Origin of the sequence: Dethiothermospora halolimnae, assembly GCF_037577855.1 — a bacterium.
GTDB classification, from domain to species: Bacteria; Bacillota; Clostridia; order Tissierellales; family VENL01; genus Dethiothermospora; species Dethiothermospora halolimnae.
Genome location: NZ_JBAKFX010000010.1, coordinates 1 through 84,565, shown reverse-complemented (window position 1 = coordinate 84,565; position 84,565 = coordinate 1). Strand labels below are relative to the sequence as shown.

At 30.3% G+C, this 84,565-nt stretch carries 70 protein-coding genes, 1 other RNA gene and 1 pseudogene; 19 read left to right on the top strand and 53 right to left on the bottom strand.

Features of this window, described 5'->3' with window-relative positions:
• Positions 1–226: 226 nt before the first annotated feature.
• Complete coding sequence (locus V6137_RS06515; protein WP_425447089.1) at positions 227–421, bottom strand: hypothetical protein; 195 nt, start codon at positions 419–421, stop codon at positions 227–229.
• Between the two features lie 230 nt (positions 422–651).
• Between V6137_RS06515 and V6137_RS06510 the strand changes: the two genes are divergently transcribed.
• The 3 genes from V6137_RS06510 (at position 652) to V6137_RS06500 (ending at position 5,521) form a co-directional block, all read left to right on the top strand.
• The gene (locus tag V6137_RS06510) at positions 652–2,403 is read left to right on the top strand and encodes an ABC transporter ATP-binding protein (protein ID WP_425447088.1); all 1,752 of its coding nucleotides are present in this window, start codon (positions 652–654) and stop codon (positions 2,401–2,403) included.
• A gap of 13 nt (positions 2,404–2,416) precedes the next feature.
• Positions 2,417–4,522, top strand: a complete 2,106-nt coding sequence (locus V6137_RS06505) for an ABC transporter ATP-binding protein (RefSeq protein ID WP_425447087.1) — start codon at positions 2,417–2,419, stop codon at positions 4,520–4,522.
• A gap of 198 nt (positions 4,523–4,720) precedes the next feature.
• On the top strand, positions 4,721–5,521 hold the full coding sequence (locus V6137_RS06500; RefSeq protein WP_425447086.1) for a histidinol-phosphatase HisJ family protein: 801 nt from the start codon (positions 4,721–4,723) through the stop codon (positions 5,519–5,521).
• A 25-nt stretch (positions 5,522–5,546) separates the two neighbouring features.
• Here the strand turns inward: V6137_RS06500 and V6137_RS06495 are convergent, their stop codons facing one another.
• From V6137_RS06495 to V6137_RS06480, 4 genes are all read right to left on the bottom strand, one after another.
• Entirely contained in the window at positions 5,547–5,789 is a 243-nt protein-coding gene (locus tag V6137_RS06495) for a hypothetical protein (RefSeq protein WP_425447085.1), read from the bottom strand.
• Between the two features lie 57 nt (positions 5,790–5,846).
• A complete protein-coding gene (locus tag V6137_RS06490; RefSeq protein ID WP_425447084.1) occupies positions 5,847–6,032 on the bottom strand; it encodes a type Z 30S ribosomal protein S14 in 186 nt (61 codons plus the stop codon).
• A 220-nt stretch (positions 6,033–6,252) separates the two neighbouring features.
• The gene (locus tag V6137_RS06485; RefSeq protein ID WP_425447083.1) at positions 6,253–7,005 is read right to left on the bottom strand and encodes an OmpA/MotB family protein; all 753 of its coding nucleotides are present in this window, start codon (positions 7,003–7,005) and stop codon (positions 6,253–6,255) included.
• Positions 6,992–7,792, bottom strand: a complete 801-nt coding sequence (locus tag V6137_RS06480) for a motility protein A (RefSeq protein WP_425447082.1) — start codon at positions 7,790–7,792, stop codon at positions 6,992–6,994. Before V6137_RS06480 ends, V6137_RS06485 begins: the two co-directional genes overlap by 14 nt.
• A 174-nt stretch (positions 7,793–7,966) precedes the next feature.
• Between V6137_RS06480 and spoVB the strand changes: the two genes are divergently transcribed.
• Positions 7,967–9,517, top strand: a complete 1,551-nt coding sequence (gene spoVB / locus V6137_RS06475; protein WP_425447081.1) for a stage V sporulation protein B — start codon at positions 7,967–7,969, stop codon at positions 9,515–9,517.
• A gap of 207 nt (positions 9,518–9,724) precedes the next feature.
• Here spoVB and ssrS read toward each other — a convergent pair.
• The 4 genes from ssrS to V6137_RS06455 all read right to left on the bottom strand — a co-directional run bounded on the left by ssrS (position 9,725) and on the right by V6137_RS06455 (position 13,399).
• Positions 9,725–9,899, bottom strand: a non-coding RNA gene (ssrS, locus tag V6137_RS06470) — 6S RNA.
• Between the two features lie 347 nt (positions 9,900–10,246).
• A complete protein-coding gene (ftsH, locus tag V6137_RS06465) occupies positions 10,247–12,007 on the bottom strand; it encodes an ATP-dependent zinc metalloprotease FtsH (RefSeq protein WP_425447080.1) in 1,761 nt (586 codons plus the stop codon).
• Positions 12,008–12,217: 210 nt separating this feature from the next.
• Entirely contained in the window at positions 12,218–12,553 is a 336-nt protein-coding gene (locus V6137_RS06460) for a hypothetical protein (protein WP_425447079.1), read from the bottom strand.
• Between the two features lie 108 nt (positions 12,554–12,661).
• Entirely contained in the window at positions 12,662–13,399 is a 738-nt protein-coding gene (locus tag V6137_RS06455) for a class I SAM-dependent methyltransferase (protein ID WP_425447078.1), read from the bottom strand.
• 140 nt (positions 13,400–13,539) lie between these two features.
• On the opposite strand from V6137_RS06455, the gene V6137_RS06450 reads away from it, so the two are divergent.
• Complete coding sequence (locus tag V6137_RS06450) at positions 13,540–14,196, top strand: hypothetical protein (RefSeq protein WP_425447077.1); 657 nt, start codon at positions 13,540–13,542, stop codon at positions 14,194–14,196.
• An 86-nt stretch (positions 14,197–14,282) separates the two neighbouring features.
• On the opposite strand, the gene V6137_RS06445 is transcribed toward V6137_RS06450, so the two are convergent.
• Entirely contained in the window at positions 14,283–14,420 is a 138-nt protein-coding gene (locus tag V6137_RS06445) for a hypothetical protein (protein ID WP_425447076.1), read from the bottom strand.
• 152 nt (positions 14,421–14,572) lie between these two features.
• Between V6137_RS06445 and V6137_RS06440 the strand changes: the two genes are divergently transcribed.
• Positions 14,573–14,731 carry a DUF1540 domain-containing protein gene (locus tag V6137_RS06440; RefSeq protein WP_425447075.1) on the top strand — a complete coding sequence of 53 codons (159 nt, stop codon included), beginning with the start codon at positions 14,573–14,575 and terminating at the stop codon, positions 14,729–14,731.
• A 48-nt stretch (positions 14,732–14,779) separates the two neighbouring features.
• On the opposite strand, the gene V6137_RS06435 is transcribed toward V6137_RS06440, so the two are convergent.
• Positions 14,780–15,679: an RluA family pseudouridine synthase gene (locus V6137_RS06435; protein WP_425447074.1), complete on the bottom strand. Its 900-nt coding sequence runs from the start codon at positions 15,677–15,679 to the stop codon at positions 14,780–14,782.
• Positions 15,680–15,776: 97 nt separating this feature from the next.
• On the opposite strand from V6137_RS06435, the gene V6137_RS06430 reads away from it, so the two are divergent.
• A complete protein-coding gene (locus V6137_RS06430; protein ID WP_425447073.1) occupies positions 15,777–16,592 on the top strand; it encodes an NAD(+)/NADH kinase in 816 nt (271 codons plus the stop codon).
• 107 nt (positions 16,593–16,699) lie between these two features.
• On the opposite strand, the gene V6137_RS06425 is transcribed toward V6137_RS06430, so the two are convergent.
• From V6137_RS06425 to V6137_RS06380, 10 genes are all read right to left on the bottom strand, one after another.
• Positions 16,700–17,290: a hypothetical protein gene (locus tag V6137_RS06425; protein ID WP_425447072.1), complete on the bottom strand. Its 591-nt coding sequence runs from the start codon at positions 17,288–17,290 to the stop codon at positions 16,700–16,702.
• Between the two features lie 563 nt (positions 17,291–17,853).
• Positions 17,854–19,662 carry an oligoendopeptidase F gene (gene pepF / locus V6137_RS06420; protein ID WP_425447071.1) on the bottom strand — a complete coding sequence of 603 codons (1,809 nt, stop codon included), beginning with the start codon at positions 19,660–19,662 and terminating at the stop codon, positions 17,854–17,856.
• Positions 19,663–19,820: 158 nt separating this feature from the next.
• Complete coding sequence (locus V6137_RS06415) at positions 19,821–21,245, bottom strand: YfcC family protein (RefSeq protein ID WP_425447070.1); 1,425 nt, start codon at positions 21,243–21,245, stop codon at positions 19,821–19,823.
• Between the two features lie 66 nt (positions 21,246–21,311).
• Positions 21,312–22,016, bottom strand: coding sequence for a zinc dependent phospholipase C family protein (locus tag V6137_RS06410; protein WP_425447069.1), 705 nt, complete (start codon positions 22,014–22,016; stop codon positions 21,312–21,314).
• Positions 22,017–22,131: 115 nt separating this feature from the next.
• Positions 22,132–23,379 carry a DUF1015 domain-containing protein gene (locus V6137_RS06405; RefSeq protein WP_425447068.1) on the bottom strand — a complete coding sequence of 416 codons (1,248 nt, stop codon included), beginning with the start codon at positions 23,377–23,379 and terminating at the stop codon, positions 22,132–22,134.
• Between the two features lie 11 nt (positions 23,380–23,390).
• Complete coding sequence (locus V6137_RS06400; RefSeq protein WP_425447067.1) at positions 23,391–24,302, bottom strand: D-2-hydroxyacid dehydrogenase; 912 nt, start codon at positions 24,300–24,302, stop codon at positions 23,391–23,393.
• A gap of 11 nt (positions 24,303–24,313) precedes the next feature.
• A complete protein-coding gene (locus tag V6137_RS06395) occupies positions 24,314–25,384 on the bottom strand; it encodes a pyridoxal-phosphate-dependent aminotransferase family protein (protein ID WP_425447066.1) in 1,071 nt (356 codons plus the stop codon).
• 231 nt (positions 25,385–25,615) lie between these two features.
• Positions 25,616–26,266: a pentapeptide repeat-containing protein gene (locus V6137_RS06390; RefSeq protein ID WP_425447065.1), complete on the bottom strand. Its 651-nt coding sequence runs from the start codon at positions 26,264–26,266 to the stop codon at positions 25,616–25,618.
• A gap of 148 nt (positions 26,267–26,414) precedes the next feature.
• Positions 26,415–26,840: a hypothetical protein gene (locus V6137_RS06385; protein WP_425447064.1), complete on the bottom strand. Its 426-nt coding sequence runs from the start codon at positions 26,838–26,840 to the stop codon at positions 26,415–26,417.
• A gap of 19 nt (positions 26,841–26,859) precedes the next feature.
• The gene (locus V6137_RS06380; RefSeq protein ID WP_425447063.1) at positions 26,860–27,312 is read right to left on the bottom strand and encodes a cell wall hydrolase; all 453 of its coding nucleotides are present in this window, start codon (positions 27,310–27,312) and stop codon (positions 26,860–26,862) included.
• A 292-nt stretch (positions 27,313–27,604) separates the two neighbouring features.
• On the opposite strand from V6137_RS06380, the gene lplA reads away from it, so the two are divergent.
• From lplA to V6137_RS06360, 4 genes and pseudogenes are all read left to right on the top strand, one after another.
• Entirely contained in the window at positions 27,605–28,612 is a 1,008-nt protein-coding gene (gene lplA, locus V6137_RS06375) for a lipoate--protein ligase (protein WP_425447062.1), read from the top strand.
• Positions 28,613–29,157: 545 nt separating this feature from the next.
• On the top strand, positions 29,158–29,556 hold the full coding sequence (locus V6137_RS06370; RefSeq protein WP_425447061.1) for a hypothetical protein: 399 nt from the start codon (positions 29,158–29,160) through the stop codon (positions 29,554–29,556).
• A 546-nt stretch (positions 29,557–30,102) separates the two neighbouring features.
• Positions 30,103–30,552: an HNH endonuclease gene (locus V6137_RS06365; RefSeq protein WP_425447060.1), complete on the top strand. Its 450-nt coding sequence runs from the start codon at positions 30,103–30,105 to the stop codon at positions 30,550–30,552.
• Positions 30,553–30,666: 114 nt separating this feature from the next.
• A pseudogene (locus tag V6137_RS06360) lies at positions 30,667–30,861 on the top strand (IS3 family transposase); the annotation flags it as partial.
• A 965-nt stretch (positions 30,862–31,826) separates the two neighbouring features.
• On the opposite strand, the gene lpdA reads toward V6137_RS06360, so the two are convergent.
• The 5 genes from lpdA to V6137_RS06335 all read right to left on the bottom strand — a co-directional run bounded on the left by lpdA (position 31,827) and on the right by V6137_RS06335 (position 36,947).
• A complete protein-coding gene (gene lpdA / locus V6137_RS06355; RefSeq protein ID WP_425447059.1) occupies positions 31,827–33,206 on the bottom strand; it encodes a dihydrolipoyl dehydrogenase in 1,380 nt (459 codons plus the stop codon).
• 13 nt (positions 33,207–33,219) lie between these two features.
• The gene (locus V6137_RS06350) at positions 33,220–34,548 is read right to left on the bottom strand and encodes a dihydrolipoamide acetyltransferase family protein (protein WP_425447058.1); all 1,329 of its coding nucleotides are present in this window, start codon (positions 34,546–34,548) and stop codon (positions 33,220–33,222) included.
• A 6-nt stretch (positions 34,549–34,554) separates the two neighbouring features.
• Complete coding sequence (locus V6137_RS06345) at positions 34,555–35,532, bottom strand: alpha-ketoacid dehydrogenase subunit beta (RefSeq protein ID WP_425447057.1); 978 nt, start codon at positions 35,530–35,532, stop codon at positions 34,555–34,557.
• Positions 35,533–36,618, bottom strand: a complete 1,086-nt coding sequence (gene pdhA, locus V6137_RS06340) for a pyruvate dehydrogenase (acetyl-transferring) E1 component subunit alpha (RefSeq protein WP_425447056.1) — start codon at positions 36,616–36,618, stop codon at positions 35,533–35,535.
• A 152-nt stretch (positions 36,619–36,770) separates the two neighbouring features.
• Positions 36,771–36,947 carry a hypothetical protein gene (locus tag V6137_RS06335; protein ID WP_425447055.1) on the bottom strand — a complete coding sequence of 59 codons (177 nt, stop codon included), beginning with the start codon at positions 36,945–36,947 and terminating at the stop codon, positions 36,771–36,773.
• A gap of 143 nt (positions 36,948–37,090) precedes the next feature.
• On the opposite strand from V6137_RS06335, the gene V6137_RS06330 reads away from it, so the two are divergent.
• Positions 37,091–37,471, top strand: coding sequence for a PspC domain-containing protein (locus tag V6137_RS06330; protein WP_425447054.1), 381 nt, complete (start codon positions 37,091–37,093; stop codon positions 37,469–37,471).
• A 276-nt stretch (positions 37,472–37,747) separates the two neighbouring features.
• Entirely contained in the window at positions 37,748–38,386 is a 639-nt protein-coding gene (uppS, locus tag V6137_RS06325; RefSeq protein ID WP_425447053.1) for a polyprenyl diphosphate synthase, read from the top strand.
• 129 nt (positions 38,387–38,515) lie between these two features.
• Here the strand turns inward: uppS and V6137_RS06320 are convergent, their stop codons facing one another.
• Both V6137_RS06320 and V6137_RS06315 read right to left on the bottom strand, forming a co-directional pair.
• On the bottom strand, positions 38,516–39,331 hold the full coding sequence (locus V6137_RS06320) for a metallophosphoesterase (protein ID WP_425447052.1): 816 nt from the start codon (positions 39,329–39,331) through the stop codon (positions 38,516–38,518).
• A 33-nt stretch (positions 39,332–39,364) separates the two neighbouring features.
• On the bottom strand, positions 39,365–39,877 hold the full coding sequence (locus V6137_RS06315) for a putative signal transducing protein (RefSeq protein WP_425447051.1): 513 nt from the start codon (positions 39,875–39,877) through the stop codon (positions 39,365–39,367).
• A gap of 227 nt (positions 39,878–40,104) precedes the next feature.
• Between V6137_RS06315 and V6137_RS06310 the strand changes: the two genes are divergently transcribed.
• The 3 genes from V6137_RS06310 to V6137_RS06300 all read left to right on the top strand — a co-directional run bounded on the left by V6137_RS06310 (position 40,105) and on the right by V6137_RS06300 (position 47,469).
• Positions 40,105–44,985, top strand: coding sequence for a nicotinate-nicotinamide nucleotide adenylyltransferase (locus V6137_RS06310; protein ID WP_425447050.1), 4,881 nt, complete (start codon positions 40,105–40,107; stop codon positions 44,983–44,985).
• A 199-nt stretch (positions 44,986–45,184) separates the two neighbouring features.
• On the top strand, positions 45,185–46,426 hold the full coding sequence (locus tag V6137_RS06305) for a lactate/malate family dehydrogenase (protein ID WP_425447049.1): 1,242 nt from the start codon (positions 45,185–45,187) through the stop codon (positions 46,424–46,426).
• Positions 46,423–47,469, top strand: coding sequence for a flavodoxin family protein (locus V6137_RS06300; RefSeq protein WP_425447048.1), 1,047 nt, complete (start codon positions 46,423–46,425; stop codon positions 47,467–47,469). Before V6137_RS06305 ends, V6137_RS06300 begins: the two co-directional genes overlap by 4 nt.
• Before the next feature lie 90 nt (positions 47,470–47,559).
• On the opposite strand, the gene V6137_RS06295 is transcribed toward V6137_RS06300, so the two are convergent.
• From V6137_RS06295 to V6137_RS06275, 5 genes are all read right to left on the bottom strand, one after another.
• Entirely contained in the window at positions 47,560–48,669 is a 1,110-nt protein-coding gene (locus V6137_RS06295) for an ABC transporter ATP-binding protein (protein ID WP_425447047.1), read from the bottom strand.
• A gap of 81 nt (positions 48,670–48,750) precedes the next feature.
• Positions 48,751–49,794 carry an ABC transporter permease gene (locus tag V6137_RS06290; protein WP_425447046.1) on the bottom strand — a complete coding sequence of 348 codons (1,044 nt, stop codon included), beginning with the start codon at positions 49,792–49,794 and terminating at the stop codon, positions 48,751–48,753.
• Positions 49,785–51,086, bottom strand: coding sequence for an efflux RND transporter periplasmic adaptor subunit (locus V6137_RS06285; RefSeq protein WP_425447045.1), 1,302 nt, complete (start codon positions 51,084–51,086; stop codon positions 49,785–49,787). The genes V6137_RS06290 and V6137_RS06285 overlap by 10 nt, the downstream gene beginning before the upstream one ends.
• Positions 51,086–51,901 carry a carbohydrate ABC transporter permease gene (locus V6137_RS06280; RefSeq protein WP_425447044.1) on the bottom strand — a complete coding sequence of 272 codons (816 nt, stop codon included), beginning with the start codon at positions 51,899–51,901 and terminating at the stop codon, positions 51,086–51,088. Before V6137_RS06280 ends, V6137_RS06285 begins: the two co-directional genes overlap by 1 nt.
• 1 nt (position 51,902) lies before the next feature.
• Positions 51,903–52,724 (bottom strand): carbohydrate ABC transporter permease, encoded by an 822-nt coding sequence (locus V6137_RS06275; protein WP_425447043.1) that lies wholly within the window; start codon positions 52,722–52,724, stop codon positions 51,903–51,905.
• Positions 52,725–53,007: 283 nt separating this feature from the next.
• On the opposite strand from V6137_RS06275, the gene V6137_RS06270 reads away from it, so the two are divergent.
• The gene (locus tag V6137_RS06270) at positions 53,008–54,150 is read left to right on the top strand and encodes a TolC family protein (protein ID WP_425447042.1); all 1,143 of its coding nucleotides are present in this window, start codon (positions 53,008–53,010) and stop codon (positions 54,148–54,150) included.
• Between the two features lie 144 nt (positions 54,151–54,294).
• Positions 54,295–56,055: a flavin monoamine oxidase family protein gene (locus tag V6137_RS06265; protein WP_425447041.1), complete on the top strand. Its 1,761-nt coding sequence runs from the start codon at positions 54,295–54,297 to the stop codon at positions 56,053–56,055.
• Positions 56,056–56,267: 212 nt separating this feature from the next.
• Here V6137_RS06265 and V6137_RS06260 read toward each other — a convergent pair whose 3' ends face one another.
• From V6137_RS06260 to V6137_RS06245, 4 genes are all read right to left on the bottom strand, one after another.
• Positions 56,268–56,603 carry a carboxymuconolactone decarboxylase family protein gene (locus V6137_RS06260; protein WP_425447040.1) on the bottom strand — a complete coding sequence of 112 codons (336 nt, stop codon included), beginning with the start codon at positions 56,601–56,603 and terminating at the stop codon, positions 56,268–56,270.
• 94 nt (positions 56,604–56,697) lie between these two features.
• Positions 56,698–57,504 carry a GTP diphosphokinase gene (yjbM, locus tag V6137_RS06255; RefSeq protein WP_425447039.1) on the bottom strand — a complete coding sequence of 269 codons (807 nt, stop codon included), beginning with the start codon at positions 57,502–57,504 and terminating at the stop codon, positions 56,698–56,700.
• 96 nt (positions 57,505–57,600) lie between these two features.
• Complete coding sequence (locus tag V6137_RS06250) at positions 57,601–58,773, bottom strand: MalY/PatB family protein (protein ID WP_425447038.1); 1,173 nt, start codon at positions 58,771–58,773, stop codon at positions 57,601–57,603.
• Positions 58,774–58,838: 65 nt separating this feature from the next.
• Complete coding sequence (locus V6137_RS06245) at positions 58,839–60,080, bottom strand: NAD(P)/FAD-dependent oxidoreductase (protein ID WP_425447037.1); 1,242 nt, start codon at positions 60,078–60,080, stop codon at positions 58,839–58,841.
• A 304-nt stretch (positions 60,081–60,384) separates the two neighbouring features.
• Here V6137_RS06245 and V6137_RS06240 point away from each other — a divergent pair, with 304 nt between their 5' ends.
• The gene (locus V6137_RS06240; protein ID WP_425447036.1) at positions 60,385–63,570 is read left to right on the top strand and encodes an SNF2-related protein; all 3,186 of its coding nucleotides are present in this window, start codon (positions 60,385–60,387) and stop codon (positions 63,568–63,570) included.
• A 191-nt stretch (positions 63,571–63,761) separates the two neighbouring features.
• Here V6137_RS06240 and V6137_RS06235 read toward each other — a convergent pair whose 3' ends face one another.
• The 16 genes from V6137_RS06235 to V6137_RS06160 form a co-directional block, all read right to left on the bottom strand.
• Positions 63,762–65,123: an ABC transporter permease gene (locus V6137_RS06235; protein ID WP_425447035.1), complete on the bottom strand. Its 1,362-nt coding sequence runs from the start codon at positions 65,121–65,123 to the stop codon at positions 63,762–63,764.
• Positions 65,116–67,629 carry a COG1361 S-layer family protein gene (locus V6137_RS06230; RefSeq protein ID WP_425447034.1) on the bottom strand — a complete coding sequence of 838 codons (2,514 nt, stop codon included), beginning with the start codon at positions 67,627–67,629 and terminating at the stop codon, positions 65,116–65,118. The genes V6137_RS06235 and V6137_RS06230 overlap by 8 nt, the downstream gene beginning before the upstream one ends.
• Positions 67,613–68,335, bottom strand: coding sequence for an ABC transporter ATP-binding protein (locus tag V6137_RS06225; protein WP_425447033.1), 723 nt, complete (start codon positions 68,333–68,335; stop codon positions 67,613–67,615). The genes V6137_RS06230 and V6137_RS06225 overlap by 17 nt, the downstream gene beginning before the upstream one ends.
• A gap of 555 nt (positions 68,336–68,890) precedes the next feature.
• Positions 68,891–70,615 carry a phospho-sugar mutase gene (locus tag V6137_RS06220; protein ID WP_425447032.1) on the bottom strand — a complete coding sequence of 575 codons (1,725 nt, stop codon included), beginning with the start codon at positions 70,613–70,615 and terminating at the stop codon, positions 68,891–68,893.
• Between the two features lie 234 nt (positions 70,616–70,849).
• A complete protein-coding gene (locus V6137_RS06215) occupies positions 70,850–71,086 on the bottom strand; it encodes a hypothetical protein (RefSeq protein WP_425447031.1) in 237 nt (78 codons plus the stop codon).
• Positions 71,087–71,572: 486 nt separating this feature from the next.
• On the bottom strand, positions 71,573–72,877 hold the full coding sequence (gene brnQ / locus V6137_RS06210) for a branched-chain amino acid transport system II carrier protein (RefSeq protein WP_425447030.1): 1,305 nt from the start codon (positions 72,875–72,877) through the stop codon (positions 71,573–71,575).
• Positions 72,878–73,095: 218 nt separating this feature from the next.
• Complete coding sequence (locus V6137_RS06205) at positions 73,096–73,563, bottom strand: adenylyltransferase/cytidyltransferase family protein (RefSeq protein ID WP_425447029.1); 468 nt, start codon at positions 73,561–73,563, stop codon at positions 73,096–73,098.
• 107 nt (positions 73,564–73,670) lie between these two features.
• Positions 73,671–74,447: a 3-deoxy-7-phosphoheptulonate synthase gene (gene aroF / locus V6137_RS06200; protein ID WP_425447028.1), complete on the bottom strand. Its 777-nt coding sequence runs from the start codon at positions 74,445–74,447 to the stop codon at positions 73,671–73,673.
• A 78-nt stretch (positions 74,448–74,525) separates the two neighbouring features.
• A complete protein-coding gene (gene folE / locus V6137_RS06195; protein ID WP_425447027.1) occupies positions 74,526–75,092 on the bottom strand; it encodes a GTP cyclohydrolase I FolE in 567 nt (188 codons plus the stop codon).
• 94 nt (positions 75,093–75,186) lie between these two features.
• Positions 75,187–76,002, bottom strand: a complete 816-nt coding sequence (locus V6137_RS06190) for an aminotransferase class IV (protein ID WP_425447026.1) — start codon at positions 76,000–76,002, stop codon at positions 75,187–75,189.
• Positions 76,003–76,018: 16 nt separating this feature from the next.
• Entirely contained in the window at positions 76,019–77,389 is a 1,371-nt protein-coding gene (gene pabB / locus V6137_RS06185) for an aminodeoxychorismate synthase component I (protein WP_425447025.1), read from the bottom strand.
• Between the two features lie 2 nt (positions 77,390–77,391).
• Positions 77,392–77,979, bottom strand: a complete 588-nt coding sequence (locus tag V6137_RS06180; RefSeq protein WP_425447024.1) for an anthranilate synthase component II — start codon at positions 77,977–77,979, stop codon at positions 77,392–77,394.
• Between the two features lie 321 nt (positions 77,980–78,300).
• Positions 78,301–79,068: an EFR1 family ferrodoxin gene (locus V6137_RS06175; protein WP_425447023.1), complete on the bottom strand. Its 768-nt coding sequence runs from the start codon at positions 79,066–79,068 to the stop codon at positions 78,301–78,303.
• A gap of 83 nt (positions 79,069–79,151) precedes the next feature.
• Positions 79,152–80,204: a stalk domain-containing protein gene (locus V6137_RS06170; RefSeq protein ID WP_425447022.1), complete on the bottom strand. Its 1,053-nt coding sequence runs from the start codon at positions 80,202–80,204 to the stop codon at positions 79,152–79,154.
• 122 nt (positions 80,205–80,326) lie between these two features.
• Entirely contained in the window at positions 80,327–81,052 is a 726-nt protein-coding gene (locus V6137_RS06165; protein WP_425447021.1) for a M15 family metallopeptidase, read from the bottom strand.
• A gap of 338 nt (positions 81,053–81,390) precedes the next feature.
• Positions 81,391–84,423, bottom strand: coding sequence for an insulinase family protein (locus tag V6137_RS06160; RefSeq protein ID WP_425447020.1), 3,033 nt, complete (start codon positions 84,421–84,423; stop codon positions 81,391–81,393).
• Positions 84,424–84,565: the final 142 nt, after the last annotated feature.

The window sequence follows — 84,565 nt, the reverse complement described above, 5'->3', positions numbered from 1 at the left end:
ATCGAGTGTTTTAATAATATCAAATAAAGACTTTCTTGTAGCTGCTATAAAATGATTTTTCATAGGTATAACCTCCTTAAGAATATTATGCTCAAGGTTATTCACCGCATTTTTGCTAATTTATCAAAGGTTTTATGAAAATATTACATAAAAAAAGAGCTCTGTGTGTAAGAACACACAAAACTCTTTATTTCTTCTTAACTTAATGACATTGCCTTAAGGTCTCTTATTTTCTTCCCTCTTTTTTGTCTAAAAATCCTTGTAAACGTCTTGCTTGCATTCCTGTTTCTTCGGCAAACATTTTAAATGTTTCAGCTAATTCTGTATCCCTTGTTTTCTTAGAAAACATTTCATAATCTCTAACCATTTCTTGAGTATCTAATAATTTCTTTTTAAGCATATCCTTTTCTTTCATTTCCATATATAATAACACCTCCATAAGTTTTCACTATTATTTTTTCAAAAATAGCTATTTTATATGTATCAATATTAAATTTTAAAAATTTAATATATAGTATATAATGTAGTATAAAGATGCATCTGAAAATTTAACATTCAATTTTCTCTTTTTTTCAAATTTTTAAAAAATATTTTGTGTATCGAAATATTTTGTGATATGATTTTTTATAGAACTGAAGAAGGAGGTATGACATGAAAAGTTTTAGAACATTAAGAAAATTTTTCCTAGAACATAAATGGAAGTATATTCTAGGAGTCCTTTGGCTTATCATAGTGGACATAGTTCAACTAGTGGTTCCTCAAATCTTAAGAACTGTTACTGATTTGTTGGAAAAAGATTCCCTTACATCTAGTGGAATAATTAAATATGCTGGTTATATAATCTTAACCGGTCTAGTTATAGCTCTAGGTAGATTCTTCTGGAGAATATACATACAGGGAACATCTAGAAAACTGGAATATTATCTAAGGAATAGGTTATTTAAGCACTTACAGTCATTATCTACAAACTATTTTAACCAGCATAAAACTGGAGATCTAATGGCCCATGCAACAAATGACATAAATGCTATTAGAATGGCCTTAGGTCCCGGTATAGTTATGGCTACCGATGCAATATTTATGACAATAGCAGCATTGTATATGATGATAATAACTGCTAATTTAAGATTGGCACTATTAGCTCTTATACCCCTTCCATTTTTAGCCGTAACAGTTATGAAGTTTGGTAAAATAATACATAAGCGCTTTAGGAAGGTTCAAGAGTCATTTTCTGATCTTTCCGATAAGGCACAGGAGAACTTTGCAGGGGTAAGGGTTGTTAAATCTTTCGTTCAAGAAGAAAAGGAAATAGCAAGGTTTACTGAAACAAATCGTCATAACTTTAATATGAATATGAAAATGGCTCGAATTGATGTCTTATTTGATCCATTTGTACAATTAATATCAGGAATTAGTTTCTTAATAGTTATTTGGTATGGTGGTATGTTGGTTATTTCTAATGAAATATCATTAGGCGAACTAGTAGCATTTAATAGTTACCTAATGCTTTTAGTATGGCCTATGATGGCTATAGGCTTTGTGGTTAACATATTACAAAGAGGAGCAGCTTCTATGGATCGTATCAATGATATATTAGCTGAAGAGCCAGAAATATACGATCATAAGGATATAATACATAAAAAAACTATTAATGGAGAAATAGAATTTAAAAACGTATCATTCAAATATCCAAATAGCAATGAATATGCACTAAAAAATGCAAATATTAAAATCCCTAAAGGGTCTACCCTAGGTATAGTAGGTAGAACAGGAAGTGGAAAAACCACAGTCGTAAATTTATTATTAAGACTTTATGATGTTGATGAAGGGGAAATACTTGTAGATGGAGTTAATATAAACAAACTACCATTAAAAACTTTAAGAGAAAGTATCGGGTATGTATCTCAAGATAATTTCTTATTTTCAAATACAATAAAAGAAAATATTGCTTTTGCCTTTGAAGGTCCTATAAGTGATGAAAGAATATATAGTGCAGCTAAAACCACTGAAGTCTATGATAATATAATGGATTTCCCCGATAAATTTGACACTGAATTAGGAGAAAGGGGAGTAACCTTGTCAGGGGGACAACGACAAAGAACTGCCATGGCAAGGGCTATCATTAAGGATCCTAGTATACTAGTATTAGATGATAGTTTATCTGCAGTGGACACCCAAACAGAAGAAAGAATATTAAGTAATTTAAAAAATGTATTAAAGGATAAAACCAATATATTAATTGCCCATAGAATCTCAACAGTTAAAAATTCTGATCAGATAATTGTAATAGACGAAGGTAAAATAATAGAACAGGGTAAACATGAAGATTTACTTAATATAGATGGTCTATATAAAGACATATATGAAAAACAACTTCTTGAAGAAAAAATTCAAAACGAATAAGGGAGGGATTTTAATGGCTAATATTCATGAAGAAGAAACCCTCGGAAAGGCCTATGACTCCAGATTAATGAAAAGACTTTTATCCTATGCAAAGCCATATTGGATATACATTGTTATAGCCTTTTTGTTAGTAGTAATAGCAACAGGTACTGAGTTAATAAGACCTTATATAATTAAGGTTGCAATAGATGATAATATTGGAGCTTATGACATTCCTATGTATGTTTTTGATAGGGGTAATGCTCCTAATAAAAAAAGGATAGAAATCAATGATAAGGTATATATAAGAGAAAAAGAATTATCTAGTTATGAAAAGGAACAATATAAAAATATAGATAAAAAAATGATAGTTAAACTTAATGGTGACTATTACTTAATAGATGGTATATTAAATATTGATAGTAAAGAAGTTTTAAAATCAAAACTTGCTTTAGAAAAGAAAGACGATGGTTATGTAGTAAAATCTAATAATAAGTCCTATGATGCTCAACTCCTTAATGACGAGAACTACAAAGCTTTTAGAGAACAGGATATAAATGGCTTGAAAAAAATAGGTATAATTCTTATAGGAGTAGTTATTTTAGGTTTTATAACCAACTATTGCTATAGATACCTTCTAAATTATATAAGTAAAAAAATCATTTTTAATATACGACAGGAAATTTTCTCCCACCTTCAAAAAATGTCCCTATCATTTTTTGATAATAACCCTGTGGGAAGACTGGTAACTAGAGTTGTAAATGATACAGAAAGATTAAATGAAATGTATGCAAATGTTATGGTAAATCTTTTTAGAGACATATTAAGATTAGTTGGTATTATGGCAATAATGATTAGCTTAAATATCAAACTTGCATTAATCAGTTTTACTGTAATACCCTTCATACTTATAGCATCAATAATTTTTAGGCGCTTTATAAGGAAAATATATCGTCTTGTTAGGGTAAGATTGGCCAGAATAAACTCTACTTTAAATGAAAACATAACCGGTATGGAAACTGTTCATATATTTAAAAAAGAAAACAAAAAGTTTAACGAATTTGATGAGATTAATAGCAGTTATTTTGATGCAACTAAACAAGAGGTCAAGGTATTTGCACTATATAGACCTGCCATTGAAATAATAAGATCATTAGGTATTGCCTTAATCATATGGTACGGGGGAAATAATGTAATATCGGGAGTTATAGAGTTTGGTGTGCTATATGCATTCATAAACTATCTCCAAGATTTCTTTAGACCTATTATGGAACTAACTCAAAAATATAATATACTACAGGCTGCAATGGCTTCATCTGAGAGAATATTCCAGATTCTAGATAGAGAAGAAGATATAAAGGACAACACTAATCCTAAATCAGTAAAAAAAATAAAGGGTAAAATTGAATTTAAGAATGTTTGGTTTGCCTACGAAGATGAAGATTGGGTTTTAAGAGATGTTAGCTTTACAATAAACCCCGGTGAATCGATTGCTTTTGTTGGCGCCACTGGAGCTGGTAAATCGTCTATAATTAACTTAATTAATAGATTTTATGATATTCAGAAGGGAGAAATTTTAATAGACGGTGTCAATATTAAAGATTTAAAGAAACAAGAATTAAGACAGAGAATTGGTATAGTTCTTCAGGATGTATTCTTATTTACAGGGGATATAAGTGATAATATAAGACTGAACCAGAAGGATATAAATAATGAAAAAGTAGAAGAAGTAGCTAAATATGTCAATGCCCATAAGTTTATAAGTAAATTACCAGAGCAATATAACGAACCTGTTATGGAGAGGGGTGCTACCCTTTCTTCCGGTCAAAAGCAACTATTAGCCTTTGCTAGAGCCCTTGCCTTTGACCCAGATATTCTTGTGCTTGATGAGGCTACTTCTAATATAGACACTGAAACTGAGGTTTTAATACAAGATGCTTTATTAAAGCTTATTAAAGATAGAACCTCTATAGCAGTGGCCCATAGATTATCTACAATACAACATTCTGATAAGATTATAGTACTTCATAAAGGAGTTATTAAAGAGATGGGAACCCATCAAGAATTATTAGATAAGGAAGGCATTTATCACGATCTATATCGATTACAGTATAAAGAAGACTTTGAATCAAATAGTTAAAAAAGATGGCCAAGAGCATGGCCATCTTTTTTGTGCAGAGAGCAGAGAACAGGGTACAGAGATTTGGTGCTCTTGATATCTTGCACCCTGCCCTCTGCTCTCTGCACTATTGAAACTAATTTAATATTTTTTCTTTTATAATATATGATAATATAAATATATAAAAAATAATAAATAGAACTTAGAGGTGATGACGGAATGTACGATTATCATATGCATAGTAGTTTCTCAGGAGACTGTCAATATACTATGGAGGAAATGATTTGTGGTGCTATAGATAAAAATGTCAATACAATTGTTTTTACTGATCATATTGATTATGATTGTACCAGTGATAATATTGATTTTACTTATGATCTAGCAGATTATTTCAAAGAACTTTCAAAATTGAAATTAAAATATAAACATAGTTTAGAAGTATTAGCTGGAATTGAAATAGGCATGCAACCCCATTTAAGTGAAAAAGTCGCTGGTTTAATTAATAATAATAATTTTGACTTTGTAATTATGTCTACCCATATAGTTAAAGGCTTAGACCTTCATGATGGCAGTTTTTATAAAAATAAAAAAATCAAAGAAATTTATTATGGATATTACGAAGATCTTCTTGAAAATATAAAAAACATTGAAGATTTTAGTGTAGTTGGACATATTGATTTAGTTGATAGATACCAGAAGTATTTTGGCGATAAATTAAATCTAAAAGATTACAAAGATATTTTAGAAATTATATTTAAAAAATTAATATCTATGGGTAAAGGTATTGAAATAAACACTTCAGGAATCAGATATGGTATAAACAATTTCCATCCAACTAAAGAAATTGTTAACTTCTATAAAGAATTAGGAGGAGAAATTATAACCATAGGTTCAGATGCCCATACCCCACAAGATATTGTAGCAAATTATGATGATGCAGTGGACCTATTAAAGGAACTAAACTTTAAATACTTAACAATATTTAAAGATATGAAACCTAAATTTATAAAAATAAAATAAGTTATGAATTAATTCATAACTTATTTTAAACTTTTACTCTATTTATTATAACCCTTTTATCCTTCCCACAGTTTTGGCACTTATATATATGAACACATTTATCATGGGCTACTCCATCCACCTGTTGGGTTATATCATTTGAAAGATAGGGGCTATAGTCATCTAAATAATCAACTAAAGGCCCCTTATCTTCCATGGCACTATTACATACCTTACATACTATTTGTGGCTCTTCTAATCCATTACAAACTGGACACAATAATTCCATAAGCCTCTCTTCCTTTCTATTAAAAAATTATAAAAAGACTCTTATAAACTAATAGTATTACCAACTTGCCTTTTTAACCCCAGGGATCTCTCCCTTATAGGCAAGTTCCCTAAAGCAAATCCTACATATACCAAATTTCCGTAAATAACCATGGGGTCTACCACATATTCTACATCTATTGTATTCCCTTGTACTATATTTAGCTTTTCTACCCTGTTTTATCCTTAAAGATTTTTTAGCCAACAGAAAACCCTCCTTAAAATATTTCTATAAATAACCTACCCTCTATCTATCTTTTTATTCTGATTATTATTATTCCCTTATACTCTATACTTACTAAAATATAATTGACAATGGACAATTGACAGTTGACAATTAAAGGTACTTTTAGTCGCTTCGTTCCTAAAAAATTATATATATCGTAATAAAGATTTTAATTCATATACAAATAAATCGAGACCCCTTAAGAGGTCTCATTTAATATAGTAATTTCTATTCTTCTATTTTTCCTTCGTCCTTCTGCAGTGTCATTTGATGCTATAGGTTTATGCTCTCCCCATCCAGTAAAGGATAATCTTTCTTGGTCAATTCCCTTTTCTTCGATGAAATATTTTACAACCTTTATAGCCCTTGCAGCGGATAATTCCCAGTTGGAATTATACTTAGTTCCTGCCGGTATGTTGTCAGTAAATCCTACCACCCTTACCCTATTATCTATCTTCTTTAATTTATCTGCCACTTTTTCTAGTATATCATACCCATTACTATTAATATTAGCACTTCCACTTGGAAACAAAATATTATCCTTAAATCTGATTAGTAACCCGTCATCATTTTGTTGTAAATATACATCGTCTAATAAATTATTTTCCCTTAAATATTTAATAAATTCCTCATTAGATGTGTTTATGTCCTTTTTTATATCTTTTAACTTGAATAACTCTTCAGCCAGAGAATTGGCTTTATTTTCTAAGTCCTTATTAGCTTTGATAAGGTCCAAGTTATAATCCCTCAACTTTTCACTTTCTTCTTCCAAAGTACTTACCTTGTTTCCCAATTTGTTTTTAATATCTGACAGCAAACTATTCTCACGGGAAGATGTTACAAAGAAAATAATGAAGAAGCATAATACTATAGTAACCATATCACTATAGGTTAATATCCAACTACCGGATAAATTTAACTCATCATCATCCCTTTTGTTAAGTAAGCTCATAAACATTACTCTCCTTTTTTACATTGGTTTTTATTGGATATTCTAACTTTTCATCTTCCATTAACATTGAATTCATTTTATCAAATACATTTCGTGTGGAATCATTTTTAGCAATTAAAATAATACCCTCTGTTACTATTTTATAAAGTAACATTTTTCTATCTATAAAGTCCTTTAATCTACCCATAAGGGGCACTGCCACAAAGTTAGATATCAAAGCACCATATAAAGTACTAACCAATGCTGTGGACATATTTGAAGCTATAAAGTCTGGATTGTTTATATGGGATAATAACCCTACCATACCTATTAAAGTACCTATAAGGCCAAAAGCAGGGGCCACTTGAGCTATCATTTTCACAACATTATAAGGTCTATATAGGTTTACCTCTTTAGCTTGAATTTCTTTATTTAATACTATTTCTATATCTTCTGCTTTTTCATAATCGCAAATTAATGTCATTCCGTTTTTTATAAATTGATCTAACTCTTTTTCTATATCCCCTTGGCATCCAATTATACCTTTCCTCTTCATTCTAACAGCATAGTTATATATTTTCATTATACTATCCTCATAGGCTATATTATTTTTAAAGCTTTCCTTTACTAATTTGACAGAAAACATTAATGTGTCAAATGGATAACTTATTATAATTGATAAAAATATACCTGCTATTATTAGTTCAAATGCTTGTAAATTAATAAAATCCTCAAAAGAAATACTTCCTATAACAGAATGTATCAACAGTATAATTAATATTGTTATAATTGGTACTCTATATTTCATATTTAAAACCTCCTATCCATATACAGATAAATTTTATCATATTTCAACAAAAAAATATACTTAGGATAATATTTATATGTTTTTAAGTATTATTACCTATATAACGGAATATCTATAATATATATCAAAATTTATATTTATATAAATACTAATATTATATCTTGAGGTGATATTTTGAGAAAAGAAGGTTTTCTATATGGAGCATTAATACTTGCAATAGTAAATTTCATTGTTAGAATTTTAGGGTTTAGTTATAAGATAATACTATCAAAGCTTATTGGTCCAGAGGGTATTGGATTATTTCAAATGGTTTTTCCTGTACTAATGATCTTTATTACAATCACAACTGCTGGAATCCCCATAGCAGTATCAAAACTTGTTGCTAAACAAAATTCTATAGGCAATCAACAGGGTGTAAAAAAAGTTTTTAGAATGTCTTTATTAATAGTATTATTATTAGCTATATTATTAGATATAGTAATTATTATCTTTGGAAAATTTATAAGTTGGGAAATCCTAAATAATAAAGATATATATCCTTCGATTCTTACTTTGGCTCCAGCAATTTTAATAATATCTCTATCCTCCACTGTTAGAGGTTACTTTTATGGTCTGAAAAATATAACACCTGCTGGTATTGCTCAAATTCTTGAACAAATAGTGAGGATAGGGTTTGTATTAGGTATTATATATTATCTATACCCTGTTTCTCCCAAGCTTGGTGCTTTTATAGCAGTATGTGGCATAAGTGTAGGTGAGCTATTTGGTTTTCTATGGTTATTGGTTAATTACCGTTTAAATAAAAGAAATAAAAAACAAAATACCACTTCCCATAAGATTAGCTCCATAAAGGCATTATCTAGTATTTGCTATATAGCTGTTCCGATAACTATATCTAGAATTGTGAATGTTACCCTTCATATGATTAATGCAATTTTAATTCCCCAAAGACTTATGGTGGCAGGGTACTCAAATAGCGATGCTATAGCTATTTTTGGAAGGGTTACTGGCATGACTATGCCCCTTATTTTTCTGCCCTTTATTGTTACTTCAGCTTTAGTTATTAATATCATTCCCAATTTATCTGAGGAAATGGAGCTAAAAAATTATCGACTAATTAAAAATAATATAACTTTATCTATAAGAATAACCCTTATAATATCCATACCTTTGTCTTTTATCTATATATTTCTTGGTAACCCTATAGCAATGTTTTTCTATAATGACACCTTGGTTGGAAAATACGTAGAAATCATGGGATATGCAACTCTATTTTTATCCCTTCAACATACTTTATCTGGAATATTACATGGTTTAGGAAAGCAGGTTATAACTACTATTAATTATATAATAGGAATGTCTTTTCAAGTATTAGCTATATACTTTTTAGTGGGTAATCCTAGATTTGGTATAAATGGATTTTTTATAGGATTTATAATATCAAGTATTTTGATTAGTTTGTTACACTTTATAACATTGAAGAAAATTTTGCCTATAAAATTGAATATTATAAATTCAATTTTAAAACCACTATTTTCATCATTAGTGTCAATAGTACTTACTGGTATTACCTATAAATATTTTAGTAATGTCTACACCGGTAAATTACTTCCCCTGTTATTTTCTTTTTCATTAGGAGGTATTAGTTATTTTGCTATTTTATTTTTAATCAAAGGACTTCCCCCCTATTTATTTAGGAAAATATTTAATTTAAAGAATAAATAATAAAGAATAGAGAATAGATAAGGATAAAAAAAAAGCAGCTAAGACTAGCTGCTGGGAACTGTAAAACTAAATTCAGCAATCATTTAATTAGTTTTAAAATATAATTCTATTAATACTATACTATAGTTAACAACTATAAATATTAAGATAGTGTTAACAGTTTATTAATATTTATACATAAAAACACCCTTAAGCAATTGCTTAAGGGATATTCCCATTATGCCGTAGCCCCTATAATTCACGCCCGCTACTCACGCAGGTGGGTGCTCTGTCATTAGCTTTTGTTTTCCTCTTATAGGCCTGACATACACTAATGAACCCGAACTCCCGTATTATAATTGTCGGTTGAATTATCAAAGGCTTACATACATCTCAGGAACTTTGTAATATTATTATACAACAAAACCTCACATTTTAAAACCATAAAACTTAATATTAAATTAAATTACATCTAATTATCTAATATTATGTAAACTTTCTTTCCTTTTTCTCACCTATACTCCATTTGACAAAGTTTTTAAGACTGTTTAGAGCACATAATAAAGCTGAATAAACTAGTTTTATAATTAGACTATTAATAAAGTAAAGTGAAGTTGGGGGATTACGAATCCCCCAACAACTAAATACTTATACATGAGGAAACTCCGTTTCCTCATGTATAAGTATTTCTTCTTTCTACTTTAATTTCAAAGCTGATTTTACCTTAACTGTCCACTGTCAATTCTCCACTTATCTATTCTTCCTTATTATATTATTCAAGTCATCTTCATCTATGGTTTCTTTTTCCAATAAAGACTTGGCTACATTATCTAAGAGTTCCATATTATTTTGTAATATTTCCTTAGTTTCTAAATATAGCTCTTCAGTAATAGCCTTTATTCTGTCCACTATATAAGAATTAGACCCTGCATTATTTCCTAATATTGATTCGTAGCTTATAAGCCCAGATTTCTCATCCATACCAAATCTACTTATCATAGACATTATCATGTCTGTTGACTTCTGAAGATCATTAGAAGCCCCTGTAGTTATATTGTCATTGCCAAAAACAATTTCTTCAGCTGCCCTTCCAGCTAGGGCAATCATAACTTGATTCCTTATATCCTTCTTAGTGTTGTACATCCTATCGGGAGGAATATTCATACTAAAACCACCGGCACCTTTAGTGCTAGGTATTATAGTGACCTTTGTAACTTTATTATCAGGAGATACTAATTTTGTAACTAAGGCATGTCCCCCTTCATGATATGCCGTTATCTTTCTATCATTGTTGGATATAGTACTTCTATCCTTCTTCTCTTCTCCTGCAATAACTGTATAAAAGGCTTTATCTATATGCTCCATATTAATGTTTTCCCTATTTTCTTTAGCGGCTATCATAGCTGACTCATTCATTAAACTCTCTAATTTTGCACCACTAAAATACACCGTTTGATATGCAACTTTGTTAAAATCAACATCTTCTGAAACAGGTTTATTTCTGCTATGAAGTTTTAAGATTTTCTGTCTAGCCTTTACATCTGGTAATCCTACTTCAATTTGTCTGTCAAACCTTCCAGGTCTTAATAGGGCTTCATCTAAAGTATCAATTCTATTTGTAGCTGCTATAACTATTATACCCTCTCCTCCATTAAATCCTGACATTTCTGTTAACAATGCATTTAAAGTTCTATCACTTTCATCACTACTCCCAGACAAACCGCCCCGTCTCTTTTTACCTAAAGCATCTATTTCATCTATAAATATAACACATTTACCCGATTGTCTTGCTTTTTTAAATAGTTTTCTAATTCTACTAGCTCCCAGGCCAGCATATACTTGAATAAAATCAGAGCCTGTTACAGCATAGTATGGCACCCCTGCTTCTCCTGCCAATGCCTTTGCTAATAATGTTTTACCTGTTCCCGGAGGTCCATATAACAATACCCCTCTAGGCATCCTTGCACCATATCTTTCATATTTTTCAGGAGTTTTTATAAAATCAACTAACTCTTTCATACTATCTTTAGCTTCATCATTTCCTGCTACGTCATTAAAGTTTATTGCATCAGGATTCTCTCCATTGTTGTCAATATTGGACATTTCTGTTATCTCTTTTTCTGCATGTCTTGCAGAATTTTTATTAAAGGTAAAACCTACAAATGCAAATCCACCTAATATCAATACAAATGTGATTATATCTTTAACTGTAGTCTTCCCCTGTACTTCACTTACCTTTATTCCATTCTTTAGTAATGTTTCTTTCAAATTTTTTGTTCTTGGATTATCTGTTATAAAATGTTTTCCATCTTTAAATACTCCAGTTATTTTGGCATCATCCCTTAGAAAAACTTCTTCAATATCCCCTTCATTCATTTTATCTATAAAACTATTGTATGATAATTGTTTATATTCCTTATTGTCGGATAATAATGTATAAGATATTAAAGAAGTAATAACAATAAACACTAATAGTAAAATAATAATTTTTTTCTTGTTATTAATCTTCATTATAATCCCCTTTCTAGTTTACATAATGTCAGAGGTATATTATAACATGTTTCCGTCGTTCTGTCCACTTTGAGTTCTTAACTCAGTTTACATAACTTTTGAATTTCTTTTATCAATCTAGAGAGCATAGAATATAAAGTTATAGAAATAGGGAGCCCCTATTACAGAGACTCCCTGCTTCTATAACTTTGTTAATTCATCTACCTCTTTTTACCTATCTTCCTTCATTGCTTTTATTAATTTATCAAGTTTTTTACCCTGTTCTTCATTTAACATAGGTCTTATTTTTTCTAACTTCTCCATTTTCTTTTGGTACTCTTCTTCACTCATATTCTCATGCATACTTTTATTAACTTTAATTATCTCAAAAAACATATCTTCTTCCGATTTGCCAGAGTATTTCTCTGCAAAAAACTTAAGTTTTTCCATTTGCTCCTCACTGGGATTAATTTTTTCCTTTATACTATTAAGTGCCTTTTCTATTTTTTCACTATTATCAATCTGCTGTTTCCCATTAGATGACATACCGTCATTTTTTCTATCCATTAATATTCCCCCTCTTATTTTGTAATATTATAATCTCTATAAATACCTTATTCATATTAAATCTATGATAAAGTTATATTATATATTACAAAATATCTCTATAATACTTTATTTGGAGGAATTTTTTTCGGCATGCACTATTGTGGCATATGCATCTTCACTATGGGGATTACCATCAAAATCACCATAAAATTTAATATTTTCAAATCCAACCTCTTCTAGTATGTTCAAAATCTCTGAACTTTTAAGGGGTAATAGCGGTATAGAATTTTTATAACTTTCTTCTTTATTAGTTAAAACTATCTCTGTATTAAAATAAACTTTATTATTTTTAAAACAATAATTTCTAATAAACTTTACCCCTTTTTCTTCCCTATCTATAGTTGGCAGATGATCTATACTATATTTTAATATTCTATCATAATTTATTATTTGTATTATCAAGCTTCCATTTTCATTTAATATGCTATATACGTCATATACAAGTTTCTTTACATCTTCAATACTATTTAAGTGAACCACAGAGTTTCCTAAAGAGAATACCATATCGTATTTTTTATCTTTAAATATTTCTTTTATACTTAACATATTACCTTTAATAACATTAATGTCTACATCTTCATCATTAGACTTATTAATTGCCCTTTCTATCATTTCTCCATCTAAATCTATACCATCTACATTGTGCCCTAATTTTGATAATTCTATAGTATAGTTTCCAGTACCACATGCTATATCTAATATATCACTATTCCTATTAACTTTATCATTTAAAAATTTCACCTTTTTATCTGAAACCGGAAATATTACATCATAATAATTACTTAACTCTTCATAAAATCCCATGAAAGTCACTCCCTACTAGTTTTATAATTTTATAATACCCTAACTCCTATACTTTTAAATTTATTTTAACTAATTGTGTAACAAAACAATTACTACTTACATAATATACTATACAGATTATTTTTTGAGGAGGAATAAAAGTGAATGAAATAAAAAAGATGGCCCCAAAACAAAAAAAGAGTGGTCCCCTTTCTACTAATACATTGCCCCTTTTAATGTTACCATTACTATTTATGGGCCCACGGTTTAATAATATAACTCAATTGTCAAAGAGTATCCAAAGCATAAGTAATAATATTAATCTATCTAATATAGATGACCTTGAAAAAAAAGTAAATACAATAAAAAAAGTCGGTCCTTACCTTCCTGAAGAAATGATAGCTAATACTAATAAATTAGTCTCAGGTTTCGAAAAAATTGTTAAAATACAAAAGCTAATAAGGGTAATAAATGATAACAATGATTTTACCCCTATAGAGCCAATATCTACATCAAATAGTAAAGAAAGATTCTCAAAAATTTTTAATATTATAGTTGAAGACTCTTCTAACGAACAATTAAAAAATATAAAACCTATGGTAGATATGGTTACAAATATAGACAAATTTAAAGGTTTAATTGATGGAATATCCAGTCTAACTGGATCTTCAAAGAAGGAAGTTAATTTTGAAGAAATGATTGAAGCTATTATTCCTTTATTAGGGGACAATGCTAATATTAATAAAGATAAAATTAAAGAAATGGTGGGAATGATGGAACTTTTTAAAGCATTAAATAACGATGAAAATGAAACATAAAATAATACCCATCTTCATAATTAACCCTTTACATAACTTATATGCTACAAAAGTATATTTAGTTGAGGGGGATATTAGTCCCCCTATTAATCTATTTCCTTTTCCTTTTCAGGCTTGCTACCTGTTGCACCCATTGTATTCACTTGAACCATATTTTTACCTATTTTTCCTGACTCTGTTCTTTTAACCTTAGGATATCCTTTTATTCTTTTATTATCTCCCATTAGAATTTCTCCTTTATGATAATATTACATTTATATTATTTGCACCTACTGTTAATCTAATTCAAAATTTTAATTTATTTTTTTGTATAAAGTATATACATTTTACTAATAATATTTTTGTATGAAGCCTATCATTAAATGGAGGTGAAATAATGAAAATTAATAAAAGTATTGGATGTACAGTAAATGAGTGTAAATATCATGCTAAATCAGATTCCTATTGTAGTTTAGATCATATTAATGTGGTTAAGCATCATAGTAGTGCAAAAAATCAAGAAGCTACAGATTGTGGAAGTTTTGAAATGCAATAATTATTTAGGGTGACTTATAAGTCACCCTAATTGATTAGTCAAATATGATTATAACCTCAACTTCTCCACAGCTTCTACCATATCCTCTGGCAGATTAGCTTCTACTTTTACCTTTTCATTATTTCTAGGAACTTTAAATTCTAAAGAGTAAGAATGTAATGCTTGTCTTTTTATAATATTACTTTCTTTATTATAAAGTGTATCTCCTATTATAGGATGTCCTATATAATCCATATGTACCCTTATTTGATGGGTTCTACCCGTTTCAATATAAAGTTTAACTAAAGAAGCCTCATTATATCTATCTATTACCTCATATTTTGTTATAGCCCTTTTTCCATCGGCTTTAACTGCATTTTTAATAGAATCCTGTGGATCTTTACCTATAGGTTCATCTATTACTCCATCTCCTTTAACTATGCCATCTACTAAAGCCAAATATGATTTCTTAACCTGATTATTCTCAAATTGTTTAGACATCTGTTGATGACCAAATGGATTTTTAGCAACAACAACTATTCCCGATGTATCCATATCTAATCTATTTACAAATCTAATTTTTTTATTTATATTATGATTTTTAAAGTATTGTGCTACTCCATTAGCTACAGTTCCATTATTATGACCTTTAGTTGGATGAACAACTATACCAGGTTCTTTATTTAATATAATCAAATCATAATCTTCATATACTATATTAAGATTTATGTCTTCAGGAATATTATTATCTTCTTCATCTTTCATAAAAATTACTATGGTATCTCCTTTTTTCACTAAACTCTTTTTACTAGCCTTTTTACCATTTTTTATTATGGATTTGCTTTTTATAAGTTTTCTAAAAAATCTTCCAGATAAATCTAAGTCAATCTTTAGTGCTTCTTCTATACTTGAGTATGACCTATCTATTTTATGTACTATTGTACTTTCATTATCAAAAAATTTTCCCACTTTTACACCTCCATTGTTATTATTAACATTTATAGTGTATAATATATATATGCTCCTATTTAACTTTATTTTGTATATTCGTTTTGGAGGGATATAGTTGAACTATAATAGTAAAAAAGACATTATAAATATAATACATAATGATAACTATAAATCTGTAGAAACCGCTAAAGAACTTACCGAAAAACTTGAGAAAGAAGGTTTTATAGTTTCTGATACCTATGACTATAAAGCAAAGCTTAATATCTGCATAGGGGGCGATGGTGCTTTTCTTAGAGCCGTACATAACTATGGTTTCCCAGATATCCCCTTTGTAGGTGTCAATACTGGCCATTTAGGATTTTTTCAAGAGATCTCTCCAGATAATCTTAATGACTTTGTAAAAAGTTATGTAAATGGAGATTATATATTAGAAGAAATATACTTAGTCGAAGCCAGCATATGTACTAGAACAAGTTGTATTGAACTTATCGGTGTAAATGAAATAGTTATTAAAGGCATTGAATCTAAAGTTATTCATCTTAATGTATCTATTGCAGATAATTATTTAGAAAGATTTAGTGGCGACGGAGTTATAATCTCTACCCCCACAGGTAGTACAGCTTATAATTTTTCAGCAGGAGGTAGCATAATCTTCCCTACTCTTCAAGTTCTTCAAATAACCCCATTGGCACCAATTAGCTCTAAAGTCTATAGATCATTAACTACAAGTGCCATAGTTCATAACGATATGACAATAAAGATAAACCCTGAATATAGAGACGAAAACTCTATACTTATAGTTGTGGATGGAATACAACATAAATATGATAATATAGTAGAAATCAATTTAACCATGTCTGATATGACTATAAACAAGCTTACACTAAATCCAAATAGTTTTTGGTCTAACCTTAAAGATAAATTTATTTAAAGAATAGTTGGGGGATTACGAATCCCCCAACAACTTACTAAACAAAAAGCATCTTCTTTGTTCCGTGCAGGCTACAAGGTACAGAGAGCAGGGTATCACCTTGTATTCTAATATCTTTCTATTCTATATTCCAGTACTAACAGTGTTTTATTTTTCATTTCAGTTACTATAAGATAATGTTTAAACAATATATTACATATTTTAACTAGTTCTCCATATGTAGTTTTATCACTTACTTCATATGCTGTTACGTTACAATCCCTCCATCCAAAGTTTATAAGTTTATTAGCCGATTCTGAAGATATTAAATCCTTTGGTACAGATCCAAAAACATTTCCCTTTTCCACGTTATTAGATGTCCAAAATTTATCATGTAACTGCAAGGCCCCAGACATTTTTAATTGTTCAGTTCTTTCCTCTCCAAACTTTTCTAAATAATTTCCTTCAAAATAGTTTTTTTTCATTAATGGTTTATATAAAAAAGATATCTCATTTATCTTTTCAAGATTTTCTTTGTACAAATTATCAGTCTTATCTGAGTTTTCATTATTAGTCTCAGGAATATCTCCTTCTTTCATTTTAGTAACCAGTTCTATAATGTTATTAGATATTTCTTCGATCTTTTTTTTATTATTAATATAAATATAAGACTCATATTCACTAACTAATTTTTTTAATTTAATAATTGATTGCTTCATCCCATATCACCTTTCTATACTAAAACAATTTCTGCTTTACAATATTAATTTACTATATTTAGTTCCTCTTAATTCCATATCCTGTTCTTTTCTTATACCATCTAGATTTAATTTTATATTTGTTTTCACTTAATTGCAACAAAAAAAGACAGTAATTATTACCTTAATTATATTTAAAATGACATTATCTATATTATAACAAATATATGTTATATTTTTTACTATTAAATTAAAATAAGAAAGGTAGACTATTAAAAGTCTACCCTATAATCGCTTTTTTAAGGATTGATAACCAAACTAATTAGTTATTAGTGGATTGTTAATCCTTAACTAATTAGTTATTGGGGGATTCGTAATCCTAACTAATCAGTTATTGGGGGATTCGTAATCCTAACTAATCAGTTATTGGGGGATTCGTAATCCTAACTAATCAGTTATTGGGGGATTCGTAATCCTAACTAATCAGTTATTGGGGGATTCGTAATCCTTAACTAATTAGTTATTGGGGGATTCGTAATCCTTAACTAATTAGTTATTGGGGGATTCGTAATCCCCCAATTGTTTTATTCCTTTATCAATTTTTCCATTTCATCTACTAAGTCTCCGAATAGTTTAAGAGCATTGTTTACAGGCTCCTTACTAGTCATATCTACTCCAGCCTTTTTAAGAACATTTATTGGATAGTCTGAACTACCACTTTTTAAGAATCCCAGATATTTCTCGATAGCATTTTCTTCTCCATTTAATATCTTTTGAGATAAGGCTACCGCTGCTGAGAAACCTGTTGCATATTGGAATACATAGAAATTATAATAAAAATGAGGAATTCTTGCCCATTCCATAGCTATTTCATCATCAATTACAATATCTTCTCCATAATATTTTTTATTTAAGTCTTTATATATCTCTGATAACCTATCCGCTGTTAAAGACTCTCCCTTTTCTACTCTTTCATGTATGATCTTTTCGAATTCAGCAAACATAGTCTGTCTATAAACGGTTCCCCTAAATTGCTCCAAATAATGATTTAATAGATAAAGTTTCTTTTGTTTGTCTTGGGTATTTTTAAGCATATGATCCATTAATAGGGCTTCATTGGCAGTGGATGCAACCTCTGCAACAAATATACTATAGCCTCCATACACATAGGGTTGGTTTTTCTTACTATAGTAGCTATGCATCGAGTGACCTAACTCATGGGCCAATGTAAATACATTATCAAGGGTATCTTTATAATTTAGTAGTATATATGGCTCTGAATCATAGGTCCCCCATGAATATGCACCACTTCTCTTTCCTTTGTTTTCATATACATCTATCCATCTAGATTCCAAACCTTTTTTAACGACATTTAAATAATCTGATCCCAAAGGTTTAAGTCCTTCTACAACCATATCTTTACCTTCATCATAAGGTATTTTCATATCTACATCTTTTACAATTGATGTATATAAATCATACATATGAAGTTCATTTAGCCCCAATACCTCTTTTCTTAATTTAACATATTTATGCATAGAAGGTAGATTGTCATGGACCCCATCAATTAAATTATTATAAACTTCTGTAGAAACATTATTTTGGTCAAGGGATGCTTCCAGTGCAGAATTATAATTTCTTACTTTCGAGTAAAAAATATTCTTCTTTACGTCTCCACTTAGTGTAGAAGCAAATGTGTTTTTAAACTTATCATATGTATTATACAAACCTTTAAAGGCTGATTCTCTTACTTTTCTATCCTTACTTTCCATAAGGGGTATAAATGTTCCATGGCTAATTTCCACATCATTGCCATCTTCATCCTTTATTGTTGGAAACTTTATATCTGCATTATTTAGCATAGAAAATGTTTTTTGTGGAACTCCAGATACATCTCCTATTTTGGCTATTATAGCTTCTTCCTTTGGAGATAAAACATGATCTTTCTTCCTTATTATTTCATTTAGAAAATGTTCATATGTCTTTAGTTGGTCATTTTCCTTTATATATTCTTTTAACTTATCCCCTTGTAAAGATAATATTTCCGGTGTTATAAATGATAGTTTTCCATTAATCTCAACCATAAGACTTGTGGCTCTATCATTTAAGCTTTGATATTTATCTTCTCTAGTATCTTCATCTAATTTCATCTTAGCATAGGTATAAATATTTTCTAGTTTTCTATCAATTTTTAATTTCAATTCTATTACCTCAAGAAGTGTATTGCTATTTTCCACAACTTTACCTTTAAATTCAGTTATTTCATTTGATAGTTCCTTTAACTTCTTAAAATCATCTTCCCATGATTCATCATTAATATATAACCCCGATAAATCCCACTTATAATTATCATTTAATTCTTTTCTTTCTTTTACTGTTTTATTTTCTGACATATTATCTCTCCCCTCAAAATTTAAATTAACTAATCTTTAATTATTTTATTATATTTTTATAAAATAATTTCAAGAAAATTCTTCCTTATTATATTGTATCGTTTTTTCTAAAATTTTTCTAGAGTTAAAAAGGATATCTAAAGCTTTAGATATCCTTTTTAACTCATTAAACTACCAATACTTAAGGCAGCTATTATTAGAATCATTAATATAACAAGTAATTTCCATACATACTTTATCCACTTTTCATAGGGAACTCTTCCTATGGCTAAACCTCCCATAACAACTGCACTTGTAGGAGTAATAAGATTAACAATTCCTGAAGCCGATTGATAAGCTGTAATAACTATATCCCTTCCAACTCCAGCAAACTCTCCCAATGGGGCCATTATAGGCATTGATAATGTGGCCAACCCAGAAGTAGAGGGTATTAAAAATGACATTGGTATATAAAAGAGATAGGTCAATACAGTGAATCCAACCTCTCCTGCATCGGCAAGGGTTCTCTCTCCCAAGTTTAAGACCGTATCTGTTATCTTTCCTGCATCCATTATAACTGTTATACCTCTAGATACACCTACTATTAATGCAACACCCAAAAGATCCCTTGCACCATCTACAAATGCAGATATCATTCCCTTTTCTCCTAACCTTCCCACAAAACCTATTAAAACTGCTGAAACTAGAAATAAAGTAGTTAATTCCTTAAACCACCATCCTAATGTTGGTATATTAGCATCTGGGAAGATATCTTCAAAGGGTATAACCCCATATACCATAAATAAAAATGTTATTACAAATAAAACTAATATCGTTTTTCTTGTTCCAGTTAATTTAGGAAATTCATTTTCATCTTTATCTGATAGAAAGTGCTTTTTATTATCTTCTCTCATATTATACACTAAAGAAGCCTTCGGATTATTTTTGACTTTATTTGCATATCTCATAACATATAATATGGCTATTGCCTCTCCAATTATTAAAACAGCTAATCTAAGTCCAATTCCTTGACCTAATGGTACATTAGCAAATCCTGATGCTATACCTGTAGCAAAGGGATTAACTGTTGAGCCTAATACTCCAACTCCTGCTCCCAATAATATAACTGACACTGCTGTCACTGCATCATATCCTGCAGCTATAAATACTGGTAATAATAGAGGATAAAAGGCTATAGTTTCCTCTGCCATTCCAAATGTTGTACCACCGGCACCAAATAATATCATTAGTATTGGTATCATCCATTTTTCTCTACCCTTAAGTTTCTTAGTAACCGATGCTATTCCAGCATCTATGGCTCCAGTTTTCATAACAACACCTAGAAATCCACCTATTACTAATACAAAAAATCCAACGTCTACAGCTTGATAAAATCCCTCTATAGGTGCTTTAGCCACATCAAAATAATCTTGACCCTGCTGACCCACCTGCTCATATGTTCCAGGGACTGGTTTCTGCCTTCCTGTGTCTGGATCCTCAACATAATTATATTCCCCAGCTGGAACAATCCAAGTTAATATTGCAACAACAATTATGATTAAAATTAATATCGTATATGCACTGGGCATTTTTATCCTTTTCATTAGTTTCACTCCTAATTTTAAAATAATTATCTTTAAAATTAGGTTTCCACCTGAACAATTTAAATATTAACTTTTAAATTTTACATCTTTTAAAAACATTACCAGTAATCCTGCTGTGGTCCTTTGAGCCAAGGGTAAAATACATTTAGTTACATTATGGTATTTAGCTTTATTACTTTTTAAGTTTCTTGATTCTTTATATATTTTGATTGCATTTTTTGCGTTAAATCTTAAATAATGATTAAGTTCATTAAAAACTATGGGTTTATCACGGGACGTGAATTCTTCAACAATATCATATGTTATTTTTACAAAATTTTCATATTGTCTATGGCTATCTAAGAGTCTAATATTAACATGTTGGGGAACTGTCATATCTTGAATTATATGGGCGCAAGCACCTAGATAAAATATAGATAACTTTATATTTCCCCGTTTATAATACCCAATAGCCTTTTCATAATAATTGTAGGTAAGAATTTTAGCATTACTATGTCCATAGAGACCCTTAGTTTTTTTTGGACTATAAAAATGGTTGATACTTTTAAAATCTTGATCAGCCCAAACAACACCTTTATTAAGCTCTTTAATATGATTTCTATAGAACATATGCTCATAATCATATCCATGCTCCTTTAAAAGCCTTAAAGAATTATTATTAATAAAAATATGAACTTTGCATTCTGTTTTTATAAGCCTCTTTTTAAAGGGGTTTATTACCTTTAAAGCTCCCCTAAATACATTACCATAATATCTTTCAAATCCTTTCATAATTATTAAACACCACTCTTTTTATTTATAAAACTATCTATTTATATAATACCCAAAAAAACATAAAAAAAAGCCATCAATCGATGGCTTAATTTATTAAGCTATTATTTATAATTTACTTTAATCTATGAACAAACAATCCACTTCTAAGTTTTGGCTCAAACCAAGTAGATTTTGGAGGCATTACTTCCCCTGCATCTGCCACTCCAATTAAGTCTTCTATAGTAGTAGGATACATAGAAAATGCTACCTTCATGCCATTGTTAACTCTTTTTTCAAGCTCTTCAAGTCCTCTTATTCCTCCGATAAAATCTATCCTTTCGTTAGTTCTAGGATCATCTATTCCTAATATAGGATTAAGAAGATTATTTTGTAATATTGCTGCATCTAAAGAGTTTACTGGATGTTTACTATCAAATGTACCTTCTTTAGCAGTAAGCTTATACCATTTATTATTTAAATACATACCAAACTCGTGCTTGTTCATTGGTCTATATTGACCTTCTTTAGTATACTCTTCTAAATCAAATTTTTCCTTTACTTTTGTTAAAAATTCTTCATCACTATTTCCATTTAAATCTTCAACTACTCTATTGTAATCCATGATAAATAAATCTTCATCTGGGAATATAACTGACATAAAGTAATTAAATTCTTCATCTCCAGTATAGTTTGGATTTTCTTCCCTTCTCTTTAATCCAACTTTAACTGATGATGCTGATCTATGATGACCGTCTGCAATATATAGATAGCTTATGCTATCAAATAACTCACCTATTCTCTCAACTTTACTTGCATCATCTATAACCCACACTATATGAGTTATATCATCTTCACTGGTAAAATCATATACAGGTTTATTAAATTTAATCCAATCATTTACTATATTATTGATCTCATCATTTTTTCTATATGTTAAGAATATAGGAGCAGTATTTGCATCACAATGATCGAAATTATTAATTCTATCTTTTTCCTTCGCAGGTCTTGTGAATTCATGTTTTTTAATAGTATTATTCATGTATTCATCTATTGAAGTACAACCTACTAAACCAGTTTGAACTCTACCGAACATTATTTGTCTATATATATAGTACTTAGGCTTATCATCCTGTACTAAAACACCATCTTCTATAAATTTGTCTAAATTCTTTCTAGCTGTCTCATAGACGATTTTATCGTGTATATCAACGGAATCATCAACATCTATTTCAGGTCTAACTACATGAAGAAAAGACTTGTCATTTCCCTTAGCCATTTCTTTTGCTTCTTCTCTATTCATAACATCATATGGTAAAGATGCTACTTTCTCTACTAACTCTTTTTTTGGTCTTATGCCTTTAAATGGTCTTACTGTTGCCATCTGAAAACCTCCTATTCAAAAAAGTTTTGTACTATTTCTATTATTTCTTCTCCTATTCTAGCTTGTGCTTCCTTTGTTGAAGCTCCTATATGGGGTGTTAATGAAACTTTTTCATGTTTATAAAGTTTCTCATTCTTAGTTGGTTCCTCTTCAAATACATCTATAGCTGCAGCTGAAACTTTTCCTGAGTCTAAAGCTTCAAGTAAGGCAGCTTCATCAACTACTCCACCTCTAGCACAATTTACTAAATAAGCTCCATCTTTCATCATTTCAAATTCTTTAGTACTAATAACCGCTCCTATTTCCTTTTTAAATGGTATATGAAGTGATATAAAGTCAGATTGCTTTAATAACTCCTCCATAGAAGCATACTTATAAGAATCTTGTCCTTCCTGCTCTCCCTTTATGTCAGTATAGATAACATTCATACCTAAAGCCTTGGCCTTTTTAGCTGTTTCCTTAGCTATTCTACCAAATCCAACTAACCCTAATGTTTTTCCAGCAAGTTCTATACCTTTATATGCTTTTTTGTTCCATTCTCCATTTCTCATAGTTACATTTGATATATAAATGTATCTTGATAATGCAAACATATGTCCTATAGCTAACTCTGCAACTGCTGAACTACTGGCATTTGGAGTATTATTCACTTGGATACCATGTTCCATAGCATATTGAACATCTATATTGTCTAGACCAACCCCTGCCCTTATTATTAGTTTTAATTTATTAGTCTCAAGGGCAGCATCTATTATTTCCTGTCTAATTTTAGTTGCAGAACGTATTATCGTAGCATCAAAGTTTTTAAGTTGTTCCTTTAAAGCTTCTGGCTCATAATGTTCTTCAACTAATTCGTGACCCATTTTTCTTAACTGCTCTGCAGCATTTTTATCCATTCCATCGGTTACTAATATTCTCGCCATATTATTACCCCCTATAGTCCTAGAATATCTTCTATATTTTCAAGAAGCTCTTTAATCTCTGGTAATGTTGTTTCACCCATATGAGCTATTCTAAATGTCTTCTCTTTTAATTTTCCATATCCATTGGATATAGTAAATCCTCTTAAACCTAATTGTTTATTTAAATCAGCAACACTAATATTTCTAGTATTTCTAACATTGGTTAATGTATTTGAAGCATGTTCTTCAACTGGGAATAGCTCAAAATGCTTATTAGCCCAAGCCCTTACATACTTAGCCATCTCTTCATGTCTTGCAAAACGATTTTCTAGACCCTCTTCCAATATTTTGTCTAGTTGATAATCCAATGCATACATATGGGAAATTGATGGAGTTGACGGATATTGATGATCTTTCTTTTGTATGTAATCATATAGTCTAACTAAATCAAGATAGAACCCTCTGTTTTCTACTTTTCTAGCTGCCTCTAAGGCTTTATCAGAAATAGTACAAATTGCAAGTCCTGGAGGTAATGCCAATGCCTTCTGAGTTGATGTTATACAAACATCTATGCCCCATTTGTCTACCTCTATCTTTGCTCCTGCTGCCGAACTTACTGTATCTACGCAGAATACAACATCTGGATATTTTTTAATAACTTCTCCTATTTCAGCTACAGGGTTCATTATACCTGTTGATGTTTCATTGTGGGTAACAGTTACAACGTCATACTTACCAGTTGCTAATACTTCATCTACCTGTTCTGGAGTTGTGGGATTTCCCCATTCAACTTCAAATAAATCAGCTGGTACGTTATTAGCAACCGCCATGTCATACCATCTCTTACCAAAAGCTCCTACCGCAAATACAGCAGCTCTTTTTCCTGTACAAGAACGAATTGCAGCTTCCATTAATCCACTACCTGAAGTAGTTGAAAGCATTACTTGATTTTCTGTGTAGAATAATTTCATCATTTTTTCACTAATATCTCTTTGCAACTTTGAAGCTGATTTTGTTCTATGACCTATCATTGGTGTAGCCATTTTTTGTAATACATCAGGCTTTACCTCTACTGGTCCTGGTATAAATAGTTTTTTGTGCATACAAATACCTCCTTAATAATCCTTATTTATATTTAATAGTAAATTAAATTAAAGTAATACTATCCAATTCTCTAGTATAGAATATCATATTGATTTTATTACTACAAGATAAAATCAATATGTTGCTAATTGTTATTATTTAATAAAATTTTCTTATAAAATAACCTTATTTTGTTAAAAAATTTTAACTTTATAAGCATATGATTTTATACTGCCATTTATTTAAATTTTCTATTTAATTATAATTCCTAATAATTTAGATAGTGTCATAGCTTGTGTAGGAGAAACTATAGCTCCCTTTACATCTTCTATTCTTACTTTCATACCTTCTATCTCACACCCTCTTAAATCAACATCTTTCAGTTTGCAACCAGACATTTGAGCTTCTGTTAGATTACATCTTTCAAATTTTGTATTAAGAAATTCTGATTCTTGAAAATTAACACTATAGAATGACGTATTATTAAAAATTATATTGTTGCAGTATAAAAACCTACCGAGACTATAGTTCCCATTACACCCATTAATTATTACATTTTGAAGTGTTGATTGACTTAAATCTACACCAAGGATTTTACAATCTATAAATTCTACTCTATGTATAATAGCATGTATAAAATCACAATTAGATAAATCACAATTTTCAAATCTAACATCTGTTAGTTCAATACCTCTAAGTATTGCTTTATTAAATGAAACATTCTTAAAAATTGTCTTTTGAATTTCTACACCTTCTGCCACCTGTCCTCCAATGGAACAATAAGATATTAACTCATTATAAATGGAATCTTCCTCTTTAATGTCATATCTTATCCCTTCAGACTTCTTTAAATCTTTAGGTATTCTTGGAGAGCATATTTTTATTTCTCTTTTATTTTTCATCGATACTGCCACTTCCTTATTTCTTATTTATATCTATATTTTATTATACACTTCTATAAATGCAAATTTGTTTTGTACAAAAACAACAAAGTGACTTATCCCATGGTATAAGTCACTTTATTGGTTACAATTATTTTAAGCCTTAAAGTTAATAAAATACTTTTACAAATTTTATTGAGTATAGATCACAAATAACCCGATCATCGGTTTCCGGTTCCTGAAGTACTATATGATCGACCCCTACTGATAATAAAGTTCCCTCTCTGTCTATAAAAAGATTAGTTCCTACAATGAACTGTACCTTCACATATTGACCTATTACCCTTCTTAGATAACCCTGTAAATAAAGGGGACTTCTTATTACCGGTGGCCCTTCGTCAAATTCAAAATCTACAGGGGATTCTCCCCTTGATGGCATAGGCATAGGTTGCCTATTTGGGGCTCCTCCATCATTAGGTCCATAGGGTGATGCTGGGGGATACATATAAGATGGTTGTCGTGGAGTACTGGGCATCATTGGCTGTGGTTGTTGTGGTGCATTATAGCCATCATCTTCATTATATCTTCTATTCACAATATTACCTCCTTAAATTTTATGTTTCTCTATATAACTCAGTTGGATCATAAAAACAGTGCTTAATTATCCTACTATTGTATTCCCCTGAACCGTTATAGGGAAATTCCGGGGGACAAGTAGGTCTAAAGGGATTCATATACCATAAACTTTCTCCAACATTCCATAGTTTATTTCCTGCTAAGGCCCAATCTGCTACTTCATAATGTATTTGTTCCGGGGGACTAGCCCAGATCGTCTGGGGATTGGCTACTCCCCTAAGAACACTTCTAACACAGTCAAATTGTCCTTCTTGATATATTACATTTCTCAAATTTCCTTGATTTACCCTTTGATATTCTCCATAGGGTATATGGACTCTATTCATTATTACAGTTGCTACAGCTTTCATACCATTTATTCCTTCTCCACCAGCCTCACATTTTATGACTCTGGCGAATAATTCACGAGTTGAATAAGGCAAGTTAAACACCTCCCTACTTACTAATAATATATTAGTAAACTATACTTTGTGACACTATTTATCTATGGGAAATACATAGTTCTTTCATTTTTATTTTACTTATTAGTAGGGTATACTTAGTTTTAGGGTAATAATAATTTATAAATAGGTTGGGGAATTACGAATCCCCCAACAACCTAAAGATTATGCATCATTAGCAGCTAAGTATCACGGATCACCAACAATTAAGTATTACCAATTATCGAGGATATTACCAGTTAACAATCTATTAGAAATTAAGTTATAACAAACTACATATAGAATGGAGAGATTTAAAATGATTAGTATAAAAAATAATAATAACGACCCCCATTTTAATTTGGCCCTTGAAGAATTTGCTTTAAAATATTTAGATACAGATGAAGATATAATTATACTTTGGCAAAATGAACCATCGGTTATCATAGGTAGAAATCAAAATACCATAGAAGAAATAAATAATAAGTATATCAAAGAAAATAATATTAATGTAGTTAGAAGATTATCTGGAGGCGGGGCTGTATACCATGACCTAGGTAATCTTAATTTCACCTTTATAGCAGCTGGTGGAAAGGACAACGTTAGTAATTTTAAAAAATTTACTGAACCGGTTATTAAAGTTTTAAAAAAGTTAGGTATAAATGCAGAATTTTCAGGTAGAAATGACATAACTATAGAAGGAAAAAAATTCTCTGGAAATGCCCAATACTATTATAAAGACAAGATGCTTCATCACGGAACCCTATTATTTAACTCAGATTTAACTGTGGTAGGCGATGCACTAAAGGTTAAAGCCGATAAAATTAAATCAAAGGGAGTTAAATCCGTTAGAAGTAGAGTAACAAATATATATCCTTACCTAGAAGAAAAGATATCAATAGAAGAGTTCAAAGATTTTCTTCTAAACTCTATACTTAAAGAGCAAAATTCCTTAGGTAAAGAACATATACTTACAGAACAGGAACTTTTGAAAATTAAAGAAATGATGGCGAAAAGGTATTTAACATGGGGATGGAACTATGGAGAGTCTCCTGACTTTGATATTGAAAAAAGCAGACGTTATTCTGGAGGTAATCTGGATATTAGACTAGATGTTAAAAGGGGAGTAATAGAGGATTGTAAAATATTTGGGGATTTCTTTGGTAATAAAGATATAAGTGGTTTAGAGGATAAGTTAATAGGTAAAAAATATGAAGTAGAAGTTATTAGGGAGCTTTTAGATAATATTAACTTAAATGAGTTTATATTTAATATTAGTGAAGATGAGTTTATAGAGTGTATGTTTTATTAAGAGAATACAGCTATACCCTTTAAAATATACTATGTGATTAACGAAAGAAGATCAATACAAAGTATGTAAAAAACATATTTGCTAGTGAACTAATGTTATACTTTCAAGCTATTTGAATACTTTTTCAATTTTTTAAACAAGTATAATTTTATAGCATATTAAGAACTGGGGAAGTGGACCATTTAAACGCAGAAGTAGGTATTGTAGCCTATGTATTGTAGTGCCTTAATTTTAAAATGGATTCTTAGATCAATAAAACCATATCTGCAGAAACCCCATGTCAATGGCGATTCTGATGGATTTTTAATAGAGATGTGGGAGATGAACACAGTAATTTCAAAAAAGGCAACTAAAGTTTCAATAAAAAATATATATGATGATTTTATGTTCTCACGGGTAAAAAGTAAAATTACGGCATATAATGATTTCACTTGCAATTAATAGAAAATAATGTTAATATAGTTAGTGTAATACACATGTGTATTTAAATGTTGTTTTTTTCGGCTGAAAAATTTATTTCAAATAATATAGAAGGAGTGTTTTTTATGAAATCAAAAAAGTTAATTATGTGTTTGCTTATCTTTACGCTAGTTTTATGTTCAAGTATAACTAGTTTTGCTAAAGATGAATCTGTTACAAGAAGGGTTGATTCCTATTTTGATGGTGTTCATTGTGAACTAGAGGTTTCTGTTAGTGATAAATATGTTACTGTTGTAGCTTTCGCAGATGAACCAATTGATGAAATAAGTATTGAAGCTGTTAGTGATTTTGTAAATGCAGAAGAAATTATGAGGTCCAAAACACGTTATAATGCAACTATGTGTGGATTATCAATTTCTGGAGCGCCCTTAGTTCATATCTATAAAGGATTTGGATATGCCAAATTTGTCATAGATGGAAAGGTATACCGACTTTATTCGCCAAATGTATACAATCGAGTTTAAAAATGCCTATCGCTTATGCATAGATAAGAAAGGTTAAAGATTTAAAGAAATGGCCCCTGAGTCAAGAATATTTTGATCAACCTAGAATCGTAATTATTTTATCTATTGACGTCTTAGTCGAGTAAGCAAGGGGATTTTCACTTCAAACTTCTCACAGAACCGTACGTGAAAGTCTCCTTTCATACGGCTCTTGTCATTCATCTATTAAATACCTTTATAGGACCAGTGTGCAAATAATTTTGGTTCTCTCTGTCTAACTCGAGAGAGCCATTTTTTCTGCTCTCTGCCTTCGTCCACGGAGATATGGATAGGTTATACTTAATTAGACAGTGAAAACTCGGACATGATATAATAAATGAAATTGAGTGGGAGGATTATCATGTCTAATAAAGGTAAAATGTAGACTTTAATAAAATAGCCTATCAAATAAGTAAAACCCTATTCAATCGTTTAAAGTCAGTAGGAAAATACGAAATTCCTATTAAACCTAATGAAACATATAAAAGGTTCAATAAGAATAAATTTAAAACTTTTAAGGTAGCGAATATGTATCTACATCCAATAGCAGATATACAAACAAATACTATATACGGGTTCTCTCAAGATACTTGTAATTACACAACTCAAGGCAGAGAAGTAGTATATAGAAAGTTAAAATCTTATATCGCTACTGAAATTCATAAACTTATGAAAAATATCTATGAATATAATTCAGTTGAATTAGCAGATAACAAACTATCTAAATATTCATCACAAAAAGGAAACTGTTTAATAACAGGAAACTTCTTATATGCTAATGAAGTGGAAATACATCATGTAAAACCTATATCATTAGGTGGAACTGATAGTTTTGCCAACTTGATTGCAATACACAAAGATATTCATAAGTTAATTCACTCTACAACAAATGAAACGATTGATAGATATATGGACAAACTCCAATTAAACGAACAAGAATTGGGTAAAGTAAACAAATATCGTAAAGAATGTAATTAAATTAATTTAGTCTAAAAGATTTTTAAGATGGAACGCCGTATGAGGTGAAAGTCTCACGTACGGTGTGAAGCAGGGGAAAAGATGGAGATAAGATCAAAGTCTTACCTATTGCTATCAGTAGCAGAAGCTACCTTTAAAGTTGTTAAAACGGAATTTGCTTTTAACAAAATATTTAATAGTTTTGAGGAGCTTGAATATTTATTATTTGATTATGTGAACTGGTACAATAATCACAGGATTCATGGGTCATTAAATTACCTTACCCCTGTGGAATATAGAATGTTAATGTCCGAGAAAAAAGTGTCCTAAAAAGGGGTGACAAGCCAAAGTTTACTATTTATCTCTGAATTCTCTTTGTTTTCTTTGATTTATCTTTATGGAAGAAAACAACCTTAAACTTTTTATATTATTTAGAAAAATTATTTTTTGAAAATAATATCCATATAAAAAATTTTATAATTCCATATATTATGAGTATAAAAAAAGGAATAGGTATTAAAGCACTAATTTTAATGGCAAATAAACCGGGTATAAAGTCGTGAAATATAACACAAATAATGATGATCAAAAAGTAAATAATTATACCTCTAATAATTACATTTTTAAGCATGTTAACCCCCTATAACTTAGTATTATTTAAACGTCACTATTTATAAAAAATTGTTTAAAACTAATAAAAATAATTGTTGCCCTATAATATATATAAATGACTCATTATGTTGACATAGAACAACAATTATTTAATATCAAATTTTAATACAAAACTTATATACAATTTAATTTCGTTTGGAATTTTATACTATTTGACTAAATACCTAAAAGTCTACTTTTATGTAATCAACATGTTCACTATATGGTCTTTTTTTATAGTATGAGAAAAATGTGATAAAAAACGAAATTAATTTTTTATAAACGACAACTTAATTATCACATTCTCATAATATCATATTTTTTCTTAGATGTAAATTTTTTCTTTTTATAATTATTTATGTAATTATCTTTATTGTTTTTTTATATAAACATTCAATATTAAAAATTCTCCTTTGAAAGTACTAAAATAATTGCATATCTAGACAGAATTAAACAACGATTGTCAGTCTAGGATAAATCAAGAAGAAATATAGGCCTAATAGATGATCATTTCATATACCCAACTGTCACCCCACTGCCCATACCGTTCCATAGAATGAATCCCCCCTAAAAAATTGAAAAGGACTGGATTCATCCAGTCCTTACATTATCTATTCTTTATTCTCTATTATTTATTCTTTAATTTAAATGTGTATCGGCTTATCTATGGCTCCATGGGCTGCTTCCATTACTATCTCAGATAAAGTTGGGTGGGGATGTATTGACTTTGCCAATTCATGTACTGTACCTTCAAGTTCCATGGTTGTAACAGCTTCCGCTATCATATCCGTTGCATTGGCAGATAATATGTGTACTCCCAATACCTCACCATATTTTTTATCTGCCACTATCTTAATAAATCCATCACTTTCACCTTCCGCCAAAGCTTTACCATTGGCACTTATTGGGAAGGTGCTTACTATAACATCATGTCCTCTATCTTTAGCCATTTGTTCCGTCAATCCTGCTGTTCCTATCTCTGGGAATCCATATATACAAGAGGGGGCATTATCATAACTCATTTTTGAATTTTCACCCATTATGTTCTCAACAGCCACTATTCCTTCAGCTGATGCCACATGGGCTAACATATATTTCCCATTCATATCACCTATTGCATAGACACCTTTTACATTGGTTTCCATCTTCTCATTTGTAGTAACATTACCCCTTTTATCTATATCTATCCCTATTCTGTCCAATTGATAAGTATTTGCCACTCTACCTATACTCATTAGTATTCTATCGGCATTAAATTCTTCTTTTTTTCCATCTACTGTTGCCATTATTTTATTATCTTTAAACCCTTTTGTATCCACATTATATACTATTTTTACTCCTTCTCTTTTAAGTATTTTTGTCATTGTGGACCTAATATCTTTATCAACGTTTGTTAATATTTCATCTCCCCGTTGAAGTATTGTTACTTTACTACCTAGTGCGTTATATAGAGTTGCAAATTCTACCCCTATTACTCCGCCACCTATTACTATTAGTTCATTAGGTATATCATTAAGCTCCAAAATACCTTTACTCGTTACAACAAAACCATTATCTACGGCTTTTTCTATACCATCTATATCGGGAATCCTAGGAGTTGAGCCTGTTGCTAATATAAGATTTTTAGTTTTTATTGTTTCATCGTTAACCTTTAATGTATTTTTATCTATTATTTCTCCATATCCCCTATATAGATCTACACCATTTTTCTTAAGTAAAGATTTAACTCCACCGGTTAGTTTCTTTACTACTTTATCCTTTCTATCTTGCATCCCATTCCAGTCTATTGACACACAACCTTTATCCTTTATGGTTACTCCAAATTTTTCTGATTTCATTATATTTTGATAAACCTTTGCACTTTTTAATAAAGTTTTAGTGGGTATACAACCCCAGTTTAAACAAACTCCACCTACATCGTCCTTTTCTATTATGGCTGTTTTAGCTCCCATATGGGCTGCCTTTATGGCAGCTACATATCCACCGGGACCAGCTCCTAATACTATTATGTCATACTCTTTCATATTAATTACCTCCTTAGCTTAAAACTAAAAGCATAGGATCATTTAATAGCTCTTTTAGTTTTATTAAAAATCTTCCAGCATCTCCACCATCTATTACCCTATGATCTATGCAAAGAGATACAGGCATCATATCCCTTATAACTATCTTATTATCCTTAACAACTGGTTTTTTCTCTATCTTACCTATACCAAGTATAGCTACCTCTGGATACTTAATAACTGGGACTCCATACTTAGCTCCTATTGCACCATAGTTAGTTATTGAGAATGTGCCTCCTTGTAATTTATCTAAACCTATGGTTCTATTTCTAGTTTCTTCCCTCATGGTTTCTAATTCTTTTGATATATTAAATATTCCCTTTCTATCGGCATCTTTTATAACTGGTACCATTAATCCATCGGGAGTATCAACTGCCATTCCTATGTTATAATATTTTTTTAATATTAACTCTTCATTCTCACTATCATAACTTGAATTAAATACTGGGTATTCTTTAAGGGCCTGGGTTACAGCCTTAATTATAAATGGCATATATGTTAAATAGGTTCCCTGCTTTTCTGCCAATGGTTTTTGCTCTTTTCTAAACTTCACCAGTTTAGTAACATCAAAGTCATCCATTGTAGCTGCATGGGGTATAACCGATTTTGAAACCACCATATTTTTAGCCACTGTTTTTCTAAGCATTGATACTGAAACCCTTTCCACCTCTCCATCTATTTTTATCTCTGGTATTTTTATTGGAGAATTATATATAACTGCTCCATCGGATTTAACTTCTTTATTATCTTTATTTTCTTGAGTTTCTTTTCCTTCCATTTCCTCTTTAGCCTTATATATATCATCCTTCATAACTCTACCCGCTGGTCCAGTTCCCTTTATATTTTTTATATCTATTCCTAAATCTTTAGCTAATTTCCTTGCCACTGGAGTTGCTAATACTTTCTTTCTATTATCTTTTTCAGTTTTATTATTATTTTCATTACTACTTTCTATTACCTCTGATGATACTTCTATCTCCCCTACGACTCCAGCTTTTTCTTCTTCACCTTCACTTACCGATTCTTTATTAGAACCATCATCGGGTTCAGTTGATTCACTACCATCATCTATTTTCGCAATAACTTGACCTACTTCAATCATATCTCCAACTGAAGCCATTTTCTTAACTAGTTTTCCCGTTACAGGAGATGGTATTTCTGCATTAACCTTATCGGTTTCCACTAAAAACAAGTCATCTCCATCTTTTATTTCGTCTCCTTCTTCAAAAAACCATTTTAATAATTTACCTTCATGTATTCCTTCCCCTATATCTGCAAACTTAAATTCAAACAATACCTTCACCTCCGCTTAAAATTCAACTACCTCTGTTATCTTTTCCTTTATTCTTTCCGGTGTAATAATAAAATGATGTTCTCCCTTTGGAAGGGGTACCGTAACATCAAATCCTGTAAGTCGAGTTGGAGGAGCTTCTAAGTATAAAAATGCTCCTTCATTTACAACGGATATTAGCTCTGCTCCTGGTCCAAAGGACTTAAAGGCTTCATGTACTACTAAAAATCTTCCTGTTTTTTGAACCGATTCTATTATAGTCTCTTTATCTAGAGGAGAAATGGTTCTTAAGTCTATTAACTCAACACTAACTCCCTTATCTTCTAAATCTTTGATTGCTTTTTGAGTTTCCCTAACTAGAGCTCCCCAAGTAACTACCGTTATATCTTCTCCTTCTTTTACAATCCTTGCCTTGCCTATTGGCAATGTATAGTCTTCCTCTGGTACTTCCTGTTTAAATGCTCTATATATTCTTTTTGGTTCTAAGAATATAACCGGGTCTGGATCCCTTATTGCAGCCAGTAATAATCCTTTAGTGTCATAGGGGGTAGATGGTATTACCACCTTTAACCCTGGGGTTTGAGCAAACATATCTTCTATACTTTCTGAATGATGTTCTAAAGCTCTTACTCCTCCGCCATAGGGCATCCTTATTACCATTGGTAAATTATATTTACCTCTGGTTCTATTTCTAAATCTAGCAACATGGCCTAGTATTTGATTTAATGCAGGTAATACAAACCCTTGAAACTGCATTTCGACAACTGGCTTCATTCCGTTTATTGCCATCCCTACTGCTGAACCTACTATACCAGCTTCAGCCAAGGGAGTATCAAAGCAACGTTTATCACCATACTTTTTTTGTAAACCCATTGTGGCTCTAAAAACTCCACCTTCAAAACCTACATCTTCACCATATACTACTACACTTTCATCCCTCTCCATCTCTATATCAAGGGCATGGGTTATAGCTTGAATATTATTTAAAACTGGCATTTATTTCACTCCCCTTTCTACAAAGGTCTTATGATCTTCATACTGTTCTATTAAATTAGGTGTCATTTCTTCATATTGATATTTAAATATATCTTCTAGATCTATTTCACCGGAATTTTCTACTTTTTTAAATGTATTATTAACATATTCTTCATACTCTTCATATTGCTCCTTGTCTTTCTCTTCACTCCATATTCCTTTATTTATAAGATACTTTTTAAACCTTACCAATGGATCTTTAGCCTTCCATTCTTCCACTTCTTTATCTTCCCTATATATAGTTGGGTCATCCGATGTGGTATGGGGTCCTAATCTGTAGGTTACTGCTTCAATTAATGTAGGTCCTTCTCCCCTTCTTGCCCTATCTATAGCTTCCTTTGATGCGGCATATACCGCTAATATGTCATTACCATCAACTTGAATTCCAGGTATTTCATATGCAACTGCTTTTTGAGCTAATGTTTTTGCCTTAGTCTGAGACTTCCTTGGAACTGATATTGCAAATTGGTTGTTGGATATAACAAATACCGTTGGAGTATTAAATACCGCAGCAAAATTTAAAGCCTCTGAAAACTCCCCTTGGGATGTTCCACCGTCCCCAACATATGCCACTGTTACTTCGTCTTCCCCTTTAATATTTGTTGCCATTCCTATGCCAACGGCATGATTTAGTTGGGAAGCTATGGGAACCGATACTGGAAGCATTTTTACATCTTCAGGATAATTACTTCCTTCTTCATTTCCATACCAATATAAAAATACTTGTTCTAGAGGTACTCCTTTATATAACCATGCTCCCATTTCCCTAAAGGCAGGTACTAACCAATCTTTCTTTTCCGACGGTGCTATGGAGCCCACTTGGGTAGCTTCCTGACCTTGATTAGGTGCATAGGTTAACATTCTACCCTGCCTTTGGTATTTAAGTGCCCTTATATCGGTTACTCTTGTAAGTAGCATAGTCTTATATAATTCAATTAATTTGTCATCTGTTATTTCTGGTACTAAATTTTCATCTATAATGTCACCATTTTCATCTAAAATCTTTAACATTTCTTCTTTTAGTGGATCAAATTTGTCTATAAGCATTTTGTAACCTCCTTCATTGAGAATACTTATCAATTACTATTTATCTTTTATATACCCAGTATTTTTTTTACATAACAAAATTTAATAAGAAAGTGCATTTTTAAATACTAAAACTTTAGCAAGAAACCCTATGATAAAATAATCACAGGGTTTTATTCCCACTTAGGAACATTAAATTTACTATTTTTTAATCTTTCTCCTTCATCCTCCGATACTATATAAGCAGATATCCCTTGTTTATCATAATCCTTTACCATTTTTATTGCCTCTTCCCTAGACATTGGGTTGGTTATTTTTTCATCGGTTCTAACAACATATTTTTCTGTCATTATTAGTCCTCCCTAACAAATATTATATTATCCATACTTAATCAATCAAAAATAGTATTCCTCAAAAAAAAATATATAATCAAATTTCAAATATAAGTTTTTTTTGATAAAATAACTATATAGATGGAAGGGAGGTAATTTTTATGAAAAAAATTTTTAGGTCTAGTAGAGATAAAATGATTGGTGGAGTATGTGGTGGTATTTCTGAATACTTCAATATTGACTCAACTTTTGTCAGAATATTTTGGGCACTATTAACTTTAGGTAATTTCTTTTTAGGTGTTGTAGGATATATAATATGTTTAATATTTATCCCTGAAAAACATAATATCCATGACGATTTTAGCTATGATACCAGCTCTAATAATTATGATAATCAAAACACTCTATTATTGGGTGGTGTACTTATTGTTATAGGGTTACTTATAATAATCAAAAGATTCGTTTTTTGGTTTTCTTTCTTTGATATTTGGCCAGTTCTTTTGATTGTTGGAGGATTTTATATTATTTTGAAAAAAAGATAAGGAAGGTACTTCTTATTTTTTTAAATTGACAATTGACAATGGCCATTTGACAATTAAGGTACAAATCAGCTGAAGCTGATTTGTAATATAATATTTTACGAGCAAAGCGAGTAAAATTACCTTCATTGTCAACTATCAAATGTCAATTGTCAATTTAAATAATCAGTTGAAAATTCATTCCCTAAAATAATAATATAGATAAACAGTTAAAAATTATGAATTATAGTAACTACCTGGGGTTATACTACATAATAGCAATTTTAAGGGGTGATCTTTTTGAGAATACCTAAACATGTGGGAATAATCCCTGATGGCAATAGACGTTGGGCTTTAAATAATGGACTTTCCAAGGAAAAAGGCTATAATAAGGGACTGGACCCTGGTATTCAGTTATTTAGACTTTGTAAAGATACGGGAGTAAACGAAGTTACATACTATGGTTTCACCATGGATAATACTAAAAGACCAATTAACCAAATTAAGTCATTTACTAAGGCTTGTATAGATGCTGTGGAAATGATAAATAATGAAGATGCTTCTTTATTAGTAATTGGAGATACAAGTTCTCCTATGTTCCCAAAGGAACTTATACCCTATACTGAAAGAAGGACCATTGGAAATGGGGGAATAAGGGTAAACTTTTTAGTTAATTATGGATGGACATGGGATTTAGGTAGTTCCAGTGGCGCCACTTCCCAAAAGGATTTACATAAAGTATTAAAATCTAATGATGTGTCGATGGTAGATTTAATTATAAGATGGGGTGGTCGCAGAAGATTAAGTGGCTTTTTGCCAGTTCAATCTGTTTACTCTGACTTCTATGTAATAGAAGATTACTGGCCAGACTTTAAGGATGAACATTTTTATGAAGCCCTTAAGTGGTATGACAAGCAGGATATAACTTTGGGAGGGTAGACAAAAATGGCCGAAACACATGGCCATTTTTGAATTGTTAATTATAAATTGTTAATTGTTAATTAAAATTCAGGAGCACCTGCGGTGCTTAAACTTCTCTCTGAGTATATTTATTTCTTACACAATATCTTATTCCCTTGTTCCATATATCTCGATTAAACTCACTTGACTTCTGTTTAGAAATCTTATTGGTAATACGCTATTTCCTAATCCACTATCAATATATATATTACTACTCCCTACTTCAAATAACCCCTTATCATATTTAGGAAAAAAACCTTGTCCTGGAGCTACTATGGGGCCTATAAATGGAAATCTCACTTGACCACCATGGGTATGACCGCTGAGGATTAAATCTACGGGTATGTCTTTTTTCCCAAAAACTATATCAGGTGAATGGGACAATAATAAGGTAAAATAATTTTTATTTATGCCTTTTAATGCCATCTTTAAATTATCTCGATTTAAATAGGGATCATCTATACCACAAATATTTATTGTTCTATTATCTATGGTTATTTTTTTATTATCATTGATTAAAATATTAATATTGGTTTTTTTTAATCCCGTCATAAACTTCTCAGTGTTTCTGTTTGTCCATTCGTGGTTTCCTGGAATATAATATATATTTGGGTTTATATTCTTAAGATTATAAACAAACTCATAAACATTTTCAAAATCCTTAGTTTCTCTATCAATTAAGTCTCCAGTTATTACAATAATATCTGCATCTAGATTTTTTATAGTTGACATTAATTTACTATCTTTTTTTATTCTTTTATTATGAACATCTGATATTTGCAATATTTTCATCTTATCATCTGTTGCAAATTTATTGGATGTTACATTTGTTTTCTCAACTTTAGTATAATTAACTTGATAATAAATATATCCTAATATTAAAAGTATAACTCCTAATAAAAATAAAATTTTTCTTTTTATCACATCTTTTCTCCTTTACTTTTAATAAATATAATATTAATAAAACCAATCTAATACTCGAGCTAATAATGTTAATATTAAAATAAATATTATAGGTATTATTATTAATACTCTAAATACATTCCGTTGTTTCTCTCTCTTTACTTCTAAATCTTCATATTCTTCAGCATACCCTTCTACATTATTATCAATATCTAAATCCTCTAATCTAGTATCCCTAACATTTCCAACAATCTCTTTAGCCCTATCTAAATCCTTAGACAATACAAATAAATCTAGACCAAACTTTGAACTTCCCATATAAACCTTCATATAGTCCCCTATGGCTTTGTGCCTTTGGAAAAGTAATATTCCTTCTTCTTTTAATAAACTTTCTATAATATCTGCCTCCCTATGGTCCCTTACATTCATAAGAAGAGCTACCTTGTCATCTATTCTTTCTTTAATTTCATTATCTTCTTTAATTTCATCCACTAACTTCTCTCCGCAATCATTACATTTATCAAAGCCCTCTCTATACTCTGATTTACAATTGGGGCACCAAGGCATAGTTATCATCTCCTATAAATACATTTATTTACCTATATAATATCATATTTTAAAGAAATTTTGAATTTATATATAATCTCTAAGTTTATAATATTACCTTTACTGATTATATCCTAGAGTGATAATATTTAAATGACAGTTAATATACAGTCTCTCTAATTAAATTAATTATTTATCTAAAATAGGGTAAATATATAGTTGAAATCATAAATAAAAGGAGGAAATTAATGAGAAATTTAACACCTTCAAAAATTTACAAAAAAATATCATCAACACTGCTAGATAAGTCTTTTTTAAGCTGGATTTCTTTAAGTGAAGAGCTTATTGAAAGACATCTTGAAAACGTTTCATTCTTAACTAATTTAGAGTTAATAGTAACTAATCATGATTACAGCTGTAAATCGGTATTGACTTTATGTAAAAATCTATTATATGATGTTACAAAAAAAGAACCTCCCAAGGATTGGATATATTATACCTATCAATTTACACTAAATAAATCCTTCCCTGAAGCGGTAGAGATCAAATTAGATGAAGATTTAAATAAGGGGGCTATAATATATCTTCAAATTTTAACAATTATATTAGATTTCGAAAAGAAAGATATAAATAAATCTAAAACTTTAAAATATCCCTTAGTTTTATTAAAAGAAAAGGAATATAAGAAGTTTGAAGGTATGTATGAGTATAGAAAGTTCAAAAAAATATTTAATGAAAATTATGTTTATGAAATGATGAAACTACATAGAGAAGTTACTGGTCATAACTCTATTGACCACATAAGTGGTGTTCAGTATGTTGCCATGCATATAGCTAGACAACTTAATTATTTTGGTTTACCAATAGATTTAAGTAGAGTTTCTGGAGCTGCTGCAGGTCATGATATTGGTAAATACGGTTGTAAAGGAAAAGAGTTAAAAAGAGTCCCTTATCTTCACTATTATTATACTGATTTATGGTTTAAAAAATATAACATTCCCTATATAGGTCATATAGCTACCAACCATTCTACTTGGGACTTAGAACTTGAAAATTTATCAATCGAATCATTGGTTCTTATTTATTCAGATTTTAGGGTTAAAAATAGAAAAATTAATGGTAAAAAGGAAATGCATATATATTCCTTAGAAGAGTCTTTTAATATTATCCTAAATAAATTAGATAATGTGGATGATGCTAAGGAAAAAAGATATCGTAGAGTTTATGCAAAGCTAAGGGACTTTGAAAACTATATGTTAGATATTGGTGTAAGTGTTGATATTAACAAAAAAACCAATCCCATACAACAAAGAAAACATACTTCCCTTATGCAAAATGAAGAAATTATTGAAAACATTAAATATTTATCGGTTAATCATAATATAAACCTTATGCATAAATTAAGAACAGATTCATCATTGAGTTCCATTTTAGAGCTGGCAAGAAGTGAAAATGATTGGAAGAAATTAAGGGGATATCTAAATATCTTAGAGGAGTATTCAACCCATTTAACCCAAAGTCAAAAATTAATAACATTAAATTTTTTATATGATCTTTTAATGAATAAAGAAGACGATATAAGAAAACAAAGTGCAGAACTTATGGGTATACTTATCGCCACATTTGATGAAGAATATAGAAAAGAGGTTCCCCCAGATGTAACTTTAAAACCATCTGATACAACCAGTTATGACTTATTGGACAAATATATAAATCTTATGCTATATCCAGACCATAAAATAATAGAAGGTCATAGAAAATGGATTGGATATAGTTTAAGAATTTTAATACTGTCTTTATGTTCCCATTGTAATAAAGACCAACGGAAAAAGTATCGTGACATATTATTAAGATATTATGAAGACCCTGAGGATGAAGACGTTCAATTTTACTTATTACAAACTGCCAAATATATACCTTCTATTACTCTAATAGATAAATCTATAGAAAGTCTATATAATTTCTTTATCAAAATGATACAAAGTGAAAGTGTAAATATTAGACTTTCTGCTTTAGAAAGAACCCATAGTTTGCTATTTAGAATAAATAAAGAGTTTTCTTTCACTGATAAATTAAGAGAGATTTTTTCTAATAAAGTAACTAAGTCTCCTATCGCAGCGGAAAATTTTCTTAATTATAAAATAGCAAAGAAATTAAATCTAAATAAGGATATATTAAATAAGTACCTAAAATTCTTCAAAGATGATAATGATAAAACATCAGATATCTTCTTAAAAAATCTAAAGAGTGCCACCAACTGGGTCAGCAAAAAAATTCATATTGAATTATTACTTGATAAGATTATAAACAACCCAGACATAAATGGACTTCATACAGCCATGCATTTTTGTAATCTAATTAAAGTAAGTGCCATAGAAAATGTTAGAAATCATGCTGGAGATGCCCTTGTAAAAATGTTTCCTATTTTACCATTGGATCAACGAAATGATGTTACTATAGAGTTACTAAGGGCTCTAGAAATACAGGGGTATCACTTTACAAAATATATTCCCTATTATCTAGGTCAACTAATATTATACCTACAACCTAAAGAATTAGATGAACTATTAGATGATTTCACCGATAAGATTAAACATTCTAATAGACAAATTAATTTTTTAGTATTAAAAACCATAGGTATAGCAATACAATTTTATCCTAAATATAAAATATTATTTAAAGAGGAAGAAGACATATATGCTAAAAGACAAATAAAAATGTTGGGTATTTTATTAAACGGTTTAGTTAGTTATGATACTCAGGTTAGACAAAAAGCTTTTAGAATAATAGGTAAGGAAATCTTTGGTTCTAAAGAATTAACACTAAAACAAAAAAATGTAATATTTAAATTAGTTGCAAAAAAGATTCTTAATCTATTACCTGGGATTGAAGAAAATGAGTTGTTATTTTTAAATAATGCAGCATCATTAAATCATATATATAGATTTATATCAGATTATACTTTTTTTCAAGATAAAATCAAGTTGGATAAAAACAAAAAAATAGCATTTTTCCCTGGAACCTTTGACCCTTTTTCATTGGGTCATAAGCAAATAGCTAGGGCTATAAGGGACAAAGGCTTTGAAGTTTATTTAGCAGTCGATGAGTTTTCATGGTCTAAACGGACTCAGCCCCACATACTAAGAAGAAAGATAATAGAGATGTCCATCGCAGATGAATTAAATATCTATTTGTATCCCCAGGATATACCTATAAATATCGCTAATCCCGATGATTTAAAAAATCTTAAGGAAAGCTTTAATCATAAAGATATCCATATCGTGGTGGGCAGTGATGTTATATTAAATGCATCATGTTATAAAATTCCTAAGGAAGAGTATTCAATTCATAACTTTTCCCATATTATTTTTGAAAGAAAGAAAACCTATTCTTCCCCAGATGATAATGAAGAGCTTAATAAAGCCATAACAGAACTTAATAAAAATATTGTGAGGTTAACATTACCAACCCAGTATGAAGATATTAGTTCTACTCAGATTAGAAGTAATATAGATAAAAATAGGGACATTACTGAACTAATTGACCCTCTAGCCCAAAGTTATATTTATAAGTACGGAATATATAGAAGAGAGCCCCAATATAAGTCTATAATTCAAACTAAGTCAATAGATATAAAGATAATAGACGATATAGATGATAGTTTAATAAATCATCTATCGGAAAACTTTTTTGATAACCCCAATGAAGCCTTTGTTAAGTTAAAAAAGTTAAAATCTAAACTAAGTCCTAGGTTTTTAATTATAAGGGATATTAACAACCATGGAAAGATACTAGGTTTTTCAGCCTTCCATTGGGTAAGATCAAGTATGCTCTTTAAACAGTTTCATGATCATAATGTATCGGAATATGTTAGGGAAAAGGCCGTGGGAAGAATTATTGTTTTAGATGGTGTTTTTATTGATGATACATCAAATATAAATAATTTATATCAAATAGTATTAACTGAAACTTTATCCTTTTGTCTAGCCAGGGATTATAATTATGCTATTTATTATAATTCTTTAGATGAATATTCTAGACCTTCGTTACAAGAAACATTAAAACTACAGGGTTTTGAACAGCTACCCTACGGAAATAAAAATAATCCTGTTTTCGTAGTAAGTATGAGTAACCCATGTACTCTAAACCTTGACTTAGAATCAATAATAAAAGAACCCTTTAGAAATAATAAAAACGTAAGAAAATCCATTCTAAGGTCAAGGAAAAGATTACAAAGAGCCTTAACTAAATTATATCCTGGACAGCTTATACTGTCTTTTGACAGGGATGTACTTTATGAAAAGCTAGTGGAAAAAATATGTGAAACCAATGATGTTCCTATTATACAGTCTTCACCTAGAAAGTTAGGGCCATATATGTGTGTGCCCTTTGGTTCTATCTTAAATGGAAATATCGTTCCTAATACAGTCACTAAATCTATGCATACTGAAAAAAGATTTACACCAGATATTGAAAAATTTGATATAGGACCATTCCCTTACTATATGAGTCTTAAAAATCAAATTAGAATGATACATTCATTTAGTAGATCTGTTATATTAGTCGATGACTTATTAAATAAAGGTTATAGAGTTAAAGCTATCGACCCTTTAATAAAGGAAGAAAATATAGATGTTAAAAAGATTATAGTGGGTATATTAAGTGGTAGAGGTAAAGAGTTAATGGATATACAAGATAGGGATGTGGATAGTGCCTACTTTATACCTAATCTTAAAGTATGGTTTAATGAAAACTCCCTATATCCCTTTATTGGAGGAGATACGGTTTGGAGAGGCTTCTATCCTGAGAGAAACCTATTACCATCGGTTAACTTTGTTTTACCCTATGCCTCTCCAACATTTATTAAAGAGACTTCCAATGAAGCTATTTATCAGTTATCGGAAACCTGTATTAAAAATTCCATAGATATTTTAGGTACCATAGAAAAAGAGTATAGGGAAACCCATGAAAGAAACCTTACTTTAAAACATTTAGGTGAAGCTTTTATTTCTCCTAGATGTCCCGACCATGGCAAAAGTATAGATTATGATTTAAATTTAAAGGCATCTGAGTACTTGAAAAATGATTTGGAACATTTAAAACGCATCGAAAGTATTATTAAAAAATAAGAACAAAAACACCTTTGGTGCTTGTTCTGTGCAGAGGTTAAAATTCAATTGACAATGGACGATTGACAATTGACAGTTAAGGTATAAATCGGCTAAAGCCGATTTAAATATAATATTTTACGAACAAAGTGAGTAAAATCACCTTCGACTCTCAATTATCCACTGTCAATTGTCAACTACATTAAACAGGGGTGATAAAATGTTTTTTTATAAGCATAATAATAACTACCTTTTCTCTCTTGAAGAATATAATAATTTAAAAAATATAACTGAAGAGGAAGTTAAAAACCATAAAGGTATTATATATTTTTTAGGTAAACTTGATCCTTATAAGTCTCGTAGAAGCTTTAGTATTTCGGATCCTTCTCTACTTTTCTTAGAAAGGGAAGACATTAACTTATTAAGAAAAAATTCTATTAATGAAAATTTACCTAATTGGATTTTAAATAAGATAGACGATAGGGAAATTACATTTATAAATACCAATTACCCAAACTGGGAAAATGCCTTACCTTTTGATAAACCAAAGAAATGGAATATTAATTTAATAGGTATTGGAGATGTTGGCAGTACCCTTCTTATGGGTCTTAGACTAACAGGGTATGATTTAATAGATAAGATAGGTATATATTCAAGAAATGAAAACAAGATAAAAAGATGGGAGTATGAATTAAATCAAGTATTACCTCCTTTTACTGATAGAGAATATCCAGAGGTTATTGGTATATCTAAAGATAATTTATTCGACTGTGATATGTTTGTCTTCTGCGCTTCTAAAGGTGTTCCTAAAGTTGGTAGTAACGTTAAAGATGTAAGAATGATTCAATTTGAAAACAACTCTAATATAATAAGGGAATATGCTAAATTAGCAAGGGATAACAGCTTTAAAGGAATATTTGCAGTGGTATCTGACCCAGTGGATCTATTGTCTAAGGTAGCCTTGCTGGAGAGTAATAAGGATGAAAGTGGAACTTTAGACTTAAATGGATTAGCTCCAGAGCAAATTAGGGGTTATGGACTTGGGGTTATGAATGCTAGGGCCTCCTATTATGCTAAAAAAGACAATAAAACTTGTCACTATTTAAAGGAAGGAAGAGCTTTCGGTCCCCATGGAGAAGGACTAATAATAGCTGATAGTATAACAAATTATAATGAAGAGTTAAGTAGTTACCTTACTAAAAGCGCTAAAGAAGCTAATTTAGCCGTTAGAGATACTGGATATAAACCCTATATAGCTCCTGCTCTATCTTCCGGTGCCCTATCTATTATAGATACCATTAAAGGGAAGTGGAATTATAGCGCAACCTATATGGGAGGAATCTTTATGGGAGCCAAAAATAGACTTAATAACTCTGGTATTGAAATTGAAAGGTTAGCCCTTCCAGATGTATTATTTAATAAGATCGAAAACACATATAAAAGGTTAGGTGAAATAATATGAATGAATTATATGTCATTGTTCCAGAGGAACCATCATCTATCCTTTCTAATATGATAGATGCCGCTATAGAAGGTGAAAATCATATCATTATAAAGGATAATAATCTGCCAAATCTAAAACACAAAAGAATTATATTTGCCATAGAACTTAATGAAGCTGGCTTTTGTATTAATTTGTCAAGTATTTTAACAGAATTAAATAATAGGGGAGAAGATACATTAGAAGGCGCTATAGCAGGAGTCTTAATACATAGTCCAAATGACTTATATACTAAAACAGTTGCCCAAAATACAATACTCCATCTAAATAGTTTAGGATGTAGGTTCCCTGGCAGACCCCTTGTGGAAGCCACTGGTTCCTTAAGAAACTTTTTAACTTTACAAAAAGTAATAAAAAAACCCTTAGAGGATGTTGCCATAGAAGCTTCCAAAAGATTAGGAAATAAAATAAGAACCGATAGCCCTAAATTAATTAAGAATCCAAATATACTTGTTTTACATTCCAGTAATAGAAAAACATCAAATTCAATTATGCTTTGGGATATGGTTCATAAACATCTTTCAAACTTTAATATAAGGGAAATACATATAGAAAATGGTACAGTTAGGGACTGTAAAGGCTGCCCTTATACCACTTGTAAACACTATGGAGAGCAAACCAGTTGTTTCTATGGTGGTATTATGGTCGAAGAAGTATATCCTGCTGTTTTAGATGCAGATGCTGTTATCTGGATATGTCCAAACTATAATGATGCAATTTCTGCAAATCTTACTGCTGTAATTAATAGACTTACTGCATTATTTAGAAAAACTAAATTTTATGATAAATCATTATTTGGCATTATTGTATCAGGGAACTCCGGTAGCGACACAATAGCTAAACAACTTATTAGTGCTTTAAATATAAATAAGACCTTTAGATTACCACCTAAATTTTCTATAATGGCCACTGCAAATGACAAAGATGCCATTTTTGATGTTAATAATATTGAAAAAAAGGCAGAAGAATTTGCTGAAAATCTAAAAAATGAAATCAAAAAGTAAGAAAAGATAATTATTCTATCTAAATATACTTTGTTAAAATATATAAGGGCTCAATATATTGAGCCCTTGTATATAGCTTAACTATTTCATTTAAAAAATCGTCACTCCACTTTCCTTATCAAAAAGATGTAGCTTTTCAGGATCTATTACTAGATTTATGTTATCACCATGGTTTAAATCATTACCTCTATCAACCCTTGCTATTATGCTATTTCCTTCTACATTTACATATAAATAAGTTTCAGACCCTAACATTTCTTTTACTTCTACTATTCCAGTTATTAAGGTGTCTTTATATTGTTCTAATTTGCTTTCTCTATTATATATATTTTCAGGTCTTATACCCATAACAGCTATTTTTTTACAATCATCTTTTTCATTAATTATCTTTCCTTTATCTTCTGGTAATCTAATCTTCATTGTTCCAAAGGTTAAATAATAATTATCATCTTCACTTGTTACTTCAACGTCTATAAAGTTCATTTGTGGACTACCTATGAAGCCTGCCACAAACATATTAGCGGGTTGCTGATATACCTTTTGGGGTGCATCAGCCTGCTGCATTATACCGTCCTTCATAACTACTATTCTATCACCCATAGTCATGGCCTCGGTCTGATCATGGGTTACATATATAAAAGTAGTTTGAAGCCTTTTATGTAACTTTACTATCTCTGTTCTCATTTGAACCCTTAGTTTTGCATCGAGATTTGATAGTGGCTCATCCATCAAGAAAACCTTTGGCTCCCTTACTATTGCTCTACCAAGGGCAACCCTCTGCCTCTGGCCTCCCGATAATGCCTTTGGTTTTCTATTTAATAACTCTTCTATGCCAAGTATTTTAGCAGCCTCTTCTACCCTTTTATTAATTTCAATCTTCTTTACTTTCCTTAACTTTAGTCCAAAAGCCATATTATCATATACGGACATATGGGGATATAAGGCATAATTTTGAAAAACCATGGCTATATCCCTTTTCTTAGGTGGTACTTCATTTACCAATTTATCATCTATATGAAGCTTCCCTCCAGTTATTTCCTCAAGACCAGCTACCATTCTTAATGTCGTAGATTTACCACATCCCGATGGTCCTACAAAAACCACAAACTCTTTATCTTCTATTTTAAATGTGAAGTCCTTCACAGCTTTAACATTCCCAGGATAAACTTTGGAAATTTTGTTAAATGTTACTTTAGCCATATTCTTCCCCCCTCTTGTGTTAACGGTTTTTAACTGTTGGTTGAAGGATTATAAATCCCCCAACAACATCTAAAAAACTTTCTAAATAGCCCTTTTCTTTCTTATTCTTTTATAGATTAATATACTTGCAATAGATATTATTATAAATGTAATATTTAATTTTATAGAATCCACTAAAATATCACTATAACCATTGGTTAAGTGGAGAATAAATTTATTATAATTTAATTTAATTAACCTTATATAACTAAATAGGGAGAATAAGTTGTCGGGAATTATATTAGGGGGTATTTGTAGCTTAGGAACTATTTTATATACACCCCAAGCTAGTATCATAGCTATAATTATTTTCCCTAATGCTTTTGAAACTTTCACCTTATTACTCCAAACATATTCATACCAGGTGATAATCCTTTTCTCTTTCTTATATCCCTCTATTATTATATTTAGCTTTATCCTAATAACCTTAACTAATTTTACTAATAAAGATAACAATATATATAGTAATACTAATACAATTACATTCATATATCCATTTATTTTCTCCCTATAGACTATGGTATCAAAAACATCTATCTCCATAGATTTCAATTTAGTTTGAAGTTTTTCTATTTCTAAATAATATCTTCTATCCTCTTCTGTGGAAATATAGTTAATGACTTTTTTTCTCCAATTTAATTTAGTTAAATCTTCATCATATGGGATATAAAGGTCTTTACTGTCTTTGATTATTCCCTTAACTATATATTTTCTATCATTTATTGTTATCTCCCTATTAACACCATTTATTTGCTTAAAAAAGTGATCTGCAACTTTATCTCCTATTACCGCTGTCTTTACTTTATTATCTATATTATAGTTTCCCTGTAATATATTAAGCTTTTTTATCTTCATGTCTTTTCCAGTGGTCATAATTAGATTATAATTTTCATAGTGACTCTCATAATTTATATTATATGTCTTACTTTTAAGCTCTTTATCTAACTCTAATATCTCTTCCCTTGTTATATGTCCTCTAAAATGTAGCTCCGATACATTGGGATTATATATGCTTTTTAAATATAGTTGTCCTGTGAAACAAAGGATTATAATTAATATACATATAATTATCTTTTTTAATTCCATAAAAATACCTTCACTCCATCTGTAATTTTATAGGAAAGATTGGTTATTATCTTTGGATCATCATATCCAGAAAGTCCCTCTAATATAACTTTATCATTCCCAACTGCAATTATCTCTACATCTACTTTTTTTGCCCTATATTCCTTCCCTAATATACCTTCTTTCTCCTCAACCATATAGACTATACCCTTTTCGCCTTTTTCAAACTTTCCAGAGGGTACCACCGCCGACTTAGGTACTGTGTTATATTCTCCCTGGAAGCTATAGCGTTTAACTGCCCTTGATTTTAATTTCTTTCCAACAATTAATTCCTCTTCTATGTCCTTTTGAAATTTACCTTCTATATTTACTTTTCCATCCTTTACAATCTTCTGAAACTTTGTTAATTGAACACGATATTTCGTTTTATTACTATCATCCAATACATCTAAAAACATAGCTCCCCTTACAAATTCATAATCTTCTTCATCTATTTTTCCAACAAATTTTAGGGAATTATTATCTTCAACTTTGGCTATTTCTACTATTACTTCATCCTGGGGTAATATGGACTCTAAATTATTAACAGACATTACTATCCCATCTACCTCAGAATAGTAAATCCCTTTATTGTCTACATTAGAATAAAAAGTCCCCATTTTCCCAACTTTACCCATTTCCCTCTGTATTTCTGCAATCTCACCCTGTAATTTTGCCTTCTTAATCTGGGCTTCTTTCTTTTTCTCTTCTATCTCAGCCTTCTTTATATCTATTTCCTTATTAGTTTTCTCTATATCCTTTTTTACTTCCTCGACTTTAGATTTACTTATAGCACCTGCTTCATATAGTTCCCTCTGTTCCTTTAATGTATTATTTAAGTCTTCCAATTTAGCCTTAAGTAAGTCCATATTTTTTTCATCAACAATATAATTATTTTCATTTATTTTTTTAAGTTCTAAATTTTTGCTATGTAACTGGGAGCTTAGTGTACTTATGTCTTTATATTGATTCTTTACTCCATATCCTGTATTTATCTTGAAAACTTCCTCTCCCTTTTTAACTGCTTCTCCTTCTTCTTTAAAATACTCTCCAACTATCACACTACCGGGAAGTCTTACCTTTAGGGTCTCCTTTGGTTTTATTTCTCCATTCACTTCTATTGATCTTTTTACAGATGTTTCCTCTGCTGATACAACTTTAACTTTAGGTAAAAATAAGTTTATAATAGTTTTTGAGAAAAAACCCATTATAAATACTAATGCAAAAAAACCTATAATAACATTTCGTGTTTTTTTCAATACTTTACTCTCCATTATTTAGATCCCCCCACTATAAGGCCTTCTTTAAGATATTTTTCTCCCTTTATAAAAATAATAATAGCAGGTATTATATAAAGTACAGACCCTGCAAAAAATACACCGTGATCCTCATGATATATACTATCTAAAAATACAGACAATGGTAACTTTTTAGGTGTATCTATAAATATAATAGCCTGTTCTATTAAATTCCAATTATCTATAAATGTTAATATGACTAATGAAAATATTGCTGGCTTCAATAATGGTAATATTATTTTAAACAATATTCTTCCATAACCTGCACCATCAATTCTAGCTGCTTCTATTACTTCATCTGGTATTCCCCGTATAAACTGTCTTAATAAAAATACTCCAAAAGAGGAAAATATCCCAGGTAATATTATTGATAAATGGGTATCTAGTATCTGAATATTTAATATCCTATCTATCTTATCAAATATTAAATAATTGGGAACTAATGTTACCTGAAATGGAAGTAATACAGCCATTATGTAAATTGCAAATATTATATCCCTTCCTTTAAAGTTAATCTTGGCAAAGGCATATGCCGCCAAAATGCCTATTATTATTTGCCCAATTATAATTATAGCGGTAAGTTTTACAGAGTTTAAGAAAAACTTAAAGTATTCTGCCTTTTCCGTTATTATGGAATAATACTGTTGTAGATTAAATTCTTGGGGTATTAACTCTATATCAGATTTTACTATTTGTCCCTCTGTCATAAAAGAATTGGTAAAAGTGAATATTATGGGATATATATACATCAAAGCTATAACAATAATTATAAATATTAATAATCTTTTCATATCAATTATCACCTACTTTTCTAGCATGTCTTTTATCCATATAGAATAATAACAATGCAAATAAGAATATGACTATGGCAAATACATATGCCGCCGATGTAAGCTTTTCATACTGAAGATCTCTAAATTTATTATTCATATAATGTTGTAGCATATATATGTTGGGATTAGGATAACTACCTTGAAGTATATAAACATCTTTAAATACTTTAAATGAATTAATTATGGTTACTATCCCAACAAATACTGTTGTGGGTGTCAAAAGTGGTATTATTACATGCTTTAGTTTCTGTAAATAATTTGCCCCATCTATCTCTGAGGCTTCAATCACCGACTTATCTATTTGTGTAAATCCTGCCAAATATATTATTAGATTGTATCCTGTATTTTTCCATATAAATATTAGTATAACCCCTAACATGGCAAACTCCGTGTTTAAGATATTAAAGGCTCCAAATCCAAAAAGCTTCCTAAAAAAACCCACCGATGAAGCCGATGGTATAGCTATTGGTATTATGATAAACAACTTTACCCACTTTGGCATCTTTACTTCATATAAAAATAATGCGATTACAAAGGATATTATTATTATAAGTGGTATAGATATAATCATAAATATCCCTGTATTTTTAAGTGCTAACCTAAAGGCATCACTTATAAATACATTTTTATAATTCTCTACCCCAACAAAGGTATCATCAAATCCACTTTTACTTACCGAGTATCTCATACCTCCTATAAAGGGAATTAAATAAAGAATAGAAAATCCTATTAAACTGGGAAGTATAAAGAAATAACCTCTAAACTTTTTTATAATTTTCACTATGGTCCCCCTTTCATTTAACCTAATACAAATATATTATTATTAATGATAATACAACATTAGTTGTAATTAACTGTATATATGATTATATTATAACATTTTTAAGTTATCGAAACAATTTTTTTACATAAAATTCATATTTCTTTTTGATATTCCTTCTTATTTAGCACCTTGATTATATCTTTCTTCAAACAATGTTTTAAATTTACAATATTACTGTTTTATGTTATAATCATTTTAATAAATATCTTCACCTTTTCAAAATAAAAAATGGAGGTACACCATGAAAAAAATTATTATTTTTACAATATGTTTATTACTTTTAGTATCATCATTGCCTTCCTTTGCCATTGATGATACTAAAACTACAGAATTACCAAAAACTTTAGAGTTAAGTTTAAAACAAGCTATTGAATATGCAATAAAAAATAATAAAGATTTAAAAGTCCACGAAGCCGACATAAAAAAGTCTAAAGTTACTTACGATGAAGAAATGAAGAAAATAGATAAGTTTAATAAAATGTCTCCCTATGATAAAAAATGGATGCCCTATATTGAAAGAAAAAAGTTTACTAATGGTTTGATAAAGAAAAATGCAGATCTGGCTTTAAAGAAATCAAAATGGAATAAAGCTTTAAGGGAAAATGAAATAAAGTATAACGTGGAAAAATATTATTATGACCTATTACAATCTAAAAAGAATTTAAATATATCTAAGGAGAACCTTGAACTATCTAAAAAGCAATATGAACAAAGTAAGAAAAAGTTTGATTTGGGAAAGATTTCTCACCAACAACTATTATCAATGGAGCTATCATTATCCACAGCAGAATCTAAATACAATGAATCCCTTTTAAAATATAATTTAACTAAACTAGATTTTAATAAAATACTAGGCATTCCATTAACCCAAAATATAGTTTTAACTGATAAAATAGAGTATAATATGCATTTAATCTATAAGATTGATGATGAGATAAAAAAAGCATTAGAAATGAAACCTATAATTAAACTATATGAAGAAAAATACGAAGTAGAAAGAAGGATGCTAGTATCTATTGATGCAAGATATCCAAAAGAAAATAGCAATTATCAAAAACAACTTGTCATTACAGAAGAAATAAAATCTGATTTAGAAAAAGCCAAAGTAGATGTGAAAATGGAAATAAGGTCCTCCTACTTAAGATTAATATCATCTAAAAAACATATAGACCGCTATAGATTAAATGTCCAAAAAGCTGAGAAAAACTTAGAGTTAGCAGAGCTAGGATATAAAGTAGGTGAATCTACTCCAAATGATATTACAAAGGCTAGAATAGATTTTATGAATGCAAAAAAAGATTTGGCAGAACAAATATATAAGTATAATTTAGCATTATTAGATTTTAAATATAGTATTGGTATCGGTAAAAATCAACTACCATAGAAAATGAGCTTCTTTAAAGGGGCTCATTTTTAATTTTAAATTATAAGTTTCAGTGGAAAAATTAAATTTTATTTCTATTCATAAATATCTAAACATATATATTATATGTGGATACTGATTTTTTAAAAGAGGAGGAACTTTTATATGTTTAGAGATGATCAACCTTCATATGTACCCTCTGATCCTGGATTACCACCGCCTCAAATAGATAATCCCACCGATTCAGAAAGATATGCCCTTGCAAAATATGCCCTTACTTTAGCCGGTAGACCTGGAGATTTTGATAATATTATAAGACTTTTATCATCTCCTCCCGATATAACCACCATTGCCAATCCTGGAGAATTTAAAAATATTAAAGTCGGTATAATAGGTGGCGGTGTAGCAGGACTGTCCTCTGCCTTTGAATTAAGAAAACTTGGATTTGATATTACTGTCTTTGAAGCATTAGAGGATCGCATAGGGGGGAGAATTTTTACCTATTATTTTGATAAAAAAAAGGATCTCTATGGAGAACTGGGTGCTATGCGGATCCCGGTAACCCATGAATCCAGTTGGCATTATATCAATCTATTTAATCTAAATACTAGACCATATATACAGGATAATGAAAATGGATTTCTTTATTTGAATAATGTTCGAGTAAGAAATGATGCTGAAGGTAAAAATGTTATGGAAAAAATATATCCTAAATATAACCTTAGAAAATGGGAAAGAAATACCCCTTGGACCGAATTACTAGACTATGCTTTAGAAACACCATTATTAAATATGAGTCCAGAAGTAAGAACACAGCTATTAAAAGTCCATCCTAAATATAGTTATCTTATTAATTATTGGGATTATCATAATATACGTCAAGTAATGGAAATGTCCGGACTAAGCCAATCTGCTATTACACTACTAGCTAATTTATCTCCTTTTACCGGTTCCTTTTTCTATTATAGTTTTATAGAAGTATTACAAGAAAGTAATCCCCTTTTATTTACCTTTTTATATGAAGTTATTGGGGGGATGGTTAATATACCACTGGCTATTTATAATTCCCTTATTAATCCTGCTCCTAAAGAGTATGAAAATATTCCTTATCATAATCTAGGTGATGTAAAGGTATTAACCGGTACATGGATAGATGGTATATATGATTCAAAAGAAGATAATACTGTTATATTAAAATATAAAAATAGACATATGGCTAAACATTTATATGAAAAATTTGATTATATAATATGTGCAAATCCCTTCTCCACCCTTAGAAATATAGAGATATATCCCCTATTTAGAAACAGTAAAATGCAAGCCATTAAAGAAGTGGGTTATTCTGCTGCCCAAAAGACTCTTTTTTTATGTAATAGACGGTTTTGGGAGGAAGGGAGCCCGAATGAACGTATTATAGGTGGTGGCTCCTTCACTGATATGCCTATATCTTCAATATGGTATCCATCGGATCATGGTTATTGTGTTACTAATAATAATAAATATAGCCGACGACTTAAAGATGATTGTTCTCCATTGAACCCTGGAGTTATTACTGCATCATATAACTTTACATCTGATGCCATAAGAGTCGGTAATCTATATGATAATATGGCATTTGAAAAAATTAAAAGACAGGTTGAACAAGTTCACGGATTACCTAGAAATTATTTAGACAGGATAGTTGAAGACTTTGTTACTCTAAATTGGAATCAAGAACCTTGGTCCCTTGGTGGATTCAGTTATTTTAGACCAGAACAAAAAAGGTTATTTTCATATGTTATGAGTCTACCTGAATACAATAATAAAGTTTTCTTTGCAGGGGAACACCTATCCAGTGCCCATGGCTGGATGAATGGAGCCTTTCAAACTGGTATGAAAGCAGCTAATAATATTGCAAGGGTAGCGAAGATACATCGTGGGATTTAAGTACCTACAAATGAATTCGAATCTACTTATACAGTTGACAATTGACAGTGGATAATTGACAATTTAAGGTGTTTTTACTCATTTTGTTCAGTAAAATATTATGTATTAAATCGACGAAAGTCGATTTGTACCTTAACTGTCCACTGTCAATTCTCAATTCTCAACTATATAAACACTTTCCAGTTCATTGTAAAATGTAATTCTATTTTAACCTACTTTAAATCTTCTTCTTTCTGGTGATCCAACTCTTCCCTTAGACTAAGTAGACTTTCCATTAGACTTGGAAAGCCTGCTGTTGGGGCTACCAGTAGTAATACATGTTCTACCTCTTCCCTGCTACATCCTACTTTTATTGCTTTTCTTATATGGGTTCTTAGGGCATAATGATGATGACATGATGCCGATGTTGCCACTTTAATAAGCCATCTAGTTTTTTCATCCAATGGACCACCTTTATGGTGAACCATTTTCCCATAGTTTTCATAAGCTTCATATATGTCTCCATGCTTTTCTATTAAGTACTTTAAATTATTTTCTATGATATCCATTAAAATCTCTCCCTTCCATGATATTAATTTTTCCTATATAAATGTATTATACCCAACAAGTTGTACCTTAAGTACAATTTGTTGGGTATAATAGTTAAAGTATAGTTCTAACATTATATTCTTCTTTTAATCTATCTAGTTTTTTATTAAACTGTTTTAATTTATTAAAATTCCCTTCTTCGTGTAACTTGAAAAACTCCTGTCTTATTTCCTCAATGTTGTTTATATTGCCCCAAAAGTATAGTTCCTGTATTTTTTCTAATATTTCATGTACTAAACTGGACTTAGCTTGAAATATCTCTTGAGCTTCCATTATGTCATCCCTTATCTCAGACATTTCCTTATCTAGTTTAAATGCAGCCTCTGCAGCATTTTTTAGCTTAATCTTTACATGTTTAGGTAAGTCCTGTTTAAATTTATAATTTAAAGAATGTTCAATTGTTGCCCAAAAGTTCATTGCTAAAGTTCTAATCTGAATTTCTGACAATATTTCCCTTTCTCCAAATGCGGTATGTACAGTATATCTAATTATTACATGATAACTTCTATATCCACTTTCCTTTATATTAGTTATATAGTCTCTTTCCTCAACTATTTTTAGATCTTTTCCATTTCTATCTCTTATAAGTCCAACAACTGTATCTATATCTTCAACAAATTGACACATTATTCTAATACCTGCTATATCCTCTATTTTCTCCTCTATATCCTCTAATTTAACCTGTCGCTTTTTTGCCTTCTCAATTATACTAGATATCTTTTTAACTCTACCTGTAACAAACTCTATAGGTGAATATTCATCTAACCTCCTACATTCATTTCTTATACTTTTAAACTTTACTTTTAATTCTTCCACTGCTTGCTCATATGGGATTAGGATCTGTTTCCAATCTTGCATCATGTGTTATTTGACCTCCTATCCAATAATTATAACCATCATTGAACCTATTCTACATCAATACAAAATATTCCTTTGTAATAATTAACTAAAATTTAATTATAATTTCTTAACTGCTTTTTCAATTCTTTCTAACCCCTCTTTTAATATACTTCTAGGACAACCTATATTTATCCTTTGAAAGCCTTCTCCACCTTGTCGAAAAACAGGTCCATCATTTAATCCTACCTTGGCTTCTTCTATCATAAATCTTTTTAACTGCCTATTATTCATTCCTAACCCTCTACAATCTAACCATATCAAATATGTCCCCTCTGGATCTACAACCTCTATTTTGGGAATGTTATTAGCTATATATTCTTTAATAAAATCAACATTTTCTTGTAAATATATAAGTAGCTGATCTAACCACTCTTCACCTTCCCTATATGCTGCCTCTAAAGCTTCTATCCCAAATACATTGGTCATACCTACGTGAATTCTTTCTATTTCTTTGTTAAATTTCTTCCTTAACTTTTTATTAGGTATAATTATTTCTGATGTACTTAGACCTGCTATATTAAAGGTTTTACTTGGAGCCATACAGGTAATAGTATTATTTAATAATTCCCTAGAAATAGAAGCAATAGGTATATGTTTATGTTCTTTATATACTATATCTGAATGTATTTCGTCACTTACTATTAATACATTATTATCAGTACATAGTTTTCCCAATCTTTCTAATTCATCCTTTGTCCATACCCTTCCTGTGGGATTACTTGGACTACATAATATTAACATCTTTGCACCTGATTTTATCTTTTTTTCTAAATCATCAAAGTCAATGAAATATTTACCGTCTTTTAATCTTAATTGGTTATATAAAAGTTCCCTATTATTATTTTCAACAGCAGAAAAGAATGGATAATAAACGGGGTTTTGGACTATTATCTTATCCCCCGGTTCAGTATAGGTCATAACAGCAATATTAATAGCTGGTACTATACCTGGACTAAATTCTATCCAATCCTTTTCTATCTTCCATCCATGTCTTTTATGGATCCAATCTACTATGGCTTCATAATATGAGTCTGGCCTAAAACTGTATCCATATATTCCATGCTTTGCCCTATCTATTAAAGCATCTATTACCGGTTTTGGGGCTTTAAAATCCATGTCTGCAACCCATAATGGTAGGATATCATCTCTACTATATACCCTGTCCATTCCATCCCATTTGATAGAATTGGTTCCCATCCTATCTACAACTTCATCAAAATTATATTTCATTTTAAATTCCCCCTTTTATTATCGTTGTTGGGGGATTCTCAATCCCCCAACTAATTATTTACCCTCTACTTAGTACTTTCTCTACCAAATTTAAATAAGTCTAAATCCTTTGAAGGATTCCCTAAATACATATCCCTCAGCAACTGACCTCCTAGGATAGCATATAGTATTCCATTGGCACCATAGCCTAAGCAAAAATAACAATTTGGCATTTTTTTATATTCTCCAATATAGGGAAGTCCATCGTAGGTTTCCCCAAATATGCCACTAAATTTATACTCTATACTAATATCTTTTATATCCGAAAACATCCCTTTTAATCTCTCTTCTAAAATATTATACTTTTCTATGGATAGGGGATCTTTATGGGATAAACTTGCTATTTTACTATTTCTCTTCTTTATCTCTATGTCTTCTCCACCTATCAGTATCCTATCATCAACGGTTGGTCTTATATAATTGTATGAGTCCTCTGTGTCCCTAATAATACATTTGTTGTGCCATCCATTTATATTGTTAACAGGTCTAGTAGCCAGTGTAAAGGTTCTATATAAGGTTACTATCTCTTCTGTTATATAGTTTCTAGCTTCAAAACCAGTGGCTATAATAGCCTTTTTAGCATTTATTTTAAATTTATTTTTTGTTGTAACTATTACTCCATCATCTAAGTTATTTATATCCGATACCTCGGTATTTTCAAATACCCTTAGCCCCCTTTCAATGGATTTAGAAATTAGACTATGGGTAAATCTATAAGGGTCTATCTCTCCAGCCCCCCTTCTTGAATAGATACCCCCTTCTATTGGAAAGGAAAACATTTTTTCCCCCTTGTTTTTATCTATAAACTCAACATCAAACCCATGTTCCTTCCTTAGTTTATATTCCCTTTCTAATGACTCTTTATCAAATTTTTTATTGGAATAATATAAACAGTCTCCATAAGTGAAATCACAATTATCATCTAATTCTTCTATAATATTTCCTATATCATATACTGCTTTTTCACATAATTTGAAGGCCCTAACTCCATTATCTTGTCCAATCATGGTGCTAAGTCCTACTAAATCTGTATCTATTTCGTACTGTAATATTGATGTGGAGCCACTGGTGCTACCGTATCCTATAATGTTTTTCTCTAAAATAACAGCATCAATTCCAGCCTTAGCAAAATAATATCCACATATGGCCCCTGTAATACCTCCCCCTATTATAACTACATCACAGCTTATATTTTCACTTAAGTAAGTATATTTTTTAGGTATTCTATTGACTTTTGTCCAAACAGTATCTCCAGAAACTAGTTTCATCTTTATTCCTCCATATAATTTTTTCCTTACTAGTTTCCGTATTCTATAAAATTATATTCAATATTATTTGTGTTATTATAAATACTTCTACATTTTAGTTACAAATCCTTTAATCCAAAGGCCTTTATTCTGTGTAAAATACAAAATACAGAGCGCAGGAAATTGGTGATTCCATCAATATGTGTAGGAATTCAATAAATAAAATCTAAGTATACTTAACTATTTTTATTTATATTGTTTATTTATTAAGTCAAAATGCTATAATTATAAATAGAGATTTTTTATAAGATTTTGGAGTGATTAAATGAAAATATCAAGATTAAAAAAGCATATGGACAATTGGACCTATGAAAAGGGCCTTAATTACTATAATAAAAACAGAGTTATTGGTGGTTCCTATGACTCTAGAAAAAACAGAATCATAGGTTTTGTATTGGGAACTGAATTATATGAAGTTAACTTTAACTTTGATATATATAATGAAATAAAAAGTGTATCATGCTCTTGTCCTTATTTTGAAAGTGAAAATAGGGTTTGTAAACATATAACCGCCATGTATTTATATATAGAAAATGGAAATACAATAGAAAAATTAAATAAAACTAAAGAGAAAAAGTTTTCTGACCCTGCGTCAATGTTTCTACAGCAATATGTCAATGTTCAAAATGACAGACCAAAGGATACCCTCACCACCCTGTATAGAATTCATTGCTATCAAGATTATAACCGTCTGTCAGTTAGATTATCTATTAAATTAGGTATAGATAGACTGTATGTAATTAAAGACATTCCTTCACTTTTAGATGCCATGGCTAAAAATAAATCTCTATATTTTGGTCAGAAGTTTACCTTTGACCCCAGTAGCCATAAACTTAGCAAAAGAGATAAAGAGATTTTTGACTTTATAAAAGAACTATACTCTATACAGGAATCTGCAAGTTATAAGTTTAATAGAAATGTTTCTATTATAAATCAAAAAGATATAGACTTAAGTGAAAATATGTTTATAAAATTTTTAAAATTACTTGGTGATACTCCCTTTGAACTTCACTTCGAATATGATGTCTATTCCAATGTTACAACGGATTTTGACACCATCCCATTTGATATAGATATAAAAAGTGAGGATTCAGATGTAATAGTAGATTTAGATATAGATGAAGACTTAATAATTATGTCAGACAAGGATACTTTAGTATTTTTTAAAGATAGAAAACTTTATTTAATAGATGAACATAATAAGATATATCCCTTTGCCAAAATATATGTTGATAGACATATTAAAACCATAAAGTTTGGCAACGAAAATAAGAGAAACTTTTTATCCTATTTATCTAATTTTAGAAATGAACCAATAATTAATTTATCTACGGATATAAAGGATAAATATATTGAACATCCCTTAAAATCACAGTTATATTTTGATAAATATAAAAATGGTATATCCATAGAAGTTAAGTTTATATATGGAGATGAAACCATAAATCCCTTTTCAAAGGAAAATACAAATCCCTATATAATAAGGGACACCAATAAAGAAGAATATATATATAACTTATTGGAGAAATATGGTTTTAAAGTCTATGATGGTTTTCTTCATCTCCAAAACTCAGAAAAAATATATGATTTCTTCAAAAACACTGTAGATTCTCTAAAATCAATTTGCGATATATATTACACCGATGGAGTGAAAAATTTCTATGCCGAAAATATAAAAATCACCAATTCATCTATAACGTCATTATCTGGTGGTAATTTGTTTGATTTAAATATTGATATTGAAGGTTTTGATAAAGAAGAAATTGGGGAGATATTAAGGGCCATTAAAGAAAAGAAAAAATATCATAAATTAAAAAATAATAAATTGGTCTCTTTAGAAAGTGAAGGGGTAGAAAAAGTTGATACTTTATTAGAACACATAGAAAAGGATGAAATTACAGATAACATCATATCCTTAAGTAAATATAGAGCAGTTAATGTTTTTAACTCAATGGATGGTAAAGACAGAATCTTCTTTGATAATGAAGATAAAATAACAGATATCATAAAATCAATAAAAAACTTTGACATATCAGATATAATTATCCCCTCTAATTTTAAAGATATATTAAGGGATTACCAGATTAAAGGATATAAATGGTTAAACACTTTAGCCCATCTTGATTTAGGGGGAATCCTTGCCGATGATATGGGGCTGGGTAAAACTCTACAAGCTATAACTTATATATATAATTTGAAGGGAGAATTTCCTTCATTGGTTATAGCCCCATCTTCCCTTATATATAATTGGCAAGATGAAATAGAAAAGTTTGCTCCAGATATTAATTCCATTGTTATATCGGGGAGCAAGGATAGTCGCAGGGAACTAATATCTACTATCAGTAGTTATGACCTAGTCATTACTTCCTATCCTCTAATTAGGAGGGATATAGAGTTCTATAATGAGTATAGATTTGCCTGTTGTATACTAGATGAAGCCCAACATATTAAAAATCCTAAGTCAGTAAATGCAACATCAGTAAAATCTATTAATGCTAAACATAGGTTTGCCCTAACCGGTACACCTATTGAAAATTCCCTTACTGAACTATGGTCCATATTTGACTTTATTATGCCAGGTTTTCTGTTATCCCATGGAAAATTTAATGAAAAATTTGAAAAACCTATAGTTCAAAGTAATGATAATAATAAATTAAATAGACTAAATAAGATAATTTCTCCCTTTATATTACGTAGAAAAAAGAAGGATGTTCTAAAGGAACTTCCTGAAAAAATAGAAACTAAATTATCCTGTGAATTAACCCCTAAGCAGAAAAAAATATATAATGCTTATATTTATAGAATTAAAGAAAATATATCAAAGAAAATATCAGAAGATGGTTTTAATAAAAGTCGGTTTGAGATATTATCCCAGATAACTAGATTAAGGCAAATATGTTGTCACCCATCCATATTTATAGATAACTATGATGGTAAAAGTGGAAAATTGGAATTACTAATGGAACTTATGGATGATTTAATAGGGTCTAATCATAAAATCTTATTATTTTCCCAATTTACCTCTTTACTTAGTATAATAAAATCAAATTTAGATAAAAAAAATATATCCTATAACTATCTTGATGGTAACACCAAGGTAGATACTAGACTTAATCTAGTTAATGAATTTAATAAAGGGGATAAAAATGTCTTTTTAATATCCCTAAAAGCCGGAGGTACTGGACTTAATCTAACCAGTGCAGATACCGTTATCCACTTTGACCCTTGGTGGAACCCAGCCGTGGAAGCTCAAGCCTCCGATAGGGCCCATCGCATAGGGCAAAAAAATACTGTTAATGTATATAAGCTTATTACAAAGGATACAATAGAGGAGAAAATATATGGTCTACAAGAAAAAAAGAAAAAACTAATAGATTCGGTTATTAAAAAAGGAGAAAGCTTTATAAGTAGTTTAAATGAAGATGATATAAGGGATTTGTTTGAGTTTTAGTTTAAGTTTTAGTTTTAGTTTTAGTATATTGTTAAAGGTTATATTTAATAATACAAGTTTTTTACTGATTAATATTATCTGGCATTAAAACCGGACAGGGCATGCCCTGTCCCTACTTTAGATTACTGAAAAATAAAAAGAATTTTGCCAAAGGCAAAATCCTTTTTATTATTTTACTCAACCTCAATCTTTTACTCTGTTTTTATCGCCTTTAATGCACTAAGTTTCATTGCCCTTCTAGCTGGGAAATATCCTGCTACAAGTCCAACTATAGTTGAAAATCCTAAAGCCCCTAAAGCCAGCCACATTGGAATTATTGATATCTTTCCAGGACCTTCCGTTGCATAGGTGGAAATCAACTCAAAACCCGAATTATTTAATACATATGATGCTAGATAACTAATCCCGACTCCAAGAACTCCCCCTAAAAAACCTATCATTGAAGCTTCAAATAAGAATAATTTTTTTATATCAGAAATAAGTGCTCCTATTACCTTCATTATACCTATCTCTCTAGTTCTTTCATATATTGACATTATCATGGTATTAGTTATACCTATAGCTGCAATAAGTAATGACACAGCCCCTATAGCACCTAGTACTTTCCTTATACCTGCTGATGCATCCTTCATTGATTCTAGCATATCATTTGGACTAAATGTTTCAAATCCCATATTTTTAATTTTCTCTTGTATTTCATTAACATCATTTATATCTTTTACCTTTACTTCTACTTGTTCATATTCATCTGTATTATCTCGTCCCATCATGCCATTTCTACTCCTAGATTGTCTTTTTTCATACTTTTTCTTATCTTCTATAATTTCCTTAACTTGATCCATTGTCATATATACAGCCCATCTCCTGTTAAGTCTTTTCCCCTCTTTTAATACTCCTACTCCCGTTACTCTATAGGGCCTCACTGGTCTTTTATTGTCTTTGTCATCTGTTGATTTTCTCTCCCCATAATTCATATCATAGGTAAGTTCCATACGATCCTCAAGTAGATCTATATCCGGTTCTTCACTTTCCCCATATCTATTTCTAGAACCACTTTTTCTGAACCTTCTTTTTATTCCGTTACTAAAAACTAAAGATAATTTGTCATTTTCATTCAGTAACCGTCCTTTTTCTACTTCAAAACCCAACTTTTTCATAGCCTCCGGTTCAATACCCACAACTGGAACATAGGCACTATAACGTCCAGATATTAATTTAAGTTGAGTTTCTAGATGTGGATTTACAACGTCTACTCCTGGAATCTTAGACATTTTAGCTACAGCTATATCATTTAATTTAGCATTTCTGTTCATTCTTGGAGTATCATTTTCCTCCATTCCTTCATAATTAAAGGGTTTATAGACATTTATAATGCTAAGACTTCCCATTTCTTCTACTGTATTTTTAAAGCTTTCATTCATTCCAATTCCAAGGGATACCATAAGAAGTATTGATGTAGTACCTATTACTACCCCTAATATGGTAAGGAAGGTTCTTAATTTACGTCTCCATAAATTCTTAAGTCCCAACCTTACTAAGTCAATCTTATTCATCGAAATCCATACCTTTCTTCTCTTTTATCTTCTTACGGATTATAAATATGGCTCCCAATAATATAATAGTTCCTAAGCCAGCCCATAGATATTTATTCTTCCATATGCTACCATTTTCCTCTTCACCTTCCATAGGTGGCTGTTCCATAGGTGGTCCATTTTCATCCATAGCTGGCATCTCCATAGCATTAATAGAAAAGTCCTTTGTTACTTTTATTTCTTCTCCCGATACATCTTCATAGGTTGCAACTATTTTACCCTCTGTCTTTCCTGCTTGGTTTGGTATAACCATTCCTTCAAAGTAGTCACTATATCCAGAATCAAAGTTACCAAAGAAGAAACTTCCATTTTGTGTATCAAAGTCCCCTTGTAACTCCACCTTAAGATTTCTTAAATCAACCCTACCAGTATTATAAATCTGAAGAGATACCGGTGATGGTTGACCCACATAGGCTTCCGGTGGTATTTCAACATCTCCTATTTCTAATTCTGTTGGTTGTTTTACATGTATACCTATAAGTTCCTTTGCTGTATGTTGTTCTCCTTTGCCATCTTCATACTCAAAGTTGGCAGTTACTTCATAATATTTTGGTTTTGCATCGGGCATAGTATACATCTTTAGACTTCTTGCAGCCGTTTGTTTAGGTCCAATAGAGTCTATATAAAATGTGTTACTACTTTTTACAGGGGTAAATACATTTCCCGTACCCACATTCTCATCGGTTTCCTGTTCTATAGTCAAAAATACCTTTATATTTCTTATTAACTTTGATGAGTGGGTATTTTTAAACTGAAGATATAAATCAAACTCTTCCCCCGCATTTACAATAACAGGATCCGATTTATATTCACTTACTATTATTTTCGGCACACTTTTACTATTACCTTGTCCATTATCTATATTAACTCCTACATACTGACTAAAAGTATATTTCTCTGATTTATTACTTTTATCATCTTCATATTCTACATTTATAGCTATAGGATAGTTTCTACTCTCTGCTTTATCTGTTGCACACAAAATAAATTCCATAGGAACTTTATCTCCTGGAGATATGTTTCTAATAATCTTTATATTTTGAGACTTAGGAATTATATGTTCTTCTGTCTCTATGGAAACTTTTGCATTTTGAGCATTGTATCTCCCGTTATTTACTAAATCAAATTTAATAGAAAAGTTCTCATTTACATTATAACTCTCTTTTAACGATTCTAAATTATCTATAGAAATATTTGATTTACTAGTACCCTCCGATCGAACATCTAAGAAAAATTTCTGTTCATCAGTGTACTTTTCCTTTGAATCATCAGTATATTCTATTTTAAATGTTAAAGGGTAACTTCCCGACTCCATTTTATCAGATGCCTGTAATAAAAAATCAATAGTTTCAATTTCACTATCATCTATTGAGTTTATATATCTAGTGTTTGTTCCATATCCTAAAGTAAATCCACCTGGATTTAAACCTTCCAAAGTTACTTTTATATCTTTAGCATCTAAACTTCCCTTATTTTCAATTTCTAAAAATATTAATGATTCACTACCAGATTCAATAAAATCTTTTTCCATAAAATTAGGATTCATTATAAGTCTTGGTGGTACATTATTATTTGTAACTTTAATATATATAGTATCTGACCCCGTAAATTCATTTCCAGCTCTATTTGTAAATTTATATTCAAGTTTTATTGGATAACTACCTGATTGGGCAGTCTTCTCTACTTCTATATCTAATTCTATATCCTTACTCTTTCCATCATGTATTCTATTAAAATCAAAACTGTTATCTCCATTAAAAAATATTGGGCTACTAGACTCTTCTATAACTGCAGAAATAATAATATCTTGGGCATCGTATGAACTGGCATTTCTAATTTCTAAGTCTATATCTTCACTATCTCCAGCTTCTACATCATATGTGGATTCATCATCTAGTTTTAAGTATGGCCTGTGTTTCTTTGTATCCTCTTCTTCCTCATCTCCCTTATTCCCAACTTTTACACCGATGTTATCCTTTATAAAATTTTCTTTATCACTATTTTTTATCTTATATTTAAAAGTAATAGGAATTCTTCCATTTCCTGTGCCAGTATATACTAGCTTTAAGTCCTTTATTACAATTGTAGCATATTCTTCCTTATCCTCTTCTACTTCTCCATCTTTACCTGATAGATCAACTCTTATTTTAGAACCTTTATCTTTTATGTAAAATGAAGAAGTATCTATTTCTAAATATAAATATTCTAATTCATCCTTTATTAATTCTTTTGTTTTTTCATTTCCATCACTAATATTCATTATTCCTTTATCTAATCTTATTATCATATCTTTCACTTCAAATTCTTCATTAGGATAAATCAAATCATCCTTGATGCCATCGTCCTTAATTTCAATGGCAATACCACTTGCATTATCTTTATCTTGTGCAAAAACTATAGGATCTATTAACCCCATTACCAAAATAATTACCATGAAAAAACTAAAAGTTCTACAGTATCCCCTCATAATTTATTTCCCTCCTGTTGTTATTTTCTTGAATTTTTTCAATATTTCCATCCCTCATATGGACTATCTTATGGGCAAAATCTGCTATTTCCACATCATGTGTTACTATAATAAGGGTTTGGTTATGTTCCTCTGCTAAGTCAATAATTAGCTTCATTACTTCCTCAGTTGTGCTTGTATCAAGATTTCCTGTGGGTTCATCGGCAAATAATATTTGAGGGTTGTTTATAAATGATCTGGCTATACTAACCCTTTGTTGTTGTCCTCCACTCATCTCTGATGGTTTATGATTAACCCTTTTTTCTAACCCCACCGCCTTTAACATCTTTAAAGCCCTTTTTTTCCTTACCTTAGCTGGAACTCCTTTGAACATTAATGGCATAGTTACATTTTCAAGGGCGGTCAAGGACGGTAGTAGATTATATGATTGAAATACAAATCCTATAAACTTCTGTCTAAATACTGCCAACTGATTTTCAGTCATTTTTTCCACTGGATAGTTCTTAATCAGTATACTACCTTTAGTTGGCTTCTCTAAACCAGCCATCATATTTAGCAGTGTAGATTTGCCAGAACCCGATGTTCCCAATAGACAACAATATTTACCTTCTTCTACTTCTAAATCCACATTATCAAGGGCTACTATCTTCTCTTGCCCCATTCTATAAACCTTTCTAACCCCTTTTACTTCAACGATATTCCCCAATATATTCCTCCTTCCTGTCCAAACCCTCTTTTAATATTTATTTTTTTATATATAATTTATTATTACATCTTGAAAATGATACTAATTTGTAACAATAATTGTTCATAGCTTGTCTACTATATTATACCATATGAACTGATATTAATAGTTACAAAATTGTTACGAAGGGAAAACTTTACCTTTCTTTTGAGTAAACATAGTTAATAGTTAATAGTTAATAAATCAGCAAGCTGATTTTCCGCCACCTGACGGGACGGTGGTCTGGACATGCCCAGACCAGACCCTACATATACAGTGAAAAACTTGGATACTTTTAAGTCATCCAAGTTTTTCACTGTATTTACTGAGGAATAAATTTTTATCTACTTAATATAGTTGACAGTAACCATTTACCATTTAAATGTTAATTCACTTCCTTGATCTGTAAAATACTAAACATCAAATCAGCTTCAGCGGATTTGTACCTTAAATTGTCAACTGTCCATTGTCGATTGTCAATTTCACAAATAACTTCCAATTCATTCAAAATCTTCACTATATTTTTTACTTCCCTTACTATTCCACACTATTTAGCTTTTCCATCACCGCTAGCTTTATATTTTCAACTTTTTCTTCTGCTTTTTCAAGTGTATCTCCTTTAGCATAGATATAAATCTTTATTTTGGGTTCTGTTCCTGAAGGACGTATTGCATACCATGATTCGTCATCTAACATAAATTTAAGACCATTTGTTGGATTTATATCTATTTTATTTGTCTCATTTGTTACAAAATCCGTCTCGGTTTGTATTTGATAATCTATAAACTTAGATAGCTTAGCACCCTTTATTTCTTTTAGATATTCTTTACGATATACTTCCATCATTCTCTTTATTCTCTTTTGCCCTTCTATTCCCTCTAGTACCAATGAGAATAGATTTTCTGAGTAATATCCATGTTTTTCAAAAATATCATTTAATACATCAATTAATGTCCTATTTTGGGACTTATAATATCCTGCTGCTTCGGCCAATAACATTGATGAAATAACAGCATCCTTATCCCTTACTTTAGTTCCATATACATAACCTATACTTTCTTCATATCCAAATATAAAGTCGTATTCCTTAGTTCTTTCAAATTCATTTGCCTTTCCACAGATATTCTTAAATCCTGTCAGTGTGTCAATAGTTTCAACACCATATTCTTTAGCTATTGTTTTTCCCAAATCTCCAGTTACAATAGACTTCACTATTGCTCCATTTTCAGGGATACTATTTTGCTCTTTTCTAGATTCTAGTATATAGTTTATAAGTATGGCTCCAACTTGATTACCATTTAATGATGCGTATTTTCCATTATCATCTTTAACCATACAAGCAACCCTATCACAATCTGGATCTGTTGCAACTAGTATATCGGCATTTTCTTTTTCACCTAGCTTTTCAGAGTATTCAAAGGCTTTTATGTCCTCTGGGTTTGGATACCCAACAGTTGTAAAGTCTGGATCTGGATTTTCCTGTTCTGGTACAACTATTACATTTTTAAATCCCCTTTCCTTTAAAACCCTTCTAACCGGTTTATTACCTGTACCATTTAAAGGAGTATAAATTATTTTTATATCTTTATCTATATCATCCCTTAAAGAGAGTCCCTTTACCATCTCTATATAATCATCATCTATTTCTTTCCCTATTATATTTAATAATCCCCTTTCTTTAGCTTCTTTTTCATCCATTTCCTTAACCTTAGAAAAGTCAGTTATCTTATCTATTTCTTCTGTTATTTCCTCGGCAATGTCTGAAAGTATTTGGGAACCTTCCTTCCAATATACTTTGTATCCATTATAATCTTTAGGGTTATGACTTGCAGTAACCACTATTCCTGACATTGTATTTAGCTTCCTTATAGTATATGATAATTCTGGGGTAGGTCTTATACCTTCAAATAGGTATACTTTAATTCCACTCTCTGCCAGCACTAAAGCTGCTGTTTTAGCAAATTCATCGGAGTAATGTCTTACATCATAGGCTATGGCAACACCTCTGTCCATGGCTTCCTTTCCCCGTGCTTTTATAACCTCTGCAAGACCTTGGGTTGCAATTTTTATTATGTATCTATTCATCCTATTGGTCCCAGCTCCTATTTTTCCCCTTAGACCAGCTGTACCAAATGCCAACTGTTTATAAAATCTATCCTGTATTTCCTCTTCATCATCCTTTATAGTTCTTAATTCTTCCTTAGTTTTTTCATCAATATTTTCATCATCTAACCACTTTTGATAAAGTTTCAAATGTTCCATAATCTTCCTCCTTTTATTTTATTATTTGGTATCATAGTTTTCAAGTAGGGTTATTTGTTAAAATAAATTAGGTTACAAATTATATTGATATATATAAGTCTGACCCATTACTTTATATCTATATCATATTGTTACCCTGATATTAAAAATATATTAAGGTTAATGTTTAACATTAACCTTAATATGGCTTAATTTGAACAAATTAAAACTTAATGTTAAGTATTAAATAATCATTCAATGAACTATACTATGCTCTATAAAAAACCCTACAGCTCCTCCTAATAATATAATAGAAAATATTACTAGCATTATGACCCTATCATATTCGTTTTTCCTTATATTTGTAAATATAGCATATCCACAAAAAACAATTAGCAAAATAATAATTATAAAATATATATTACCATTTATATTATACAAGATTTTTTTGATAAATTCAGCTATTTCCCCAGAAAGTTTAATATCAAACATTGATATCCCCCAATTTCAACCATATATTCAACTACTTATTTTTCAGATAATTCGTTATTTTTATTATATCAAAGAACTATAGGGTATAACAAATTGGTTGCAAATTATAATTCCCAATAATAGAACAAATGGAGCTAAAGCCACTTCTTTGTTCTGTGCAGGGTGCAAGGTTTAGGGAGCAGGAAGTTGGTGAGTCCATAAATTTATGTAGGGTCTCAATATATTGAGGCCCTTAGGTCTTCTTCTAGAAGACCTATTATGCCAAAGACTGTATTTTAAAATAAGCTGTGGGATTGCGAATCCCCCAGCAACTCGATTTTTATGAATCCCCCAGAAACTCGATTTTTATGAATTCTTAACAACTCTACTTTGTTATTATACTGTACTGTATGGCTGTAAAGTCACCCTAAATATATTCAGGACCTACATATAAAAATATAAGGGAATTACCCTAAGGTAATTCCCTTATATTTTTTATATTAAACTTTAAGCATACTTTCTCTTCCTTCTTTCTTCATTTTTCTTTGTTAATGTATTTACTATAACTATTCCAATTAATGCAGGTAATATCCATCCAAATCCCTGTTTACCTAATGGTAATATAGCCACAATATTTTTAACTATTCCAATATCTACTCCTAAAGCAGTAATTCCATCTATTATGCTTATACATAAAGTTCCATATACAGCTCCTTTATATATCCTTTTATTGACTATCAAGTTATCAAATAAATTCATTATAATTAACACAAGGGCCACCGGATATATAACCGCTAATATAGGTGCTGCGAACTTAACTATTTGTTCAACTCCTGTATTTGAAACTATGGCACTTATTATAGAAGAAGCTATAACCACCGATTTATAACTTAACTTCCCTTCAGTTATTTTGCTAAAATAATCTCCCACCGTTGCTGTAATTCCCACAGAAGTTGTTAGACACGCACAGGAAACACATATACCTAAAACTGCTTTCCCAATCTCCCCCAATATAGTCGTAACTATTGATACGGTTAATCCTGTTTTCACTATATCCTGAGGAAATACTGAACTCCCTGTAGCTCCAAGATATAATAATCCCCCATATACTATTGCCAATCCCGTTGCTGCTAATATACCTGCCTTTGCCGTTAGTTTAAACTGCTGTTTCTTATCTTCATACCCCTTTTCCTTTAATGAAGCTATTACTATGCCTCCTATAAGTATAGATACTATGGCATCCATTGTTTGATAACCTTCAGTAAATCCTGTTGAAAAGGGCTTTAACATGCCAGTATCTATTGGGGTTCCCATTGGAGCTGTAACCCCTTTATATATGATTACCGAAAGCATAATTAATAATATAGGTGTTAATAACTTTCCAATTCTATCTATTATACCCGACGGTTTTATTACGAAAAATAGAGTTACAGAAAAGAAAACTATTGAAACCAACACAGGACTAACATCTGAAAAAATAGGCTTTATACCCATTTCATAAGTTGTTGCTCCTGTTCTTGGTACTCCTAAAAGAGGACCTAAGATTAGTACTGCCACTGAGCCAAATATTTTACTAAATTTTGAACCAACCTTGCCAGCCAATCCTTCAATAGTTCCTCCAGCTTTAGATATTGCCAAAATACCCAATAGGGGCATCCCTATTCCAGTTAAATAAAAGCCCATCATTGCAGCAAACCAATTTTCTCCTGCTTGCAAACCTATTGATGGTGGAAATATTAAGTTTCCTGCACCAAAAAACATTGCGAATAGTGCTAGTCCTATTACTAAAAAGTCTTTATTTTCTTTCTTCATTTTAGCCCCTCCCTTTATTTAAATATAATGTTTGTTAATTTTTTAACAACCATCTTATACTTTCATTCTAACATATCTTTAGTTATAATCCAATAAAGTAATTATGAAGTTAATTTAATATTTAAATCAAGAGCAAAGGTGGCTTTGCCACTTCTTTGCTCAGTGCAGAGTGCAGGGATCAGAGTACAGAGATTTTGAAAAAAGCACATATAAAAACTTTACAGTTTAAAATAAGGCTTTACAATATCAGGAATAAAGTGCCTATATTTCAGTGGGTTGTTTCTAATCATTGTTGCCGATATTTTATTATTTTTTCTATTAGGATCAAATTGTATATGTTTAGCATTGATGTATTTAGCCAAATAGTTTCCATATTCCTCCGATGAAAATATTATATCAATTGGATCAATATTTTTTATTAAATATTTAGTCCATAATTTTGTTGCCTTTTCAATATGTAAATTTTTACTATGGAGTTTTTCGGTTATATGTTTTACTTCTATATTTTTAAAATCCTTATATATTTCTTTAACCCATTTATACCTTAACTGTCCCTCAATTGGCTCCCCATCAAGGGTACATACACATATAATTAACCTGTCACATCTAGAGTTAGCAAAATTAATAAGTGCCCTATGTCCTTTATGTATAGGCATAAACTTACCTATTATCAGTCCCGTTGTCATTTTAATCTTCTCCTAATCATTTTATTATATAGCATTTAATTAACTCATATTTATATATTCCCCTTTTCTATTCAAAAACAACAAAAAAGACGATTAAAAATCGTCTTTTATAATAATGAATTCTTTAGTTCTCCATACTCTTCTAAGGATAATGATTGATGTCCATCACTTAATGCTTCTTCCGGGTTTGGATGTACCTCTATCATTACTCCATCGGCACCACAAGCTAAAGATGCCCTTGTCATAGGAGCAACTAAGTCCCTTATTCCTGTACCATGACTGGGATCTACTATCACCGGTAACCCTGTTTCTCTCTTTACTATGGGAACAACCGCTAAGTCCAATGTGTTTCTAGTATAAGTTTCAAATGTTCTTATGCCTCTTTCACATAGTATAATATTTTTATTTCCATTAGAGGCAATATATTCTGCTGCCAATATCCATTCTTTAACCTTAGCACTCATGCCCCGTTTTAGTAAAATAGGTTTATCTACCTTTCCAACTGCCTTTAGAAGGGGATAATTATACATATTTCTAGAACCGATCTGAATAATATCTGTATACTCCATTATTATATTCAGATTTTTTTCATCCATTAATTCTGTTACAATGGGTAATCCTGCCTTTTCCCCTGCTTCTTTCAAATATTTTAGGCCCTTTTCCCCAAGACCTTGAAAGCTATAGGGACTTGTCCTAGGCTTAAATGCACCACCCCTTAATACATCTACCCCTATTTCTTTAAGCTGTAAGGCAGTTTCTATTATTTGTTCCCTAGATTCAACTGAACAGGGTCCTGCCATGAATACAGGCTTTCCATCTCCAATATTTAGTTTTCCTAACTTAACCGTTACCTTTTCTCCATTTAATACTTTTTTATCCTTCATAAACATCTTCCTTATTCATTTCATTATATTTTATCGTAGTATAAGATTATACTATACTTTTAATAAATAATCCACTACTTATCTGCCAAAATTGATTAATGACATGGCCTCAGCCCTTGCCTTAGCATCCCTATCAAATAATCCCCTTACTGCTGATGTTATAGTTTTAGAACCTGGTTTTTTAATACCCCTCATAGTCATGCACATATGTTCAGCCTCTACAACTACTATTACACCATATGGGTCTAAAACTTCAGTTATCGTATCTGCAACCGATGCAGTAAGTCTTTCTTGAAGTTGAGGTCTTTTGGCTACAGTATCAACTACTCTAGCAAGTTTACTAAGTCCTGTTAATTTACCATTTTTAGGCAAATATCCCACATGGGCCTTACCGAAAAATGGAACTAAATGATGTTCGCATACAGAATAAAATGGTATATCCTTAACTAATACTAATTCTTCATGTTGTTCTTCTTGAAAAAATACTTGTAAATGATCCTTTGGATCCTTTTTTAAACCCTCGAAAATCTCTTCATACATGTTAGCAATTCTTCTTGGAGTATCAATTAATCCTTCTCTATCTGGATCTTCACCTACAGCTTCTAATATATCTCTGACAGCTCTCTTTATTTTTTCTTTATCCATAGTAAATGCTCCTTTCTTAGTATCTAACAATTATTATTTTTTATTAAGCTTATAATTTTGTATATTTTAAAATTGATGGTAAAACTCTCATATTTTATATTTTTCCCTTTATAAATACTTTGAATTTGTCAATTAGAAGATTGGTGATACTATAATTAATTATATTAAAAGTTTTATTATCCACCTGACTTATGGGCATTATATCCATAAGGGAATTTGTAATAAATATTTCATCAGCTTCTAATAATGTTCTTTTATCAAATATCCCAACTTCATGATTTATATTTAACTCCTTTATTAATTCTAAAACTTTAGTTCGAGCTATCCCTGATAATATACCACATTCTACTTTCGGTGTATATATTTTTTTGTTTTTAATAAAAAATATATTAGATATGGCACCTTCACATATTTCATTATGAATATTTTCAAATATGACTTCATCGTATCCCCTAGATACTACTTCCCTTCTAGCCAATATATTTTCTAAATAATTATTAGACTTTACATATACCAGTTTTGAATAGGGGTTTCTTTTTACATCTGAAAATGCTACTTTAAAACCTCTATTATAATCCTCATCTTTATAACTATTTTTCCTAGTGGTAATTATTAAGGTATTATTGTCTCCATTTACATAAGTTAGTTTAACAACACCACCAGTTATACCATTGGCATGAATTAAGTCATAACAATATTTTTTTATATCTTTAAAATCATATTTAAGGGTTAATCCTAATATCTTACATCCATTTTTAAGCCTATCAATATGTTCCTCTAAAAAAAGTATTTTATTTTCTACTATTTTCATGGTTTCAAAAATACCATAGCCATACATGAAACCGCTGCTATCTATGGGATAGAGGAATTTGTCCCTTGGTATAATTTTACCGTTTACTGATATATTCAATAATATCACCCTAAGATTACTTTTTTAAGGCTTCTATTAGAGCCTTAGCCTTATGGAGAGTCTCTTCATATTCCATTTCAGCATCGGAGTCCCATACAATACCGCCACCTACTTGAAAGTATGCCCTATCATCTTTACAAACAATGGTTCTAATCACAATATTTAAATCCATATCTCCATTAAATCCAAGATATCCAATAGAGCCTGTATATATATTTCTTTGGGTTGGTTCCAATTGGTCTATAATTTCCATGGCCCTAATTTTAGGTGCCCCTGTTATGGAACCTCCTGGAAAAGTAGATTTTATTACATCTACTAAGTCACTACCTTCTTTCATTTCACCTATTACTGTTGACACTAAATGATATACGGTTGAGTACTCCTCTAATTTAAATAATTCAGTTACTTCTACTGTGCCAGTCTTGGATATTCTTCCCAAGTCATTTCTTTCTAAATCTACTATCATCAATAATTCGGCTTTATCCTTCTCACTTGATAGTAGTTCCTCTCTATTTCTTATATCTTCTTCTTCGTTAGCTCCCCTAGGTCTTGTACCCTTTATCGGTCTAGTCTCTATAATCCTATCTTCTACTTTTACAAATCTCTCTGGGGAACTACTTACTATATACCCTTCCCCAAAATCTATAAAACTAGCAAATGGGGCTGGATTTATGTCTCTAAGCTTTCCATATAACTCAAAGGGAGACTCCTGTAGGTCACAATTAAACCTTTGGGTTAAATTGGCTTGATATATATCCCCAGATTTTATATAGTTCCTAACCTTATCTACAGCCTTTATATAGTTTTCCTTTGTAAAATTAGATTTAAATTCCACAGGCAACTCTTTATCTTTAAGTTCTATATTAATTCCTATTTTTTCAGCTTCTTTTATTCTACTGGTTATATTATCTATAGTTTTTTCTTCATTGTTCTTTATTCCCAGTGATGAGATAAAAACTTTGTTCTCCCTATGATCTATTATAATTATGCCATCATATAGTCCAAAAAAACAATCGGGGATTTCTACATCGTCAATTGCTGTTCTAGGTAATTTTTCAACGTGATGACATAGATCGTAGGATAGATATCCAACAGCTCCTCCTATAAAGGGGATATCTGTTTTATAATTCATATTATACTTTGACAATAACTTTTTTAGCTGGGCAAATGGATCTCCATTGAAAGTTTTTTCTTCATTATCCTCTATTATAGTTATACTCTCATTTTTGCTTTTAAATACTCCAAAAGGATTAGCACCTATAAAGGAATACTTTCCTAAGTTATCATGATCCATACCACTATCTAAAAAAAAGCTATACTTATCATTTTTAAAAATACTATATATTTCAAAACTATTAAGAGATGTCTTGATTTCTTTTATTAACATATCTAACACCCTCTTTTATATTTTTTTGCTTCTTTTAAAAAATTATTTAAAATATCCATTCCCTGTTCTGTTAATATTGCTTCCGGATGAAATTGGACTCCTTCTATTAAATAGTCTTTATGCTTTATACCCATTATTTCCCCTTCATTGGTTTCAGCAGTTATTTCAAAACATGTTGGAATGCTTTCCCTTTCTAACACTAAGGAATGATATCTAGTTACATTTAGAGGATTATTTAACCCTTTAAAAACTCCCTTATCTCCATGTTTTATAGGATGTACCTTTCCATGAACCGGTTCCATCGCTTTTATAACTTTCCCACCAAATATATCGCCTATCGTCTGATGTCCAAGGCATATTCCTAAAATAGGTAATTTACCTTTGAATTTTTTCACAACCTCTTTACATATTCCTGCTTCATTAGGTGTACAGGGCCCCGGAGATAGAACTATCATATCAGGATCCATTTTTTCTATTTCTTCTAAAGTTATCTCGTCATTTCTATAGACTGAAACCTCTTCTTTCAATGATTCTAAATACTGTACTAAGTTGTAAGTAAAAGAATCATAATTATCTATCATCAATATCATATCCAACACCTCACATGTTTACCGATATATTTTATAAACAATTTACATCTAATTATATATTCATAAGGGGTTAATAGTCAACAAATCTTGTAGTATTTTGTAATATAATAACAAAGAATTTTGATAATACTCTTATCTATAATTTTAACAAAGTTTTAATATTATTTACAATGTAAAAAGCTGGCATATGTTTTTACATATACCAGCTTTTATTCTTAGAACACAGATGCCTTTAGCACTTCTTTTGTTTTGTACAGGGTGTAAGGAGCAAAGAACAGAGATTTGATACTCCTATAGTAGAAGATACAAATAAAAGTTTTATTACTTCAAAAACATATTGTACTGATCACATTTCTTGCCTTTATATCTAATAGCATTTACAGGACATATATGTATACATCTAGTACAAACGTAGCAGTTCTCTTTAAAAGTTATTTTATCCTTTAATATAATATTATTGCTTGGACATTTTCTTACGCATAAACCACATTTTATACAGTCTTCAGTAACGGTTAATTTTTGGGCCTGTTTTTTCCCTACACTGGAGAACATTTTACCAACTGCCTTTGCCAAAAATACTCTACTTCTAGTTCCCCTGTCTTTAACTTCTTTTCCTTGTAAAAACTTTTCTACTAACTCTTCAACTTTATTTTTTCCATTGCTTATCATTTCTTTTACCCTTTTCTCTGGAGTTTTAGAAAACATGGCATAATAATAGTTATTAGGCATAGAGAAACTAGTTTTAATAACTACTTTATAGTTCTTATCAGTCATTATTCTTTCCATAATATGAACCCCAGCTCCAGTTGAGACCTGAGTGGTAAATAATATTATTGGAATCATTTTTTCAGCATATGGAATATTTTCTTTTAACCACTTGATAAAAAATTCTGGTACATTATCTGCATATATTGGAGCACCTATTACTAAAAAGTCTATATTTTTAATATCAAACCTTCTTATATTTTCTATAGAAGTTATATCAATTTCTATATCTTTATTTTTGAAGTTTTCTTCAAAGGATTTAGCTATATATTTCGTATTGCCAGTGCCACTAAAAAAAATTATTTTTCCCCTTTTAATATCCATAATAAATCTCCTTTTTTAAAGTTGAAAGTCTTAACAAAAATAGGTTAAAACTTTTATATACGTAAATCTATTGTTATGCTATATTACCAATCTATATCTAGATCATATCCTAAATCCACATCAAATTTAACTTCTTTATATCCATCACTATCTTCTATTTTACCATCAATATCAGCATCATCAAATTCATCTAAAATATCCCTGCATAAATCTTTTATATAGTTTTCTACATCACTTCTACTTAAATCATCAAAATCATCATCTTCATGATCTGATTCAATTTGTATATCAACATATATTTTGTCCTTATCACCACGAAGTTCAAAGTCTACCCTTACTTCATCATCAATTTTATCATACTCATCTTCTAGTTCGTTCTCAAGGTCATTAACTGAATCATTATCTAGATCAAATCTTACCTGTCCCCTTGAATTAAATATAAATTCAATGTCATCATATTTTCTAGACTTTGTTTCAATTTCTCCCTTCACATCATCTAAATCCTCAACTGCGTATTTAATTTCATCATATATATTTTCAAGATAATCCTCTAGCTCACTTTCTGAAACCCTTTTCCACTCCCTCTCATCTTTATCCAGATCTATCTCTATTTTTACTTCAACGTCATTACCTTTATCATCTAAATCAATATCATTAACCTCTACATCGTCTATTTCATCATACTTATCTTTAATATCTTTCTCTAAATCATCCAAATCTGTTACCTCTTTTTTTCCTTCTAATTTTGTCTCTAATGTTTTAACCTTTTCTTCTAACTCTTTAATTTTTTCTTCCTTTTCAAAAAGTCTCATAAACATCATCATATTATTTTGCTTTTGATTAAAATTCTGCTTACTGGGGTTATCTGTAAATCTCATTGTATGAGTTACTTGGTCCCAACTCCAATTTTTATCAAAAATTTCTCCAACTTTTTGAATTGGCACATAAATAAGACCATCTACCATAAATTTTGGAACGTGGTCTCCTATTTTTTCTCCATTGTTTAATATATTAATGTCACCAAACCAAGCTTTTATGTTTCGGTAACCATCGGCTGCATATACTAATGAAAAATCTGATAAAAATACCATTAATGTGACAAGTAGTATTACTAGCATATTTTTCTTTTTATTCATTAATCTTCCTCCCATTATTAGTTATAAGTAATTTCGTTTTTCTATGGTCGCCATACTATATTCTGTATATGTTGAAATATAATATGGTATAATGTAATCAATTCGTAATCATAGTCCCATATTTACTCAATTGAAATATTTTTTTGAAAATGTTGATAATCCTTTAGAGTTTTCCATTCCCCTCCCCAAGTCCAGCCTTTTTCCTTAAATAGTTTATAAACAATACTATCTTTTGTTATTAACCCTTTAACCTTTTTATCTCTTTGTATATATTTTTTTCCTTCCTTAGGTAAGATTACATCTCCCTTTACATATGGATTTATTAAAGGATTAATGTCTATTGCAATACCATAACCATGCTTAGATATCATTCCCTTTTTTCCTGTTATTTCACGATAACAGAAAGCAGAGGTATTATTATCTGCCATAGACAAATTATCATTTGCATTATATTCACTAATTAATCTTATCTTTTCTATTTCAAATTTCTTATCATATAATTTTTTAAATATCTCCATTACTTCTTCTGCTACTTTTCTATGTACTATAAGCTCGCCTCTATGGACCTTATAATCAAAACCCCAATGTAACACCTCTACATAATATAAATCATTTAGTTGTATTTTATCATTCTCCTTCCATGATACCTCTTTTACTTTTTTTATTATCCTTTTAGGCAACGGTCCACATCTAAAACTCTCTTCTTGGTCAACTTCTTTTTTTTCATGAAGTATTCCCTCAATTTCATGGTCTATTTTTACTTTATTTTTATAAATCGGAGTAGCCTTTGTCAATAGAAAAAAGATCATAACTATAGAAATATGTAATATCATTTTACTATTGATCATAAATTTCCACCTTTCAGTAATTTTTATATTTCTATACAAAATAGTTCCTCATATTTTTTATTTAGCCTTTAATTAAGTTCTTAAGTAAGTACAAAGAATATTATTGATAATACTTTTAATAATGACAGAAACAACTAATAAAATACAAAGTAAAAACATCATACCTTTCAGTAATCTCATAATATCCTAACTTAGTAATGACTAAAGTCTCCCCTTTATATCCTTAACATAACTATCTAAATATATATTATATACCTATTATTTACTGATTTAAAGTTATAAATTATAAAAAGTCCCTTTCAAATTAATTTTAAAGGGGCTTTTTATAATTTAATCTTCTATTTACTTAAAGCATCGATTATTATATCAAACACGTCTTTATGTTGTTCGATCTTCTCACCGTTTCCTACTACGGAATAATTATCTTTTTCCATTATTGATTTTATCATTTTAGCAAAAGTTTTTATATCTTCCCCAGTTGTATTTAATATTTCTTTTCTTATCTGTTTTATATCTTCATAGGTTATTTGTTTAATATAGTTAGCATTAGCATTTGAACCTTTTTGCCATGGACTTAATGGTCTATCCATAGAACCTATGGTTCCTATAATATAATCAACCATGTCTTCCTTAGACGCATTAAATGTCTCTAGGAACTTAACCATTCCATCATAGGATTCTAATGTTCCCTTAAGTCTTGGGTCCCTATAAGAATAGAAACCTAATGTTCCATCCTCTGACATAATTGAATATCCACCATAGGCTCCCCCTTTAACACGTAACTGTGGCCATAAATAATCTGTATTTAATACTTTAGATAGAACCTCCATCTTACCTGAATATTCATATCCTAACTCTTCATAATTATATCCTTGAACTACATATTGAACCTTAGAAGGAACCTTTATCCCTTCCTTAATATTGTCAAATTCTATGTTATATGTTTGTCTAGGTCCATCTACTACCTTCAAATCCTTTGAAAAACTATTAAATTCCTTTTTAAATTTATCATAATTTTTCTTATCTATAGTTACACCAACGATAAGATTTTCTTTATCAAATGCTAGCTTATAAACTTTATTTAAGTTATCAATTACAGTATTTGGAGCATTTTCAAGTTGTTTTTCAACCTCACATATAAAATTATAATAATCTAATCCACTTCCTAATCTCCCATATTTATCTACTTCTGAGAAATAGCTAAATGTACGATTTATAGCAATTCCTGCTCCATTTGAACTAAATCCAGACTCAATTTGAGATTTGTAATTTGATATTATTTCCTTTAACCTATCAACATCATCAAATTTACTATTATTAATTATCTCTGATGTTAAAGCAAATGCCTTAGGTAATTTACTAGAAAGTACATTTGTTCCAACTACCATTTTAGGATAATATGTGTTTGAATCTCCATATTTACTATAGGCTTGCACCCCAAACCCTATGCCTCCAGTATTGGACTTAACTTCACTTACTAAATCTTCATAGGAATACTTTTCAGTATCAACTTTCTTAAGAAGACTCGATAGTAAATATAAGTATGGTATTTGCTCTTGAGGTACTTTAGTTGTATCAAAGTACATTTCAATATATCCGATATCATTTGTATAAATAGGATGATTTAATATTGTAATATCATTTATTTTTTCAATATCAGTTGGTATTTCCTTTACATCATCATTAATATCAGATAAGGAAAGTGTTGGTATAGTTGCTAAAGCCTCTTCTGTATCTTCAGTTTCTTGCCATTTTTTCAGTTCGGCTGTTTGTTTAACTAATTGTTTCTTTTCTTCATCAGTTAAACTATTTTTATAGTCCTGTAGTTTTTTAGATAATTTTGCATTATTTTTACTTGCCAATCCCGGCTGAGGTTCTAATACAACTAATGAACTATGGGTGTTTTCTAATATATTTTCCTTTATAAAGTTTTCTATATAGTTATCATCGATTTTACCCTTTATATCTTCTAATACATCATTTACTTTTAAGAATGCCAGTGGATCTCCACCATATAACCATCCCATCATAATAGAATCATTATAATTCATTCCCCTAGTAGCATTACTTTTTTGTTGACGAGATGAATACTCTATTGATGCTATCTCTTCCTTTAACCTATCCTTATCCATACCTTCATTAACCAATTTAGTTAAAGTATCAAAAACAACTTTTTTGAATGCTTCTGCCTTATCTTTATTAGTGTTATTTAACATAATACTAAATGTTGGTTGCTGCTTACCAGAAGAATAGGAACTGGTACTACTAGAACCCAACCCTGCATCTAAAATCGCTTTTTTAACAGGAGATGAGTCATAGTCAAACAATGCAAAACTGATAAAGGCTGACAGATAGGACTCAACATTAGGCTGTTTGGGCATAGCATAGTTAAGAGCCATATATGTCTTATTACTAGTATCGGTTCCCTCTGGTACCGAATATTTAGCATAAACCTCTTTCATTTGATCAAATGGTTCTTGCATAGGTATCTCTGAATCAATCTCTTTTTTATCAAAATTAGCTAAGTAATTATCATTAATAAATTTTAGTGTCTCCATTATATCCATATCACCATATAGGTATATATATGAGTTTGAAGGATGATAATATTTTTTATGGAAATTTACAAACTCTTCATAGGTTAAATCAGGTATATTTTCTGGATTCCCCCCTGAGTCATGTCGATATATACTATCTGGAAATAGGGATTCATCTATCTTGCTACCTAATAATCTTTGGGCATTAGAATAGTTTCCCTTCATTTCATTATAAACAATACCATTATAGTTTAATTCCCCATCTACTGTTTCTAACTCATGACGCCATCCCTCTTGTTTAAATATCTTATCATTTTCATAGAAGTTAGGATAGAAAACAGCATCTAAATATACATTTATTAAATTTCTAAAATCTTTATGATTTCTACTTGCCACGGGATATGCAGTTTTATCTGCATAAGTCGCTGCATTTAAATAAGTATTTAATGATTTTTTCATCATTGCCAAAAACGGATCCTTAGTTGGAAAGTTTCTAGATCCACAAAGAACGGAGTGCTCAATTATATGGGCAACACCAGTACTATTTTCAGGTGGTGTTCTAAAGTTTATAGTAAATACCTTATTGTCATCATCATTCCTTAAATAAATTAATTTTGCTCCCGTTTTAGAATGTTCAAAAATTTCTGCCGTAGAGTTTATTTCATCGACTTTTTCCTGCCTAGTCAATTTAAACCCATGATAAGTTTTACCTACTTCCAGTGAATCTGTAGTATTTGACTGAGCATATAGTGGAAGTGGTGCAATCACTAAACTAATAAAAAGTAATATAGCAGTAACTCTCTTCAAATACTTTGAAAATTTTGTCTTTTTCATATATTCTCCCCCTTTTAAAATTAAAAATATCCCTAAAAATCTTGAATTTATTGTTGATGGAAACCCTATATATTTATTAGCTCAACATTTTTTTGCATCACACGGAATAAAGTTCACTATAAAATCTGTTATTGGATTAACC

Excerpts from the sequence above, each read along its gene's own strand:
- V6137_RS06455 (WP_425447078.1), bottom strand. The coding sequence starts at position 13,399 with ATGGGATTTTATGAAGAGTTAAGTAATTATTATGATGTAATATTTCCG.
- V6137_RS06240 (WP_425447036.1), top strand. The coding sequence starts at position 60,385 with ATGAAAATATCAAGATTAAAAAAGCATATGGACAATTGGACCTATGAA.
- pdhA (WP_425447056.1), bottom strand. The coding sequence starts at position 36,618 with ATGCTTATAGACAAATTTGATCCACTAAAAGAAGAAATGTTAAAGATT.
- lpdA (WP_425447059.1), bottom strand. The coding sequence starts at position 33,206 with ATGAAAGAGTATGACATAATAGTATTAGGAGCTGGTCCCGGTGGATAT.
- aroF (WP_425447028.1), bottom strand. The coding sequence starts at position 74,447 with ATGAAGGATAAAAAAGTATTAAATGGAGAAAAGGTAACGGTTAAGTTA.
- V6137_RS06415 (WP_425447070.1), bottom strand. The coding sequence starts at position 21,245 with ATGAAAAGGATAAAAATGCCCAGTGCATATACGATATTAATTTTAATC.
- V6137_RS06165 (WP_425447021.1), bottom strand. The coding sequence starts at position 81,052 with ATGATCAATAGTAAAATGATATTACATATTTCTATAGTTATGATCTTT.
- V6137_RS06480 (WP_425447082.1), bottom strand. The coding sequence starts at position 7,792 with ATGAAATATAGAGTACCAATTATAACAATATTAATTATACTGTTGATA.
- brnQ (WP_425447030.1), bottom strand. The coding sequence starts at position 72,877 with ATGAAGAAAGAAAATAAAGACTTTTTAGTAATAGGACTAGCACTATTC.
- V6137_RS06220 (WP_425447032.1), bottom strand. The coding sequence starts at position 70,615 with ATGGAACATTTGAAACTTTATCAAAAGTGGTTAGATGATGAAAATATT.
- V6137_RS06365 (WP_425447060.1), top strand. The coding sequence starts at position 30,103 with ATGTATCTACATCCAATAGCAGATATACAAACAAATACTATATACGGG.
- V6137_RS06205 (WP_425447029.1), bottom strand. The coding sequence starts at position 73,563 with ATGACAACGGGACTGATAATAGGTAAGTTTATGCCTATACATAAAGGA.
- V6137_RS06390 (WP_425447065.1), bottom strand. The coding sequence starts at position 26,266 with ATGAAAAATAAAAGAGAAATAAAAATATGCTCTCCAAGAATACCTAAA.
- pabB (WP_425447025.1), bottom strand. The coding sequence starts at position 77,389 with ATGTTAATAAAAGAAATCAAGACATCTCTTAATAGTTTTGAAATATAT.
- V6137_RS06290 (WP_425447046.1), bottom strand. The coding sequence starts at position 49,794 with ATGGAATTAAAAAAGATAATTATATGTATATTAATTATAATCCTTTGT.
- V6137_RS06500 (WP_425447086.1), top strand. The coding sequence starts at position 4,721 with ATGTACGATTATCATATGCATAGTAGTTTCTCAGGAGACTGTCAATAT.
- V6137_RS06410 (WP_425447069.1), bottom strand. The coding sequence starts at position 22,016 with ATGAAAGGATTTGAAAGATATTATGGTAATGTATTTAGGGGAGCTTTA.
- pepF (WP_425447071.1), bottom strand. The coding sequence starts at position 19,662 with ATGTCAGAAAATAAAACAGTAAAAGAAAGAAAAGAATTAAATGATAAT.
- V6137_RS06285 (WP_425447045.1), bottom strand. The coding sequence starts at position 51,086 with ATGGAGAGTAAAGTATTGAAAAAAACACGAAATGTTATTATAGGTTTT.
- V6137_RS06175 (WP_425447023.1), bottom strand. The coding sequence starts at position 79,068 with ATGGATATTAAAAGGGGAAAAATAATTTTTTTTAGTGGCACTGGCAAT.
- V6137_RS06440 (WP_425447075.1), top strand. The coding sequence starts at position 14,573 with ATGAAAATTAATAAAAGTATTGGATGTACAGTAAATGAGTGTAAATAT.
- V6137_RS06315 (WP_425447051.1), bottom strand. The coding sequence starts at position 39,877 with ATGCCTTGGTGCCCCAATTGTAAATCAGAGTATAGAGAGGGCTTTGAT.
- V6137_RS06180 (WP_425447024.1), bottom strand. The coding sequence starts at position 77,979 with ATGATATTGATGATAGATAATTATGATTCTTTTACTTACAACTTAGTA.
- V6137_RS06400 (WP_425447067.1), bottom strand. The coding sequence starts at position 24,302 with ATGGCGAGAATATTAGTAACCGATGGAATGGATAAAAATGCTGCAGAG.
- V6137_RS06300 (WP_425447048.1), top strand. The coding sequence starts at position 46,423 with ATGAATGAATTATATGTCATTGTTCCAGAGGAACCATCATCTATCCTT.
- lplA (WP_425447062.1), top strand. The coding sequence starts at position 27,605 with ATGGAGAGATTTAAAATGATTAGTATAAAAAATAATAATAACGACCCC.
- V6137_RS06335 (WP_425447055.1), bottom strand. The coding sequence starts at position 36,947 with ATGACAGAAAAATATGTTGTTAGAACCGATGAAAAAATAACCAACCCA.
- ftsH (WP_425447080.1), bottom strand. The coding sequence starts at position 12,007 with ATGAAGATTAATAACAAGAAAAAAATTATTATTTTACTATTAGTGTTT.
- V6137_RS06345 (WP_425447057.1), bottom strand. The coding sequence starts at position 35,532 with ATGCCAGTTTTAAATAATATTCAAGCTATAACCCATGCCCTTGATATA.
- V6137_RS06260 (WP_425447040.1), bottom strand. The coding sequence starts at position 56,603 with ATGGATATCATAGAAAATAATTTAAAGTACTTAATAGAAAAGCATGGA.
- V6137_RS06170 (WP_425447022.1), bottom strand. The coding sequence starts at position 80,204 with ATGAATAAAAAGAAAAATATGCTAGTAATACTACTTGTCACATTAATG.
- V6137_RS06250 (WP_425447038.1), bottom strand. The coding sequence starts at position 58,773 with ATGAAATATAATTTTGATGAAGTTGTAGATAGGATGGGAACCAATTCT.
- V6137_RS06330 (WP_425447054.1), top strand. The coding sequence starts at position 37,091 with ATGAAAAAAATTTTTAGGTCTAGTAGAGATAAAATGATTGGTGGAGTA.
- V6137_RS06505 (WP_425447087.1), top strand. The coding sequence starts at position 2,417 with ATGGCTAATATTCATGAAGAAGAAACCCTCGGAAAGGCCTATGACTCC.
- V6137_RS06485 (WP_425447083.1), bottom strand. The coding sequence starts at position 7,005 with ATGAGCTTACTTAACAAAAGGGATGATGATGAGTTAAATTTATCCGGT.
- V6137_RS06160 (WP_425447020.1), bottom strand. The coding sequence starts at position 84,423 with ATGAAAAAGACAAAATTTTCAAAGTATTTGAAGAGAGTTACTGCTATA.
- V6137_RS06280 (WP_425447044.1), bottom strand. The coding sequence starts at position 51,901 with ATGAAAAGATTATTAATATTTATAATTATTGTTATAGCTTTGATGTAT.
- V6137_RS06460 (WP_425447079.1), bottom strand. The coding sequence starts at position 12,553 with ATGGATAGAAAAAATGACGGTATGTCATCTAATGGGAAACAGCAGATT.
- V6137_RS06295 (WP_425447047.1), bottom strand. The coding sequence starts at position 48,669 with ATGGCTAAAGTAACATTTAACAAAATTTCCAAAGTTTATCCTGGGAAT.
- V6137_RS06265 (WP_425447041.1), top strand. The coding sequence starts at position 54,295 with ATGTTTAGAGATGATCAACCTTCATATGTACCCTCTGATCCTGGATTA.
- V6137_RS06445 (WP_425447076.1), bottom strand. The coding sequence starts at position 14,420 with ATGGGAGATAATAAAAGAATAAAAGGATATCCTAAGGTTAAAAGAACA.
- V6137_RS06405 (WP_425447068.1), bottom strand. The coding sequence starts at position 23,379 with ATGGCAACAGTAAGACCATTTAAAGGCATAAGACCAAAAAAAGAGTTA.
- V6137_RS06495 (WP_425447085.1), bottom strand. The coding sequence starts at position 5,789 with ATGGAATTATTGTGTCCAGTTTGTAATGGATTAGAAGAGCCACAAATA.
- V6137_RS06230 (WP_425447034.1), bottom strand. The coding sequence starts at position 67,629 with ATGAGGGGATACTGTAGAACTTTTAGTTTTTTCATGGTAATTATTTTG.
- yjbM (WP_425447039.1), bottom strand. The coding sequence starts at position 57,504 with ATGATGCAAGATTGGAAACAGATCCTAATCCCATATGAGCAAGCAGTG.
- V6137_RS06370 (WP_425447061.1), top strand. The coding sequence starts at position 29,158 with ATGAAATCAAAAAAGTTAATTATGTGTTTGCTTATCTTTACGCTAGTT.
- V6137_RS06235 (WP_425447035.1), bottom strand. The coding sequence starts at position 65,123 with ATGAATAAGATTGACTTAGTAAGGTTGGGACTTAAGAATTTATGGAGA.
- V6137_RS06515 (WP_425447089.1), bottom strand. The coding sequence starts at position 421 with ATGGAAATGAAAGAAAAGGATATGCTTAAAAAGAAATTATTAGATACT.
- V6137_RS06310 (WP_425447050.1), top strand. The coding sequence starts at position 40,105 with ATGAGAAATTTAACACCTTCAAAAATTTACAAAAAAATATCATCAACA.
- folE (WP_425447027.1), bottom strand. The coding sequence starts at position 75,092 with ATGGATAAAGAAAAAATAAAGAGAGCTGTCAGAGATATATTAGAAGCT.
- V6137_RS06425 (WP_425447072.1), bottom strand. The coding sequence starts at position 17,290 with ATGAAGCAATCAATTATTAAATTAAAAAAATTAGTTAGTGAATATGAG.
- V6137_RS06215 (WP_425447031.1), bottom strand. The coding sequence starts at position 71,086 with ATGTTTGATATTAAACTTTCTGGGGAAATAGCTGAATTTATCAAAAAA.
- V6137_RS06270 (WP_425447042.1), top strand. The coding sequence starts at position 53,008 with ATGAAAAAAATTATTATTTTTACAATATGTTTATTACTTTTAGTATCA.
- V6137_RS06305 (WP_425447049.1), top strand. The coding sequence starts at position 45,185 with ATGTTTTTTTATAAGCATAATAATAACTACCTTTTCTCTCTTGAAGAA.
- V6137_RS06395 (WP_425447066.1), bottom strand. The coding sequence starts at position 25,384 with ATGCACAAAAAACTATTTATACCAGGACCAGTAGAGGTAAAGCCTGAT.
- V6137_RS06245 (WP_425447037.1), bottom strand. The coding sequence starts at position 60,080 with ATGAAACTAGTTTCTGGAGATACTGTTTGGACAAAAGTCAATAGAATA.
- V6137_RS06510 (WP_425447088.1), top strand. The coding sequence starts at position 652 with ATGAAAAGTTTTAGAACATTAAGAAAATTTTTCCTAGAACATAAATGG.